Genomic DNA, 115,343 nt, shown 5'->3' on the forward strand with positions numbered 1-115,343 from the left:
TTGATTTGGCGGAGGCGACGGGATTGTTGGCGAGGAGGTTTAGGAATGGGTTGTATAAGTAGTAGTTGTAGCAGGCGGCAAGGGGCGTTTTATTGGAAATCATTGAGTGAAAGTATTTGAAAAATTATAAGTCTTTTTGGAAGGTTTTTAACTGATAATTGAAGAAGCATATTAACCAATTTAACCCTATAACTTTAGATTATTCGGTTTGTTATCCAGTGTTTAGTTTGTAAAGGTGCAGGTATGTATCGTTTGCAATGAACGACTTTGATGGAACCTCCCGAACAGGTATTTATTATGATAGTACTGTTATTCAATGCCACCACCCATTATAAAAGCAGCCATGATGAGAAATAATTACTTACGCGGGAAGTTTTATATTTTAATCCTGCTGTTTGCGTATGCTACAGCTGCCGGAGAACCTAAAAAAAGTCAATATCACCATTGAGGATGCACAAACTCACTTTGATACAGTATTTAATTATGGTATCCTCTGGGCGCTTTGCAGTATTGGAATTTTTCTGACGATCATCAGAGGCATTATAAAAAAGAAGCCATTCATTTCTTTTCTCAATAAGGAGATTCCTTATCATCAATATATGGGGGCAAAATTGTATGTACTTACTGCATGTATTTCATTAACTGCCGGTTTCCCAACACATGAAGAAACATTTAATGGTGCCGGGGCTGCTATTATAGCCATACTGTTATTCGGTACCACTGTTGTAAAAGATTATGTGCTGGACAAAAAGCAAAAGAGAAATCTCAATAGGTAAATGTCTCGTTAAAAAATACAAGAATCTGGTGTCAATAACACAATCTTTCCACCCGTCTTTTCTCATCTATTTACATGTCACAACATTTATCTATGTATTTCCCCTATATATCGATAAATAAACATTCATTATCATCAAAATACATTTTCCCTTACCATCAATCAAGTAATACTTTTGCTAAATACAATAATCTTCCTATCTTACGGCCGTATTGTTATGTAAATGTTAAAATTCGGAAATCATACGCGGTAAATTAACTATTGAACTGATACATTTTTTAACCTAACAGTGAAGATCCATGAACGTAATGAAAAAGAAAAGGGGACACGTGCTCCATTGATTTGACCTTCAATCAGGCTTAAATCTATAGACAGGATATTCGATTTTTTTGACTGTAAAAGTTCCACCCATGAGCAAGATTAACAACAAACTATCACCTTAATTTCCTTTAAATAAATAGGGAGAATGTTGGCGCATTCCCCCCTGTTTAAATCGAAATAAACCCAGTCTTGGCGGGCTGGATTCATCATCTCAATACATAAAATTATGAATTCTACAGTTATGGCTGTTCACAGAATGTGGACGGCTGGATGGTTGTTTGTAGCACTTTTCCTAACTCTCTCATTTCCAGCAACTATATTTGCTGCTACCTATGCTGATATCGTTATTAAAGGAAAGGTCATCGACGAAACTGGCGAACCTATGCAGGCCGTTTCCGTTGCCATAAAAGGAACAGCAAAAGGAACCACCACCCAACAGGACGGTTCATTTACTATTACCGCAGCAGACAATGCTGTACTCGTTTTCTCCTTTATCGGTTATGCCAATCAGGAAGTTCCTGTAAATGGACAGGCTACCCTGAATATCACGTTAAAAAAGAATGCCAGCCAACTCGACCAGGTAGTCGTAGTAGGTTATGGTACCCAGCGTAAAAGCCAGGTTGTTGGTTCTGTCGGTACTGTAAAAGGTAGTGAAATCACTAAACAACCTGTACTGACTGCTGCTCAGGGTTTACAGGCTAAAACCAGTGGTGTACAGGTATCCGCACAAGGTACTCCCGGTGCACAACCTCAGCTGCGTATCCGTGGTGTCAGCTCTATCACAGGTGATGCGAACCCTATCTATGTTGTTGATGGTATGATCACCTCTGACATCACCAATATCAACAGTGCAGATATCGAATCTATCTCTGTTCTGAAAGATGCATCCGCTCAAGCCATCTACGGTTCCCGCGCTGGTAATGGTGTGGTACTGGTCACTACCAAGAAAGGTAAAATGGGTAAAATGAAAATCGGTTTTGATGTTTACTCCGGTTTCAGATCTCCTACTTCCAAGGTTAAAATGGCTGATGGCAAAGCTTATGCCCAGTATACAAACGAAGCTAACATCCGTGGTGGTGGAAGTGCTATCTTCGATGTAGATACTATCAATCATAATACTGACTGGTTCGACGAGATCACCCGTAAAGGGATCGTTCAGAACTATAACGTAAATATCAGTGGCGGTACTGAAAAAACTACCTACTTCTTCAGTGCCGGTTACTTTAAAGATAACGGTATCGTTAAAGGAAACGATTTCCAACGTGGCGTTGTTAGAATTAATAACGAATACAGGCTGGCTCCATGGTTGAAACTGGGTCATAACCTGAACGTAAGCGTATCTAAGACCAACAATAAAAATAACGAGTTTACCAATGCTTATCGCATGGCGCCATCTACTCCTGTTAAATTCGCTAATGGTGCCTATGGTTTTGAACAAAACCTGAGCGTAGCAAACCCGGTTGCTGACCTGGAATATAATACAGACTATCTGAATACTTTAAGGTTACAGGGCAATGCATACCTCGACTTCTCCCCAATCAAAGGGCTGAACCTGCATAGCAGCTTTAACTTTGACAAACGTAACAACAACGCAACTGTTTATACACCCGCTTACTTCGTGTGGAGTGGCCAGAAGAATGACTCTTCCATGCTGAAGATGGGACGTGGTAATAGCTTCTACTACATCGTAGACAATAACCTGACCTACAATCATACCTTCAATGACAAGCATGAATTGTCTGTAACGGTAGGTTACTCTGCTGAACATAACAAAGGCGACTCCCTGAATGCCTCTGTAAAAGGTGTACCTAACAGACGTAACCTCTGGTACCTCGATCAGGGCGACCTGACTAACGTTACCATCTTTAACTATGGTCAGCTCGTTCAGAGAGCCTCTGCATATGGCCGTCTGACTTATACCTACGATCGTAAGTATAACCTGAGCGGTAGTGCCAGAAGAGATGGCTCCAGCAACTTCCCTGTAGGTAACAAATGGGGTACCTTCTACTCTGCAGGTCTCTCCTGGATCGTAACAGAAGAAGGCTTCATGAAAGACCAGAACATCTTCAATGATCTGAAAGTAAGAGTAGGTTATGGCCGCGTAGGTAATGATAACCTGAATAACCTGGGTGTACTGAGAGGTATCAGTATCCAGGAGTATTACTATAACTTTGGTGGCAATGCTTACTCTCCTGCACAGGCCATCACTTACGACCAGATCAAAGATGCAAATGCTACCTGGGAACCAACCACAGGTGTGGATGCAGGCCTGGAATTTACCGTACTGGATAGAAAGCTGAGCGGTAGTGTGAACTACTACAACAAGAAGACAGAGGCTTATGTAAATGTAACTGTACCCAGCACCTATGGTGATGCTGATCAGACGGTGTATTCAAGAGCGGCCGATGTAAGAAACAAAGGTGTGGAAGTCACCCTGAATTGGAATCAGAAAGTGAATAAAGACTTCTCTTATTTCGTAGGTGGTAACATCACTTTCAATAAAAACAATGTTGATAAAGTAAGAGGTAATCTGCAGTTGAAGAGTGGTAGCCTTGGCAATGGCCAGATTGTAACTTACACTGTAGCTAATAAAGAAATAGGTAGCTTCTGGGTATATGAAACAGATGGTATCTATCAAACGCAGAGTGAAATCGACAACTCTCCACATATCACCGGTGCTACTGTAGGCGACTTCAGATACAAAGACAATAACGGAGATGGCGCGATCGATGATAATGACAGAATTTTTGTAGGTTCTTATCAGCCTAAAGTATATTATGGTATTAACGCTGGATTCAATTTCAAACAGTGGGATTTCTCTATTGATTGCTATGGAAACGCTGGTAACAAAGTATTCAATGGTAAGAAAGCAGTACGCCTGGGTAATGACAACGTAGAAGCGAAAGTAGCCAGCGACCGTTGGACTTCTACTAACACAAGTACCGGTACCCCAAGAGCTTCCAACAGTATCCCAACTCCATCTACTTACTTCGTGGAATCAGGTTCATTCTTCCGTATCAATAACATCACTGTTGGTTACAATGTGCCTTTGCAGAGCTGGGGCGGCATCAGCAACCTGCGCGTGTTTGCTACCGCACAGAACCCTGTCATCTTCAAGAAGTATAGCGGTTATACACCTGAATTGCCTGGTACTGCTGTTGATGCTGGTATAGAGCTCAATATCTATCCCATCACATCTACCTACATGGCAGGTTTTAATCTTACTTTCTAATTGTTTAAATGTGTGATCCATGAAAAAGTTTAGTTTATTCATCATAACGGTAGGTGCTGTTCTTATCTCAATGAGCGCCTGCAAGAAAGACTGGTTAAACCCTGATCCGGAAGACCAGTTGACTGAATCAGATTCTATTTATAACGATAATACAAACGCTACCAAATTTGTAAATGCCTGTTATACTAACCTGCTCACCTGGCAACAAACCAGCTTTGCATGGGTGGGGGTTAGCAGCATCACCTCTGACGACGCTGACAAGGGTAGCTCTCCAGGTGATAACGGGTCTGACAAAGACCAGATGGATGCCATCACTTATACCCCTACCTCAGGTAGTGTAAGCGATGCCTGGAAAGGGAACTATCAGGGAGTATCCAACTGTAACCAGGCGCTGGAAAACATTCCATTGTTCAAAACACTGGATGATGCCACTGCTACACAGCTGAAAGCTGAAGCTCGTTTCCTGAGAGCATTTTACTACTTCAACCTGGTAAGATTGTTTGGTAATGTGCCTCTGGTAGATGAGGTAGTAAAGGCCGGTGACGCAGCTTCTGAGGCGAAGGCAAATACACAGGTAAGTGCTGATAAGATCTATGCTTTCATCGAAGAAGATCTGAATTACGCTATCGGTATTCTGCCTACTGTAGATAATCAATCTGCAAAAGATATAGGACGTGCGAACAAAGGTGCTGCTACTGCACTGCTGGCTAAAGTAAGTCTGTATGAAAAGAAATATCAGCAGGCTTATGATCTTACCAATCAAATCATAACCGGTGCTGTAGGTTCTTATGCATTGGTAAGTGACTATAGCAAAATCTGGCGTGAAGTAGGAGAAAATAGCTCCGAGTCACTGTTCGAAATCCAGGGTAAATCTGGTAGCCCTAAAGCAGGTGTGCAGCAGTATTCTGTGATTCAGGCCATCCGTGGTGGTACTTTCGGTGGTGTAACCACTGCTTATACCGGTTGGGGTTTTAATACTCCAAGCGAAGACCTGGATAATTCATATGAAGCAGGTGACCTGCGTAGAAAAGCAACTATCATTCACATAGGCGATACATTGTTCGATGGCGTTATTTTGAAGAGCGCAGTCAACGATCGTTATAACTACAAAGCGTATGTGAGCCAGACACAGGAAACATACAGTGGCGACGCAGACCTGACCAACAAAAACGTACGCATCCTGCGTATGGGTGAAATATACCTGATCAATGCAGAAGCTGCCAATGAATTGGGCAATACCTCAACAGCTATCACAGACGTGAATAAGATCCGTACCCGTGCTGGTTTGGGCAGTACAACTGCCGCTTCACAGAGCGATCTGCGTACTGCTATCTGGAACGAAAGAAGATGGGAACTGGCCATGGAACATGACCGTTTCTTTGATCTGATCAGACAGGGCCGTGCAGGTACCGTACTCCGTGCACTGGGTAAAAATTTTGTAGATGGTAAGAATGAAATATTCCCAATTCCTCAGGGTGAAATCAGCGCAAGCGGTGGAACTCTGAAACAGAATCCTGGATACTAATGAAGCGTTTATTAGTGGTCACCTATAGCTTGCTCCTGCTCTGGACTGCTGGCGGTTGTAAAAAAGAGCAAAAAGTTACGGAGTCCCCTCAGGACTCCGTAACTACTTCTATACCAGACCTCACCATCCTAAATGATGTGCAAAAGGCCACCTTTGGTTATTTCTGGGACGGAGCCCATGCCAGCTCCGGAATGGCTTTAGAGCGCAGCAGTAATGGTGAGATTGTCACTACCGGTGGTACAGGCTTCGGTATCGCAGGCATCGTTGCAGCTACTTCCAGAGGATGGATCTCCCGCACTGATGCAGTGAACCGGTTACGTACCATCTGTTACTTTTTGCAGGATGCCAACCGCTTCCACGGTGCATGGCCACATTGGCTCAACGGCACTACCGGAAAAGTGGTTCCATTTAGTACTTATGATAACGGAGGTGACCTGGTAGAAACTGCATTCTTAGTAAATGGACTTCTTATTGCCCGCGCTTACTTCACCGGTACCGATACCGCGGAGACCAATCTCAGGAACAAGATCACTACCCTCTATGAAGGTGTGGAATGGGACTGGTATGCCAGCAAAGGTGATAACAAACTTTACTGGCACTGGAGCCCTGATTACAACTGGACTGTAAATCTGCCCATCTCCGGCTGGAACGAAGCGCTCATCACCTATGTGCTGGCGGTTGCTTCTCCCACTCATCCGATTGATGTAAGCGTGTATAAAAACACCTGGATTACTTCCGGCTTCGGAGTACAAAATAATTATCAGGGTTACACCGTCTCCATTTCAAGTAATAACTACATCGGGCCATTGTTTTTCTCTCATTACTCCTTTATTGGTTTAGATCCCCGTCAACTGGAAGATAACTATACCAATTACTGGCAGCAGGTGGTAAAGCATGTATTAATCAACCGATCTTATTGCTTATATGGAGCACCTTCGAATTATGGCTATAATGCTTCTTTATGGGGACTGACAGCCAGCGATGGTCCAGATGGCTATAACGCTTTTCAGCCCACCAGCGACAATGGAACGATTGCACCTACAGCGGCTTTATCGTCTATTGCCTATACTCCTTACTATTCACTACAGGTAATGCGTTATCTCTACGAAAACAAGAAAACCCTGTATGGGAAATATGGTTTTTACGATGCGCTGAATGTAAGCAGGAACTGGATGGACAATGACTACCTGGCTATCGATCAGGGACCCATCGTAGCCATGATTGAAAACTACCGCAGCGGTCTGTTATGGAACTTGTTTATGAATATTGCGGCAATAAAAACTGCATTGACGCAATTAGGATTTCATACACCTGTGCATAGTACAGGGTTTTACCTGTCTGTACCTGAGGTAGAAAACAAAGTGGTAGATTTGGTGAAGCATCCGGATGCAGATACTTATCAGCTGGATGTTTATATAAACACCACCGGTACCTTTACCCTCGAGAAAGCAGATGGTACGGTAGTAAGCACAACTTCGCTGAATGCGGGTAGTACAAAAGTAACATTCAATACTTCGGCCGGGAAATATACAGCACGATTAAAAGGTAGTTCAGATAATATAACACAGGTAGTTCAACTTCACTAACATGAGAACATTACTATTTGCAGGGTTGCTGGCCATGATGGCAAATACAGGTTGTCATCAGGCAAACAAATCCGCTTCAAAAGACACATTGGTAGATACAACATTGACTACCGATTCTATTTTCAACTTGGTAGAGAAGCAAACTTTCGGGTACTTCTGGGATGGAGCCGAGCCACATAGCGGCCTGGCCAGGGAACGTTATCATGTAGACGGTAACTATCCGGAGCATGATCAGAATGTAGTGACCACAGGTGGTTCCGGTTTTGGCATTATGTCGATACTGGTAGGCATTGAAAGAGGGTATATCACCCGCCAGCAGGGCTTTGAGCGTTTATCACACATCGCTGATTTCCTGGAAAAGGCAGATCGTTTTCATGGTGCATGGCCTCATTGGATGTATGGTGAAACCGGTAAGGTGAAACCTTTCGGACAGAAAGATAACGGCGGCGACCTCGTAGAAACTGCTTTTCTGATGCAGGGCTTGCTGTGTGTAAGACAGTATTTTGCCAATGGCAATGAGCAGGAAAAAGCACTGGCAGCCAAAATTAACAAGCTATGGGAAGAGGTAGAGTGGAGCTGGTACCGAAACGGTAAAAACGTGTTGTACTGGCACTGGTCTCCTACGTATGAATGGCAGATGAATTTTGCTGTGACAGGGTACAATGAGTGCCTGATCATGTATGTGCTGGCTGCATCTTCACCTACCCACGGTATCCCTGCAGAAGTATATCATGAGGGATGGGCCGGAAGTGGAAAGATCAGGGATAGTGTAACTGCATACGGTCATACCCTGAAGCTACATCATAATTATGCACGTGATTTAGGTGGGCCGCTGTTCTGGGCTCATTATTCTTACCTGGGGCTGGATCCGCATGGCCTGAAAGATAAATATGCTGATTACTGGGAGCATAATGTGAATCAGGTGCTGATCGACAGGGCCTGGTGTATCGAGAATCCCAAACATTTTAAGGGGTATGGTGCTGACAGCTGGGGACTGACTGCCAGCTATTCTGTGACTGGATATGCAGCGCATGCACCAGGCAAAGAAACAGATTTAGGCGTGATATCTCCCACCGCAGCGCTGTCTTCTATGCCTTATACACCCGAGTATTCAAAACAGGCGATGGTACATTGGTATAAGAACTATGAAGGAAAGCTGTTTGGAAAGTATGGTTTTTATGACGCGTTCAGTGAAACGGATAACTGGTACCCACAAAAGTATCTAGCTATTGATCAGGGGCCGGAAGTCGTGATGATGGAAAATTATAGAAGTGCGTTGTTGTGGAAATTGTTTATGAGTTGCCCGGAAGTACAGGGCGGCTTGAAAAAATTAGGTTTCGAGAGTCCATACATAAAGTAAAAGGGATGATGTAAGCTTCTCTCTGGTTGCATCAATTGTACGCTGCCATGTTCAGTTTTTTTGCCGGAAGCAAAACCTGAACATGGCATTTTTTATGACACCGTTTCCGCACATCACACAGATTACGATTAGTAAATAAAAAGTATTATACTTATAGCCTATCGTTAATGTAAGCAATTCAAATTAAATTATGACTACAGTACAGTTATTAAGGTCGCTCTCATCGAGGAGCGCGCTTACCCTATTCTTTATCTTCATGATGGCTCGCTCCTATGCCAGTAATGGCAGGATTAAAATCATTCCTGAGCCGGTAAAGGTGACGGAACAAAGCGGAGAATTTACACTTGATAATACGACTGTTTTATCTCTCTCGGATAACAAATTAAGGGAAACGGCAGACTGGTTCACTACTAAACTGAAGGCCAGTACAGGATATGATCTCAAACGCGGTAATACTGGTAAAAAACGCATCAGCCTCGAGCTGAATCTAAAGGCAGATGCGGTGATCGGTGATGAGGGATATATGCTGAAAGTAACTCCGGCCGAAGTCGTATTGAAAGCTAACACGACGGCTGGTATCTTCTACGGTTTGCAGACTATTTTACAGTTGTTACCTCCTGATATTGAAAGCCAGTCGGTAAAAAGCATGGTCTGGACCATGCCCTGTGCGGATATTCTGGACTATCCCCGTTTCGGATGGAGAGGCCTGATGCTGGATGTTTCCCGTCACTTCTTTACCAAAGAAGAAGTAAAACAGTTTATGGACGAGATGATCCGCTATAAATACAATACCCTCCATCTGCACCTGGCAGATGATGAAGGATGGCGTATTGAGATTAAAAGTCTGCCGGAATTGACGAAAACAGGTGCCTGGAGAGTACCACGTACGGGTCGCTGGGGTAAGTTGCCCGCAGACCTGGCAAATGAGAAAGCAACAGACGGTGGTTTTTATACCCAGGAAGACATCCGGGAATTGCTGAAATATGCAGCTGTGAGGGGGATCACCATCTTACCTGAAATTGATGTTCCCGCCCACAGCCTGGCGATGATTGCCTCTTATCCTAACCTATCCTGTACACAACTGCCATACCGGGTAAATGCAGGCCGTGAATTCTATACCCGCGAAGATAATGTGCTTTGTGTAGGCAATGACAGCATATTTATAGTACTCGACAAAGTGTTCACTGAGCTGGCAGCATTATTCCCGTCCAAATATATCCACGTAGGTGGAGACGAAGCATATAAAGGTTTCTGGAAAACCTGCCCTAAGTGTAAAGCCCGGATGGAACATGAACACCTGAAAGATGTAGATGAATTGCAGAGCTATTTTGTGAAGAGAATGGAGGCCATGCTCAAGGCAAAAGGGAAGAAGATGATCGGATGGGATGAGATCCTGGAAGGTGGTCTGGCACCTGAGGCAACCGTAATGAGCTGGAGAGGCATGGCCGGTGGTATCACCGCCGCCAAAATGAACCATCATGTCGTGATGACCCCATGGGATTTTGTATACCTGGATCTATACCAGGGTGAGCAGACAGCAGAACCGCCTACCTATGGTATGTGCCGCCTGTCTGATTCTTACAACTACGATCCGGTACCTGATAGCGTAGATGAGAAATATATCCTGGGTGGACAAGGCAATCTCTGGACAGAGTCAGTACCCGTGTTCCGTCATGTAGAGTATATGACATGGCCGAGGTCTATCGCCCTTGCAGAAGTCTATTGGAGCCCGAAAGCCAGGAGAAACTGGGATGACTTCATTTCAAGACTGGAAGATAATTTTAAGCGACTGGATGCAGCAGATATCAAGTATGCCCGCAGTGTATATAATGTGATCTTTAAGCCGGTTAGAATTAATCGCTACGATTACGAAATAAACCTGGCAACAGAGATCAAAGGCCTGGACCTGTACTACAGTTTTGATAATACCAATCCTGATGCACATTATCCAAAATATACAGGCCAGCCCCTCAGGTGGCCCATTGGCGCTAATATCCTGAAAGTGATCACCTATCGCGACGGCAAGCCCATAGGAGTACAGGTCGATATCACAAAAGAAGATCTGGCCAAAAGGCTGGATGAGAAACGGCATGTATATTAATTGGTGAAATAACCTAAATATGTTAATGAATCAGGGTGATGCCGCAGGTGTCACCCTGAGTTTTTGTATAATATTCCATCCCCCTACCAATTATTCCATCCCCGGAAATGTCAATTATTCCATGCAATAGTACTATTGTACATTTTCTATGATGTGTTCTCCTCCTAATTTAGCCTTACTGATACAATAGCACATTTTCTGACTGTAACAAAGCGCCCGGGGATAAAAATTCCAGACTATCAAAATTTCAATATCGACCAAAATGTAGCATTCCACAAAAATGCCCTGAAATATCGTTTGTTATGAAAATACTCTTCCGAAGATCCCTGGTCTTTGGTACAGGATTCCTTTTGCTTGCCATTACAGCCTGTAGGAAAAAGGAATTCGATGCCTACTATGGACGTCCCGATTGGTTAGCACAACCAATATACCAGCAACTTGAAGCCCGCAGGAACTTCTCCCATCTCCTGGCCACCATCGACAAAGCAGGATATAAAGATATCCTGGGCAAGGCCGGTTACTGGACCTTTTTTGCACCCAATGATTCCGCTTTTGAAAACTATTTTAAAGCCAACGGTCTCAGTGGCGATGATGCGATCGACACAGCCCATGCCAGAAAGATCGTAGCATACGAGCTGGTATATAATGCCTACAGAAAGGAACAACTGGTAAACTATCAGACCAGCTCCGGTCCCGATACCAACCAGGCTTTTAAGCGCAAAACGGCTTATTACGACTGGGTATATGCAGAAAATGGCCGCCTGCTCATTGCCGCCAACAGGAATGGTACCTACGCTACTAATGATAACAATAACAAGAATATCCCATACTTCATTGATGGCTTCCTGGCTCAGAACGGACTCAGTGCAGCTGATTATACATATTTTTATCCCGGTACTACTTTTAGCGGGTTCAATGTTGCAGATGCAAAAGTATTGGAGGCAGATATTCCTGCAGAAAATGGTATTATCCACACCATCGATAAAGTCGTGACCCCCCTGGATAATCTGGAAAGATACCTCGCTTCCCACCCCAACTACAGCGAATTCCGCAGTCTGCTCGAAAAACTGGTGACCTATCAATCCAACGCAGATATTACCCAACGAAACAGGGTGCTGACAGGTAACGCTGATTCTGTTTTTGTAAAAGTGTATAGTGCCGCTTTAGCTTTTTCGCCCAACAATGAGAATTATATACTCTCTGGTACAGATGCTCAAAAATCTGGCTGGACGATTTGTGTACCTACAAATGATGTACTGATCCCCTACGAAAAAAAGATCCTGGAATACTACAAGACTTTCGAAGCGGCGCCACCTTCAGTGCTCACGAGCCTCCTGAATGCACATATGTGGCAGACAGCCGTATGGCCGAATAAAATGAGCCATACGACGAATAGTCAGCAGGAAGTACCCACCTTCACCCAGGCGAATATTGTAGATAAAAAGGTACTCAGCAATGGATTCTTCTATGGTATAAATTCAGTGCAGGATGCCAATGTATTCAGAACCATCTATGCAAAGGCATTCCTCAATCCGAACTATTCACTCATGACCCGCGCGCTGGATGCAGATCTGAAATATTCCATTATCAACCCAAGTATAAGCTATACCATGTTCATGATGCCGGACAATCTGCTGCTCGCTGCAGGCTATGATTGGAGTTCCGAAAGAAATGACTGGTCTTATCTCGCTCCCGGCAGTAGTATTCAGTACGGCTCCGGTGCCATGGACAGGGTATACCGCCTGCTGCAGACCTCTATTCTCACTACCAATAAAGGTGAACTGGATGATCTCTCCGGCGAAGGGATCGTTGAAGCCTGGAACGGAGAATATATCAGGTATAAAAACAATACCATATGGGCCAGTGGAAATGCAGATGCAGGAACTGTACTGCATGTTAATAATGTAGAACAGGCTGCAAATGGTCACGTATATTATACTGATGGCCTGCTCTCTTTCACTGAAAATACGATCGGATATCATCTGGAAAAACTGGCCAACAACGATCCTGCAGGCTTCAGTAGTTTTTACCAGTACCTCAGGAACTCCACCTTGTGGACAGCAGCGACGAAAGATATTGCCGGCACCGTGCCTGGTACTTTCTACACCATATTCGTACCGGTGAACAGCGCCATTACACAGGCTGTCATAGATGGTGTATTGCCCGGCGATAAAACTACCGGCTCGCCGAATTTTACCCCCACTGCAGATGCTGATAAAGACAAGGTGGTGCAGTTCATCAATTTTCACATCCTGAACCGCAACACGGTAGTACCCGATGGAAAGAAAGAAGGCGCCTTTGAAACATTGATGAAAACCAGTGACGGCGACCTCTCTTTTATTTTTATCAACAATGCCAGGCCGAACGCCATGGAGCTCAGAGATGCAAATAACGGTGTTGCCTACCTGGATTATACCCGCAGCAATAACCTCTCTGCCCGCACAGTCATACATGCCATTACCCACTACCTCAGAGGAAAATAAAACTGTTATGAACAAACTGCTGTTTATCTCCTGCCTTTGCTACAGCACGATACTGTTTGCCCGCCAGGAACAGTTACCACAAAAGAAAACCGTACGTGGCAGGGTAACAGATGCCACTACACATATGCCTGTGATCGGCGCCTCTGTTGCGGAGCTCGACAAGGACAAACGTACCGTAACAGGCGTAGCAACCGATATAGACGGCAATTTTGCTATTCGTGTCGCAGATCTGCAACACCAGCTCTCCGTATCTTTTATTAGCTATAAGACTGTTGTACAGGGCATTAATGGCCGCAATACTATTAATATACAACTGCAGTCCAATACCCGGGATCTGAACGAGTTCAATGTAGTGGCCCGGCAAACAGTCAACAATGGTACAGGAATGAATATTGAAGCCCGTAATTCTACCCTGGCGACTGCAACCATTCAGGCAAAGGAACTGGAAGAACTCTCCGCCGCCTCTATAGATCAGGCATTACAGGGCAGATTGCCCGGTGTGGACATCGGTACTACCTCCGGTGATCCCGGTGCCGGTATGTCTATTCGCATTCGCGGCACCACTTCTATCAACGGTTCTGCCAATCCGCTTATCGTATTGGATGGTATGCCCTATGATACAGAAGTACCTTCCGATTTTAATTTTGGTAGTGCAGATGAACAGGGGTATGCCCAATTGCTCAACATTGCCCCATCTGATATCAAAGAGATCACTGTACTAAAAGATGCTGCTGCGACGGCTGTCTGGGGCTCCCGTGCGGCAAACGGTGTATTGATCATCACCACTAAAAGAGGAATGATAGGTAAGCCGGCAATCACCTATAACTTTAAAGGTACCTTTGGGAAGCAACCCCGCAATATTCCACTGCTGAATGGCGATCAGTACGCTACACTTATACCTGAAGAAATTGCGAATACCAACGGGCTGCCCCTGAATATCAATGTAAATAAAGAATTCCTGTATGACCCATCCGATCCATACTGGTATTATAATTATAGCAATAATACGGACTGGGTCAAGGCAATTACGCGCATCGGCTATTCACAAGACCACAATGTATCTATGACCGGCGGCGGCGAAAAAGCCCGTTACTATGCGTCTATTGGTTACTTCGATCAGAAAGGCACCACAAAGGGTACTGCACTCACCAGGATCACCTCAAAAATTAACCTGGATTACATGGTGTCTAACCGCATTCGTTTCCGTTCTGATATCACTTATACCCATGTGGATAACCACCTGAATTATATCCCTGACAAAGATTACCAGGTGCGCGGTATCGCCTATACCCGGATGCCCAATATGGCCATTCATGAATATGATGAATACGGCAATGTGACCCCCAATTACCTCTCACCCGCATCTAATATACAGGGATACTACTATACGACTTACAATCCTGTAGCCATGGTGATGGAAAGCCTGTACAGGCAACAGGGAGAGCGTATCACACCGAAGTTCAATATTCAGTACGACATCTTACCATCTGTACTCACCTCCACGTTCGATGTACAATTTGATATCAACAATACAAAAGCACAAACCTTCCTGCCACAGGTCTCTACCGGTCGCCCTGTGACGGAAACTGTGGTAAACAGAGCAGGAGATAGTGATGGAGATATCTTCGATGTTTATACCAAAACAAACCTGGTCTATACCCCAAAGACAAATACACAGAAGCACCAGCTACAGGCATTATTATCATTACAAACGGAAGACAGAAGTTATGTAACACACAATGTGCTTACCTCCAATACCGCTTCTTCCAGCTTTCACGATCCCTCAAATCCCGGCCGCACAGCTAATGCTGACCTTATACTGGAATCTACTGCAGGCAGAACAAGGAGCGTGGGGTTACTCCTGCAGGGCCAATATGGCTTACTGGATAGATACATCATTAACGCAGGTGTAAGAGGCGATGGAAACTCCCGTTTCGGTCCCGATTACCGATATGGTCTATTCCCTTCTTTATCCGTTCGCTGGCGTACATCAGGTGAGCAATTCATGCGGAAATATAAGTTCATAGACGATCTCAGTTTCCGGGCCTCCTACGGACAAAGTGGTGCCGCTCCTCCTGACAAAGCAGTATGGAATTACTTCAATACTTATCAACCTTATTCCTATACCTATTTAGGCATGTCCGGTGTATATCCTTCCAACATGGAGCTGACCAGCCTGAAATGGCAAACAGTGGTAGGTACAAATCTCGGTTTTAACCTGTGGGTGTTGAAGAACAGGATCCGGATAGATGTGGAAGCTTACCGCAACCGCACAAAAGATATGTTCTACGAAAAACTACAGATCCCTACCTACTCCGGTTTTTCAAATGTTGCAATGAATATAGGTACCATGGATAACCAGGGCTGGGAAGTGCTGTTAAATACGATTCCTTACCGTAGTAAGAACCTCACCATCGGTTTCGACCTGAACATTGCCCGTAATGTAAATATCGTACGGTCAATATCTGAATTCTTTCCAAGAGAAAATAATGTAGCCATCAATCAGAATGGGGTGTACAAAACTTATCTGCAGATAGGCAATCCATTCGGCTCCTATTATGGCTTTCACTACAAAGGGGTATACAAAGACAAAGATGCTACCATTGTAAGAGACGCCAATGGTAAGAAGATAGATGGCGCTAATGGGCAGACACTATACATGCGTTTCAATTACCCCGGTACTGATTACATATTCCAGCCCGGAGATGCCATGTATGAAGATATCAATCACGACGGTAATATCGACAACAAAGATATCGTATACCTCGGCAACGGAATTCCTAAAGTAACCGGTGGTTTCGGCCCCAATTTCACTTTCAAAGGTAACCTGAAACTCACTACTTACTTTGTATATAGAGTCGGCTACCAGCTGGTGAACAGGGCCGATATGATTACCAGCAACATGTATGGTTATGACAACCAGAGTACAGTCGTGCTGAGGCGCTGGCGCAATCCCGGCGATGAGACCAATGTGCCAAGGGCGCTTTACAGGTCAGGTTACAACTGGTTAGGATCTGACAGGTATGTGCAGGATGCCTCTTTCATCAGGTTACAATCCCTGACGGTTCGCTACAACTTCACCAGGCGGGTATTGGATAAACTGAATATACGCAATGCCAGTTGCTACATCACTGTAGAAAACCTGGCTACATGGACAAAATACAAAGGGCAGAACCCGGATGTAGCCATGAAAGGGAATAACGATCCTTTTGCTTACCCGGTAGATAACGCACTGACACCACCTGCCAGGAATTTCCTGATGGGTATCAGTGCAAGCTTTTAAAAATACGATCATGAAAAAATACATACTGATAATCACCTTGCTGCTCACCTCATCCTGCAGCAAATGGCTGGATATAAAGCCACAGGACGGTATTATCCGTGATAACTACTGGCAAAACAAGGAACAACTAAAAGCTGCCGTGGTAGGTTGTTATTCCTCGCTGCTGAATAACTGGCTGGTATCAGAACTCTTTGTATGGGGAGAACTGCGTGCTGATATGGTATCGGGTACACTCAATACTGGCATAGACGAAGTGAACATCATGCAGGCAAATATACTGGCTACTAATCAGTATACCAGCTGGAGCAGTGTGTACAGTACTATCAATTACTGCAACACCGTCATTGATTATGCTGCCAGGGTGATGGAAACCGACAAGACACTTACACAGCAGGCGCTGGATGGATACCTTGCGGAAGCACATGGTCTGAGAGCACTCATGTACTTCTACCTGTTGCGCACATTTGGCGAGGTGCCGTTACAACTGAAAGCAACCGATAGCGATAATAGTCTCGACCAGCTGGATAAGAGCAGCCAGGACCAGGTATATGCACAGATCCTTCAGGACCTGTCATTTGCCGAATCACACGCACTGGAAACATATGGCTCTTCTGCACAGGATAAGGGTCGTCTTACCAGGTATGGTATTTATACACTGGAAGCAGATGTATACCTGTGGAATGAAAAATATGATAAATGCATTGAAGCATGTGACAAGGTAATCAACTCCGCCCGCTATGGATTGATGGATGGTAGCGTACAATCGCAGTGGTTTACCAATGTTTTTTATTTAGGCAACTCTGCGGAGAGCATCTTCGAATTCCAGTTCGATCAGCAGCAGTTGAACCCTTTTTATGCCATGCTGATAGTCGCTAACAACCGTTTTATTGGTTCCCCGAGGGTCATGGATGAGATCTACGGAATAGACCTTACAGATGCTACCAGGAAAGACATTCGTGGAGATGGCGGTAGTATCAGGGCGACTGACCAGATGATCTGGAAATTTGCCGGTGCTACCAGTGGTACCAATCCTACAGCCAGGGGGGCAGCAGATTCCTGGGCACACTGGTTTGTATACCGCTATTCCGATATTCTGCTGCTGAAGGCAGAAGCCCTGGCATGGATAAACAGAGGGCCGGAAGCACTGGACCTGGTAAATATTATCCGTACCAGGGCAGGTGCTATAGACGGTACCTCAGAGGCACCTGATCCCGGTAGTGCCATAGACGTATCCAACTATATATTGAATGAAAGAGCCCGTGAATTTGCCTTTGAAGGTAAGCGCTGGTATGATATCCTGCGCCATGCAAAACGTAATAACTACGCACACCTGGAAATCATTCTCGACATGGTCGCCATGACAGCACCCGGCAATATGCAACAGTCAATTATCAACAAATACAGGGATGTACGCAGCCATTATTTACCCATCAACCAGTACGAGCTACAAGCTGACAAGAAACTGGTACAAAACCCGTATTATCAATGAAACCAATTTATATTATTCTCCTTGTTCTGGTTTGTGCAGGGTGTAAGAAAGCCCCCATTATTTCACAAACATCAGATGAGGTTACGATTATAGGATACCTGGAGAAAGATCCCGACCATTTCTCTGACTTTATTAAAATCCTCCGGATCACTGGTGATGAAGGTTTCCTGGGCGTGTACGGGTCTTATACCATCTTTGTACCCGACAATGCAGCGGTTGCCTCCTTTGTAAAAAATACTGGTCATGCCACGCTGGAATCTATAGATGTACAACAGCTGAAAGATGTGGTGAAGTTCTGCATTCTGCAGGACACCATTAACACAACCGCTTTCTCTGATGGTAAATTATCGCGACTCACCATGTATGGACAGTACCTCATCACTGGTGCCAACAACGTAGGGGGAGAAACCAGGATCACTGTAAACAGACAGGCAAATATCTTACAAGCCAATATCCGCGTGAGCAATGGTATCATTCACGTAGTGGATAATGTGCTGACACCTGCTACACAAACACTGGCTGGTTTACTGGCCGGCAATCCCAAATACAGCATTTTCACACAGGCACTCAGGGAAACAGGCCTGTTTGATACCCTGAATATCCCGGCCTCCGCCAATACAGATAGTACCAGATCATGGTTGACCGTTCTGGCTGAATCGGACTCCGCTATCAATGCCGCAGGTTTCAGCAGCTATGCTGCATTGAAGGCCCGTTATTCACATTCAGGTAACCCCAAACAAACAGACGACAGCCTGCACTTATACGTCAACTACCATATCCTGTACGGTGTAAAATATCTTGCTGATATCGTTATGTCCACATCACATACTACATTGGCTCCATTGGAAGTAGTTACGGCGAAACTGTCCGGACAGAAAGTATTGATCAATGACGACGACTTTAACGGAGTGCATGAAACAGGGGTAGAACTGGAAAGAAGCTCTTCTGACAATTCTGCAACGAATGGAGTACTACATCATTCGCTCGGGCATTTTGCAGTCAAGATCAGGAACCCGGTACCTGTATATTGGGATGTAGCTGACTTTCCTGAAATACGAAATCTGCCTGCTTACTTCCGCAAACAGAACTATGGATTTACACTCACCAATATGCCATCCGGGTTTTCTGTGCCAGGTCCTTCCGCTATGACATATACCGTCGGCAGTACTTATGTAAACGGTGATTACCTGATGATACCATTAGGTGGTCCCGGGCGCAGTGCATATATAGATTTGAAAACCCCATTGCTGGTGAAAGGGAAATACAAGGTGTGGATCTGCTATCGTGTACAAAAGCAATCCAATTCTTCCAACAACCTGAACCAGATCTCTATAGACGGCGAAGTCATGCAACGCACCATGAATTTCACGACTGCCATGCCGGCAACGACTGAGGGTGAAATGGAAGCCCAGGGCTGGAAATGGTATACTGATCCTGTCTCTAACAATTGGGGCGCCCGGCTGGTGGGAACCATAGAAATTAAAACGACTGAGCGTCATACCCTGCGGTTTACCACCCTGCAGGGCACACAAAACAATAATAACCTCGACATGATCCACTTTATCCCTCAGGATATGGATCAGCTCTATCCACGTTTCAAATCAGACGGTACGCAGGTGCCAAGGCCATGACTTTCAAATTCTGAATGATGATAAGATATTTAATCATTATAGGCTTATTACTGGGTATATCCTGCCGCAAGGAGAAATGGAATGACCGGAATAAGCCGGCAACTTCGCAGAACCTGTTGCAAACGATCCAGGCCAACAAAGACCTGAGCCGGTTTTATGACTACCTGCTTAAAACAGGTTATGATAAGGTACTGGCTTCCTCTAAAACATTTACAGTATGGGCACCTGTAAATAGTGCATGGACTACCGTAGACCCGGCCTTATTAAATGATACGGCACAATTGCGCCTGCTGATCGGCAACCATATCAGCAATCTGTCTTACACAGGTGGGACCGGCGAGCAACGCATTGCCACCCTGAATGGTAAGAAGATCACATTTGCAGCGGGTACAGTGGAAGGCATCAATGTAAGCGGAGCCGATGAGTATACGGCTAATGGCGTATTACAGGTGATTGATGCTGCTATCATTCCAAAACAGAACGCCTGGGAATACCTGATCAGTACAAGCTATCAGCAAAAGAAGTTTTTGCAGTCACTGGCATACGTTGGGATAGATACCGCCACTGCAGAACAAATCGGTGTTAATCCTACTACCGGTGCACCTATTTATAAACCCGGTACCGGAGAAGTGCAGCTGAATCATTTTCTCGAAAGGGTGAATATCAACAGTGAAGATTCTTTGATCACCTACGTGATCTTAACAGATGATGCCTATACCGCCGAGCAGCAAAATTTAACCAGGTACTTTACAGACAGCACCGCAGCATTGACAGATACAGCCACCCAATGGAATGTGATCAAAGACCTTGCATTCAATGGGGTATACGACAAGGACCAGCTGCCCGCGACACTTTATAGCATCCACGACAGTGTGCAGTTTCACATCAGCAGTAGTGATATTATCAGTACTAAAAGAGTAAGTAACGGCATCGTTTATATCGTTAATCATATCAGTTATGAGCTGTCTTCCAGGATCAAACCAGTCCTTATAGAAGGAGAGTACTATAGCGGCGTAAAAGATGCAACAAAGACCATTGCCGTACGCACCCGTGTCAATCCTAATACCGGGGCTACATTCAGGGATGTATATATGTATAATTATGGCGTCGCCTCTTACTGGTTGCGTTATAGCGCGCGGTTACACTCAGTCACGTACAAAGTGTACTGGGTAGCTGTCAATGATGTACAAACCGGTACATTCCCTTTGCGGGTAACTTTCAATGATCCTGCTGTCATCACCATTCCGTATACAACTGTTCCACTTGCCAGTTACAATGAACAATACGTTGGCGATTATACCAATGTGCGCTATGGCACGCATAATGTCTACCTCGTGGGCAATTCGGTCACGACCAATGGAAACAATACGATTCTACTGGATTATATCAAACTGGTACCTATTCTGAACTGATCATCTCAATCTATTATGAAGGCATTTTTTTACATAGCGCTGGCGGTTTTATTGCCTCTTCATGTAAAAGCGCAGGATACAGTGGTCGTAACAGGGCAGATCAAAGAAGCAGCCACCGGCACAGCATTATCCGGTATCAATATTAGTGTGCCGGCATTCGCTGCTGCCATCACCAATGAGAAGGGTGAATTTCGGATCAAAGCACCGGATTACCATACTGCTTTGACTGTATCTGGTCCAGGGTATCAGACCAGGATTATCACGCTGAATGGCAGACACATGGTCACCGTCCGGCTACATGAAGAAACTTTCAATTCAATTTACAATCGCCGGCAGAACACAGATCCAATCACAACCTTAAATATGAATGACAGCTGGCAACAAATCACCAGTTCTCCCGAAAACTATTTACAGGGGAAGGTGCCGGGTCTGCAGGTCGTGCGGCGTTCCGGTACACCTGGTATGGGTGCTGACCTGTTCATGCGGGGTTATACCTCCCTCTATGCTACCAACCGGCCACTGGTGATAGTAGATGGTATGATCTACGATACCAATGAATATGGTGGCTCACTGATCAGTGGTTATGTGAGTAACCCACTGTCTGATATCGATATCAGGGACATAGATAACATCACGGTTATGAGAGACGGTACCAGTACTTATGGTACAAAAGGTGCCAACGGCGTCATTCTCATCACCACATCACACGCAAAAGAAATAGCCACCCGTATTGATTTTGGCATCATGGGTGGGGTCAATACACCTCCTGCTAAGATGCCCGTGATGGAAGCCGGCGACTACCGGTTGTATCTCTCCGACCTGTTGCAGAGTAGTGGTAAAACCCCCGCATCTATCGCAGCGTTGCCATACATGAACGACAATCCTAACGCTGATTACTATCGCTATCACAACAATACAGATTGGCAGCGGGAAGTGAGCAACCAGAGCTTTAATCAGCAATATTTCCTGAAGGTGGCCGGTGGAGATGATATTGCTACATATGGTTTGTCATTAGGGTATCTTAAGCAAAGCGGCACTATCCGCCGTACTGATCTGGGGAGGTACCAAACCCGTTTTAATGCTGATCTGACCCTGTCGGCAAAATTAAAGGCAGCCATCAACCTCGCCTTTACCAGCAATACCCGGAAAGATAAAGATCAGGGTGTATCACCCAAAACAAATCCACTCTACCTATCGCTTATCAAAGCGCCATTCCTGGCTCGTCAGGAGGTGAATGACGCAGGAATTGCATCTCCCAGTCTGGCTGGCTATGATTTGTTTGGTGTCTCAAATCCTGTAGCAGTCATCAACAAGATGCAGGATGTGAATAAGAGCTATCGTTTCTTTGGGAGCATCCGATTCAGTTACCTGGTATCGAAAAACATAAGCATCAATACGCTTACAGGTGTCACCTTCGATAAAGTAAGAGAGAATTTTTTCATTCCTGAAAGTGGTATAAAGCCAGATACATTGTCCAATGCCATTGCCTATAATCGCTCAGGGAGCAACGTGGAGAGGTATTATAGCTTGTATAACGACACACGTATTACTTACGATAAGCAATTCAACCGGGAGCATCACTTCATCGCCAGCCTCGGGTTACGCTATAGCAGCAATAACAGTGAATCTGACTACGGCCTGGGTTACAACTCCGCAACAGACGAATTTGTAAGCGTAGGCATGGGACAGAACCTGCTTAGAAAAGTAAGTGGCACCATTGGCAAATGGAACTGGCTGAATACGTATTTCAGTACCGATTATTCTTTCAGAGATAAATACTTCCTAAGTTTCAACCTGGCAGTAGATGGTTCTTCACGGTATACCTATACCCGCAACCAATACGCGGTAATGCCCGGCCTGTCAGCTGCCTGGCTCCTGATTTCAGACAGGAATCATATCGACGCACTCAAGCTCAGGGCTGGCGTAAGCAGAACAGGCAATGATGATATTGGTAACTATACTTCCCGGCAATATTATATCTCTCAAAATCTCTTAGGCTTACAGGGATTGGTGCGCGCAAATATTGCGAATCCTTATCTGAAATGGGAGACCGTTACAAAATATAATGCAGGGCTGGCAGGAGCTTTCTATAATGAGAGACTGAGCTTCAGTGTCGACATATTCCGGCACCGTACTACAGACATGTTAACAATAGAACCCGTCGCCGCTGCCACTGGTTTTGACCATGTAATTACCAATAACAGCGCTATGGAGACGCATGGTGTGGAGCTGTCGCTTTTGGGGCGTGTAGCAGACCGGATACTGAAATGGGACCTGGGCTTAAACCTATCAACTTACAGGAATAAGATCACCAGCATCCCAGGCAATCAATTGCTCACAACCTATGGAGATGCTACTATACTCACAGCTGTAGGGCATGCTGCTAATTTATTCTATGGTTACAAAACCAATGGTATATACACCACCCATGAAGAGGCTGACAAAGCAGGCATGGGCGCAAAAGGTGGTGATGTTCGTTTTGTAGATACCAACGGAGATCACAAAATCGATGAGCATGACCGGCAGATCATTGGAGATCCTAACCCCGATTTCACGGGTGCCTTTACAAACCACTTAGCCTGGAAGCGCTGGACACTGGATGCAGTTTTTACTTTCAGCTATGGCAATGATATTTACAATTATACCCGCGCCAGCCTGGAATCTATGAGCAATTATAACAACCAGACATTGGCCGTACGCAACCGGTGGAGACAGGATGGACAGCAGACTGATATACCCCGTGCTGCATGGGGTGATCCTAATGGTAATGCACGCTTCTCTGATCGCTGGATCGAAAAAGGAGATTATATCCGCCTGCAACAACTCAGCCTCTGCTACGAACTGACTTTTAAACATGGTGCCATGAAATACGTACGCATTTCCGCTACTGCTAATAATCTCTTTACACTGACTAACTATCTTGGCTTTGATCCCGAATTCAGTAATGGCAATAGTGTATTTACCCGCGGCATTGACGATGGTTTATTCCCCCAATATAGAACGGTACAATTAGGTATCAGAATGGGATTATAAAAATACAAAGAACATGAAACGATTACTATATACAGGACTCCTTTGCTGTAGCATATTATGCGGGTGCAGAAAGCTTTTTGACATCAAACCCCAGGAAGCACTGGATCATTCACAGGTGTATGAAAATGTGAATGATGCAGATGCTGCTGTGATAGGCATTTATGGGAAAGTAATGGGTCTTGCAGGCCGGTATATGATACTCAATGAACTGAGAGCTGACCTGGTAGATGTCACTACGTCTGCAACAGATAAGTATCTGCAGGAACTGAATATCCACGATGTCAGTGCCGGTAATACCTATGCTGATCCCCGTCCGTTCTACGAAGTGATCATGAATTGCAACGATGCCCTGAAGAACTTTGATGCCATGCTCCTGCATAAACGGATCAGCAATGACGATTATATACTGCGCTACTCCGCAGTTGGTGCCGTACGTTCCTGGTTATATCTGCAATTGGGAATTCACTATGGCGAAATACCTTACATCACTGATCCACTGGAAACCATAGATGCAATTAAGGATATAGCGAAGTTTCCCCGCGTTACCTTCGACGAATTGCTGACTAAGCTGGTTACGTTTACAGAGGCACTTCCATATAAATATCCCTTCCCGGCTGGTACCTCACTACTCCTTACAACAGATGGTTATTCCACGGAGAAGTTCTTTATCAATATTAAATGCCTGTTGGGAGAATTGTATCTCTGGAAGGGCGATTATACTCAGGCCGCTACTAACTACCGCGTTATGATGAACTACGCGGATGTATTATATCCGGCTATGAACAGTGAGCAATGGTACGAAGTCTACAGAGTGGGGTACACGGCTAACTTATCCGGTGCCCTATGGAGTAACATCTTTAGTCAGCCCTACGGGGAACGCTATTCCAACTATGAAATTATCTGGAACCTGCCATTTGATAAAAACTTCGCTCCAGTTAATCCGTTTATCGCGCTTTGCGATAATGTGACCGGCAGTTACCAGGTACGTCCTTCAGATCTGGCTATTGCCAACTGGAATAAACAATCCAGGAGCGATAACACACCCGTAGACCAGCGTGGCCCCAATATTTCTTACAAATATGCAGGAACACAACCAGTCATCAAAAAATTTACATACAACTATAATCCTTTGCTACCTTTCGAAACCAACAGTAAATGGATACTGTTTAGGGCCGCTGCCCTGCATCTGCACTATGCAGAAGCTGCTAACCGCGATAACCGTGATAAGATCGCTTATGCATTGATGAATACAGGGATCAAAAATACTTATGACCCTGTATATATGGCCACGGGCGTATCAGGAGGAGAGGGACGCAATGTGACAGATATAGAGCAGACAAAAGATGTCCCACCATATGACTTTGATGCCCGCGACGGTAATTACCCACAGTTCCGTAATGTCTGGTATCGTAATATAGGCGTACGGGGTAGGGTGGGATTGAAGTCCGTAAAGGTAGACTCCTCCGGTGTATTTGATATGAGCGACCCCTTGCTTACAGATAAACCAGTCATCAACAGGCCTGCCCTTATAAATAGAATGGAAGACTTGCTGGTAGATGAAGAAGGGCTGGAACTGGCTTTTGAAGGCTATCGCTGGCCGGACCTGTTACGGGTAGCATTGCGCAGGCAGTCCACCGACCCCTCCTGGCTGGCTGACAGGATCGCTGCTAAATTTATAGCAGCCAATGACGGCAGGGCAGAAGCCGTAAGATCGAGATTGATGAACAAAGCAAACTGGTACTTGCCGTTTAAATGGTAGATTATGATACACCTTTTATTCCTTCTTTTATTCACACCGGCACCTGTTGAACAGCTGGATCGTGGCCTCATCGCCATTCCGCAGTCTGCTACAGCGACTTTTCTGAGCTGGCGGCTACTGGCAACTGATCCATCCACGATCAGTTTCAATATCTACCGGCAGGCAGATGGTAAGCTGCAAAAGCTCTCCTCGCAATCTGTTACCAACTTTGTGGATAATCACGCGGATATTCACCATACCCAGACATACCTGGTCAAAGCTGTCATTGACGGCAAAGAAACCAATACGGCTACTTACACCATACCGGCAAATTCACCCATTCAGCAATATCTGACTATTCCCCTCAAAACACCGCCGGGCTATACTCCCAACGATGCCTCGGCTGCCGACCTGGATGGTGACGGGCAATACGAAATCATTCTTCATCAAACCGGGAGGAGCAAAGACAACTCACAATCCGGTATTACTGATCCTCCCATCTTTCAGGCATATAAGCTGGACGGTACTTTCCTCTGGCAGATCAACCTGGGGCGCAATATCCGGGAAGGTGCCCATTATACCCAATTCATGGTCTATGACCTGGACGGAGATGGGATGGCTGAATTTGCCTGCAAAACTGCCGACGGCACGATCGATGGGAAAGGAAAGGTGATAGGTGATAGTACCAAAGACTACAGGGACCTGGACCCGTCTTCCAAATCCTTTGGCAGAATTCTGCAGGGGCCGGAATATTTTACCATTTTCAGTGGTAAAACAGGGGAGGTGCTGGCAACTACCGATTATATACCGGGGCGTGGTGATATCGGTGGATGGGGTGGTTATGGGGGCAACGGTGGTACGGATCATTACGGCAACCGGGCAGACCGTTTCCTTGCCTGTGTTGCTTACCTCGATGGCAGGCATCCAAGTGTGGTGATGTGCAGAGGTTACTATGGTCGTATTGTATTGGCTGCCTGGGATTATCAGCATGGTAAACTCACTTCCAGGTGGGTATTTGATACGAAGGATGGTCGTAGTCCTTACGCTGGCATGGGAAACCATAACCTGAGCGTAGCTGATGTGGATAACGATGGTAAAGACGAGATCATTTACGGTTCGATGTGTGTAGACGATGATGGCAAAGGGCTTTATACGACCGGTCTGCGTCATGGCGACGCCCTGCACGTGGGGGACCTGGACCCTGATCGCCCGGGCCTGGAGGTCTTCGGTATTCATGAACTGGAAAACGGCGCCAAAGGAACCGGTGCTGCCCTCTTCGACGCCCGTACCGGCGAAATCCTGTTCCGGGGTGCGATCGATCAGGACGTAGGCAGAGGCGTTGCAGAGAATATTGACAGCAGCCGTCGGGGAGCCCAACTATGGTGGGCCGGCTCCGGGGGGTTGTTTGATGTAAAAGGGAACCGTATCGGCGAAGCACCCCGCTCTGCAAACTTTCTCATCTGGTGGGATGGAGATCTGAGTCGTGAATTGCTCGATGGTAATCATATTGACAAGTATGGAAGAGGAACTATTTTCACAGCAGAGGGATGTGTAGCCAACAACGGGACCAAGGCTACACCGGCACTGACAGCCGATCTGTTTGGAGACTGGAGAGAGGAACTGGTCATGAGAACGTCAGATAATCAATCGCTGCGAATTTATACCACGACCATACCTACAACCCACAGGATCATTACGTTAATGCAGGATCATCAGTATAGAATGAGCATTATATGGCAGAATGTGGGCTATAATCAGCCACCTCATACAGGGTTTTATCTTGGAAAGTTTTAATTTTGCATTGCAATAGAATGTGCAATGAATTTTTATACTAGAAAATGGGTAAAACCTGAGGATTTAAATGCTCACGGTTCCTTGTTCGGCGGTAGTTTATTATCCTGGATCGATGAAGAAGCCGCCATTTATGCCATCATCCAGTTAGGTACCAATCGTTGTGTGACCAAGTACATGTCCGAGATCAATTTCATTAGCTCTGCCAAACAGGGAGACATCCTGGAACTGGGGATTAAGGCAATTCATTTTGGGACGACTTCCCTGACACTTACCTGCGAAGCCCGCAATAAAATTACAAGGAAAAGCATCCTGACCATCGATAAGATGGTTTTCGTGAGTGTAGATGAAGATGGGAAGCCATGGCCGCATGGTAAGACAGAGATCACGTATACTGACGAGCGCCTGCGCGAATCCTGATCGCGTACTTTAGGTAATAAGTAGTGTTGTATCCTGTATTTTTACAGGATGTGTACGCAGTCTGTTCCAGATTTTAAGCTGGTGGAGCAGACCATTCCTTACTGCTATCGATCACCGGTCGCAGCAGCAGTTAGCCTACTCTGAAACACCGCATACTAAATGCTGAAAATACTTCCTCATAAGTATACCGGATAGGCTCATGCTTATCTGCCAGTGCTATCGCATATAGCATGGGAATATAATGATCTGTGGTCGGCACTGCTTTCAAAGCAATCTTTCCCAGATTATTGTAATAAAACAAACTCCCGAAATCCCGTTCGTCAATCCTGGCTTTTACCCACTCGTCAAACTCGATTGCCCACGAATAAGGCTTGCCGTTAGAAAACGCTCCTTTAAAAAAGCCTTTCTCCAGGTTATGCACAATGTTCCCACTCCCAATGATCAACACTCCCTTTTCCCTTAATGGCTTCAGGTACTGTGCCAATTTCCAGTGGTAATCCAGCCGCTGCGCTATAGGAATACTTAACTCCATTACAGGTACATCCATCTCAGGCGCCAGGTGCCTTAACACGGCAAATGCTCCATGGTCCATATCTGTACTTTCATCTACCGTTACCTGCGGCACTTGATCTTTAAATGCGGTAGCACCATATACACTATAGTAAGGGCAGTTGAAATGTCCGGGTACTTTGAGGTAAGAGGCTTCGGCCGTGAGGTAATGTGCCGAAATGACCAGGATGGCGCTTGGCTTACGGGGCAATTCTTTACCCATTTTTGCAAGGGCCTGCGTGAATGGATTATCCCGGAAAGCATTTTCCGGGTCGCCATGCCCTACAAAAAGCACGGGCATTTTCTCCGTTGGCTGCAGGAGTCCTGGCAGGTTCAGCGCCTTTTCTATCTGTGAAGAGTAAGGCAAAAATGGCAGCAGCGCTGCCATTTTTATAAATGATTTCCGATGCACTGTTCTATTATACTTTTGTCTGTTTGAGCTTTACCGGATGGTCACTCTTTGCACGCATTTTCAGATTCAGTAGTTCGATAAATACGGAGAACGCCATCGCAAAGTAAATATACCCCTTTGGAATATGTTGATCAAATGCTTCTGCCAGTAATGACACACCGATGAGTAATAAAAATGACAACGCCAGCATTTTCACAGTAGGATGTGTATTTACAAATTTGCTGATCCCTTCTGATGCCAGCAACATAATACCAACCGCAATAATTACAGCCGCGATCATAATCTCGATATGATCGGCCATACCTACGGCAGTGATCACAGAATCGAGTGAGAAGACAATATCCAGCAGCAGGATCTGGATGATCGTCTGTGTAAAGCCCGCTACTTTAGGTGTAGCACTTTCATGCTCGTTGCCTTCCAGTTTTTCGTGGATCTCTGAGGTGCTTTTGTAGATCAGAAAGAGCCCCCCAATTAGCAGGATCAGGTCTCTGCCCGAAATTTCCGCCATCTCCAGCCATTTGGGATTTTGCATGCCAATCCAGCGACCCGCATTGAAAAGGGGGGTAGTCAGTGACATAATCCAGCTAATAGACATCAATAAGCCAATTCTGATGAACATAGCCAGGGTCATCCCCAGCCTCCTGGCTTTTTGTTGTTTTTCGGCGGGCAACTTACCTGCAAGGATAGAGACAAATACAATGTTGTCTATACCCAGGACGATTTCGAGTACACTAAGGGTTAACAAGCTGATTAATGAATCAACTGTAAACAGATTTTCCATGACAATAGGTTTTATTTAGTTCGCAGGGGCAAGATAGTTCAGATTTCTCAATTAGCCGTTTACAGGACAATCCCTCTCAAAAAACGTATACCACTGCACCTGGTTCTCCGCCGAAAAGAATAACTTAGTATTGTAACCATTGTTAATTTATGAGTATAAAAGTAATCGCATTCGATGCAGATGATACGCTCTGGGTCAATGAACCCTACTTTCGTGAAACAGAGAACGAATTCTGCCAACTAATGGAAGCCTATCTACCCCAACACACCGTTGCCAGAGAACTATTGCAAACAGAGATCAAAAACCTCACCTTGTATGGCTATGGTATTAAAGGATTCATGCTCTCTATGATAGAAACTGCGCTCACAGTGAGCAATAATACTATCGATATTACTGCCGTGGAAAAGATCATTAATTATGGCAAGGCACTTTTAGCCCGGCCCATAGAGGTATTGGAGGGAGTAGAGGAAGTATTGCAATCACTAAAGGGGCATTACAGGCTGGTCGTAGCTACCAAGGGAGACCTGCTGGACCAGGAACGGAAACTGAAAAATTCCGGCCTGGATCATTACTTCCATCATGTGGAAGTAATGTCCGATAAACAGCCGAACGACTATAAAAAATTATTGAAACACCTCGACATCCAGCCTGCACAGTTCCTGATGATAGGAAATAGTTTGAAATCAGATGTACTGCCTGTATTGGATTTAGGGGGGAATGCTATTCATATCCCGTTTCATACCACCTGGGCACATGAACATGTGGATGTGCATATTGACAATCCGAACTTCAGACAGGTGGAACAGATCCTGGATGTACTACCGCTGTTTATTTCACCGCCCAGCGAAATTTCCTGACGCCAATGATGGTAAACACGGCGGCATAGAGCAGGCAGAGCATCAGTGCCTGGGTACTTGTAGTATCCCAGTGACCTGGTTGCATACCTGTGCTGATGATCGCTTTTACTGTACCGTAAGGCGACCACAGGGATACTTTTCTGAATTTGTCGCCCAGGGTACCCAGTTCGCCCAGCATACCTACCATGACAAATACAAAGTAGATCATCCTGGTGGCGCCATTCACCGACTCAGGGTTGGTAATAAGTCCGGTGATCAGTTGGCCGAGGCTTAGATAAACAGCTCCACTTATCAGTGCTGTAATGAAAGTGATAGCATAGCCCTGTGCAGAAATGGTGATGCCATCAAGATAGTAGCCGCCCAGGAAGATGAGTATTGTAAGTACAAAGATCATCATCAGCTGTACGAGCAGTTTACTCGTCATAATTAATCCGGGGTTAAAGGGGGCAACCCTGAGCCGCTGAAAAATACCTTTGTCCCTGTCGCGCGATACTGTGGCGGAGTAACCCATAAGGCCAATGGAGATGAGACCAATGGTCAGACAGGTACTCAATATGTAATAAGGGCCGATTTTGGCCAACGCATTTTTCCAGCAGAAGAGGATGAATACCGGGATAAGCAGGACCATAAAAACCGCTCTGCGGTTACGCCATTGAACGAGAAGATCTGCTTTGAAGAGTGCTTTGAATACATTTGTAGAAGAAGGTATCATACAATAAGGTTCTAATTTTTTAATTCCTGATCGCCCTTCCAGTCAGTGCAATAAACACATCTTCGAGCGTAATCTTTCCTTTCCGTGACACACCAATCACCTCCGGATCTTCCCTGTACTTTTCAATCAACCCCTCCGGTGTATCAATGGTCAGTATCCTGCCATGATCAATGATCGCCAACCTGTCACACACGGCCTCTGCCTCTTCCATACTATGCGTCGTCAACACCACGCCATTCCCTCGCTCCCTGATCGCCTCAATCTTTTCCCACAATACTCTCCTGGATTGTGGATCCAATCCGGTCGTCGGTTCATCCAGCAATACCAGTTTAGGATGATGAATTGTAGTAATCAGCAAACTTACCCTTTGCTGCTGCCCGCCAGATAGCTCGGATATCTTTTTCCGAAGCGGGATCTCTCCCAGTTGTTCCAGGGAAAGGGTAGGGTCCACCCCATACAACCCTGCATACAAATTAATAATTTCCTCCACGGTGAGCTCCGGCTGAAAACTGGTATGTTGCAATTGCACGCCCATATTTGCCTTTGCATACAATGGCTGTTGCCATATATCGTAGCCGGCTATCTTTACCTGCCCCGACTGTGGCTGCAACAAGCCCTCTATAGCACTGAGTGTACTGGTTTTGCCCGCACCATTAGGGCCCAATAAACCGAAAATTTCATAAGGTTTTACCTCGAACGAGACATCCTGCACGGCTTGCAGGTGTCCATACCTGACGTTAAGTCCGGATACGGTAAGGATACTATTTCCCATGATTGTGAATTATGAAACAAATATGATAATCTGCCGGCGACGTTGCAATCGGAATGAGGTCAATACCACTATTATTACCGGTGAAAATGGGGTTACTTTCGGTAAATGCGGAAGGAGTCAGCAGGTTTTTCGGGTATTTTTTATATTTTACCCCCTCACGTTATTCATGCATACTCAAGTCTCAACGAATGAAAATCAATTTCCTTGTGGGTTGTACCCTTGCCGTATTATCCATACTTCCGGCATCCGGTCACCCTGTTCCACACCAGGTTTCCTATCAGTCCCCCGTATACACACCTGTGCCGCTTGGCAGCATCAGGCCTGCCGGCTGGCTTCGGCATCAGCTCCTCATCATGCGGAACGGCTCGACAGGTCACCTGGACGAATACTATACTAAACTCAGGAATGACAACGGCTGGCTCGGCGGCAAAGGCGACGGCTGGGAAGAAACGCCTTACTGGCTGGACGGCGCGCTTCCACTTGCCTATCTTCTCGACGACAAAGGTCTGAAGGAAAAGGTACTCCGTTATGTAAACTGGACCCTCGATCACCAACGCCCCAGTGGGTACTTCGGTCCCATCACCGGTGCTGAGAGAGAAAAACATACCAGCGTTGAAGTAGCCAACGCCACCGACGGCGATGACTGGTGGCCAAAGATGGTCATGCTTAAGGTATTACAGCAATATTATTCCGCTACCGGCGATCAGCGTGTTATCAACTTCATGACCCGGTATTTCCAATACCAGCTGAAAGCCCTCGATATTGCTCCCATCGGTAAATGGACAGACTGGGCCGCCTCCAGAGGCGCAGATAACGTCATGATGGCCCAATGGCTCTATAGCATCACCAAAGATCCATCGCTCTTACAACTGGCAGACAAGATTGAACAACAATCCTTCCCCTGGACCCGCTGGATGGGTGGCCATGAATGGGTGATCAGTACAACCACCTACGCTCACATGGGCAACTGGATGAACCGTCATGGCGTGAATGTAGCCATGGCGCTTAAGTCGCCCGCTATCAACTACCAGCGTACCGGCGATCCGCAGGATCTACAGGCATTACAAACCGGCTGGCATGACCTGATGACCGTACATGGTTTGCCCATGGGCATCTTCAGTGGTGATGAAGACCTGAATGGCAATGAACCTACCCAGGGTATTGAATTGTGTGCTATTGTTGAAGCCATGTATTCCCTGGAAAACATCATCGCCATCACCGGCAATGTGCATTACATGGATGCACTGGAAAAGATGACCTTCAACGCACTGCCTACACAGACAACAGACGATTATAATAACAAGCAGTATTTCCAGGTAGCCAACCAGGTGCAGATCAGCAAAGGTGTATTCGATTTTTCGCTGCCTTTCAACCGCGAAATGTGCAACGTACTGGGAGCCAGAAGCGGTTATACCTGCTGCCTGGCGAACATGCACCAGGGCTGGACAAAATTCACCTCCCAACTCTGGTACAGTACACCAGGCAAAGGCCTGGCAGCACTATCCTATGCACCCAACACCATCACGACCCAGGTTGGCGCTGCGCAAACAGCCGTGACCATTCAGGAAACTACCACTTATCCGTTCAGTGATGAAATCAGCTTTACCATATCCCTGAAAAAAAACACCAGCTTCCCTTTGCAGTTACGCATTCCAGCCTGGTGTAAAGAAGCCACCATTCTCCTGAATGGGCAACCGCTTCGTAAGGATACCGGCAACCAGGTGATTACCATCAACCGTAGCTGGAACAACAATGACAAACTCGTATTGCAGTTGCCAATGGACATCACCACGACTGTATGGGGCAGGCACTCCCGTGCGATAGAAAGAGGTCCGCTGGTTTACGCCCTGAAGCTGAATGAGCGCTGGGAAAAAGCAACGGACGAAGTAGAAGGCGAATACTTTAGTGTTTATCCGGAAGGTAAATGGAACTATGCACTCATCAGAGATAATGTGGAAAAACCTGCCACTCACTTTAAAGCCGCCACGGTAAAACAGGTAGATGACCAGTTCGTATGGAACCTGGCACATGCGCCGGTTACCATCACAGTACCGGCTAAATCAATTCCTGCCTGGAAAGAGCTGAATGGCGTAGCTTTTCAGCCGCCAACTGACAGGGAAGGTCTTTACAAAGGAAAAGTAGATAATACCTTACAGGAAATCACCCTCGTGCCTTATGGTTGTACCAAAGTGCGCATCGTGGCTTTCCCCGTAGTACCATAGTATCACCTAAAAGCCAGAACTTTGCAACGTATTTTATTTTATCTCCTCTGTTGCCTGCCAGGTTTCCTGCACGCACAGCTCAAATGGTCCGGTAGCTGGATCACAAATACCACAGATACCACTATTACAAAGGCCCCTTTTTTCAGGAAGGTATTTCATACCGCTAAGCCATTGCAAAGTGCGGTGGTTTACGTATCCGGTGTAGGGTATCATGTGCTGTATGTAAATGGAAAACCTGTTACAGATGCCGTGCTGGAACAAGGTTATACCCGCTATGACAAAAGATTGCTGTACAACACGTATGACATTACATCGCTTTGGGCGAATGGAGACAACGTAGTGGCCGCAGAACTGGGCAACGGCTGGTATAATGTGCAATCCCATGCAGTATGGGAATTTCACAAAGCACCATGGCGTAATACGCCCCGCATGCTGATCAACATACTGCTGACCTACAAAGATGGTAGCACAGAAACGCTCGTTACGGACCGCAGCTGGAAATGTGCCACTGGCCCCAGCCAGTACAATAACCTGTATACAGGCGAAATATACGATGCCAGGGCGGAGCTGCCGGGGTGGAACAAGCCGGGTTACAACGACGCCAGCTGGCAAACGGCCCTCGAAACTAATTCTCCCGGCGGCATACTGGTACCACAGGAAATGCCTTCTATTAAGATCATCAGGCGTATCAAACCGGTGAGCGTAAAACAGGTAGATAAAGGAGAATATCTTTTCGATATGGGCCAGAACTTTGCCGGCGTGGTTACCTTAAAAGTAAAAGGTGCAGCGGGTACCAAAGTAACCCTCTCCTACAGAGAGGTGCTGAAAAACGGGAAGATCGATCTCGCACATAATACAGAGCATATGCGCAGCTGGCCAGGGGAACTGCCTTTTCAGACAGATGTATATATCCTGAAAGGAAATGGTGTCGAAACCTTCACACCACAGTTTACTTATCACGGTTTCCAGTATGTATCTGTAAAAACAGATGGGAATATAAAGCTGGACAAGGCATCGCTGGAAGGGCTGTTTTACAGCACCGACTTTAAAGAAGCCGGGCATTTCACCAGTTCCGATCCTATGATCAATAAGCTGTACGAGGCTGCCCGCCAATCTTACAGAAGCAACTTCCTGAGCATCCCCACAGATTGCCCACAGCGTGAAAAGAACGGCTGGACAGCAGATGCCCATATCTCCGCCGAAATCGGGCTGTGGAATTATAAATCAGCACCGGGGTATCGCAAATGGCTGGATGATATCAGGGATGCCCAGACAGCAGATGGCTCCATCCCGGGTATTGTTCCCTCCAATGGCTGGGGCTATGACCGGAAGGACTTTACCTTTGGTCCCGCATGGGGAAGTGCCTTGCCTGTCATCACCTGGTATCTCTACCTTTATGAAGGAGATACGGCCGCTGTAAGAGAGAACTACGACGCGATTAAAAAGTATACAGACCTGCTGACTAATACTTCAGAGCACTATATTTTCAAAATGGGTCTGGGTGACTGGATGTCATTGGTAGAAACACCAGTACCTTTTACATCAACTGCATGTTATTACACAGATGCCGTGTTAGTGTCCAAAATGGCACGTATCCTGGGCAAGGATGCAGATGCTGCCACTTACGCAGCACTGGCAGAGAAGATCAGTGCTGCATTTAACAGGGAGTACTATAATACACAGACTATGCAATACAACGTCACGACAGCTACAGCGCTGAGTACGACAGTGTATCATCAGTTGGTTCCTGCACCCGCGCTAACGAGAACGGTAGATCAGCTGGCGCAGAAAATTAAAGACAATCATTATCACGCTGATTTTGGAGTACTCGGTACCAAGTATGTATTGCCTTCTCTCAGTGATAACGGGCATGTAGAACTGGCTATGAAGATGCTGACAGATACAGGTTATGCCGGTTGGGCACACTGGATTGCGAATGGGGCTACGTCGCTGTTCGAGGACTGGCCGGGTGAATTATCCCACAATCATATCTTCTTTGGAGATTACTGTGCGTGGTTCTATAAAACGTTGGCTGGCATTCGTCCGGACGAAGCGGCACCAGGTTTTAAGCATTTCTTTATTCAGCCTTCATTTGTATCTCAGCTTACATTTGCCAAAGCGGATTACGAGTGTAGATATGGTAAGATTGTTTCTTCCTGGAAGCGGGTTGGCAAACAGGTGATACTGGAAGTGGAAGTGCCTGCCCACACAACTGCCACCCTGCGGCTGCCGGGCAGGGAAGATAAAACGTTGCAGGCAGGAAAGCATAAGCTGACTATATAAAGTATCTGCAAAAAAGAAGTGGTTGTTATAAAATAACCCGGTTAAATTGTGACAACCGCTTCTTTAAATTGCCTTTCATTTAAATAAGTGTGAATAAAAGAACAGGTCTGGCTTCTTTCCCTCACTGATGGTCAGGTATCCTTTATTGTCGACACTGATTGTTATTCCTTCTCCCTGTTTCTCCGGTACATAAGGCAATAACGTTGCCGGCCGGGCCATTGTCACTTCAATTGGTTCATTTCCTTTACGACGCCAGTAGTAAATATGTGTTTTGTCTTTGATCACAATATGTTCTCCATTCTGGGAAATATCTCCTGCTGTGATCCATGTATAGGGTAACGTCAGTACCTTTTCGAGCGTGACCTGCTGCTGATCCGTAAAGTTGAAATATTGAGCGGGCACCTTGTACAGGTTCACCTGTTTTTCCCGTTTGCTTACCACGTAAATGCACTTCCCGATCGGATCGATCATCAGCGATTCAGCATCTCTGGGCCCATCAGGATACTTTATAAAGAGCGCATCGGCATGAACCGTCGTTTTCTCATCAGGTACCGTTAACGGGGCTGCAAATCGGTAGATCTGCATGGCTATTTTCAGTTTCAGGTTATTCCCGATATCCCCAACATATACATAATGTTTTCCCCCGGGACCGATATTCTCTGCAATATCCTCCCAGTCCCTGTTTACGGAGCCTTTCAGTTTTACGCTGCTCACCAGCTTCCCTTTGCTATCCAGCAGGTATACCTCGTTCTTTCCTCCACTGTCGTTGTGTGTCCAATAGTATCCCGGCAGGGTAGCACTGGCTGCCAGACCAGAGGCTTCATCTATTTTGTCAGATTTCACTTTGCCTAACACCGCTGGTGTCTGGGCCATCACTGGCAGATTTAGCAGCAATAAAATCGGTAGCATTCTCATACTACGATACTACGATTATTTTCTGTCATACAGGGATGTATGCGGCACGTTCACTGCTTGTAATGAGAGATATAATTAAGATGAAGTCTTAACAGTACCTGGCAGACTACCATATTGCTATTTCCGGTCGTCCTCATTTAATGGGGGTGCCCGGATTTTTTTTCTATTTTTAGTCCTCTCAAAAATAGAACGTTATGCAACTAAACAGGCTGCTACTGGGCATGGCATTACTGACCGCCCCATTTGCACGAGGACAGAGTACGAATAGCAATGTCAACTATGTAGATCCCACGATTGGTAGTGTGGGAATCATACTGGAGCCAACCCGACCTACCGTACACCTGCCCAATAGTATGGTAAGGGTATTTCCCATCCGCAAAGATCAGCTGGATGATCGCATTTACAATTTCCCGCTCACGATCGCTTCGCACAGGCAGGAAAGTCTGTTTGGCCTGATGCCGGTGTCTGGCGACGATTATTTTGCGCCAAGGGTGTGGGACAGGGAGCGGACGACCCCTTACTACTATAGCACTTTCCTGGACGATGCAGACCAGGTAGAGTTCGCACCTGCAGCACGCAGCGGGTATTTTAAATTTCATTTTCAGGGAAAGGAGAAGCATTATCTCCGTTTACAGCCTTTGAATGGTAAAGGTACAGTAACAACCACCGGCAAACAGGTTATCACCGGTGTAGAAGAATTCCACGGCATGGCAGCTTACTTTTATGCAGAGCTGAGCACACCAATAGTGGGTGTGCAAACTTTAGATAAAGAAGGTCAAAAGATATTACTGGCAGAAGTGCCGGCAGAAACCGGGGTGAAATATGGGGTGTCTTTTGTAAGTATTGAGCAGGCAAAAGTGAACCTGCAAAAGGAGATTCCTGACTGGAATTTTGATGCTGTAAAAGACAAGGCATTTAAAGCATGGGATAAAGTACTGGGTCAGATTAATGTAAAAGGTGGTACGCCTGCACAGAAACGGGTGTTTTATACTTCGCTGTACCGTACTTATGAGCGTATGATCAATATCAACGAGTATGGGAAATACTACAGTGCATACGACCATAAGGTACATACCTCAGATAAGCCGTTTTACGCGGATAACTGGTTGTGGGACACCTATATTGCCCTGGAACCATTACAGACGCTTTTACATCCTGCTACAGCGGCTGATAAAATCAATTCATACATCCAGATGTATGAGCAGAGTGGCTGGATGCCTTCTTTCGCAGTCGTAACCGGCGATATGCCATGTATGACGGGCAATCATGCGGCAGCATGGATGGCGGATGCCTGGTTTAAGGGCGTGCGCAATTTTGATGTGGCCAAAGCCTATGAAGGGCTGAAAAAGAATGCTTTGGAGGCCACCTTATTACCCTGGCGGAATGGTCCGGGTACAGTACTCGACGCCTTTTACAATACACATGGGTATATGCCAGCCCTGAGACCCGGAGAAAAAGAATGGGTGAGTGAAGTGCATGATTTTGAGCGTAGGCAGTCGGTAGCAGTCACCCTGGAAAACAGCTTTGATGACTGGTGTATTGCACAGCTGGCGGTGCCGGCGGGTAAGAAAGAAGATGTACCATTGTTCCTGAAGCGTGCGGCTAATTACAGGAACGTATTCCGGGCAGAGAAAGGTTTTATGTGGCCAAAGGACTCAGCCGGTAACTGGATAGAACCATTTGACCCTAAATTCTCAGGTGGTCAGGGTGGTCGTGATTATTTCACCGAAAACAATGCTTATACCTACAATTGGGATGTAAAGCACGACCTGACGGGATTATTTAGCCTGATGGGTGGCCGTGCAGGCGCCGAGGCGACCCTGGATCAACTGTTTCGTGAAGGACTGGGAAGAAGCAAGTACCAGTTATGGTATACATTCCCTGATGCAACGGGGCTGGTAGGACAGTTTGTGATGGGAAATGAGCCCAGTTTTCACATCCCTTACCTTTATAACTACCTGGGAGCACCCTGGAAAACACAAAAGCGTATCAGGATGCTGATGGACACCTGGTATACGGATAACCTGTTTGGTATTCCGGGTGATGAAGATGGAGGAGGTATGACGGCGTTTGTGGTGTTTTCTATGATGGGATTCTGTCCTGTAACGCCGGGGATACCTCAGTATAATATCGGTAGCCCGGTGTTTACACAGGTAACGATACAGTTGGAGAATGGAAAGGTATTTACAGTAAATGCGCCTAAGAGTTCCGGCGAGAATAAGTATATACAGCAGGCGAAGTTGAATGGCCAGGTCCTGAATAAGCCTTGGTTCACGCATGCAGAGTTGTGGAAAGGCGGTGTGCTGGATCTGGACATGGGAGCGGCACCAAATAAGCAGTGGGGAAGTGGCGAACAGGCTGCTCCGCCTTCTTCAATCAATTATAAATCAGGCGAATAGCGATAATTTTAAACATTTTGAAGGCTGGCCCGGATGGCTGGCCTTCTTTTTTATATCTACTCAGATCTTCTTATTAATCTTCTACAGGTCTTCCAGGATCAGTTTGCCCAATTCCTTGATAGCATCTTCATTTCTTTTGTAATATGTCCATTGTCCCTGCCGGGTCACGGTTAATAGCCCTGTTCGCTGCAAAAGTGACAAATACTCAGAGGCAGTAGATTGCGTTACCCCCATTTTAAGCTGGATTTGTCCTACACATACGCCATTTTCGCAGCAGCCTTCTGCCGGGAAATTCTTAGTCGGGTCTTTCAGCCACTGTAATATCTGAAGCCTTGCTTTGTTGGATAATGCTTTGAAAACTTCCACGTGTTCCATACTGCAAAGGTATCGGAAAATAGCGATTTTATCATACTGTCGTATCAATTCAGCAAATAAGAAGAACTTTACTACAGATCAGTTAAACCTTACCCCATGCACTTTAGACTTGCAGTAACCCCCGTAGAGAATATCCGGATCAGAGAGGTAATACCCCTAAAATATTGTCAGTTTGTTAAACGCTTCGCAAAACCCTATTTGCATAAGTCCAATTATGTGAATATGCTCTACCAGGAGCGAAACATGGACGGATTTGCCATGTTGAGGGTTGTATTTTACATCAAGCAGCCTTGTCTGGTAATTGTGTCGGAAGATTCGCCCAGGACTGTCATCCAGGAGATAGTAAGTGGGCACATGGAATTACTTTTCAAGGGACAGCAGCCTTTATTGCTGCAACCAGGAGGATATGATATTTTGCAACTTAGTACTGACGAGTACGCTCTCGTATTACAGCCTGGCATTTGTGAAATGCTACGCTTCGAATTTGAAGAGTCGGTTATGAAAACGGTCAGTAAAACAGCCACTGTTAAACAGTGGCTGGATAAACTGAGGGCTGGTAAATCTGCTTTTTACAGTCACCGGCCAATCGATGAAAAGTTGCAAAGCCTGCAGGCAGAAATGCAGTATTGTCGTGCCTTTACCGAAGAGGAGCAGGAATGGTTCAATGAGAAACTGGACGAGGTATTTGAAAGGGTGACAGAGCAGGGCGTGCTGAGATAATCCGATTAACCAGGTGTATGACGATAGTTCCTGACTATCAATGACAAAATAACCCATTTGTCACCGTAAAATAGGATTGCCCTATTCATATTGTTACCCCTTCTTAGAATTTTACATCCTTTCCTTTAATATTTGCAATTTTTCTATGTGCATAGGTATGACCTTTGGTGTATTAAAACACAAAACAAAGGAAATATGAAAACGCTCACAGGGAAAATAATCTTAGTAACAGGTGCATCAAGAGGTATTGGCGCAGCGGTCGCGCATAAGCTGGCTGCCGAAGGGGCTACCGTGGTTGTTAATTTTGCAGGTAATAAAGAGGCGGCAGATAATACGGTTGCGGCTATAAAAGCGCTGGGTGCAGAAGCCATGGCAGTGCAGGCGGACGTAAGTAAGTCTGACGAAGTGAAAAAAATGTTCGATACAGTGATCGCACAATACGGAAGGATAGATGTATTGGTGAATAATGCGGGTATCCTGTTGTATAAGTTGATTAAAGACACTACTGATGAAGACTTTGACAGGCAGTTTGCAATAAATGTCAAAGGTACTTTCAATACGATGCGTGAAGCTGCTACAAGGCTTGCTGATAACGGTACGATTATCAATTTTTCTTCTTCTACTACACGGTTGTTACTGCCTACGTATGGGCCTTATGTGGCTACCAAGGGAGCGGTGGAGCAGATGACGCGTGTGTTTGCAAAAGAGGTAGGTCCAAGAGGGATTAATGTGAATGTAGTGTCTCCGGGACCAACGAATACGGAGTTGTTTTTGAATGGAAAAACCCAGGAAGCGTTGGATAGATTAGCTGGTCTGTCAGCTTTTAACAGGATAGGAGAGCCGGAGGATATAGCGAAGGTGGTGGCGTTTTTGGTGAGTGATGATGCGAAGTGGATCAGTGGGCAGAATATTGGTGCGAACGGAGGGATGGCGTAATTAATCAGGGGTTAATGCGCACGTATAAGTGGATCATTTAAGCGGCGGTAGACCAGTTATCGGATTCTGTTCGTGGGAGGAAGAACCCTTTTATACAGTTTGGATTACGAACGCATACCTGGATGTGGGTTTGGTCGTAAAATCCGGCGTCTTCGTAGATAGGGTTGCCTTCTATGAAAACGCAACGGACTGTATCGTAGGGAATTTCTCCCATATCTATCATTTGTCTATGTAATGCTTCAATGACAGCGCAATCTAATCCTCTTAAGATTTTATTGTGAGGACTGGGTGCTCCCGATACAGACTTGTTTTTTGGTAAAGGTGTATTCACTTTATTTAATGATTCGATTAAATTGAGATAGGATGACCTGACTTGCCCAATATAAAACTGATCAGTTAAATCAAGACAATTACCAAGACTAAAAACTGCTCCCAATACGGCCGGAGATGCAATTTTATTTTTACCCGGACGATTTTTGGCAAAGTTCATTGCCCGTGCATAGTTATTTTGCCAAAAGTACATTCCCCATCCAAGCCAGTCGTAGTTGTTATGACTGGCTTTCAACATCATCTGACCAGTAATTATTTGATCTCTAATGGACTGATCACAGCCATGGAAACCTAATATCAATCCATGGTCAGATGAATAAATGATACCTGAATTATTCATACGCTTGAGTTTAGAATTAAGAATTGTTTCTTTTATAACCATACTTGGCATCTGCGATTCTCCAGTCTTCCTCTGTCATTTGGCTCGCAAGTTCTTCCAGCCCTAATTCTTTAATGTATCGCTTCCTGTATTCGGGATCGTTTTTAATAAGTTCCCGTTGTTTTTCCAACATTGACATAATTCTTCTATGCTGTGCATAACCTCCATACATAACATGATGTTTTTAAACGTGAAAAAGAAAAATTGAACACAACAAAAATAACTTTTTTAATCTTAAAAAAACAAATAAAACCAGCCACAGTATTGTGTTTTGTCATTCTGATACCCTCATGATCAAAACAAAAAAAGCTCGTCCGGAGACGAGCTTTCAGTAAGCCAGGGCAACAAGCATAAGGGTACGTTTTTTTACTTAAAAAGAGTAGAAGTAACCCATTATAACGACACCTTCACTTCACTATTTTCTATTTCAGGTCAACAGCTAAATTGCCAGCGCCTTTATATGTTCCACAGCATCCTCTCCCTTCTCCATCGCCGCCAGGATCTCGAACACCTTATCACTCCATCCTGCTATCAGGTATACACCATCCTCTTTTACATCCACCGGCATCTTTCCATAACCTGCCAAATCGAATAGATATAATTTCGCATCTGGCACCATATATCTATACCTCTTCCACTGCTCTGCCAGCGTATTCTTATCACACTGATTCTTCGTAGTACTATCCCACATCTGACAATCGGTAAACATCATCACCTTATCAGCAACAATGCCACGCTTTATCAGATCTGCCAACACCAGATAACCATTGGTACTATACCCGACTTCTCCTTCCCTCTGATAGAACGCATCTACATTCGCCAGTACGTTTTTCTTCGGCAAATCAACTACCTTCCACTTATCGCCAAACATTCCTGTGACCACATTTCCACAACGATGCTGCAGCAACATACCCAGCAATAACCCAATATCATAATACTTCACCACACTTCTTGCAGATATCGGTTGCTGCATAGACCCGGACACATCACAAGCGATCACCACCCGCGTCTCCGTATCAAATCCTTTCAGATGCTGTACAGAAATGCTGATGGCCGTCTCCAGCGCCTCCAGCACATCTTTTGTTCTCGTATGCTTCACCTTTGATAGCTCACGGTAAGCCGATAAAAATCTGAAAGGCAATTGCTTCGATTTTAACACTGCTTTTTCATCACACAGCTGTGCACATACTTTATCAATAATCCTGTTATCTACTTCCGCCTGTAATATGTTACGCAGATTACGGATCAGCGCCATATAACCCAGCATGTCAGATGCTACCAATTGTTCCCACGCATAGCGAAAAGCCTTTTGCTTTTCGCCGGCGTCGGAATACTTCGCCTGACCGGTAGCAGTCAGGGTCGTTTCCCAGGTATAGGGAATCTGTAGTTCATCCTGGGCAATCTTATCGAACAGTATCTGCTGATCATCATCCTTGGGTTTTGGATGAACGATAAACAAGGCATCTTTTAAAGTCACTGCTGCTGCGCGGTTATATTTTGCAAACTGGTATTCATCGAACTTATTAAAAGCCAATGACAGTCCTTTTTGAATTTGCTTACTCAGGCGATGTAATTGCTTGGTCTCCCTGCGTTGATTTGACTGGGCATACAATCCCAGCAGCTCAGTAATTTCATCTGCGCGCTGCACAATTCTGTTCACCATACTGCTCACCAGTCTATTGCCTGTATGTACCTTTGCCAGTTCGACAGCCAACACCAGCGGAATACTACGCAGGTACATCTTTTCACGGGTATATACTGCCAGCCGTGCTACGAACTGCGGATCATTCTTCTTGATCAGCGCGCGTATACGTTCCAGCCGGTCTGCACTCCCTTCATAAAACTGGTCATGTAAAGAGGCTGTAACTACAGCACTATACAGTTCCAGTTCCGGTGTCAGCGTATATGCCTTTGCACCTTCGTAGTTCACAGTGTTGGATACGTCCTTCTTTTTAGTATTGAATCTCATGACTGTTTTGTTTTCATTTGTGATTAACAATACAAAGATTGGACGCATGTGCGCAGTTTTTCTGCGCACTTAAATTCTCTCAAAAAAAAGTGATTATTTCAGTTGATAGGCAGCCACGGAGTTCCTGAAAAAAGTGGGTACATACAGTGTTTGGGTAGTAGCATTATACCAAATATCAGCAGTATTGCTTTTTTTCTCACGGGTATCCAGCAATACCTGTTTGGAGCCGTCGCCTTTTACATAATAAATAATGCCCTGCCAGCCGCTGACTATAAATTCATTGTCCTTTACATGTACAATGCCATCTGTGTTGCCTTCCAGTCCTTCCGCTATAACAGTCTTGTTTTTCTTTGCATCTATTTTCTGCAACTTACCATTGGTCAGCACATACAGGAAAGGTCCAACAGCCAGTAACCCATTTGCATTATCCATATCTTCCAGGTAAACAGCTGGTGTCCCATTTTCAATTTTATGGATTTTGTTCGCTCTTGAATCACTTACATACACAGCACCTTTGGCATCTACAGTAATATCGTTCAGCATTTTTGCTCCCTCAACAGGTATTCTGCGCAGGATGGTTCCCGTCTTTACATCTATCACTGCTACCGCGGTTAGTTCGGCAGCATACAGTTGGCCGCTGTACAGCCCCAGCCCTTTGGTCGCATTTAACCCCGTAACCCATTCTTTTTGAATGATCTTACCATCCAGCCCCACCTTACTGATATAGCCCGTATTTTCTTGTTGTGTGCCCATGTTGGAGACGTATAAGAATTTTCCGTCTGCTGCCGGCAGCACGGATTCCGGAGTCGTCAGCACCGAATCTGTCTGCCATAACTTCTCCAGGGAATGCTGGGCAAACAATGTTACATGGCTTACGATAAAAGCAATTGCAATAAAGGTTGTTTTCATATGTGTATTTTTGTCAGAAGAAAAAATAAAGTAAATCCGACAGCACTTTCCATATCGGGAATCGGGTTGTTACCGAATATAAGCACAAAAAGAAACCGGAAACAAAATTTATGCTTGAATCGTTTGTATAAAAACTATTGTCTATGTTGATAACACTTATGAAAAAAGAAATACTCATCACAGCCCTTTTAGGCGTAACGCTGCTGATTGGCGTGACCGCGGGAAAACGCCCTGTTAATCCTCCTGATATTCACAGCGGAGACCTGATCTTTCAGACTTCGACCTCTTCGCAAAGTAAAGCCATTCAGCTTGCTACAAAGTCAAAATACTCTCATTGCGGCATTATCTACAGGGAAGGAGATAAATTGTATGTATTCGAAGCCGTACAACCCGTAAAGCAGACCCCGCTGGATAAGTGGATCGCCAGGGGAAAAGGTGGGCATTATGTGATAAAAAGACTGAAGAATGCTGATAAAGTGCTGACTCCGGACGTACTGAAGAAGATGAAACAGGTGGGGGCTACATTTATCGGCAAGAACTACGACCCTGCCTTTGAATGGAGTGATGACCGTATTTATTGCTCAGAACTTATCTGGAAAGTCTATCAAAGGTCGGCTGGTATTGAAATAGGGCAACTTCAAAAATTAAGCGACTTCGACCTGACAAGTGATGTAGTAAAGGCAAAGATGAAAGAACGATATGGAAATGACATTCCTAAAAATGAACTGGTTATCTCTCCAGCTTCAATATTTGAAAGCGATTTGTTAACGACAATCATTGATAAATGATCCCTGTATATAAAATCCATCCTTATTGATCACTATCTGCTTTCATCCTGAAATAGTTCGCAATACCGGGATCAACAACGAAGTACAGCCATCATCTTTTAAAAAATCACTACGCGCGACAGGAGCTCCTATAATTCAGGAGTAAAAAAATTTTTCAAAGAAAATTTGTGTAGTTAAATAGCTACGCATATATTTGTAGTCAAATAGCTACATAATGACAAAGCGTAACAACATCATTTATTGGACAGCCACCGGCATCCTTGCATTATTCATGTTCGTGGGAGGATTAGCGCAGATTTTCAGGCAAAAAGATAACGTAGAGGGGATTATCCACCTGGGATATCCGCTCTATTTCATGGCCATCCTCGGCGTGTGGAAAGTATTGGGTGTCATTACTATTCTTCTTCCCAGGTTTCCATTGGTAAAAGAATGGGCTTATGCAGGTTTCTTCTTTGCGATGACAGGCGCTGTTATTTCCCATATTGCTGTTGGCGATCAGTTTGCACATTTCATTGCTCCCCTGGTTTTTGCCATACTAACCGTAGTATCATGGTATTTCAGACCTGCAGGCAGAAGGATCTGACTCATTTTAACTGGTCCCACACCTCCCTGAAATCCTCATCCTTCAATACTTCGTCCAGGTCATAAGCAGTATACCCGTTGGAACGAATGGCTTCCCTGCATTGCAGCAGGAGTTGAACACATTTTTCTGTATTGCCCGATTTAATTGCCAGCCTTGCCATAGACAGGTAAGGTTGCGAATAGAAATTCCTGCCCAATACTGCGGCGAGTTGCAGTTTTTCTTCTGCAAGGCGGTTGATGGAGGCGGATTTGTAATCGTATGCCTGTCCGCTATATGCCACCAGGAAATTGCCCCAGTAAAGATTCAGGTGAAAGTCTTCTTCATGCTGATATACCTGTGAGAAAAGCTGTAGGCCATGTTCAAATGTATTGATCAGTTTCTCATAAGTACCCTGCTCATGGTAGATGTGCGCAATTTCAAGCAATGAATTCGTGGCGTATACAGGAAAGGTCCATGCAGCGGGTTGCTGTTCATGTCCTTTGGTGAAGAACTGAACAGAAAGCCAGTAATAAGCCAGTTTCAGGTCTGTCTCCTGCAGCCTTCGGGCAGTGTCAGCAAATGCCTTGCCCAGCCGGTTCAGCAGCTCTGCATCTTCTGTATAATAGCTTTCCAGCGGCTGCAACAGGGATGCTGTCTGATCGACCATTTGTGACTTGTATTCCTCGTCAATATCGGTTGAATCGTGAAAGAGCATGTAATGATACGTCTCCGCCCAGTCAAGGTAAACCAGCGGCTTCTTTTCCGCCAGCAGGTACATGGCTCCTTCAAACTCACGCAGCAGCCGGTTATGCCAGTAATGATTCTGTGCAAAAGGCAGGGAACGTACCCTGAAGCATTGATGGATCAACGCCCTGATAAAGGACGTATCATTCAATACCGGCCGGAAATAGTAGAGTAATTCAGTGAATGCCTCAGTAGTAAATTGTCCCGTAATAACCATCCTATCTGTGAGCGCCCGGACCATCGACATTTGTATATCGGTGGTTTGCGGCGCAATATTATAAATGTGAATCGCCTCCTGGATGTAACGCACCTTATCTTCAACTGCCTGCGCGCGGCTTGCCAGATTTTGGTAACAATAGCCCCGTTCCTGGTAATATGGCCGGTCAGGAAAGAAACGCTGAATAGAGTCGATAATACCAAGAAGGTAAAAAATGAAGTCTTCCGGGTTGCTTACTTTGTCACAGTCAAGGTCATACGCACCATAAGAATAAACCATATCATAAGTACCAATGATATCTTCCTTATATGCTTCCAGTTGGGTTGGTGAAAGGCTTTCTACCAGTTTGTCCATTTCTTCGATGTCATATCTTTCTGCCAGTTCTCTTAGCTGATGGATGATGTTCATTTGATAAAAATAATCAAACAGAATTATTTTACTAAGCCGTATATCCTTAACTACATTTTAAGTACACTATAAGCACACTACAAGTATACCTCTATATCGATTAGATATACAAGTGCTCTTTTAATATAGTTATAGTAAAGTGTTAGTACTCAATTGATATAAAACATGCACTATCTCCCCGGTAAAAGCCTTACGTTTGATATAACCTCAAAATTGTTTGTTATGGCTCTTGTTAAAGGCAATATACTTCTTGAACTTGTCCGTGGTACACTCGGCGACCAACTCACGATTTACGAAAGAAACGGGCAGATTATTATGGCTAAAAAACGCGGCCCTTCAAAGAAAAAACCAACCACGAAGCAACTCGAGGCCAGGTATAAGATGAAGGTGGCAGCGGCTTATGCGAAACAGATCCTGGACGATCCGGAGCTGAAGGCCTATTATAAATCCAAAACAGGCCCTGGTCAGAATGCGTATAATATGGCGATTAAGGATGCTTATAAGTCTCCCGAAGTGCAGAACATCCGGTTCGAAGACACGACTGTGGTCGTGACAGCAAAAGATGAATTCAGGGTAGCAGCGGTCGAAGTTCTGGTGTTCGATGCTGCAGGTACTGCTATAGAAAGAGGAAATGCCGTATTGGGTAGGAATGGCGTGGATTGGTATTATAAAGCAGCCAGCCTGCCGGCTGGAGGAATGGTAAAAGTATCGGTGGTGGATCTGCCGGGAAATGAAACGATCAGAGAGGTGAAACTGGAATAAAAGAATGCGGAAATCGGTCTTTCCTGGCAGCTCATCAGTATATGCTATCTTTTTAACTTTGAACTGTAGATATGCTGCTAAGTATATATTCCAGGTCACTATAATCTCCAGGCAGCCCATTGCATAGTACTGTCGTAAGTGCGGTGTATAACTTCCTTAGTGAGTTAGTACGTAAATGGACATGTCCATGCAGTATAATTAAAAATCGAACGTTGCAGATTATCTGGTGTTTAATAAATTGCCTTATATACAGCTGCATTTTACGCCAGTGATGCGCATTATCATTGAATACGTGTATTTGCATAGCAGTCACATAATTTTGCACGCACAACCCAAAAGGCATATGAAATTTACCCTTTTTTTGCTGGCAGGAATGCTAGGTTCTTTTGTTTTACAGGCCCAATCATTATATTTTAACACGTTTGGAGATAGGAAGAATAAGCCTATAATTTTTCTACATGGAGGCCCTGGTAGCAATTCGGGTAGTTTTGAACTGACAACCGCGCAAAAGTTAGCCGATAAAGGTTATTATGTCATTTTATATGACAGGAGAGGGGAAGGGCGTTCAATAGATATCCCTGCTAAGTATACTTTCCAGCAAACTTTCAATGACCTTAATAATATTTATAAAAAGTTTGGACTCAAAAAAGCGACCCTGATAGGATATAGTTTTGGGGGGTTGTTAGGTATTCTGTACATGGAGAAATACAGCCAGCAGGTGAGTTCACTTGTGTTGATCAGTTCATTGTGTTCTTTACAAGACACTTATAATAATATACTTGAAAAGTCAGAAAGGATTTTTGAGGCAAAAAACGATACTGCAAACCTGAGAAAGCTGAAAGCGGTAGCAGCGATGAATAGAAGCTCGATTGATTTCAGAGCAAATTGTTTCGCGTTTGCTACATTGAATGGTTTTTTTGACACGCCGCATCCGAATGAATTGTCTGTAAAACTTAACCAGATGATCACCAATGACACAGTGCTCATGAGGATGAAAGCAGATACCAGTAATCCGGCCAGTGTTGGATTTTGGAGAAATGAGAAATATACGATGTTGAATATCTATCCTAAGATAAAGACTATCCAGCAAAAGCATGTAAATGTTTATGCGATTTATGGGAAAGATGATGGATTGTTTTCGGAGGATCAGGTAAATAAGGTGAGAGCTGAGTTGAGTAGTGATGCACATCTTAAATACTTTGATAATTGTTCACACCCAGCTTTTATAGATCAGCAGGAGTTGTTTTTAGAGGCGGTAAGTAATTGGATAAAGTAGGGAAGTAAAGGAAGCGATCTTGCAGGTTTTGTTATGGTTTACCTGTTTCAACCAGAAAGACCAGTCAGTGTAATATACATAATTTAAGAAGTGGCCATCTCAAAAATAAAGAGGTGGCTTTTTCTTTTTTATATCCAGCTATCATCATAATTAATTAACGGGTAATACTTTCGGCAATGCTTGTTTGAAAGAACAGACCAGAGGAGCTGAGGAGGGCATTCAGGAGGTGAATTTTAGTGCGTTCATTTGGGCTGATGTGGTGTCACGCAGAAGACGATTCGGCTTTTTGAGGGGGAGGGCTATCTAAAAAAAAACCGCTGAAAAATTCATTCTCAGCGGTTTAAAAAAAGATGTTCTTTTTAGAGAGTTGCCTGACCTGGATTCGAACCAAGACAAACAGAGTCAGAGTCTGTCGTACTACCGTTATACTATCAGGCAATAGTTATTTGTCGTTCGGGACGGCAAAATTATAAATTCTAAAACAAAAAAGCAAAATTTATTTTAAAAATTTCTCCAATCATAAAAAAGCCCCGCATATAGCGGGGCTTTCGCGGTATTATTAACCAGATAAGATTATTTATAACTAGCCGCCAGCTGCAATGCCTTATAAGCATTCACTACACCACCCGTCTTACACAGTTCCGTCATCTGTACCTGCTTAGGCTCGCCATCTTCTCCGCCACCAATCGCTACCGGATGTTCTACCTTCACCACTGATTTCAGGATAATATCTTTCACCTGCAAAGCAGTCAGCTTAGGATAATAAGAACGGATCAGTGCTGCCAGACCAGTTACTACCGGTGCTGCCATACTGGTACCATCATGATAGTCGTATTTAGAACCAGGAACAGAAGAATAGATCGCTACACCAGGTGCAAACACATCCACCGCATTCTTACCATAATTTGAGAAAGAAGCTGGCAGTGTCTCATCATCATTCGGACCAGAAGCACCAACCTCAATCCATGCGTCTGCTATACCACCACCCAGGTAGTTACGGTTAGGATAGTTCGCTACAGAATCTGTATTCTGACCATCATTACCCGCCGCATGTACCAGCAGTACATCCTTAGATACCGCATATTTTACAGCGTCATCTACCGCTTTCTTATTAGGAGAGTAAGGCTTACCAAAGCTCATATTGATCACTTTAGCACCATTGTCCACTGCATAACGCAGTGCATTGGCCACATCCTTGTCTCTTTCATCCCCATTAGGCACTGTACGTACTGACATGAGCAATACATTGTCAGCTACACCATTGATACCCAGGTTATTGTTACGAACGGCGCCAATGATACCTGCTACGTGTGTACCGTGATCAGCATCCGGACCCGTTACGTCGTTGTTGCCGTAATAGTGTTCGTCAACATTTGCATAGTTGTCACCAACTATCGCACGGGGATCGTATTCCAGGTTCAGCTGGTAGTCAGCCTGCTCCTTAAAGTGATCATAAGCTCTATCCAGCTCACTTGCTTTGAAAGTCTTGTAGTCAGGATAGCGCAGCAGCTGCTGGCTTACTACCTGCTTGATCTGCTCTTCTACAGGATTATCTGCATTAAATGCCTGGAAATCAGCTGCTGTTGGATTTTCTTTGTTGATTTTAGCAACTACTGTATCCAACATCCCTTTGAAGCGGGTGATGCCGTACAGGGTCTTCTTAGCTTCATCCAGTTCTTCATCGTACTTAGCACGCAGCTGCTTGTACTGGTAGAGACCATTGGTGTCTGCAGACGGATTGGCAAAACGTGCCTGACCTGCACGTACCAGGCGGGTCAGTTCAAGGTTGTCGTAATCCACATTGCCTTTGGAAGAACCGATAAAGTCCCATCCATTAATATCATCTATATAGTGATTCTTGTCATCGTCCTTACCATTTCCTCTTTTCTCCTTCAGGTTTACCCAAAGGGTAGATTTCAGGTCCTCATGAGCGGTATCGACACCGCTGTCGATAATGGCTACTACTACGGGTTTAGATTTCTTGTCTTTCAGCAGCTCGTTGTATGCCTTCTCTACGCTGATACCGAAAACGGAATCTTTCTGCAGGTCCATATTCTGCCAGTTAGGCAACTGTGCATGCACCATAGAGGCTGACAATAACAATGCGACGCCGATGGTTACGTTTTTGATAATACTCATATGTTTTGATCATTGACTCCACAGTAGCAGTTCAATAGTTTATATGTGCTCCCGGGGTAGGTTTTATGTTTGTTTTTAAAGTTGTCTGTGCTCAAAAAGGGGCAATAAGGGCCGAAATTAGCCATTATAAACCTTTAAAAATGTTAAAAGTTATAGTAGCCAATGACTGCCAGCCATACGATGGCCATGATAATCAATGGGATCCATGCTGGTAATAATTTGTAGGGAGGAATACCTCTCAAAAGCAGTCGCCATACCGGAAAACTCAGTAAAAGGGCGAAGATCAGGGAAGGGAAAAAAATTACGTCAGTTCTGCCGGTCCTGTTATGCAGAATCATTTGCAGGTGAAAGTATTCAAATAGCATAGCACCCAGCATGACAAAGGGAATACTCTTTAACCGGCCCGTGTTTCGAAGGTTTACGCAAAATAAGATAGCACCACCAATGGGGGTCATCAGTATTGTGAAAATGGCAATAAAGATCCTTGAATAAAGCGCTGGTCTTTGGTCACTGCTTGCTGACATACTTTTAAATTAATGCCGCAAGATAGTATAAAAAGGAGAAGCTGTCTCAAAAGTAAATTTTGCCCTGAGACAACTTCCTTTTATTATTTCCATCCACCTCCCAGGCTTCTGTATAGTGTCACCACCGCCTGCAGCTGTTGTAATTTGTCGCTGATACTGTTCAGCTGGGCGGAAAGCAGGCTTTGCTCGGAGGTGAGTACGTCCGTATAGTTGGTATTGGAAGTGTATTTCAGCAGTTCTTTCGTATAGTCCACCGATTTTTGCAGATAGGTGATCTGCTGGCTTCTGATCGCGGCCTTATCTACGGCGGCATTGTAGTCAGACAGGGCGTTGGTCACCTCCTGACCCGCTGTGAGCAGGGTCTGTTTGTAGGTGGCCAGGTATTCGTCCTGGTTAGCTTCTGCTACGCGTAGCCGTTGTTTGTTCAGTCCCTGCTGGAAAATAGGTTGTGTGAGACTGGCTGCGATACTGCCAAAAAAATGGGAGGCATCGAAAAAGTTATTCAGACTGGTTCCGTTCAAACCACCTGAGGCTGAGATAGACAGGCTGGGGTAAAAATAAGTCCTGGCCACATTGGTCAGCTCATAGTAGTAGCGGAGCTGGTATTCTGCCTCCTGCACATCCGGACGATTGGCCAGTAACTGTACAGGTAACCCTGTTTTCAGATCTGCCTTCACCGTCTGCTCTGCCAGTGTACCTCTTTCGATGCTGCCGGCCGGACGTCCCAGGTATACACTGATCGTATTCTCTGTTTCCCGGATGTTCTGCAACAGGTCCGGGATGGTCACTTCTGCTGAGTAGCGGTTGGCTTCACTCTGTACGACATCTGCTCCGGTGACTACATCACTTTCTTTGAGTGTCTTCATCGTTTCCACGTCGGTTTTACGGTTCTCCACTGTCTGGCGGGTAATCCGCAGTTGTTCATCATACGCCAGCAGCGAATAGTAATTAGTGGCAATGTTGGCGATCAATTGTGTCATCACCGCCCTCCGATAGGCTTCACTCTTCAGGAAGTTGGCCATGTATGCCCGCTTTGTGCTGCGCAGTTTACCCCATATATCCGCTTCCCAGCTGGCGGTGGCCGACAACTGGTAGGTGCGGTTGAATGTGATAAAGCTGCCACCCTGCGAGATGGCTACTTTTTGTTGAGTAACTGTCGCTGTCCCCGATACGGTAGGAAAGAAAGCCTCTTTACTCTGGCGGAGATTAGCCGCTGCCGCATTCAGACGGGCATTGGCAATCTTCAGGTCCAGGTTGTTTTCAATACCTTCCCGGATCAGTGCCTGCAGGTGTGGATCTGTGAATAACTGGGTCCAGGGCAGATCTGCCATGGTCGTTGTATCGGTAATCGTACTGTCGCGGTACAACCTGCTGATATCAGTATTCTCCGGTTGCTTGTAGGGCTTTGTAACCCTGCACGAAGCCACAAAGGTACCGGCAGCGAGTATGATCAACAGGGCCTGCTTATTATTTGATTTCATGTGTTACGCTTTTAGTGTCAGTATCTTCCTCTTCTTCCTGCCTTTTGGTACTTACCTTCTCCTGCAGGGTCTGGAAGATGATGAATAATACAGGAATCATGAATATGCCTATCACGGTACCAAAGAGCATTCCGCCTACTGCCGCTGTACCGATAGAACGGTTACCATTCGCACCGGCACCGGTAGCGAACATGAGTGGCATCAGCCCAAAGACGAAGGCAAAAGACGTCATGAGAATGGGGCGGAAACGTGCTTTCGATCCTTCTACCGCCGCTTCCAGCATAGTCATACCATGTCGTCGTCTTTCCACTGCATACTCTACGATCAGGATGGCATTCTTGGCCAGCAAACCAATCAGCATGATCAGCGATATCTGGAGATAAATATTATTGTCAATACCGAAAATGCGGGCAAAGAGGAATGTGCCTGTCAGACCCACCGGCAGGGATAACAGCACTGCAAAGGGCAACAGGTAGCTTTCATATTGAGCACTTAACAGGAAGTATACGAAGACCAGGCATAGAATAAACACATAGATAGATTGCGTACCACTGCTTTGCTCTTCACGGCTGATACCAGAGAACTCATAGCCATAGCCTGGGGGCAGTTTTTCTTTCGCCACGTCTTCAATCGCTTTCAGTGCCTGACCGGAACTATAACCGTTATTTGGCGCACCACTTACTGACATTGCTGTGAACAGGTTGAAACGCGTAATGCTTTCAGGGCCAAAAACCCTGGTCAGTTTCACAAATTCAGTGATCGGCGCCATATTGGAACCAGACGTCTTCACATAAATCTTATTCAGTCCCTCTATATTCGCCCTGTAGGCAGTATCTGCCTGGATCATGACGCGGTATTGCTTACCAAACAGGTTGAAGTTAGACGCATAATAACCACCATAATACACCTGCATGGCATTCATGACGTTGTCGACTGTGAGACCCGCTTCTTTTACTTTGGCCACATTTACTTCCAGCAGGAACTGTGGAAAGTTGGGGTTGAAAGTGGTAGATGCATATTGTATTTCAGGACGTTTACCCAGCGCGCCCAGGAAGTCCTGTGCTACCTTGTAAAACTCATCGGTGGTATGACCGCCTTTATCCTGTAACTGGAAGGAGAACCCACCGGCGATACCGAAACCGGTAATGGTAGGCAGGGAGATCGGGAGGATCTGTGCCCCTCTGATATGCGATGTTTTTTGCATGAGCGCCCCTATTACATCCGTATTGCTCATCTTACGATCCTTCCAGTTTTTCAGTTCCAGGATGATCATCGCATAGGAACTACCGCTACCAGCCAGGATGTTTTGTCCTACCATACTCAGTGAGTTGTTCACCGCCGGTATAGTACGGGCTATGCTGTCCAGTTCATTCGCAACTATAGTAGTGCGTTCCATACTCGTAGCCGGAGGCATGCTCACGTTCACGAATATAGTACCCATATCCTCGTCCGGTACAAAACTGCTGGAAGTAGAGGTCATGAGGTAATACAAACTACCGCCAAAGAGAGCGACACCCAGCAGGACCAGCCAGATCCTTTTAGACAGGAAGGTAACAGAGCGGGTATATTTCGTAGTAACAGTATCGAAAGCAGTGTTGAACGAAGTATAGAACCGCTGCATCACGTTCTTCTTTTTATGCTCTTCCGAATGCGGTTTCAGGAAGAGGGCTGCCAGTGCAGGACTTAACGTCAATGCGTTCACGGCAGAGAGAATGATGGCGATGGCAAGCGTGATACCGAATTGCTTGTAGAATACACCGGTAGATCCGCTGATGAATGTTACAGGTACGAATACCGCGGCCATTACGAGGGTAATCGAAACGATCGCTCCCGATATCTCACTCATCGCATCAATAGACGCTTTTTTTGAAGATTTATATCCCGTATCCAGTTTGGCATGTACTGCCTCTACCACTACGATCGCATCATCCACCACGATACCAATGGCCAGTACCAATGCGAACAAGGTAAGCAGGTTAATGCTGAACCCAAACAGGTTGAGGAAGAAGAAGGTACCAATGATGGCTACTGGTACAGAGATGGCTGGAATGAGGGTAGACCGGAAGTCCTGCAGGAAGATAAATACCACGATGAACACCAGGATGAAGGCTTCGATCAGGGTATGAATCACCTTTTCAATACTTGCATCCAGGAATTTATTGATGTCCACCATGTTGGTGGTATGTAAGCCTTTCGGGAAGTCTTTCTCGGCTTCTGCAAGTACTTTTTTACAGTCATTGATTACCTGGCTGGCGTTTGAACCGGCTGTCTGGTTGATAGATATGTTGGTCGCAGGATAACCGTTCACGGTAGCCATGCTGTTATAAGACAGTGCGCCCAGTTCTATACGGGCAATATCTTTCAGCCGCAGGAACTGGCCGTTGCCGGTAGATTTGATGATGATATTGCCAAATTCGTCAGCACTTTTCAATTTACCCGTATAGCGAATTACATACTGGAAACTCTGGTTCCCCTGTTCTCCAAATTTACCCGGTGCGGCTTCGATGTTCTGGTCACTGAGTGCATTCGTAATATCAGAAGGTACCAGGCCATATACTGACATTACATCGGGTTTGAGCCAGATGCGCATGGAGTAGTTCATGGAGCCAAAAGCACTGGCATTACCTACCCCATTTACCCTTTTCAGTGCAGGGATCAGGTTGATCTCCGCATAGTTCTGGAGGAAGGTCTGATCATAAGCAGGGTTATCGCTATAGATAGCAGTGATGAGCAGGTTACTGCTCTGTTGCTTTTTTACAGTTACACCGGCCTGTGTTACTTCGGCAGGCAACAGGCTCGAGGCGGTCGATACACGGTTCTGTACGTCTACGGCTGCCATATCCGGGTCACGGCCTACATTGAAATAAATACTAATGGTAGCGGAACCGTCGTTGGTCGCAGTACTGGTCATGTAGGTCATTCCTTCCACACCATTGATCTGTTCTTCCAGCGGCACGATCACACTTTTCAATACCACATCGGCATTGGCCCCGGTATAGTTGGCAGACACCTGTACGGTAGGAGGTGCGATGTCCGGGTATTGCGCTATCGGCAGCGATACGAGTCCGAGGATACCCAGTATGACAATGATCACCGAGATCACCGTACTGAGTACAGGACGTTCTATGAATGTCTTAAGCATAATTCCTTTTTTAATGATAGGCTAGTCGATCTTCTGGTAAAGGCTGTCGGCACTCACTATGCGTGGTTTGATCAGTGTACTGTCGCGCAGTGTACTGGCACCTTCCAATACAACTTTATCGCCGGGTTTCAGGCCGCTCTTTACGATGAAGAATTGTCCGTTGTCATTAGCAGTAGTCGTAATAGCCCGGCTGATGGCGTAGTTGTCTTTAGTTACGATGTAAGTAAAGCGTTTGTCCTGCAGTTCGTAAGTGGCACCCTGGGGAATGACCAGTGCGGAATCCTCAGATCTGGGTACCCTGATAATTGCGCTGGCACCGCTTTTAATGATACCCATCGGGTTGGGGAAGGTAGCTTTGAACTGAACACTACCGGTAGAGGTGGCGATCAATCCACTGGCTGTTTCGATCTTACCTTTCAGGGAATATTCACTGCCGTTGGCTAATACCATGGTTACTTCAGGCAGGTGTTTTACTTTCTCTTCGAGTGTATTGCCGGGTACTTCTCCTGAGAAGTTGAGCAATTGCTTTTCGTTCAGAGAGAAATAGGCGTATACATTACTTATGTTAGAAAGGGTAGTCAGTGCTTCTGTACTGGTGCTGCTAACAAGGGCACCGATCTTGTAAGGGATAGTACCGATCACGCCGTCGGCAGGAGCTTTGATGATAGTGTAGCCCAGGTTGGTTTCAGCGTTTGCCAGGGTGGCCTGTGCCTGTGCCAGTGCCGCCTGTTTTGATTCCAGTGTATACTGTGCAGATTCCAGCTGATACTTGCTGACGATATCCTTTTCAACCAGCGGACGTACTTTATTCACATTCATCTGAGCAGTGTTTACATCTGCAACAGCGCTTTTGATCGCGGCTCTGGCAGTTATCACATTCTGTTCATACTCCGGGTTGTTGATGGTAAACAACAGTTGTCCTTTTTTTACATTGGCGCCTTCATTAACATAAATGTCTTTCACATATCCATCTACTTTTGGCCTGATTTCGATGACCTGTTGCCCCTGTATCGTGGCGGGAAAATCATAGTGAATGGTAGCCTTGATGGGAGCTAACGAAATGACTGCATAGTCCTTTGCCATGTCGGCCTGACCTGGAGCCCCCTTGGGATGATTGCCACAGGACAGCAATAGCAACGCTGCGCCGGCGACTGGTAAATACATCTTCGACATATAATTTATGTTTATGTACATGACAAAAAATCCGACTGATCACAGGGGTTTTCAGCTTGCAACTGACTGGTTAAAGAGCATATTTAGTATCACTGTCTTTCTCTCTTTAAGTATCTTTTCATATTCCTGTTCATTCAGTCCAAATAAATGCTGGTTAAGGGGTTTTACAATAAATGGATACACTACAAGCGAGAAGAGATTCATAATAAAGTGCACGGGATTGGCGCGCTGAATAGTTCCTTTGTCCATCTCCTGCTGCACTTCAAGTAAGAATTGTTTCATAAACACTTCCGGGCCTTCATCGAACTGTTGACCGTTGTGTATCGCAGCAGTCATGGATACTTCCAGGTATGGATAGGTTTGTAACCTTGCAAGGAATACGTTCATGAATTGTTCTATCTTTTCCCGGAAGGGAAGTGCTGCACTCAGCACTGATTGGGCTTCGGCAATGGATTCCAGTCTGGCTCTTTCAAATACTACATCGAACAGCAGATCTCTTGACTTGAAATAGTAATGTATCAAAGTCCGGTTTACACCCGCAGCATCGGCTATATCCTGTGTGGTGGCGTGCAAACGGCCTTCTGTGAAGAAGACATGCATAGCAGTATCTATGATATGCTGTTCTGTTTTTTTATCTTTTGCCGCCATTTAACAAAATTGTCAAACAAAAATACGGGGAGGCGGAAAAGGATTTGGGGACAACGCGCCAAATTGGCGATTTTCTGAGATGTAAACGGAAATTTATACGGACATCACTTCCTGCTGAAAGGTGCTGGGCCTTTTGTTAGTGACCTGATAAAATACCTTACTGAATGCGGCTATATTACTGTAGCCGGTTTGGTATGCAATCTCGCTAAGGGTCTGATTGGTCTGTAAGATCATTTCAATGCCTTTCACGACCCGTAGCATTTTCAGGTACTGAACAAAAGACATATCAAGTATATTATGAAATAAACGCGAGAGTGTACGGGGACTGATATCAAATTGATTGCTGAGTGATTCCAGGGTGATTTCCTGGTCAAAATGACGACTGATATATTGAAGTATAGGCTGCAGGCGTTCATGCGTCGTGGTCGGCAGGGCCACCGGCAGGGTAGTCGTGCTGACTTCCGGCAGGATATCTTTCAGGGATGCCAGGAACCGGAAACCGGGCTCACCTGGCCGGATATGACCTTTGTAACGCGAGGAAAAGTTGATCATCTGCAATAACAGCTCATTGACGGGATAAATGCCCATTTTATTATAAAAAGGAGATTGCTGATCGTCTGAGTTATAAAAATAAATATTACGGGTGGCTGTGAACCTGGAGTGCCGCACCTGGATGTAGTGCTCCTGGTGTTTGGGTATCCATATATAATGGCGCGCGGGAATAACAAATGCCCTGTCTGGCAGGTTACAATACGCAATACCCCCTTCCACATAGGTCAGCTGCCCCTTCAGATGAGCATGCATGGACCATTTGCGTTCAATTTTATCAGTCATTACGAATACCGAATCTGGCACGGTGTCAATATCGGCTAAGTATTCTTCAAGGAACAGCATGTGGCGCGTTTGGATAAATAATTGGCAATTTAGATAAAATGGCTCGTTTCCCATAGTCCTACCTTTGCATGCAGAATAATGATTATGCGACCGAATACCAAAAGGGTATGTGCATTACTGCCTGTATTAATACTTTCGATGTGTGCAGTGGCACAAAAGCCTTCCGATACGACAGCCCCAATTCATCTAACACTTGAACAGGTATGTGATAAAGCAGCACAGAACAACAAAAAGGTTCAGATGGCTCATATCCGCGTACAAACCAGTGAAGAATCGCTGAAGAATGCAAAGTCAGAACGACTGCCTGAGATTGATGTGAATGGTGCTTATGCAAGGGTAACGAACATGCCTATGTATGAAGATGGGTTTTTTCATACACCCACCTTATTCCCCGTGCTTCATAACTATTACAAGGTGGGGGGAGATGCTTATTTCAATATATACAATGGAAATAAGACCAACCTTGAAATTCAAAAAGGACAAACAGAATATGCGATAACAAAAGAACAGGAGAATCTAACGCTGTCTGAAGTGAAATTCAGCGCAGCAGTCTGTTACCTGGATCTGGTGCGCAGTTGCCGGTTCAAAGAATTAATAGAAAAGGATATAGAAGATCAACAGCAACAGCTGGCCCACATCCAGGAATTACAGAAGAATGGTGTTGTACTGAAGAGCGATGTGTTGAGAGCACAACTGAGATTGTCCCGGCAGCAGATGGGGATGGTGCAGATTGATAATGATATTGCAATTGCCCGTCAGCGGCTTGCTATCCTGATTGGCGATGATGAAAATGAGCGGATAAATGCGGATAGTATGCTTACTGATGGCAATGCAATACCGGGGTCTTATGAAGAGTATTTGAATATTGCATCTTCGCATGCTTTTCAGTTGAAGATTTCAGCAGGAGAGTCCGCATTGAAAAAACTGACGCTTCAAAGTGTAAAAGCAAACGTCTCGCCAAAGGTAGGACTGTTCGCAGAATACAATTTCTCTTACCCGCAGATACAGTTCTACCCCTACGCTAATGCGGCTTATGGATTAGGAATGTATGGTGTAAAGGCAAGCTTTCCTATATCCGCCTTCTATCATAACAGGCACAAAGAAAAGGCGGCTGTCCTTGAACTAAAGAGAGAAGAAGTAGCGCACGAAGAAACCGGTGATGTAATCAGGCAACAGGTAAAAGAAGCTTACCTCCGTTACCAGGAGGCATTGACTAGAATAAATGTGGCAGAGACCAACATTAAACAGGCAACAGAAAACGCAAGGATTGTAAACAACACGTACTTTAACCAGTTATCCCTTGTGACCGACCTGCTGGATGCAGATACACAATTGCTCCAGACACGTTTTGACCTCGTTTCAGCAAAGATTGCAGCACGCGTACAATACTATCAGTTACAAAAAGTAATAGGCAATTTATAATTATGGCGAATTATGCAAAGACCGATAAGGTGATTACCACTATCACCGGATGGGTAGCCGGTTTAATACTAGTGGGATTGGCGATATGGGGCATTATCACGCTCTTGACACTTTATAAGTTTGAAGAGACCAATGATGCCCAGGTAGAAGAATATATCAACCCGATCACGAACCGGGTAGTGGGATATATTACAAAAATAAATTACGAAGAGAACCAGGATGTGAAGAAAGGAGATACCCTGCTCCTGATTGACGATAGTGAATATAAATTACAACAGCAGGAAGCTAACGCTGCCCTGTTGAATGCAAAGGCGCAGATACAGGTCCTGGAAGCCAGCATTGCTACCACAGCAAAAACAGCCACAGTGACACAGGCCCAGATTGCAGGAGCAAAAGCAAAATTGTGGAAGCAACAGCAGGAAATGGACCGTTACCAAAAATTATATGATGTAGAATCTGCGACCAGACAGCAACTGGAAAATGTACAGACGGCACTGGATGTGGCCAAAGCTGACTACCAGACAGCACTGAACAATTACGCCGCTTCTGAATCGAAAGTAGGTGATATCAAAGCGCAGAAACAGGCGTTAATGGCCGAAATAGCGCGCAGGGAAGCGATGTTGGGCAGAAATACACTAGACGTATCCTATACCGTAATTAAAGCGCCATATGATGGTAAAATGGGCCGTCGTACCATCGAAGAAGGACAACTGGTACAGGCAGGACAAACACTGGCATTCATTGTGAACCAGACTGCCGGTAAATGGATTGTGGCCAACTTCAAGGAAACACAGGTGCGTCATATGCACGTAGGACAGGAGGCGAAGATTGAAATTGATGCTTACCCCGGAAAGGTCTTTCATGGTCAGATCGTGTCTTTATCTCCTGCAACCGGTTCCCGTTTTTCACTGTTGCCACCGGATAATTCAACCGGTAACTTCGTGAAGATCGTACAACGTATACCGGTACGCATTCAATTGACTGACAAAGCAGATGCTGATTTATTACTTCGTGCGGGTATGAATGCAACTGTGAAGATTGCAAAATCGAAATGAAAAAACTTACGATATTCAAACCATGGGCTACGGCTTCGGAATGGTTGGTACGGTTCGTGATCTTTCTGAACCTGCTGCCCAACCTCCTGATGTTCGGTATCTCTGTATCCAGCGCGCCCGGTTCTGCCGGTTACTATGGAATTGAGCCTCCGGATGTGCAGTACTCCATGGTATTGTTCTATGCTTCTCTGGCTGGATTCTTTGCTTTGGAAAGACGCTTCTTTCAATACATTGCTACCAAAGAATACCTGCTAATAGGTGCGGTGATACAAATCCTCACTTCATATGGGTGTTATAAAACGCATAATCTGTATATACTTTTAAGTTTGCGTTTTATACAGGGCATGGCCAACTGTATTTCATCTTCTATCTGTATTACACTAATTTTTAGCAGGCTGCGTACCAATCGCGCACGGGAGATCGGGTATTCTTTATTTTATGGAAATCTCTTGTGTATTTCAGCTTTCAGTGCATTGATTACGGCTCCCCTGCTGGATGCATTTGATTATAATGTGCTGTACAAGTGGATGATCTTTACTTATATTCCAGGAACATTGCTGTTGTTTGTGATGATGAATCCGGTGCGGTTAAACAAGCGGTTTCCGCTTTACCAGCTGGATTGGGCGAGCTTTGTGATCTATACGACGGCATTAAGTTTACTGGGGTATGTATTACTGTATGGACAGCAATATTATTGGTTTAGTGATAACAGGATCTTACTCGCATCGGTTGGTGTAGTCGTATTAGGCGTATTGCATGTGGTGAGACAGCAGGCATTGAAAAGGCCTTACCTCAGCCTGGAGGTGTTCAGGAACAGGAACTATGTGGTAGGAATGGTATTGATCTTTATGCTGTACATCTGTAGAGGAGCACTGAATGTTACCACTAACTATTTTACAGGTGTATTGGGAATGGATCCCAGGCATTTGTCCTATATACTGATGGCAAATGTAATGGGCATCTTTTTGGGCGTGCTGGTAAGTTCACGCATGATCACAACACACATGAAGATGCGTTGGATCTGGATGATAGGGTTTAGTTTATTGCTGGTGTTCCACCTGTGGATGAATAGCCTGTTTGCAACGATGGCGGATGCAGATACCTTCATCTTACCGTTGATATTGCAGGGAATTGGCGCGGGTATGCTGATGGCGCCGATCATCATTTTTTGTATTTCTTCAGTGCCGGCACATCTGGGAAGTACGGCTTCGGCTACCGGTGTATTGTTCCGCTTTGCAGGTTTTTGTAGCAGTATCGCGTTGATCAACTATTTCCAGTTGTATGATAAGAGCCGGCATTATAATCGTTTTTTAGACAAACTGACTTTACTGGATCCGTTAGTGAATACGAAATTAGGGGTGTATAAGGTAGGACTTATAGCAAAGGGGATGCCGGCAGACAGGGCTACAAAGGCCGCGGCAGGTTTGTTGTACCGGTCGGCAGATATACAGGCACAGATCCGGTTTTCGATGGATTATTATTACCTGATCAGTATTTTGATCATTGGCGTGATTTTGTTGATAGCCTGGGTACCTTACCTGAACAAGACGGTGATTGACCTGAGGAGGAACCAACCGGCGCCGGCGGCTTATTAACATTTTCGTTAAATTCGGGTTTTTAAAGAGTACCCGCCCCCCGGCATCGACGATTATCCCCAATATGATCAACAAACTATTTTTCTGCCTGTCTTTTCTGACAACAACGGTTGTATCGGGTCAATCCATTTTCCAGTCTGCAAAATGGATTGTACCCGGATTCAAAGAAGATACATTACTTCGCCCTTGTCCGGTATACACTAAAGATATTAATGTGGATAAAGGATTGCAGGCTGCCACCTTATACATCACCGCACATGGCCTTTACGAGGCAAATTTCAATGCCCGGAGAGTAGGAGATGCTTACTTTACCCCCGGATACACCCGATACGATAAAAGGTTACAATACCAGCAGTACGATGTAAAATCCCTTCTCAAAAAGGGACATAACTCAGTTGCCATAACGGTAGGGGAAGGGTGGTATAGAGGACGGTTCGGTGGCAACCTGGAACCCAACACCTATGGCAATGATGCCGCCCTGCTCTTTCAGCTGGATCTGATCTATAGTGATGGCAGGCACATCTCCATTGTGTCGGACAGCAACTGGCTATGTGGTGCCGGACCTATCCGGTATGCTGGTTTGTATGAGGGAGAATGTTACGACACTCGTAGAAGGACGGCTCCTGCCAGCCCCGTCATTACAGCAGGTTTTCCTAAAGATGTATTAATAGCAGGTACTACACCACCTGTAAGAGAAAAGGAGCAATTCCATCCATTAAAGGTGTGGATCACTCCCAAAGGGGAACAGGTGATTGACTTCGGACAAAACCTCGCTGGCTGGGTCCGCTGCCGCCTGAAGGGGAAACCTGGCGATACAATACGTCTGTACCATGCAGAAATGCTGGATAAAACGGGCAATTTCTATACAGGTAACCTGAGAGAGGCACAGGCTACTGACACTTATATCCTGGACGGCAGGGGGAAGCAAACATTTGAGCCTCATTTCACCTGGCATGGCTTCCGGTATGTGAAAGTCGAAGGCTGCAAGGTAAATGCGAATGATTTTACAGCGATTGCACTCTATTCAGATCTTACACCCACAGGGTCATTTTCCTGCTCCAATGCCATGTTGAACCAGTTATGTCACAACATTACCTGGAGTTTTAAAGGTAATTCCCTCGATATTCCTACAGATTGCCCGCAGCGTAGTGAACGCCTTGGGTGGACAGGCGATGCTCAGGTGTTTTGCCGAACTGCCAGTTACCTTTTCGACGTTGATGCTTTTTTTAGTAAATGGTTGCAGGATGTGGCGGTAGAACAGGCACCGAATGGAGCCATTCCCAGTATCGTTCCGGATGTGTATAAGAAGTACCGTAAAGATCCCCGTAGTGGTGCTGCGGGTTGGGCAGATGCAGCCACCATTATTCCATGGACCCTATATTGGGTATATAAAGATACCGCCGTTTTAACCAGGCAATATGCGAGTATGAAAGCCTGGGTAGACTATATCAACAGTGTGAGTACAGACGGCCTCTGGACAGCCAATGGATATGGTGACTGGCTGGCTCCCGGAGACTCTACCTCCCTGCCCTATATTGATCAGTGCTATTGGGCCGGTTCCACGCAGTTACTGATCAAAGCAGCGGGCGTTTTAGGCAAGACAGACGACGTGGAAAAGTACACACATTCCTTGCAGGATATCAAATCGGCTTTCTTAAAAAAATACATTTCTCCTGAGGGCATTGCAATTACAAATACACAAACCGCTTATGTGCTGGCCTTACAATTCGACATGCTGCCCGAGACGATGAAGAAGAATGCAGCAGCAAGATTGGCGGCACTCGTTACAAACAATAATTATCACTTAGCTACGGGCTTTTTAGGCACACCTTATTTACTGCATGCCCTGAGTGAAAATGGTTATACCGACCTCGCTTACAAGGTGCTGAATCAGGAAACCTGTCCTTCCTGGTTGTATCCGGTAAAAATGGGGGCCACTACCATCTGGGAGAAGTGGGATGCCATCAAACCTGATAGTACTGTACAGGCTACGTCCTACAATCACTATTCATATGGAGCAGTAGGAGAATGGTTGTACAAAGTGGTAGCAGGCATTGATGCCGCCAGTCCGGGCTATGAAAAGATCTTGATACGTCCGCATCCCGGTGGTGGATTAGCGTGGGTAAATGCGAGTTATACCTGCCCATATGGGAAAATCGTTTCCAACTGGAAAATAGATAATGGCAGGTTTACAATGCATGTGGAAATCCCTGCCGGCACGAGGGCCACGGTAATGATTCCCGGTAAGGAAAGTGTGGAAGTGACAGCAGGGATGTATGATTTTTAGCTTTGCTCTTCGAACTGCTTTTCTGTGAGTAACAGTGTGAAGGTGAGTAATACGATCATCGGTACGATCTGGTAGCGTAATACAACTGGTGTAGCGAATACGCTGAATCCAAAATTGATGATCAGGAAGGCAAGTGCCATGAGTAGGGCAATCAGTAAAGGTTTGTTTGCCTGCCTAAGCTTTTTATTGGTCAGAAAGAAAATAACGCAGCCTGCAAAAAAAATATTCAGCGCCATGAAGAATAATGGGAAGATAAAGAAAATAAGACCCTGAAATTGAATGGGAGGAATGAGTGTCACTTTATTGCTTTTCATATTAAACCAGATCTTAGCCGGATCCCATACTTCCCTCATACCGATATTATAAGAACCAAATTTTTCAAGGTGAGGAATAAAATAGTTCTTCACGTTTAACCAAAGGTAGTAACGTGCGAACTCAATCGGATAGTGTTGAATAAGCCATTTACCATACGCGTTATAAATAGGAGAGACGGATCCCCATGCCTGAAATCCTCCCGGAGCTCCTGGTAAAGTAGCCCAGCCATGTGTTCTTAAATAAGGTTTTAAAATAGCAGAAGGCACCTTAATGAAAAATGTACCGGGCAGTTCCGCCAGGTCCGCCTCGGTGGGAGGTGTTGCTTTCCAGAATGCTCTTGCTTCCCGGTCCAGTTCTAATGTGCCGGGAGGTAGTTGGGTACTGTCTACCTGTATATTCCCATACATATACAGTGCATTATTGGCAATCTGCCATCCTCCGAATACAGAGAACTCGGCTGTACCCGTCAGCTTTTTTGTTTCCTGCTGGGTGTAAAGGATGAAAGGGAAGATCAGCAACCAGGGCAATACCATTCCAATGAATTTTAACGGCCATTTGTACCCGGCGAGCAGGATAGCAAATACGCTTACTATCGGGTAGTATATGGCGGTATACCTGATCACGAAAGCAACTCCTATCAGCAATGCCTGAAAGACAAGGTTGGCGGGAGCAGGCTTGTAATACATCCAGAGGTATTGTGTAAAGAGAATGAGACTAACAGCACAAAAGATAGCGTCGCTTAAGACACAGTTTGCCAGCACGAGGAACATAGGATTGAAAAACAGGAAAATATAGAGGATCAGGGCAAAGCGACGGGAAAGACCGTATAGATATAAAACGGAGAAAAAGAAATAAAGAAAAGTAACTAAAAGTATTATATACTGGACATAGACCAGAAATACATGCGAGGAAGTAAACAGGTGAATAAAGCCAATGAAAATAGAATATCCTATTGGCCAGAGATTCACCTTCATGTGATAAAGATTTGTTTCTATATAACTATAGGAATCAGATATGAAATCCGGATAGGGATACAGGATTTTGAAAAGCGTAAGTTGTACCAGGCCGGCAATGAATGCAATGATGATATACTTCCGGTTGGTACTGTTTTTGAATACATACTGTAAGAATGGTGAAGATGCACCGTAAGCGTCATAGTTTTTCGCAATAGTGGTCATGATGTTAGAGTGGTTTTATTAGTTCCCTTTGCTTGGTAGAAAAGAGTGAATTACCTGATTGTAAGGTATGGATCATATTGAGGAAAACTAAAATTCTATGCGGTTAATGGGGTAGAACTAAGATAACGAAAAAACTGTAAAACTGAAACTATGAAACAGATAATCATAATGTGTCTCGGCATATTACTGCTAAGTAGTTGCGCTTCGGAGTACTATGTAGCCGAGCGACCCGCGCCGCCACCTGTAATAGTACAGCCTGCACCGCCATATCCCGGTGCAGTGTGGATAGGTGATGAATACAGATGGCGGGGAGGTCGTTACTACTATGTACAGCCCCATTATGTACGTCCACGGGGCCATCGTACCTATGTGCCCGGGCGCTGGAACAGCGGGCCAAGGGGGCATTCATGGCAGAGAGGGCACTGGCGTTAACTGCCAGCCTCCCGTTCAAACTTATCTTTCAATATCTCTCTTAAAGGCTTTCTCAGGATCTTCGATTCTGTCCAGGCCGAAAAATCAAAAAGCTGTAGCTGGTGCTTTTCATACGGATCCTGCCTGATCTGCTGAAACACCACCTGCAGCTTTTTCCATAATGTTATCCTATACGCCATGACAGGCGTCAGCTCTCCTGCGCTGAGGAATTTTATCATTGTGCGTTCCAATAGAAATGCACGCTTATTGTCTGGACGCAGATAGCGCCTGAAAGCGCGCGTCTCGTAACGGATGTATTCATAGTTGCCCAGCTCATATTGTATCAGCAGGTGCACCAGTCTGAAGGTACGATACAGCGGTAAGGTGCTATACAAACTGCTTTGTTGCAATATCGGATCCAGCGCGTTGTGTGCATTGTTAATGTCTCCATTACCCAGGTATACCAATGCACGGCATAAATAAATCTCTGCCCGCTGTACCAATGTGAGTAACTGTAAATTTAGAGAGGGTAATAGTTCCTGTTGCTGTGTCAATGCACGGCCAAACTCTCCGCTATCAATGTTCATAGCTGGTGAATAAATAAATAGCAGCCGAACCATCATGACACTGAAATACCCCGATGTTGCTTTGAAACGCAGCACCTTTTCCAGGAAAAGAGATAACTCTTTATACCTCCTGGCTGCGCGTAAACTATAGAGTATACCTTCTGTCACCATCAGCTGATCTGCCGGTGCTTCATACAAAGGGGCTGATTCATAAAAGTATTGTAATGCCGTCGTGAACTCTCCCAACAACAAAAAATAATGCGCCTGGAAAAGCAGGTGTAATTTCTGGTCGGTGTTTACAAGCGCTTCTCTCACGGCCATTTCATCTAATTCCTGCCGCTCCGCAGGTGTGCGTACAGGGCCACTGTATAACCATTGATAACGAAGTTGTTCATAAAGGGCCTTTTGCTCCTGGTAGTTGTCCAACTGCTGAATAGTAGCGGAGATACCCGCTTGTTTTTCTCCTAGTTCTATTTCACTGATCTCAGGAAAATTCAATAACTGCATTAACTGCATTTCCTGTTGGCGGCTCCATAACGATATGATCCAATGCGCTTTCATGTCTGCCTGTTCTGTTATCTTCTGTAATTGTTTCAATGCATCTTCGTACAAGGACCGCTCAACCAGGATCTCTGCCTTTAGCATACCCGCTATCAACGGTTCTCGCTGTAGCCGCATATGAAGCAGGCAATCCAGCAGTACTTTGTACAAATACTTTCCCGATACTTCGTAACTACTCCCTGCGTATTGTTGTTGAAATGCGGCCCTGGCAGCAGCAGGACCTGAAAAAGAATGCCTGTCCAGCAGGTCGAATAGATTGACATAGTCTTTGTTCCCCTGTTGCATGGATGAATATAAACGGAAATACCTTTTTTCCGCTTTTGTCAGTGTAGTAACAAGCCTGCCAAGCATATCAGCTTTAGCCATAATTAAAATTGTTTAAATGTTCAGGGCACTTTTAACGGTTGCTCAACGTGATTATAAGAGGGTAGATGATTTGTCTCTACAGCATCATAAACGTGATCAAGGTTGATGTCGGAGACAAAATAAGTTAGATTTTTCGAAGGCAATAATAATGCAGCGTTCTTTCACATGGCATTATCTGATTTGCATACACATAAAATCTAATTTGATGCTGAAAACCAAATAGATATAAGGTGATAAGGCATAGCAAAACTGATTTTGGGAATATCCGTATGCGCCGAAAAATGGTATATTTTTTTTGATACAGCTAACTATATTTGAACTGTTATTCAGTGTTCCCGTTAAGTACTATGAGCGTTTGTATTTCAACCTTAATCTAAAAACATTAAAACTGTAGCCGAATCATAAGTCCAATTCAGTAAACCTAAATAACCTTTTAAAACAAATATTTAAACTAAAACGCTAAATCGTTTTACAATTTTCCACGTTTTTGTATTCACGGGTCAGGTTCGTGTTGTTCACCCTATCATAATACTCCACGTACAAACATTTAGCGCCAGGTGTAATCGATTACACTTTCTTTAAACATATTCTCATATGCATCTATCTGTACGGATCATCATCACGTGCCTGGTATTGTATGGCCATAACGTACGCGCACAGTCATTACGGAAAGATTCGCTACCGCTCAGCGCCGACAGTATGCGCGTGGAAAGGGAAGTGATCTACCCGTTTAACAGCCTGCAACAATTGCTCAAAGGCAATGCTGCCGGCGTGTATATTCAGGAACCATCTGCCGAACCGGCATCCATGAGTAGTATTGTGTTGCGCGGTACCGCTATTCCTTACATCAGCGCCCGTAATTATTACGAAGCGCAACCTACCATCATTTTAGACGGCATCCCGCTGATCTCAGACCATCCATTTACTTTCGATATACAGGAGTTTCAATACAATCACTTAGGGCCTGCCAGTAATGTCTTTGCGGCCATTGATCCCAATAATATTGCAAGCATCGAAATACTCAAAGACTTCGGACAGGCGGGTATGTACGGGCCCCGCGCAGCGAATGGAGGTGTCATTCTTGTACATACCAAAGCGCCTGTGATAGGGAAAAGGAAAATAAGTTTTAATACCTATTTTGGGATGGTAACACGTCCTCATTTATATACAACCAACGCTAAATTCGAAAACGATTTCAGGCAGGTTTTTTACGATAAATATGCCACGGGGACCGAAGCACAGACCTACCCTTTATATCTCCGGGATTCGACTAATAATGCCTATTACGGGCCGGCTAACTGGACTGACCTCTATTTTAAAAATACACCTGTTTACGGCATCAACGCCGCCCTTTCAAGCGGTACTGAGAGAGCCAACTTTCTTTTTGCCGCAGGCAACCAGCGTTCCGCCAACGCTGCCGATCGTACCCGTGCCGATCGCTACAACGCCATGTTTAAGATTAACATGGTACCGCTCAAAGGCTTTACTGTCAGCGCGATGCTTAGCGCTACCCGGCTGGAAAGAAAACGCAATCGCTGGCTACGCGATCGCTTTGCCGAAATGCAATACCTGCCAGACCTGAGCAGCCCGCTGCCTCCGAACAAAGCCTTCTATGCACAATACCTGAAAGAATGGGACAAGTCATTTGATGATAATAAAACTAATGAAGTAAACGGGTACTTCTCCATCAATGTAAAGATCTCTGATGACTGGCAAATTAACTCCCTCTCAGGTTTTGATTACAACGAAGGGCTGCGCGATGTGTTCTATCCCAGTACCCTGCTCGAAACGGTGAACTACCTCTCTAATTACTTTGGTTATAACCAGCGCGTGTTTGTAAATAATAACATTCAATTTCAACACCAATGGGGCAAACATGGTGTAAAACTGGAAGCCGGCGAGAACTTTCAGGCAGACTTTAACAGATATAATTATGCCTATGCTTACAAAGGACCGAATGACCTGATCCGGGTAAACCTCCTGTATTCTGATAATTCAAAAGACAATTACCTGTCGCCTAAGTCCTTTAACCATGCGTTGATGTTCACCTTCCTCGACAAGCAAAGACATCGCCTGCTGTCATTCTATGGCCGTATGGCTTATCAATATGATCACCGTTTTGACTTTTCCCTCATGATGAGAGCCGATGGCTCTTCCAGTGCACAACCCGACAACTGGTGGTTCTATTCACCCACCGTTACTGCCGGATGGCAACTGAGTACCACATCCAGGCTTCACGCCAGCTGGGGAAGAGTAGGCCGGTTGATGCCGGATGACCGCTTCGGTGAAGGCCCGCAGTATACTTCTGACCTTTCCTTCAGTAACAACCCTGTGCGCTTTTCATACAACGGATTTCCGGGCATCAGCCGCGCCTATTCTTCCGGTTATATCGGCTATGGTATCCGGTGGCCGTTCACCGATCAGTTAAATATCGGCTGGAATACCTCCTTCTTACACGATAGAATGAACATAGCGGTTGATGTGTATCACAAAATGGATCAAAACATGCTGCTGGAGGTACCGTTCTCCGCCGAATATGGTTATGCCTTCCAGTTCAAAAACGGGATGAAAGTCCGTAACATGGGTATTGACCTGAGCGCCAATGCGATCATCGCTACCAAAGATCTCACCTGGCAGCCAGGCATTAACCTGAATTACAACCGCAATACCCTTATGGCCTTACCCGGCGGATTACAGCAACTCGTAGTGGCAGACGGAACACGGCTGTTGAAAGTAGGTAATAGCATCGATCAGTTCTGGGTACTGGAAAACAACGGTATCTATAACAGGGAAAGCGACATTCCTGCCAACCACTCTACCGGCAGGATATTGAACTATAAAGGCATCCCTTTGCAGGCGGGCGACCCCAGGTGGAAAGACCAGAACGGAGACGGCGTCATTGATGATAAGGATAAGGTATTGAAAGGACATATACTCCCACTCATTTCCGGCGGCTTCACAAATGATATCAGCTGGAAAGGATTTACCCTCGGTATAGATTGGTACTTCACCGCATTCAGAAAAGTAATGAATACAGAAATGGCGAACCATTTTGATTTCATTAACAGGGAAGGTAAGATCGATATGAGCGCTGTAAAAGAAATCACTTTCTGGTCAAAAGCAGGGAACTATGATAAATATCCCCGCTATAATCCATGGAGTACCGTGGACCCATACCGTACCGACCAGGATCTCTTCCTCGAGAACGGTGCTTTTCTGAAACTGCGCACCCTGTCTCTCAACTATGATGTAACAAGTGCGAAGTGGTGGAAGAAGAAGAACCCGATTCATCACCTCTCTGTCTACGCAACAGCCAGCAATCTCTTCACTCTCACGCCTTATACAGGAGGGGATCCTGAGCTGGTAGATTACAGTGGCTTTGATAATGGCTACGCGCTTCCTTTTACTAAAACCTACACCATCGGCATAAAAATGGATTTGTAATGAAACGACTATTCCTACTGCTGCTTCTGTTACTATCCTGTAGTACCGGTTGTAAAAAACTACTGGATATTGATTCCACACATGCAGTTTCAGAAGAGAATTTCTGGAACTCACACGAAGATACGCGCACTGCCCTTATCGGTGTTTATGGTCTCCTCCGCGCTGCCATGGCAGACAACAATGCCTGGTGGATGTATGGAGAACTACGTATGGGCGATTTTCAATCCCTGCAGCGGCAGGACCTGAAAGCCATTGTTAAAGGTAATCTCAGGGCCGCTTATCCTTTGTTGCAAACGCTGTCTAACTGGCGCCGTTTTTATGCGGTGATCAATGCTGCCAATATGTTCATGGAACACGTTGCTGAAGTGAGGGAACGTGACCCCAAATACTCTGAACAGAATATGAAAGTGGATATCGCACAGATGCGTTTCATGCGTGCTTACACCTACTTCTTTCTTGTATCAGTATGGGGCGATGTACCATTGATCACGTCCTCTCACGATGGTCAGTTCGAAAACAAAGCAAGGGATAACAAAGAGACTGTACTGGCTTTTGTTGAAAAGGAATTACTGGCAGCAGCCCCCGACCTGCCTTACAAATACAGCGTGGATGATCCGCAGCAGTTAGGACAATACTACAATGAAACTAACACACGCTGGGCTGGCGTATTGGCCCGTAAACTTACCGCCTACGCTATTCTCGCACATGTCGCTGCCTATCAGGGCAAATATGTAGATGCCTCTGTATATGCACAGTTTGTACTGGATAACTACTCCAAAGGTGGCAGCTATTATGTAGGCACCGACGAACTGGTAAGAGGTACCGGCTTTTTCCACTGGAAACAGGATAACCACATACTGGGCTTCAACTTCGACTGGGGCCATGTGGATGCTACCTTTTCCGGCCACCTTGAGGAACTTACCCTTGCAAAACCAGTTGTAGACAAAGCATTGCCTGACATCTATGTGCCTAAGGATACAATCCTGTCCGTCTTTAACCAACCGCTGGATGAGCGATTCAGCCTGGATACACTGACCGGTGTTCCTACTTCTGACCGCTACTTTACCAGTTTCAATACCCAGGTACCCATTTTCAACAAAGTGAAAGTGATACAGGATGGTAATACTTCTGATCCCTCCTTCAGAATATACTCCAGTACAATCATCATTACCCGTCTGGAAAACATTACGCTGCTGCAGGCAGAAGCACTGGCTGTAATCGGTCAGCAACAGAAAGCGATCGATCTGCTGAATACCATCCGCGATATGCGGAGAATAAAACGTTATGATGTCACTGTGGAAGGTGACCTGATCGATGCCATCTTCAGAGAACGACGCAAAGAACTGATGGGAGAGGGGTGGCGCTGGTTTGACCTGATCCGTTACAACAAAATCAAACAGAATGATCCGGCTTTTATGACACTCATTAATAATGGGGGCATCTACTGGCCGGTAGCAGATGAGGTCATTACACAAAATCCATTGATCACGCAAAATCCTTACTGGCAATGAGTAAATACACCTTATTTTTCCTGCTCCTGGTCTTTGCTGCCTGTAAGAAGGATAAAGGATATTATGATTATACCAACCAGCTGAAGAAATTTGACGGCACCACCTACGACTTTCTGCGTAGCCAGCAGCAATATGATTCTTTCCTCCTGGCGGTAGAACGCGTAGGATTGACGGATAGTCTCAGATCCGGAAGCTATACGGTGTTCGCTCCATCTGATGCCAGTTTTAAACAGGCCATCGAAAACATGAATACCCTGCGCGTAATACAGGGACGGGCAGTTATGTACATCAATTCCCTGCCCGAAGAACAGCTGGATACACTGGTATGCCGCTACATTGTAAGAGATACGGTGTCTGCAGGCAGGATGCAGTTGCAGGATGGCCTTCAGTTACCTGCTATCCGCTATGGATATCCCATGCATGGAAAATTTAGCCGCACAGATGCAGAAGGGCATGTAAACGGCGGCCCCGGTATCATTACTTACAGCGATACAAAAGGTGTGATCTATACGAATCGCTGGTCCAATGCAGCCACCGTAGCTATCGATATCATGACGAACAATGGGCTTGTGAACATACTTGACAAGGATCACCAGTTCGGCTTCGATGAGTTCATTGGTCGTATGAACCCCACAACATCTACTCCCTGGAATGACTACCCCTTCTATATTCCGGGGGTGATTGCGCTGGAACAGTTCAATCGGGGAGGTAACAAAGTTGCTTACCTTGATTTCTCTATCGATAATAAAGGGGGTCAGTATCGTCCCGCTGAAAATGTGGATATCGCTAGCGGTGAAGACGGCTTTAAAATAGGCTGGACTGAAACTGACGAATGGATGGACTACAGTGTAGATATCACCGAAACCGGCAGTTATAAAATGCAGTTGCGATATGGTGCCGGTGGTGATAATGGGAAACTTCACCTGTTGTTGGATGGCAATAACGTACCAGGTAGTGCAATGACCACTAAATCTACCGGAGACTATAGCAACTATACGGATATATATGTGAGCGGTGTGCAGCTGAAAGCAGGCAGACACCTGTTAAGACTCTATTTCGATTTCGCACTCTATGACCTGCGGTTTATTAAGCTCTTGCCTGAAGGTCGCCCGTTGCCAATTCCTGGTGTGATTACACTCGAAGACTATGACCCGGGAGGAGAGGGGGTAGGATACCACGATGTAACAACAGAAAACTCAGGAGGTAAATACCGGCCTAATGAAGGGGTAGATATTGACTATTCCAAAAATTCCGGAGGCGGTTACCAGGTGGGTTGGACAGATGCCGGTGAATGGATGAATTATACTGTAGATGTGAAGCAAACCGGTTACTACGTGGCCTCCATACTATTGGGTAGCCCTAATGATAACCGCAAATTCCATATAGAATTTGATGGAGTGGATGTGACTGGTTCTGTAACAGTGCCTAATACCACTGACTATCACAAACGCCAGAATACCACAGTTACCGTCCATCTCACCAAAGGAATACATGTGATGCGCTTCTTTGAAGAAACCGGCGGCTATGATGTGAAGTCCGTCACTTTCCGACCCTTGAATTAATGCACATGAAACGACTGATATTAATATTACTCTTATTCATTTCCTGCCGTAAGTGGGCGGCAGATGACCTGGATTATCTCAGTACCAGGGCCGTGTACAATCAGACTGTATATGCGCCTGTAATGGGCAGAACCACGCTGTATTCACAGATCTTCAATACTGACAACTCCAGCACACCTATTCAGTTTAAAATACTGAATGTACGCCTGAAGACAACCGGCGCACCTAGCACTGATCTGGATCAGACTGTAGACGCATTGGTATGGAAACAAGCCTACACAGGATTTGAGACTTCACTTGAGGAGATCAATGCCAAGCGGGTGAGAGAAAAGCATCCCATCTGGGAAATCAGGCCTACCTCCGGCGATTTTGTACTGTGGTCTACTACCAGTCTGCGGGCACAACCTGATTCCGGTTATCTCTTCGATGTGGAGGCAACGAATTCAGGTGGTAAAAATGTATATAAGGATCTGAGTCTGATGCCATTTATGGAACAGCCTTATTCACCCTATGAATATGATCCCATTACCGGCAAACAAAAGGCGACCTATCCAAATACAAACGACTCATCCAGCTTCATCTTGCAATACAACCATCCGGGCATCAGTAACATGACCAATGATGACAATAGCCTGGACCTGAAATCAGATAGTGTAAGGGTGCTGTTTCATAAAGCAGGCAGTGGCCATAGTGTGACTTTCAAATTTATGGATAAGGATTCCCTGCCTATAGATCCCGCAAAGTTTAACCTGACACCATGGGACAGCCTGATGCATGGATTTAATATACAACGCACTACTACTGGTGTCACTTACCAGGTAGCCTTTCCTATACCTCTGATGCGGTTCAGAACACGGTTTACCAATGGAGATGGCTCCCAGGCTTATGTAAAATTCAGTTTTACAAGAGTCGGTTTCGGCAACGTCAGGAAGACAGCTTCAATGGATCTTTCTTTCAACATCTACCAGGAAGGAGATTGGGAAATCATTTTCTATTTCAGGAACAACCCCCGGTTCAGGGATGAATAAACAATGAAAACTATGAAACAAATTATACTGTTGCTTTTTTGTCTGCTAACCGCCGGGTTCTTACAGGCCCAGGACAAGGTTACTATCACCGGGCAGGTCAGGGATGGTGTTACCAATGAACCATTAGTAGGGGTAAGTATCATGGCAGGGAGTCCGCTGAAAGCAGTGGGAATCACCAATGCCAGTGGTCAGTTCTCCGCCAGTGTGTTCCCTAATTCACCGTTGGTATTCCGTTATATAGGCTACTCTGATTACCGTATTACGTTGAAAGATAAAAGAGAACTGGTGATTCGCCTGTCTGTGACAGAGAATAAACTAAATGAAACAGTGATCATCGGTTATCAGAAGAAAACCCGCGAAATCACGACCGGTTCCGCGGTGATCGTAGGCGGTAAGGAAATACAGGACGTGCCTGTTTCGAATGTAGAACAACTGTTACAAGGCCGTGTAGCTGGTCTGAATATTCAGAATAATACCGGTGCACCAGGTGGCCGTGGTATGATACAGATCAGAGGTCTCTCCAATATTACGGTAACGGGTAGTGGGAATGATGCTTTCCTCTCCCCCACATCCCCCTTGTATGTGATAGATGGTGTACCTATCGATGCAGATGCCAATTTTGAATATGGGTACCAGTCAGCAGGCCCCGGTGTAAGCCCGATGTCTCTTATTCCGCCGGAAGATATTGAGAGCCTGGAAATCCTGAAAGATGCACAGGCAACTGCGCTGTATGGATCCCGTGGTGCGTATGGGGTGATCCTGCTCACCACCCGCAGAGGTAGTTCTCCTATTCCTTTGGTAAGATATACGGGCAATTTCTTTGTGAATACCCCGCCACAGTTGCGCAAGACGATCGGTGGTGCTGCAGAGAGGAGATTACGTCTGCAACAGATTTACGGTAGCGGGAACATTGATAATATTTATAACATTTCTACCACCTATTTCCTGGCGGATAGTCTCAATCCATATTATAACAATTCTACCAACTGGCAGGATGTGTTTTATCAGGCTACTTACAACCAGACACACAATATCAACATTAGCGGTGGCGACCCGAAATTCAACTACAAAGTGGATATGGGATACTATCATGAAAATGGCGTGATCCGTAATACCGGGTTTGACCGCTACTCTGTAAATACAAATATGCTGTATCAGCCTAACCCGAAGTTCAGGGTATTCACCACCTTGTCTACACAGGTGGGTAAAAGAAATAAAGGAGATGGTAATGGCCTGACACAAAGTGGGGTTGCCGCAAATGCTGCGGCGTCGTCACTCCTGCCCGGCCCTTCTTTCTACCAGAGCACTGCCGGTATATTGTCTTCTCTGGACACGAAGAACGATAATAAAACCGCCAATGTGAGAGCAAGCCTGGATCTGAGTTACCAGTTATTGAAAGGGCTGAGCCTGGGTTCAAGCGTGAGCTACGAATATGCCAGTAATACGGAAGACAGGTTTACACCCGCTGCTGCACACAAAGACTTCTCACAGGTATATGCGTACAACGACCGCAAGTTTACACTGTATAACAGGAATACACTGTCCTACTTCGCAAGTATCAATGATAAACACAACTTCTTTATCTCTGCTTTCAATGAAATCTATAGCAAAGGATTCCAGGCACAGGTGATACAACAGGAGAAAACACCCAATGACCAGTACCAGGGACCACTGGGATATGACGGCTATGCGTCGCTGGGTGGTGGTTTGCTCGATAACTACAGCAAACAGCACATTGCCAGCTTTGCAGGTACCTTCTCGTACAACTACCGGCAGAAATATGTAATGGACCTGAGTTATCGTATGGATGGTACCTCCAGCAGCGGTTTTGAAGATCCTTATTCAAAGAACCCTGCAATAGGTGTGAGGTGGAACTTCAACAAAGAAAATTTCCTCAGTGAAAAGAAATGGCTCACATATGGCTCATTGAGAGGTAGCTGGGGACAGAATATCGTACCTTCCGGCGATATATTTGCAATCTATGGTACGTTTGATCCCCGTGGTACATACAATGCTAATCAGCGCCTGGGTATCAACTATTCACTCTTACCGAATACCACTTTACAACCCACTGCAACTACCCAGTACAACGTAGGTTTCGAAGCAGGTTTCTTTGACAGCCGGCTGGAAGTGATCTTCGATGCTTATTACAAATCGGTAAAAAACCTGTTAAGAACAAAGAACTTATCCAACATCACCGGTTTCGATAAGATCACCACTAATGAAACGTCACTCATTGACTATGGGTATGAACTGACCCTGACCTTCCGCCCATTGCCACGTACAAGCAAAGTACAATGGACGGTATCCGTCAATGCGGCGCTGAATAAAGACATCCTGACCCATCTGCCCAATGGTGCCAGGCAGCTTATTGAATATGATTATTCCAACAGTCAGAATACCTTATTCCGCGTAGGTAGAAATAGTTTAACAAATTACCTGCTTAAGACAGAAGGGGTGTATGCCACAGATGCAGACGTACCTGTAGATCCGGCTACCGGACAGCGTTACCGTACTGCCGATGGCACATACTTTAAAGCAGGCGATCCTATTTACAAAGACGTAGACCACAACTACATACTGGATAATAATGACTATGTGCCTGCGGGTAATTCGCAACCACTGATCACGGGTGGCTTACAATCTTATGTGAACTACAAGAACTGGTCGCTGAACCTCAACACCTCGTATACCCTGATCCGCAAGATTCTCAACAATGCTTTTGCAGAAAGAATGCAGTACCTGGGAGATCCTTACACAGCCAAAGCTGTAGTGGATATAAGCGATGTGGATTACTGGACACCGCAACATACGAATGCAAAATATCCTAATCCCTTTGACTATACCCGTTACTCATCAATACGACCTTACCGGTATGATCAGACATTGATTGAAGAAGATGGTTCTTACTGGAAGATCAATACCATCACACTGGCTTATTTACTCAACAGGAAGTTCACCAACAGATACGGTGTGAATTCAGTGAGGATGTATTTCACCTGCAATAACCTGATCACCTTCTCTCCCTACAGCGGCCCAAACCCGGAAAATGTATCGGCGCTCGGACGTGATCAGTCCAGTGGTTACCCCGTACCACGCAGTTACAATTTTGGGATAAATATAGAATTCTAACACACTAAAAAATGAGAACGATTATGTATCGCAGGATATATCTCATCGCTTGCTTACTAATGATCACCCAGGGAGGCTGTAAGAAATTCCTGGATGTAAAGGCACTTGACAGGTTGTCCGGCAATGCCTTCTTCCAGAGTGCGAGTGATGTGGAAGATAACATGTGGGATATCTATGGGCTCTTCAGAGACGTAGTGGGATCCTGCCCGATGTACGCCGTAGCAGGTGAGGTGAGAGGTGGTATGCTGGCTTATTCCCCTCAAAAGAATGATGGTAACGACCGTAGCTTTGTAGAATATGCTGCTAAAAATGATTTACTCCCATTGATCTATACGCCCGGTGGCAAGGATTTCTGGAACATATTTGCCCTGGCGAACCTATCAGACTGGAAACCTTTTTACAGGGTAATACAGGCCTGTAATATCCTGCAATACGAAGTAGGCCGCCGGGTAATACCAGATCTCTCCAATGAACAGAAACTCAAGTATCAGGCAGAAGCCACCTTTATGCGTTGCATGACTTACTGGACAATGGTGCGCCTGTGGGGCGATGTAGCTTATTACACAGACGCTTATCACGAAGCTCCACTGCCCAGGGAGAAGATGGTTACCGTAATGAAAAACTGTATCGAAGACCTCAAAGGTGTGATGGACAACCTGCCCTGGACTTTTACTGATCCTGCCAACCGTGGTGCACGTGCGAGCAAAGGGGCCGCCATTGGATTGATTATGGAAATGAATATGTGGAATGCAGGTTTTGATAAAGGTAACGCACAGCAATATTACCGGTCCACTGCTGATCTGGGCAATGAACTGATACAGAGCAATGCGTATGAACTGCTGCCGATAGATCAGTCATTTACCATTTTCAAAGGACGTAGTAAAGAAAGCCTTTTCGATATCGTGATCAGCTCTAACTACGGCGAAACCTTATCGGAAAAATGGAACGATCTTTCCGAGCTCGTCGTGCACTATCCTTACAAGCGTCCGGCAGGTAATCACCAATACAGTTTTTGCTATTTCAGGGCGGAGTACCTGCGTCGCCTGTATCCGACAGGCATACCGGATGCCCGTATAGAAATGTGGTTCGACTCACAGATGTTTGCCAACGACGGCACCTTCCTGTTCTTAAAGTACAATAGTGTGTACGAACAGGGAAACGACGACGTAAACGTAGATAACAACCTCATTGTACTTCGCTATGCCGGCGCTATTCTGCTCAGGGCAGAGGCATTGGCAGAATTGGGCGAAGATGCAGAAGCCATCCGTATGATGAACCTGATCAGAGACAGGGCCAGGACAACGCTGTACCAGGGCGCTGGTGGCGTAGCTCTGAAAGAGGCCATCTTCACCGAAAGAGCGAAGGAACTGATGATGGAAGGACATTATTACTTTGACCTGGTAAGAACAGGCCGGGTAACAAATACAAACTGGTGCTATTATGCACTGACCCAATCCCAGTTCGATAACGGCGGATGGACCTGGCCTATATCCACAGCTTCGCTGGATAACAACCCTTATATGCAATTAAATAATTACTGGTTAAGATAAAACATGTCTTATGCTGCGCATGATGTTATTTTCTGCTTTGCTACTTATCAGCTTATTCGCCTGTAAAAAGGACCAATACTACCGGGACTCCGGCCAACAGGATCCGCATTTCAAAGGGAATACACTCGCCTACCTGGATGCGGTTCCATTCTTCTTTGATTCAGTGGCACAGGTAGTGAGACTGTCAGGTATGGAAGACGTATTTACAAAGGATACACTCACCTTTTTCGCTCCTACAGACCGTAGTATCAAGAACCTGATAGAGAATCTCAATACCGAACTTTTCAGGAGCGGTTATGATACGGTGAAAACACTGGCCGATGTACCGCCCGTAGTGTGGCAGAAATACCTGCAGCGATATATGTTTCATGGTGCCAACCAGCTGAAGGATTACCCACAGATCGATTTTAGTTTAAAATCAATTTACCCCGGACAGGATTATCTCTCCTGGAATAACACCACGATGAATATAGGTGCCGTGTATACAGATGACAACGGGGTGAAGTATGTAGGCTACCGGCGGCTGTCCATTTCCTACATACCGGATCTTACTTACCCGTTTGACAACTGGATCACAGCATTTGTCTCATCTACGAATATTCTTACGGACAACGGCGTGGTACATACACTGGATAAGGATCACTATACTTTCGGTTTTGACTCCTTTGCATTCATTAACGACATGATATCAGTAATGCAGGCAGGGGGATGATAAAATTAGTACATGATATGAAAATACTCGCTTATATACTGACTGTGAGCCTGGCGCTCAGTGCTTGCCGCAAAAATGACAAAGTCTATCCGGATCCATATGCCGGTGGTCGGGAACCGCTGGGCGTATCTCTGAGCACAGATGCTCCTGTACCTTCAGAAGCGGTGACGGGCACAGTGATCACTTTCAAAGGCAAGGGTTTGTTGCTGCATAAAGATAGTATCCACTTCAACTTCAATGGAGAAGCAGGTGAAATAGTCGCTGTGGATTCAACTGGTATTCAGGTAAAAGTACCGGCTACGGCCAGTACCGGTGTTACCAGTGTGTCTATTGGTGACCAGGTCTTCATCGGCCCGGTATTCAAAGTAAAAGGCAAACTGGACATAGATAATACCTGGAAAGGAGTGGTAGGTGCCAGTAGCTGGGTCACAGATGTCTATCGCTTTGCTGACGGACGTATGCTGCTGATTGGAAACTTCCTGGACTATGAACATAAGGGGGTAGTAAAACCTATAGGCCGCATTGTAATGATCTCTAAAGATGGTGAGATAGACCGTTCCCTGCAGTCAGGCAGAGGCGCAGATGGTTCACTCAGTACGATTGGTACATTGCCTAGCGGGAAATTGGTGGTAGGTGGCAGCTTTGCTTCGTACGATATTCATCAGGCAGAAATGCGCAATATTACTGTATTGAATGCAAATGGATCGATTGACTCTACTGTCGTCAACACATTTGAAGGAAAAGATACCGTACCGGCATTCAATGGTGGCACGGACGGAAATATCGCGAAAGTTTTTGTACATGACAATAAAGTCACGGCTATCGGTTCATTCAGTTATTACGAACAATATGTGTATGGTGTATCAGACTATCTGCACGAGCGGGATTCGCTGGTGGTAGACAGTGTGCCGGTGAGGAACCTGATACGTTTCTTCCCCGACGGCTCACTAGATTCTACATTCAATTACAACACCACTTTGCACAGGAGTAATGATGGCCCGAATGGGCCCATTAGCGATGCATTCATGCAGGATGATGGTAAACTGATCATAGTAGGCCGCTTTACCCGCTATAATGGGTTAAATGCACCTTTTATAGCCAGGATCAATACAGATGGCAGCCTCGATCAGGGATTTGGTGGTAATGGGGCCGACAATGTCATTGCCAGCATCCGTTACAATGCCACGACCCAAAGATTCATACTGGCAGGAGGATTTCGCAAATTCGACGGTGTAGATCACCAGGGCCTGGTCATGCTTAAGTCCGACGGAACTGTGGACCCGCAACTTGCACCATTGCCGATGGCGGCCGATATGAGTTACTATCACGCACAACAATTGAATAACGGACTGATCATAGTGAATGGTTATTTCAATAAATATGGCAAAGTACACCGGAGCGGTTTTATGGTTTTGAATGCTGATGGATCACTGGCAGCGGATTATAACAACACTGCTGATTTTGGTGGTATTCTTTCCAGGGTAGTAGAAACTACTAATTCTTCCGGTCAGACGCAGGTGCTCATTACAGGAGCTTTTAGCTCATTTAACAGGGTTGAAATTAGTAATGTAGTAAGGTTATTATTTAAGTAAAGGTCAATTATGCAGCACAAAATATACCTCCTCCTGTTACTGGTCGGCTTCATGGCCTGCAATAAAGGCTACGACCGTATGCTGGACAAAAAAGACTATAATGACAGTACAGGCATCATAGCACGTACACCCAAAATATTGTTCCTCACCATAGATGGTGCAAGGGGCGAAGCTGTCAGAGATGCCGGAGCTCCCACACTGCTGTCGCTGTCAGAGCACGCTATCTATTCCTGGAATAGTATCAGCGATACTATTGCTTTGCGTAACACCGGCTGGGCAGACCTGCTTACAGGAGTGCACAAGGAAAAGCATGGTGTGAACAAAGCTGATTTTAGCAATAATCACCTGCAGGCTTATCCGGTATTCTTCAAATATATCAAAGAAAGAGCACCTAAGTTCCGCATTGCGGCATACAGTTCCTCGGATAGCCTGGGTCGGTTTTTAATCACAGATACTGACGTCAATCAAACATACGCAGATGATGATAATGCAGCCACCCAGGCTATCCTGCAGGAGCTAGCCATCGACACTGCCAGTATGGTATTTGGTCAGTTCTCGCAGGTGGAACTGGCAGGACGCCAGTACGGATACGATGTGAGTGTGCCTGAATATAAAGCGGCGATCTTACAGGCAGATGATCATATCGGTAAGATCCTGGCAGCCCTGAAGCAACGGAAAACCTATGCTGCGGAAGACTGGCTGGTGATCATCACAGCCGGTAATGGCGGTCCCTATACAATCGACCCGTCAAATGATGATGGCACAATCCTGAGCAATACAAAGGTGAATACGTTCACGATTTATTACTCCCCCCGTTATGCTCCCAGTTTTCTGGACAGACCGTACACAGGCAACCGCTATACCGGGAAAGCGGTGCGGTTATACGGGGATAACGCAGCCAGTGCTGTATATGCCACGATTGACAGTGGTAAGGAAGATTACAACCTTGGGAAGGATGCTGAGGCAACGATCGCATTAAAGATCAAAAAGAACAAAACTTCTGCAGGGGACTATTCCTATACCTATCCTTCTGTGATAGGTAACAATATGTCGCTGGACTGGTGGAATAATACCGGATGGAACATTTCGCTGGAAGTCAATGCGTGGGGGGTACATTTTGGCCAGAACGGTGCCGGATTTAATATGGCAACAGCCGCCAATATCAGTGATGGTAAGTGGCATGACATTGCCGCTGTGTTTTTAAACAGGGATGGGAAGCGATTTCTGCGCCTGCTGACAGACGGTAATTTCAATACAGAAGCAGACATTACAAACTATGGCAACTTCGACACTGACGCTCCATTGACATTAGGTTATATGCCAGGCAATATTGTGAATAACCGCTGGCTGGATGCTTATATCACCGAAGTGCGATTCTGGAAAGCTGCCCTTCCAGACAATGTGATCAGTGAATATGTATGTGCACAGGAACTTCCTGCCTCACATCCTTATCACGATTACCTGGTAGGCTACTGGTCCTGCAAGGATGGTTATGGAAATGTGTTCAAAGACCAGAGTGAGTGGGCACATGATTTCAAAATAAAAGGTAGCTACAAGTGGGATGACTTCAGTGACCTGATGTGTCCAAGTAGCGCCAGTAACCTTGCCCAGCTGGTACCACAGCCGGTAGATCCTGTACGCCAGATCCTGAACTGGCTGCAGATAGCTGCGGATACTAAATGGGATCTGGATGGAAAAGTCTGGGTCACTTCCTATGTAGATATTAACAAATAAATTGCCTGCTATGCGCCCTTATATATTGCTACTGTTATTTTTCTTTGCCTGTAAAAAGAATGACCGTTTTAAAGATGAACAGTTAAACCCCGTCAATGTCGCTATCCGCAGTGAGAATGGAATAGTAAATATTCCTGGCGCAAATGAATATACCAAAGCGACTGACGACATTACTATCCCGGTGAAGCTGGTGTTTTCTGCTGCCACTCCTAAGATCTTTACAGTGAATATTGGTGTAGATAACGATACGATCAATACACTGATCAGTAGTAAGAAACTTGAGAATGCAGTGTTGCTGGATGAGTCGTATTATACCCTGCCGCGCACCGCTGAGATCCGGTTTGGACTTGATACCTTCAGCATCCCGTTAAAAGTAAATATGCAGGCAATAGAACGGTATTACGGCCACGACCTGGCATTGGCAGTACGATTGTCGGATGCCACAAAATCAAACACATTGGATGCAACAGGGCAAATGGCCATTGTGCTCATTCATACAGATAAGGTGATTGCAAATACTGAAATTCACTATCTCTATTTTACAAAAGCAGGTAGTGTATTGATGGAACCAGATGGAACAGATCATACACTGGGTAACACCGATGTAACATTGCCTGTAAGTGTTACACTGGGTGGAGTAGCCGGTGGTGCTTTTACTATCAATCTGTCTGCTGCACCAGACACAGCACAGGCGTTGATTAATAACGGAACACTCGCGGGATCTGCATTACTGGCGGCAGGTACTGATTATACGCTGCCGGCCACAGTGAATTTCCCTGCCAATACCAATGTGGCTAAGTTCAATCTCACCGTTAAGACGGCCGCTATCACCAACAACGCGAATAACAAACCTGTATTGGCAATCCGGCTGACAGATCCAACCCGGCACCTGCTGGACTCTTCAAAGAACACAATCGTCCTGGAGCTGAACCCATCTAAGCTGATCGAAACAGACATTACCAATCAAAACATTAAGTATACTACCCAATATGAAAATACCAGCAATGGCAATGAGAACTCACCTAAGCTGATTGATAACAACGTCAATACAAAATTCCTGTTAGGCAGCTTCTCTACCGTATGGGCGATGCTGGAGTTTGCAACGCCACAGACCACCGGGGCTTACACGATGACTTCTGCCAACGATGCGCCTGACCGTGATCCTAAAGACTGGACGGTAGAAGGTTCCAACAATGGCACAGACTGGGTAGTGCTGGATAAACGGGTGGATCAGAATTTTGGATCTCGTTTCCTGACAGTGAAATATACCTTTTCCAACCAGGATGCTTACAAGTTCTACCGGCTGTATGTGACAGCTACACATGGTAGCTCTCTCTGGCAACAGGCAGAGTGGCGCCTGATCAAACGGCCCTAGCAATAGATCTGGCACGCTGTTGTCGGTATATTCCATAAACAGTTCGTTATGGAAGTACAGGAAATGAAGATCAGCAGCCAGGCTTTTGAGCATGAAGGCGCAATGCCGGCTAAATATACCTGCGATGGAAATGAAGTTAGTCCTCCACTGCATATAGAAGGAATTCCACAGGGTACGATCACCCTGGCTTTAATAGCAGAAGACCCTGATGCACCTAAGGGAATTTTTGATCATTGGCTGGTGTGGAATATCGACCCTGTGTCGGATATAGAAGAGGGTGGCAGACCTGGTATCAGCGGTAAAAATGGTGCTGGCAAGACGGGGTATCATGGTGCCTGTCCGCCAAATGGGACACACCGTTACTTTTTTTACCTGTTTGCGCTGGATACAGATATCGACCTGCCTGAAGGTGCATCCAGGCAGGAGCTGCAGGACGCCATGCAAGGTCACATAATAGGGCAGGGGAGCCTGATGGGAACATATCAACGTAATTAATTAAAAGAGGTTGCTCAATATTTTTGAGCAACCTCTTTTAATGTTGGCAGACCATTATTAAAGCCATCTAAGGACGTTTTATTTTTGAAACATTTTTATTTTCGTGCTATTTTTGACGCAATGAAATTCGAACTCATCCAGGGAGATATCACCAAAGTTCATGCTGATGCAATCGTAAACGCCGCCAATACATCTCTGATGGGAGGTGGTGGGGTAGACGGTGCTATTCATCGTGCCGGTGGCCCGGCTATACTCGAAGATTGCCGGAAGATCGTAGCCCGCCAGGGTAAGTGTGCGACCGGCGAAGCAGTGACAACAACCGCAGGAAACCTGCCTGCCAGATATGTTATCCACACAGTAGGACCTGTATGGAATGGTAAACTACGGGAGGAAGAATTACTGGCCAACGCTTATCGTAATAGTTTGGAACAGGCTGTGATACACGATGTGAAAACCATCGAGTTTCCTAATATCAGCACAGGCATTTACCGCTTTCCAAAAGATAAAGCCGCACAAATAGCTATCACTACAGTAAGAGCGTTTCTTGAAAAAAATAATACAATAGAAAAGGTAATCTTTGTATGTTTCGACCGGGAAAATTACGATCTGTATAAATCCCTATTATAATAAAATCTATGAGAAGAATCAGCATCCTAATGGCGCTTGCAATAGCAGGGTGTCATCAGGAAAAAAAGACATCACAACAAGAGGAAACTACCACAGAACAAACTGCGGCTACATCCGGCGCAGCTACCGGATCAACTGCATTTGAGGCTAAGAAGGTGCAGGAAGGCGTGAAGGTATTGTTCGATACAGTAATTGCTACAAAACAGACAGATGCCTTTATCAAGGCAAAGTATCCGTACAATACACCCGGTATTGCTTTTACACACAGCGATCAGGACATCACAGGGGATAGTACGACCACCCGTATTTCCGTTTTCCACATTCCGGGGTATGATATTACCTATAAGTTTGAATTTAAAGAAGAGTTTGAAAGTGGTAGCAGTACAATCACTGTCAACAGGAAGCAGATCACCCGCATCATCGATGAAAGTGGCAGCACGGTCAACGATTGTGGATATATGAGCTGGGGTGGATCACCTATGGAAACCTGCACCATCAAAGGACAACAGTATGTGATACTCTCAGGTACGAATGAATGGGCTTCCGGTATGTTTACTAACCTCTGTTACGGTATCCTGGTACCACTGGCAGAAAATAATACGACTGCTTACCTGGTATCCAGTTATGGACAGCTGTCATTCTATCCAAAAGGGGAAGCTAACAGTACGAAGCTGACCTTTATACAGGGAGGCCGTCTGGAAGAAGATGAGGAAGAAGATGAACTGGACAGCCTTCGTTTACAAATCGCACAGCTTGACATCCGTCAATAAAAACAGTAACTTTCTCATACAAAAAATCATGTATGAGAAAGTTCCCGTTATTGCTGCTCTTAATAATAGTTTGTAGTCTGCAGGTCTATTCACAAGGTCTTGACAATTTGTATCGCCTCTCCAATGCAAAAACCCGAAGCATCAGTCCGGAAAACCTAACTGGTGAAAAAGGTAAAGGAGGTATGGCCTCCCCCTCCAGAAGTGCTCCGCCGAATACAGCCAATGCATCTGATGCTGCCTGCGACCTGGGTCAGGGCTGGAAAGTAAATCCCTTCATCATTATCAAACCCGGTCAGACATTTACACTGGCCGAAATAACCGGCTCCGGTGCTATACAACACATCTGGATGACACCAACAGGTGTATGGCGTTATAGCATTCTGCGCATCTACTGGGACGATGAAAAAACGCCTTCAGTAGAATGCCCGGCAGGCGATTTCTTCGGTATGGCGTGGAACGAATATGCTCCATTAACATCACTCGCTGTGTGTGTAAATCCCGGCAGTGCTTTTAACAGTTACTGGCAGATGCCTTTTAGAAAAAAGTGCCGCATCACCATGGAAAACATCAATACTGAGCAAATGACGCTTTACTATCAGGTAGATTATGAATTAAGAGCCGTGCCTGCAGATGAAGCTTATTTCCATGCACAGTTTCGTCGTGTCAATCCTGATACCAGTGGCGATTATGTGCTGGTAGATAATATTCAGGGTAAGGGGCAGTATGTAGGTACTTTTCTGGGAGTAGGAGTGAATAACAACGGTTGGTGGGGAGAAGGCGAAATTAAATTCTTTATGGATGGGGATACACAATTCCCCACAATCTGCGGTACCGGTACAGAAGATTATTTCTGTGGCTCTTACAACTTTGACAGGAATGGTAAGTATGTGCCTTTTTGTACACCTTACAGCGGCCTGCACCAGGTGATTCGGCCTGACAATGATTATCACACCCGTCAGCGGTTTGGCATGTATCGCTGGCATATAGTAGACCCGGTGAGATTTGAAAAAGACCTGCGGGTAACAATACAGGATCTGGGATGGCGTTCGGGTGGCCGGTATTTAAAACAGCAATCTGATTTATCTTCTGTTGTGTACTGGTACCAGACAGAACCACACCAGCCGTTCCCGGCTCTGCCCTCAAAAGATGCATTGGAGGTATACTGACACAGTTGCTTCACACAACGTAAAAGTAATCTTAAAGATCTGAAGAGGCTGGCTTTAAGCCAGTCTCTTCCTGCCCCATACAATAAACCCCGCCACGATCGCGATGGCAATATTAAATCCAATCACATTGGCTTCGCCCCTTGCAATGTGGAAAACTGATGCGCAAACCATGAGTAAAATAATCCCGCTGGCAGCATAAATCGTTAGAAAGGGGAGTAGGATACCAATACCGCCTAAAAGGTCAATAATGCCCGTAAAAATAAGAAATGAAGGGGCTACCTGGCCTTTCCATGGGTATATAGCAGCCTGTTGTGCAATTGGTGTAAAAAGTTTATCGTAGCCGGCGTAAATAAACAGCACACCTACTAAAAGCTGAAGGATCCAAAGAATAAGGTTCAATACTTTCATAATTGCTCCGGTTTAGGGAAGCAAACTTAAGCAGGTTAACAGTCCGTAAAATTTTAGTTACTTACAGGTAAGTGAAGTTTATCCGAGCGCTTTTTCTAATATACCTTCCAATTGTTTTACAAGTTCTCCGAAACTGGAAGGTTTGGTCATAAAATGAGCAGCACCCAATGCAGCGGTGTCAAGACCATCTTTCTCCCTCAGGGAAGTCGTAAAGATCACGACCGGGATTTTTTCCAGTTGCTTGTTTTGTTTGATGATTTCCAGGAACTGTTTGCCATTCATTTTAGGCATATTCAGATCGAGAAAAATCAGTTGCACATCAATGGAATTGTCTTTCAGCAATTCCAGTCCTTCTTCTCCATCCGACGCAAAGTGACAAACAGCATTGCTGTCTACAATAGACATCGCTTCACCAAATAGTTCCTGATCATCAATGTCATCATCAACCAGTAAAATAACCTTGTTTGTCATGTGCGCAAAAGTACCGATAATAGTGTTATAATATCCAATTAAGATGGGTGACTGGGGAGCTGTGGAAATATGTGTTTTATTGTTAATGAACAATCATTCATAAATCAGTGCTATTATAAGCATTCCAGGCAATAAAACCCGGCGGTTGTCATGAAAAATACTTTTGACCCTTATTTTATCACTAATAGTTGAAAAACAGATAATAATAAACTTTTCCGGGGGCTAATCCTTACCTGTATCGCGTTTTACTGTTTTTATTATAGACATATTATTATTTTCTTTAAATAATTATTTATAATTTTATCTTACTAACTGAAAAACCGGAGATCCCTAATCCTAATGGACCGCTTTTTAATAAGAAAAACCATAGCTCACGGACTCGTTTTATCATGCTTTGTACTATCCCTTGTATTTGCTAATGCTAACGCACAAGGCTTTGCTAAAACAAGTGCCTCAGGAGTAGTAAGTAATGTTAATATAGTGTCTAACAATGAGAACACATCCTTTGCCAAACTGGGGGATGTAGTGACTTTGTCCTTCATTGCCAGCAGTGACCTGCCAGAACCCCAGATCACAATTGCAGGTCATAAGGTAATTCCCATCGCTGTATCTTATCTGCAATATACTGCGTCATTGACTATGACAGATGTAGATGCTGAGGGTCAGATCACTTTTAATATCGCCTATATCAATAGTGCAGGCGATACGCTGAATCAGGTCAATCAGACCACCGATAATAGTGTGGTGTATTATGATATGACGCGGCCTACATCAGGCCTCTTCTCTACGATTGGAAGCCCCGTTTCAGCCCCCTTTAGTATAAGTATCAGTTTCAATGAAGCAATCAGTACGTTTGATGTAAGTCGCATCATTGCCGTGAATGCGACGGTGAGTAACTTTGATCGCGTGCGTAATAACCTCATTACAGCAATAGTCACTCCGCTGCATGATGGCAGGCTATCTGTACAGATCCCCGACAGTACAGCCACAGACCAGGCAGGGAATCCCAATACAGCCTCTGTGGTACTTACCAGAACGGCAGTATCTACAGGTATGTTTGACAAAATTTACCCGAATCCGGCCAGTACAAACCTGACAGTAAAATATATACCGGCTGTAAGTGAAAAAGCAGTGATTTCATTAGTAAGTTATGCCGGTCATACCGTGTATGAAAAAGAAATGGCATTGGATGGACTGACGGTCACCATTGACGTAAGTAACATTCCTTCAGGAATGTATATGTTGTTTACGCGATCAAAAGATTATAGTTTTTATACAAATGTAGTGGTCGCCCATTAATAACTACCTTTTCGCAATCCATTGCAATTTGGTACTTGATAAAAACCAAAATGACAGGCGCAAAATGACTGTTATTTTACGTAGGAAAATTATCCCTATATCCAAATTATTCCCTACTTTTACTATGTTATGTTAAACTTTCGTCGACCCCCCACCTTATGAGATGTGAAAATCTGAACCGTGTATCTAATTAAAATTGGTCTTCTAAAGAACATAAGAACTCAAAATATCCAGGTTGAATGTAATATGCTACAACAGAATCAGCAATCAGCATAGTTATCCAGTAGCCATAGAGTCTCAATAGCCAATTCGATTCCCCTGGTATTATTTTTTATCAACGCTCCTGACAAAGTGCAGGTGTGTAACGCGTACTATTTGGATCGTATCTGGTACGATACAGGAATAGCGTATACCTTGTTAAGCTACCAGCAAAAGTTGCCTTCATGCAGAAGTCAGAACAGGTAGCTGCTGTAACTATGCCCGAAAGATCGGCTTTGTATTGACAGCAGCTTGTATTGCCAATAATGATGCCTCGAAAAGTATCTTAAACAATGATACCGAAATGTTTTTCACTGTAATGGTGAATGATACCCCCAAATAGTATACCCGCTATATACTCATGAAATGTTATGAAATGAAAAAGAAACTGCTTATCGAAATCATCGCATCTTTACTAGTCATATTGTTTTTGTATACGGGATTGAACAAGCTATTCGAGCACACCACTTTCAGATACCAGTTGAGTATCTCGCCATGGCCCCTGCTCGCATCCTTGTCAGGAATTGTATCCTGGGCATTGCCAATAGGAGAAGTATTGCTCGCAGCAATGTTCCTGATCACTGCATTCCGCATGACAGCTTTCATTGCAAGTGCCATCCTCTTTGCTACATTCCTGGCATACCTGGGAATCTTACTGAGTAGTGGCACCAACCTACCCTGCACCTGTGGAGGTATCATCAGCAGCATGAGCTGGAATGCACACGTGTGGTTCAATACCGCATGTTTGTCACTGTGCATCGCAGGCATATTCCTGGTGCGTAATACTTACCGGATATTAAATCAGCATTAATACTAACAGCGCAACTATTGTATCTAAAGCACAACAACTAATTATCACATACGCCAAACTTAACAACGTAAACAAGTAACCAAAGCAATGAAACACATCCGTCTCACTGCACTCGCAGCAGTATTCACCATTGTAACCATTAGCGCCACACAGGCTGCTAAATCTTTCAGGTCGCTCGTCTATTGGTATGACCCATACACATACGATTACCTGGGTGCTACTTTCGATAAAGATAATCCACCCACAGGGTGTAAAGGAAACGGAGCCCTGTGCGCCTACGGCTACTCATCTCCCAATCCAACTACTACGTCCGTAGCCCGTGCCTTCAAAGAGTAATGGTTCACCTCATAAGGGCCGCTATACCAAATAATAAAGAGCCTGTATCTTTCTAAGATATAGGCTCTTTGCTATTTGATTACTTCATAAAAAAGGTTCTGAATATATAAATTGTAGCAAATAAACTTTTTTGCTTCTGGGTGAAGCGATTTTCCCATTGATCATTTCCGGCAACGATTGCGTAAATAAAATTCCCCCAACCTATCCTTTTGCTTAAACTTTTATGTAGCTTGGCCCCTATTAGTGTCAGTAAGACACCGAAGACAACAACTGCAGTTTGTGTAATTCCATGATTATGAGCGGCGTTTTTTTACTGTAGACTGGCCCATAAAGTATAGGCAGATCGCGCCCTGCTATCCATTTGAAAATTTTGAATAAAATTCCATCAGGTATGAAAATGTATATATCACCACGTTAGGGGTAAGGTTCTCTCTAATGAATGTTACTGCTGGTAAGTTGTAGTACAGCCGTCGCTGTACTGATCGGAAATTCTCACAGGGGATAAAAACCGGTACGCCACCCATTCAACTTATGGGGCTGTATGCCTGCATAGATATACCTCTATGCGCTATCTATCCCTCATTGTATATGCCTTAAATCATACAGGCAATGTTTAAAAATCTACCATGTATCCTCATAAGGATAACAGGATTACTATTGCTATGTTCTACAGCCTTCGCTCAGCAGAAAATTGCTGCCGGTACGCCATCAAAAGAAATTATCCTGAAAGGTAAAATCTACGATGCTGACGAAAAAACCGGCCTGCCCGGAGTGACGGTTCGTGTAAAAGTTGGAAACAAGGGAACTACCACACTTCCCGATGGATCATACTCCATAAAGGTCCATGAGAATTCTACCATTGTCATTTCTCTCATCGGCTTCATCACACAGGAAATTGCTGTCAACCGGCAGGAAGCCATCGATGCGTTCCTTGAAAAAGATGTAAAGTCCCTGAATGAAACTGTCATTATTGGTTATGGTTCGCAAAAGCGGGCAAATGTACTGGGGTCCGTAGCAGTTGTCAATACCGCCGAAATTGAAGATCTGCCTGTAGCTAACCTTGCTACCGCCCTGCAAAACAAGGTACCCGGTGTATCTATCAGCCAGGCTTCCGGCCGTCCTGGTGCTACCACCACCCTCACTATCCGCAACCCTGTCACCTGGGCTGCTACCGGCGCATCTACTGATCCTCTCTATGTTATCGACGGCTTCCAGATGACAAAAGCAGACTTTGATAACCTGGATGCAACCATGGTTGAAAGTATTTCATTTCTCAAAGACGCCGCCGCCTCTATCTACGGTGCGAGAGGCGCAAATGGAGTCGTACTGGTGAAAACAAGAATGGGAAAACCTGGTAAGCCTCGTATCAGCTATGCTGGCTCCTATGGTCTTTCCAAAGCTACCTACATCCCTGAAATGCTGAACAGTTATGACCATGCTACCATGCTTAATAACAAGTATTCCAGCCTGAAAGATGCTAACACTGCTAAATATTATACGGACGATGAACTGACTTATCTCAGGTCACACAACTACAACTGGATAGATAATGTCTGGAAAAAATCACACCTTTCCCGCCATACCATCAATGTGAGTGGCGGCAGCGACAGGGTAACCTTCTTTGCCGGGGCAAACTACTATAAAGAAGATGGGAACGTAGGTGATTTGTATAGCAACAAATATGGCGTTCGTCTGGGTATCAATGCGAAAATAGTAGATAACCTGACTGCTACTATCTCTTTTGCTACTGACAACGCTGTCGTGAACCGACCTACTCCTAAAACAGTAGGTGCAGGTACGACAGAACAGTCTGATCAGATGAGCGCAACCGTAAGTGCCTTACTGCTCACGCCCGGATGGGTGCCTATGTACATTGATGGTAAACCCGTCTATTCCGCGGTGCCTGGCTGGAGCCCTTCAGAAATGGTAAAAACAGGTAGCTATGCCAGAACCAGATCACAAGGCCAAACTATCAATGCTGCATTGGATTACAAGTTGCCAGCCATCAAAGGACTGTCCTTCCGTGTACAATACGGTCGCAATGCCCGCACTGATTTTGGAAAGGAATATTATGTGCCTTACTACCTATACAACTTTGTCAGGCAGGGAGCACACGTAACCAGTCAAAACGTGATTTTTACTAATCAAACGACGACTACCAACGCCACTACATTCATCAAGAACGGGAATGTGATGCTGGAAAATTATGGAGGTTCATCCAACTACCAGCTGGATGAAATGATGACTTACGCCCGTACCTTCGGTAAGCACGACATCAACCTGTTACTCGTCGCCGAACAGGCAGAATCCGCGAACGATGCATTTAACACCCGCCGCGAAACCGTTGTGATTCCAGGCATCGATGAACTGTTTGCCTTTAGTCAGGATAAATCCCTGTACGACAACGGCGGCTCTGCAGGCGAAACCGGCCGCGTAAGCTATCTGGGCCGCCTGAACTATGGATTCTCTGAAAAGTACCTGCTGGAAGCTACTTTCCGGGCAGATGCTTCTCCTAACTTCCCGAAGAATTCCCGCTGGGGATACTTTCCTTCTGTGGCTTTGGGCTGGAGGATCTCCCAGGAAGACTGGTTCCATCACACTGTCAGATGCATAGATGACCTGAAGATCCGCTTCCAGGTCGGTCTGACCGGTAACGACGCAGTGAAAAACTATCAATACAAAGAAAGATATACCCAAACGACTGGTATGCTCTTCGGCAGTACGTACACAAGTGGTCTGAGTAACAACGATATTCCCAATGCACACATCACCTGGGAAAAAGCGCTCTACAAAAACCTGGGCTTTGACGGTACCTTCTTCAATTCCAGATTCAACTTTGCGATAGATCTGTGGCACCGTTACAACTACGATATGTTGCAACAACCTACCAGCACTGTACCTTCTACCTTCGGTGGTGCTATTGCAGACCAGAACTATGGCAGACTGAAATCATGGGGGCTGGAAGCATCCATCGGTTACAACGGCACTATCAATAAGGATCTCAAATACTTCGCAGCTGTCAACTTTGGCCTGAGCGATAATAAAGTGATCCGTAAATACTACGGCGCAGGCGATACTGCCTGGAAAAACCCTATAGGCCGCAGAACAGACAATGGTATGGAAGGTTACAGGTCTACCGGCATTGTACGCACACAGAAAGAAGCAGAAGATTTCCTGATTGCACACCCTGGATGGACGATCGATGGCAACCCGCTTATAGCTGGCTACATGAACTATCAGGACATCAATGGTGATGGGAAAATAGATGCTAACGATAAAACCCGTATCGCGCCCAGAAGCAGCAACATCTTTGGTGTAGGTTTTAACCTTGGCGCCGCGTGGAAAGACCTGAAGCTAAGCTTCAACGTGAGTCTGCAGGTAGGTGGTTATGAGGCATATGATAAAACAGCCAGAACACCACCTACCGAAAATGCACGCGCACTCAGCATCTGGAAAGACTCATGGTCACCTGGCAACCCGAATGCAAAGTATCCACTCATGAACGCTCCGCTCATCAGCGAAGTATCCGATTTCTGGATACGCAGTGCCACCGCCATGCGCGTGAATAATGCACAGCTGTCTTATACGTTGCCAAAAGACCTGTCAGCAAAATGGAAAATTCCTGAATTACGCATGTTCCTGACAGGTAGCAATCTGTTGGTACTGATCAATCATCAGCCCTACAAAGATCCGGCTACCAACCTGGCAATTGACTATCCGGCATTACGCACTTATACATTTGGCCTGAACCTGAGTTTGTAAAATTCACAACTATGCAAAGTAAGATCAGTTATATATACATGTTCTTCCTGCTGGGGCTTTTCTCCTGTTCCAAAATACTGGACAAAACAGACCTCTCTGGCATCGATGAAGCCACCTGGAATAATGAATCTACTGCCACCTTGTACCTGAACAGGCTCTATGACCTGACGATGCCTACATGGCCCAACCAGCAGGGATCAGGAACATTGCCCACCGCGATTCATGACCTGGCAGATGACTATAATGGAGGCGATGCCAAGCTGTGGTATGGCACACTTTCCGTAGATAATATCAATGACTTTTATGGTGGTAATGCCACTGCGAACGCATGGGCATATATTCGCAAGATTAATATCCTGCTCACTGAAATTGAGAAAGGAACGCTTGATGCGGATACTAAAACAAAAATCAAATCACAGGCATATTTTCTTCGTGGTTGGGTCTATTTTCAGCTTGTAAAGCTGTATGGTGGGGTGCCTTATCTGAATCATCCACAGGACTGGATCACTGAAGACCTGTTTGTAAAGAGAAATAAAACGTCTGAGTGTATAGATGCTATCGCCACGGATTTTGATAGCGCTGCCAAATGCCCCGCCAGTTGGGGGAGCGCGGACAGAGGGCGCATCACCCGGGGAGCGGCATTAGGTATCAAAGGCCGTATGCTGCTATATTGGGCAAGTCCTCAGTTCAACCCTGGCAATGACCTGTCGCGCTGGGAACGTGCGTATCAGGCAAACAGGAATGCCTACGATACACTGCTCACAGATGGTGCCGCACTGTATCCTACTTATGCCAATATCTGGCTGGATGAAGGTACCGGCAATAAAGAAGTGATCATGTTGCGCTCATTTGATGGAGCTAACAAAGCCAGCACATTTGACGACGCAGCCCGCCCTTACTCTGAATCAAATGGCGGAGGTGGATCCTATCAGCCTACATTAGACCTGGTGGAGGCATACCCCACTAAAGATGGCTTGCCTGTCACCGATGCCTCCTCCGGCTACGATGCAGTATACTATTGGAAGAACCGTGATCCCCGCTTTGATGCCACGATTGCTTACAATGGTTGTAACTGGCCGCTGAGTAATAAAACGAATCGCAGGCAATGGAACTATGTAGGGATGACTGACGATAAAAGTAAACCCTGCGTGACTGGTTTCTATTGCCGCAAGAACTGTAATGCTTCTGTTATTAAGGATAACACTAAACAGGGCAAAACTGACTGGATAGAGCTGCGGCTCGCAGAAGTAATGCTCAACCTGGCGGAATGCGCAAACGCTACCGGCCGTACACAGGAAGCCTATGATATGCTGACTGCCATCCGCAAAAGGGCAGGTATCAATCCCGGTAAGGATAATATGTATGGTTTGAAAACGGGTTTATCCCAGGCAGATCTGCGTACCGTTATCCTGAATGAACGTAGAATAGAACTGGCTTTCGAAGGCAAGCGTTATGACGATATGCGACGCAACAAAGTCTTTGATCAGCTGAATGGTAGCAAGAGAAGAATTCTAAAACTGGCAATTAAAGCACCTTATACCGTAGCGATACTGGAAAAAACAGATAGCGAAGGGATCATGTTGCGGGATAAGCTGGATATCAATGGCAGTGATTATACTACTTACTTTAATCCGGTAGTGGATTATCTGGATACACAGCAGGCGATAAATTATCCTTCTAATTATTATTTTTACGGTATACCTACATCAAATATACAACGGAACCCATCGCTGGAACAGACACAAGGATGGAACAGCGGCACCTTTAATCCTTACGAATAATCTGAAATCAATTAACCGATGAAAAAGTATTTCATACTGGCAGCAATCTGTTTCGGGTACCAGGCATTTGCGCAATATCCAACCATACCCAAAGCCGTGCAGCATGTAAGCGACTCTATGCTGGATGGCGCAAAGAAGCATGCTGACGACATGTGGCAAAAGGCTTTACCCATTGTAACACAGGAAGCACGCAATGGCAAACCATATATACCATACGCTTCCCGTCCTACCGATCTGCCCCAGGCAACCATCCCCGCTTTCCCCGGCGCTGAGGGCGGTGGTGCATATACCTTTGGCGGTCGTGGTGGTAAGGTATATGTTGTAACAAGCCTGGCAGATGATGGACCAGGTACGCTACGAGAAGCCTGTGAGCAGGGCGGCGCTCGTACCGTAGTTTTCAACGTAGCTGGTATCATCCGTTTAAAGACCCCCATTATCCTACGTGCACCCTATATCACCATCGCCGGTCAGACTGCTCCCGGTGATGGTGTTTGTGTAGCAGGCGAAAGCTTTTGGATAGATACCCATGACGTAGTCATCCGCTACATGCGTTTCCGTAGAGGTGAAACATCCGTAGGCCGTCGTGATGACGCATTGGGTGGAAACCCGGTAGGCAATATTATTATCGATCACTGCTCTGCCAGCTGGGGTCTTGACGAAAACATCTCCCTGTACCGCCACATGTACAACCCGGGTGAAGGATATCAGGAAGAAAAACTCCCCACTGTTAACATCACTATTCAGAACTGTATTTCATCAGAAGCACTGGATACCTACAACCACGCCTTTGGTAGTACATTAGGTGGTGAAAACTGTGCCTTCATACGCAACCTATGGGCTTGTAATGCAGGCCGCAATCCTTCAGTAGGTTGGTTCAGTGTGTTTAACTTTGTGAATAACGTGGTGTTCAACTGGAAACACCGTACCGTAGATGGTGGCGATTACCGCTCCCAGTTCAATATTATCAATAACTATTTCAAGCCTGGCCCTATCACGCCAAAAGATGAGAATGTAGGCCATCGTATTATCAAACCTGAATCAGGCCGTAGCAAACTAAAATACCAGCAGTATGGCAGAACGTACGTAAGCGGCAATATCATGGAAGGCTATGATAACATCACCCGGAACAATTGGGATGGCGGTGTACAGGTAGAAGACCTGGGCAATGCCGGCCAGTACATGCCAGATATGAAAGTCGATCATCCGGCACCGATGCCTGCAATGACAATCCTGTCTGCAAAGGATGCATATCAGTATGTACTGGATAATGCAGGTGCTACACTGCCTGTACGCGATGCGGTGGATAAAAGAGTGATCGAACAGGTACGTACCGGGAAGATCCAGTATAAAGACAACACGGAGTCAAAAGTCGGTAGTGAATATATCAGGCGCAGACTCGCCGCTGATTCCTACAAGCAGGGTATTATCTACGATATCGCACAGGTAGGTGGTTACCCTGACTACAAAGGCAAACCTTACAAAGATACAGATGGTGATGGCATACCGGATGAGTGGGAAAACAGACATGGACTGAATCCAAAAGATGCCAGCGATGCTGTAAAAGATAAGAATGGCGACGGCTATACCAACATCGAAGATTTCCTGAACGATATCAAAGGAGATAAGAAGCCATATACTATGATCATCAATGAGCGTGTAGCAAAGATAGTATCCACACTGGGTATCGGTGAACCGGCAAAAAATGAACAGGTACAGGAGATCATCACACAGCAATATGTGGATATCAAGGACAATGAAGGAAAGAAAGATACAACGCTCATGAAGGAGCTACATCAGCGCTACCTGTCAAAACTGTCTGCTGTATTGACAACCGAACAGGTAAATAAGGTAAAGGATGGCATGACTTACAGCATATTACCTGTTACGTACAGTGCTTACCTGGATATGCTGCCCAACCTGACACCTGCACAACAGCAACAGATTATGACATGGCTGATAGAAGCCCGGGAACATGCCATGGACGCAGGCACCTCCGAACAAAAACATGCCGTATTTGGAAAGTATAAAGGAAGGATCAATAACTATTTGTCAGCATCCGGCATTGATATGAAAAAAGCAGAAGCAGACTGGAAGAAACGCAGAAATGAAAAATAAATTTTTGATGCTGGCCTGTTTGCTACCTTTCGCAGCCACAGCACAGCAAAAAATACAACCACCGGTATCAGTGGGTAAAGATGGGCATCTGGTATATATACCAGACACCTCAGGCAATCGTATCCCTGATTATTCCTATTGTGGATATCTGGCAGGAGATAGTACAATTCCTGATTTGCCTGCACGCATCGTAGTGCCGGTAGATGGAGATATACAAGCGGCGCTCGATCAGGTGGCTGCTGCCGGTGGTGGTGCCGTGATACTTAAAAAAGGGGTGTATAAAGTGTGGGGGACCTTGTGCATCAATGCCAGCAACGTAGTGCTAAGAGGCAGCGGGCCGGAAACGATCCTGAAAGGAGATGATAGACAACGTGCACCACTCATCCGCATAGCTGGTGTGAATAATAAACGTTACGGTGTAGCGGTGAATATCATCGATGCCTATGTGCCGGTCAACGCTACGACCATTACCGTTGCCCAGGCAAACTTTAAACCGGGAGACAGGGTTGAAATTACCCGTCCCTGCACCAATGCATGGATCACGCAATTAGGTACCGGACATTTTGGTGGTGGTATTACCGCTTTAGGTTGGAAACCCAATGAGCGCGTGATTCATTGGGATCGTAAAGTACTGACCGTAAAAGGTAATCAGGTCACCCTCGATGCACCCCTGACCACTGCCCTCGATACCACTTACGGCGTCTCAACGATCACAGCTTATCAATGGCCCGGACAGATCACACATACAGGTGTGGAAAACCTCCGCTGCATTGCTGCTGTTGATGAAAAAAGACCCAAAGATGAAGAACACCGCTGGATGGGCATTACTATCGAAAATGCGATAGATAGCTGGGTCAGACAGGTTTCATTCGAACATTTTGCCGGTTCTGCAGTGGCTGTTTGGGAAACTGCCCGGCGTATTACCATAGAAGATTGTATCTCATTGGCACCGGTAAGTGAAATAGGAGGCCAGCGCAGGAATACCTTTTTTACAGCCGGTCAGCAAACGTTGTTCCAGCGCATCTATGCACAATATGGTTATCATGACTTTGGTGTAGGCTATTGTGCCGCTGGCCCCAATGCATTTGTACAATGTGAATCATGGATGCCTTTTAGTTATAGTGGCACCCTGGATAGCTGGGCATCCGGTGTATTGCTTGACAATGTACAGGTTACCGGGCAGGCACTGGGTTTTCCCGACAGGGAACAGGATGGCCAGGGGGCAGGTTGGTCGGGTGCCAATAGCATGCTCTGGCAATGTGCAGCGGCAAAGATCATCTGTCCTGCACCTCCAGGTGCCATGAACTGGTCATTTGGCGCCTGGGCACAGTTCCAGGGCAATGGCTACTGGAACAGTTCCAATGAATATATTCATCCACGCAGCCTGTATTATGCCCAGCTCGCAGATCGCCTGGGTAAAGATGTATCAGACAGGGCACAACTTATGCCTGCCTCCTCCGAAGCATCCAGCAGCCCCTCTCCCCGGCAGGCAGCAGAAATGGTGGCAGCATCGGCGCAGCCCGCACTGACCTTACAGGAATGGATCACCCAAAGACCTCCCATTGCGGTCGATACAAACGGACTGAAAACAGGTCCCGTCAAAACTGGTGCATGGTCATCATTCCCTCCTTCTTTCGTAATAAGCGTGCAGCATGGAAGAATTGTAAAAGATGGGGCACTCCTCACAGGTGGTCGTCACGAAGAACCATGGTGGCGTGGTGGCGTCCGGCCGGAAGATGTAAAAGAAGCTGTACCCGCTTTGACGCGTTTCGTTCCAGGGCGTACAGGTAGGGGTTTTACTGATGATATCGACAGCGTGGTGCATTGGATGACGCAAAAGAATATCATCGCTTTTGATCATAACTATGGCCTCTGGTATGACAGAAGAAGAGACGATCATGAGCGCGTAATGCGGATAGATGGCGACGTATGGCCACCATTCTATGAACAGCCTTTTGCCCGCAGCGGGGAAGGTACTGCCTGGGATGGCCTGAGCAAATACGATCTCACCAGGTACAATGAATGGTATTGGGATCGCCTGGCGCGTTTTGCCTCCGGTGATAAGATCCTGATTCACGAAAATTATTTCCAGCACAATATTATCGAAGCGGGTGCACACTATGCGGATTTTCCCTGGCGTCCTGCGAATAATGTGAATAACACCGGGTTCCCCGAGCCACCACCATATGCGGGTGGTAAGCGCATCTTCATGGCAGCTCAGTTTTATGATACAACTCATCCGGTACGCCGTGCATTGCACCAGGCCTACATCCGGCATTCAATGGAATGCCTGGGTTTCAACAGCAATGTCATACAATTGATAGGAGCGGAGTTTACGGGGCCTTTACACTTTGTGCAGTTTTGGATCAATACGATCGATGCCTTTAAGAAACAATACCAACCTTCATGTATCATCGGTCTGAGCACAACAAAAGATGTACAGGATGCTATATTGGAGAATCCCGCTTATGCACATGTGATCGACCTCATAGACATTCGTTACTGGCATTATCAGGCGGATGGCACCACTTACGCGCCGGCAGGCGGGCAGCACCTGGCACCCCGTCAGCATGCACGCCTGCTAAAACCTAAGAAGACCAGCGAAGAAATGGTGTACAAGGCGGTGCGTGAATACAGGGAAAAGTACCCTGACAAAGTAGTCATCTACTCAGCGGATAGTGATGATCGTTTCGGATGGGCTGTATTCATGGCAGGGGGTTCATTGCCGGATATTCCCCGTATTGACGTCCCCGGCTTTTTAAAAGCCGCAGCAAATATGCGACCTGTAAACCTGCCGGGTGTGATGGCGCTGAAGAATGCCGCCAGCGAATACATCATCTACTGTAACACCGCCGCAGAAATCTCACTGGATAACAGCGTAAAAGGCAAGGCTCGCTGGATAGATGCAAAAGATGGACACCTGATCAGTAGCAAAAAGATCAGTAGCTTTAAATTCCGTAATCCACAGCAGTCTCCGGCTGTGTTATGGATAAGTCGCAAATAGTTTAAGCATGAAATGGAATACACTTGTTATCGTATTATTATTCCCGTTATTCAGCTACGGACAAAGTAAAACCCTGCCGCTGAAGGTCTCAAAAGACGGGCACTTCTTTCAGACATCCGATGGACAACCATTCTTCTGGTTAGGGGATACAGGCTGGCTGTTGTTCACCAACCTGACAGAAGCAGAGATAGATCAATACCTGGATGATCGCCAGGAAAAAGGATTCAATGTGATTCAGGCAATGGTGTTGCCCGGCCTGGCTGCTGTGAATCAGAAAGGAGACTCCGCACTACTGAAACAAAACATTGCCCAGCCACAGAAAGCCTACTTCGATTTCGTGGAAAACGTTGTGGACAAAGCGGCAGCCAGAGGAATCTATATGGCACTGGTACCTGTATGGGGAGCTCCTGTCAAAGAAGGGAAAGTCTCAGTAGCCGGTGCAACTACATATGCCCATTTTCTCGCTACCCGTTTTCACAATAAGAAAAATGTGATCTGGCTGAATGGTGGTGATACCAAAGGAAGTGATTCTTCCAAAGTATGGAATGCCATTGGCAATACCCTGCACAGGGAAGATTCCGTACACCTTATGACCTTTCATCCGAGAGGTCGTACTCAATCGTCTGACTGGTTTCACAATGCAGCCTGGTTAAACTTCAATATGTTCCAGTCCGGGCACCAGCGTTATAACCAGGATACCACCACCAGGAAATACGGAGAAGACAACTTCAGGTATGTACAGGCCGATTATAACAGGAAACCGGTAAAACCGGTATTGGATGGCGAACCGTCCTATGAAGGTATTCCACAGGGATTGCATGACCCGGGGCAGCCTTTCTGGACAGACAAGGATGTACGGCGCTATGCTTACTGGTCTGTATTTGCCGGAGCCGCAGGATTTACCTATGGACATAGTTCGGTAATGCAGTTTCACAAAGCAACGGAAAAGGGGGTATATGGTGTAAGAGAAGTATACACAGCCGCATTACGCGCACCCGGTGCTGCACAGATGAAATACCTGAAACAATTGCTCACTACCCGCTCCTACTTTGATCGGGTACCTGACCAGACCTTGCTGGCCAAAGATACCGGCTCCAGGCATCAGCGTATCATTGCCACAAAAGGTAAAACCTACGCACTTTATTACACAGCTACTGGTCGCAGTATTCCTGCGCAGTTAGGCAAAATAGAGGGTGCGTATATCAAAGCTGCCTGGTATGATCCCCGCACAGGCGTCATTACCCGGATTGGGACATTCCCGAACAAAGGTATACAGGTATTTGACCCACCCGGCAAGGAAGAAGAAGGGAATGACTGGGTGTTGATCCTGGACCGTTCTTAACTAACAAACCGATTTTCCCACGTTATGCGACCCGTTTACTTACTGCTGATATGCTGTATTGCCTGCCGCTCTGCAAAGGAGGTGTACCTGTTCACATCCTTCCGGGAGCCAGGTCAGGATGGGCTACATTTGTTATACAGCTATGATGGCTATAACTGGGTTGATATTCCCGGATCTCGCCTTACTCCCGCAGTAGGTAGCAGGATCATGCGCGATCCCAGTATCCGGCAAGGTCCCGATGGCACATTCCACCTCGTGTGGACCTGTGCCTGGAAGGGTGACAAAGGCTTTGGGTATGCCAGTTCCAGAGACCTGATCCACTGGTCAGCAGAACGATATATTCCCGTGATGGCACATGAACCCACTACCATCAACGTCTGGGCACCGGAGCTCTGCTATGATGACGAAAATAACCAGTTCCTCATCATCTGGAGCAGCACTATTCCAAACCGTTTTCCCAAAGGTGCGGAAGAAGAGAACAACAACCATCGCCTGTATTATACCACTACCCGCGATTTTGTGACATTCTCTCCCGCCAGGCTGTTTTTCGATCCGGGCTACAGTGTGATAGACGGCACAGTGGAAAAAATAGCCGATCACCAATACGTGCTGGTGGTTAAAGACAACACCCGTCCTGAACGCGATCTCAGGGTAGTATTTAGTGAGCATGCTAATGGCCCTTTTCAGGCTGTTTCTGCCCCTTTTACGGATAAACTGACAGAAGGCTCCTCCGTTATCAAAGTAGGGCAGGAATGGCTTATTTATTATGATAGCTATGGTACCCACCGTTACTGTGCTAAAAAAACAATCGATTTCAAAACCTTTACCGATATCTCAGCCAACGTCTCATTGCCAACCGGACATAAGCACGGCACCATATTCAAAACCAGGAAGAAGGTCCTGAAAAGCCTTTTAGCCCAAACCAATTAAAATGCGAACATCCCTCACTATCCTACTGACCATTTGCTGTGCGGCCACTTACGCACAGGACACCACCCACCACCCACCCGATTCCATGAAGGTCCGCGACCTGAACGAAACAATTGTAATCGGGTATGGCGTTGTCAAAAAAAGAGACCTTACCGGTGCTGTGTATACCGTCAAAAAAGATGTGATCATGCAGGCGCCGGTTGCCAATCCACTGGAATCCCTGCAGGGCAGGGTACCCGGCATGGACATTACACGTAGCAATGGCACTCCCGGCGCCGGTGCCGATGTGCTGATCAGGGGTACCCGCTCCATTGCCGGTAGCAACGGACCACTGTACATCATCGATGGATTGCAGGGCGGCAGCATGTCTTACCTGAACCCTGCAGACATTGAGAGCGTGGAAGTCCTGAAAGACGCTTCTGCCACCGCTATCTACGGCTCGCAGGGAGCCAACGGGGTGGTGATCATCACCACCAGGAAAGGTAAGCCCGGCAAGACCAGGGTATCCTACAACGGCTACTATGGAGCCAATGGATATACACAATATCCGCCTCCACGCCTCGGCGACAGTTACTTACAGCTTAGAAGAGAAGCCTGGAGAGCCACCCTCAATCCCGGTCAGACATTGCCTGACGACGCTACCATCTTTGCCAACGCAGGTGAATATGATGCTATTGGTAAAGGCCAGTGGGTGAACTGGGTAGACCTCCTCCTGCACAACAGCTCACAACAAAGCCATTCTGTATCCGTAAGCGGTGGCGGCGACAAGACAAAAGCCTTTATGTCTTTCGGCTATTACAAAGAGAATGGAGCACTGAAATACACTAACCTGACCCGTTACTCCGTAAGACTTAACCTGGACCAGGAAGTATCCCGCTTTGTGAAAGCCGGTATCCAGAGCCAGATCAACTACAGTACCCTTAACAAGCGTAAGGACCCTATGAGCGTAGCATTGTCTACCACCCCACTGGGTATACCTTACGACGCAAATGGGAATGTCAACATTTATCCCGTAGCAGGCAATACGAACACCCTGTCGCCGCTTACGGACGACAGAGGACCCGCAGTGGCCACAGATCAGACTATCGGTACGACTGTGCTGATGAATGGCTACCTCGATATTACACCTGTAAAAGGTCTTTCTTTCCGTTCCAACCTGGGTACCTTCATCAGCTTTAACAGGGTAGGTATCTTTCAGGCAACCACTTCCCTGAACAGGGCAAACGATGGTACCAGCTATTCAGAAGTAACTAACGGCAATTCCCGTTTCTACAACTGGGACAACGTACTCACTTACAACCTGGACAAAGGCGACCATGCGATTACCCTCACTGCACTGAGCAGCTATACCCACAAGGATGCCGATACCAGCAATGCATACGGTATCAAACAGGTGCTGGGGACACAGTTGTTTTACAACCTGAATGCAACTGAAGCCACCAGCAGAACCATCAGGTCTGCTTATAAAGGGGCGGCTACCATGTCATTTGCAGGCAGGATCAATTATAGCTACAAAGGTCGCTACCTGTTGCAGCTCACCGAAAGAATGGATGGTGCTTCCCGTTTAGCCGTCGGGCATAAATGGGCCGGATTCCCGTCTGTATCTGTAGGGTGGAGGTTGAGTGAGGAAGCTTTTATGCGCAACCTGCGCCAGCTGGATGACCTGAAACTGAGAGTGAGTTACGGAGTAGCAGGTAACTCCGGCATTTCAGAATATGGTACACAGTCCGGCCTGTCTCAGGCCAATAATATGTCCTTCGGCGAAATCCCTGCTCCGGGTTATATTTTCAATTCTACGATCGGCAATACAAGTCTGGGCTGGGAACTCTCTGCCACTACCAATGTAGGTGTGGACCTGTCATTCCTCAACAGCCGTATCAGTGCCACCATCGATGCGTATAACACCAGAACGACCAAACTGTTGTTGCTCAGAACCCTGCCTGTATCCACAGGTGTATCATCTGTTTACCAGAATATTGGTGCTACGAACAACAAGGGAATTGAAATCGCACTGAACATGGTGAATGTAGTACATAAACAGTTTAAATGGACCTCCACCCTCACGTTTACTACTAACAGGGAAAGGATCACCGACCTCGTAGGAGGTAAAGACGTGATCGATAAGGAAACGAATTCATTATTGCAGGGTCATCCTGTTAAGTCCTTCTATACCTACCGGAAGCTTGGTATCTGGCAGACCGGCGAAGCCGATAAAGCTGCTGCACTTTCTTTCGGCGGTACCCCTTTCAAACCCGGTACCCTCAGGATCGATGACCTGAACCATGATAGTATCATCAACGATAATGACCGTACATACCTGGGTTCCCCTGTTCCCAAATGGTCGCTCGGATGGCAACATACATTTACCTACCGCGCCTTTGATCTCGGAATTTTCGTTTTTGCCCGCTGGGGACAAATGATCTACGGCGAATTCCTGGGTCGTTATAATCCCGGTGGAGAAGGCGGCGGCCCCGCATTCCCGGACTACTGGACACCAGAAAACCCAACGAACGATTATCCACGCCCACGGAAAGGATCTAAGTTCGGCGACTATGCAGGCTACCAATCTATGCTTTACATAGATGGTTCTTATTTCAAAATTAAGAATGTGACATTGGGATATACATTGCCAAAGTCAGTGAGCAGCCGGTTGAACATCGGGAGCCTGCGCGTGTATGCCACTGCTGCCAATATCTTCACGAAGTCACGTAACCACCTCCTGAGTTATTATGATCCTGAAAGAGGAGGCGCTGAATCGGCCCCACTGAACAAACAAGTCGTTGTAGGACTAAATGTGGATTTCTAAAACTAAACCAATGAAAAACTATTTTCTCATCATATACATGCTCTCAGGACTAACCGCCTGTAGCCTCGATGAATACAACCCTTCCGGGATCACTGCCGATGCCATCTGGTCCAGCCCGGAAGGGTTTGTCACTGTAGTAAATTCTGCTTACTCAGAACAACGTGCCTGGTATGGAAAAGAGAATGGAGAATGGATGGGCGAAATGGGGACTGATCTCTGGTTCAACGCCGGCCGTGCAAACTACGCCAATGAGCTGATGCGCTACGAGAACTTTATTCCCGGCAAAGGCAATCCGAATATTACTACCTGGAAGAACCTGTATACCGCGATCAATATTTGTAATGCAGGGATCAACCGGATTGGCAACGCAGGTTTTACAGATACTGTAATGCGTAATCAGCGGGAAGGTGAATTGCGCTACCTGCGCGCATTCTATTATTGGCATGTAGTTGAGCAATGGGGAGGCGTTATACTCTCTACGACAGAAACAAACAGTGCTGTCACCACAGCTACCCGCAGCGATGTCAAAGATTTTTACAAACTTATACTTGGTGACCTGGAATACGCCGCCACCCATCTGCCGTTGACCTATGGCGCGGAATACAGCCGGGCTACACAGAAGTCAGCGCTGGCCATGCTGGCACGTGCTTACCTTTCCTGCGCTTATTACTACACTGGTAGCGAACAACAGGACTATTTTAAAAAGGCAAAAGCAACGGTGGATGAAATCATTGCCCGCAAAGCAGCATTAGGCGTGTCGCTATGGGATAATTATGCAGACGTCTTCAATCCAAAGAATAACAAGCAGAATAAGGAAGCAATGTATACAATCAGTAACTCACTCACTTATACACTGGATTACGATGCGAATGCAAATCGCCTGCATTTGTGGTTCCTGACTGCTTACAGTACAAAACCCGGTTTACAGCAAAGTATGGATTATGGGAGGGATGGTACCCGCTATTTTATGCCGACCCGTGCACTGCTGGATTTCTTTGATGATGAAAAAGACAGCCGTTTCGATGGTTCGTTCCAGACGGTATGGATCTGTAACAAAGCATTTACCTGGACTGAAACCGATGTGAGAAACTATGGCAAGTCCCCGTCTCTGGTAGGAAAAACCATGGTGCCAGGTGTGGATACTGCCATGTACATCACCAAACACACCATTACTGACAAAAGCACCCGTCCATATCTCGTCATAGACCGGGATAGTGTGTACAACCCAAATGGTACCATCAGGGTAGGGAATGACTATGTGCCACTGAAAAAGTTCATGGATCCCATCACCCGCTCTGCTGCCAATGCACAACCGGGTTTCCTGGATATACTTGTGATACGGCTGGCTGAGATGTACCTCATAGGTGCAGAAGCTGCCTTACAGATGGGCGATAACAACGCTGCAGCTGCTTACATTAATGTGCTGAGAACAAGGGCGGCTAAGAAAACACCGGTTGACTATACAGCTGCTATGCAGATCTCAGCAAGTGATGTTACCCTCGACTTCATTCTCGACGAAAGAGCCAGAGAACTGGCCGGTGAACATATCCGCTGGTTCGACCTGAAGCGTACCGGTAAACTGGTAGATCGTATTCATACCTATAATCCTGATGTAACACAGGTACAGGAATATAACCGGCTGCGGCCTGTGCCACAAACGCAGATAGATGCATTATCAAACGGCGCTGAATTCGGACAGAACCCAGGATACTAAATAGCATATTATGAGGATACTGATCGCACTCTTATTGTGTACAACGACTGTATTGGCACAGGATAACGTACATTATTCCGGAAGCTCACGGGTCAATGTTGATTACCACCATGGACAGTTAATACCTGCTACCGGTGTGCACAACATACAGGTGATGCGTGCCTGCCGTACCAACGGTGGCTGGACTTACAACCATGCTCCCATGCTGGCCTGGTGGAATAACCAGTTCTACCTGGAATACCTGAGCGATAGTATCGGCGAAAGCATACCTCCGGGTCGTACACTGCTCGTGACTTCTAAAAATGGAGAGACCTGGTCTGAACCATTCGTTATTTTTCCTCCCTATAAGATCCCGGATGGCACTTCCAAAGAAGGCCATCCCGGGGTTGCCCGTAACTTGTATGCAGTGATGCACCAGCGGATGGGATTTTATGTATCTAAGCATAATCACCTGCTGGTACTCGGCTACTATGGTATTTGCCTGGATGCAAAGGATGATCCCAATGATGGCAAAGGTATAGGCAGGGTGGTGAGAGAAGTGCTGCCGGATGGCCAATATGGACCTATCTACTTCCTGCATTACAACAAAGCCTGGAATGCCGGCAATACATCTTACCCTTTCTATACTTCCAGCAAAGACAAAGCATTCATCGCCGCCTGCAATGAGCTGATGGCTACCCCACTCATGATGATGCAGTGGAATGAAGAAGCCGACAGGGACGACCCGTTAATCCCCCTGAAAAAGAACTATAAGGCATTTTGTTACTACCATTTGCCCAACCATCATGTGGTAGGACTATGGAAAAATGCACTCACTGCTATCAGCAAAGATGAAGGCAAAACATGGTCTGCTGCCGGCCGTGCACCGGGTTTTGTAAATAGCAATGCAAAGATCTGGGGGCAACGTACTTCCGATGGTAAATATGTGACCGTGTACAACCCCTCCGAATACAGATGGCCGCTGGCAGTTTCTGTGAGCGGGGATGGACTGGATTATACCAACTTACTACTGGTGAATGGCGAAGTACCGCCTATGCGCTACGGTGGTAATTATAAGTCATATGGTCCGCAATATGTACGGGGTATTGAAGAAGGAAATGGTATACCGCCCGATGGCAAAGCATGGGTCACTTATAGCATGAACAAAGAAGATATCTGGGTAGCCAGCCTACCTGTACCCGTCACAACCAATGCTACGGATAGCTGGAATACCTATAGCCCTTTATGGGCACCTGTTACCATTCAAGGTGATAGCCTCACACTGGCAGATAAAGATCCTTTTGACTATGCAAAAGCAGAGAAAGTGATCACGCCTGCATCGCAACTGGAAATTTCATTTACCGTCACACCCAGGCAGAATAATTACGGTCAGCTGCAGGTTGAATTAACAGATCAGAAAGGTGTCCCGGCCATCCGGCTCATCTTCGATGCAGACAATACGCTCAAGGCAAAGGCAGGCGCACGATACAAGCACTTCCTGCGCTATGTACCCGATACTGTTTACCATATCCGCCTCACGGTGAACACCGCCAGCCGCTTCTACACGGTGAATATAAATGGGAAAGATGTATTGAACAGTTTGAGTTTTGCACCAATAGATGCCGTCGCCAGAATCGTATTCCGCACCGGTGAGCCCCGGCATTTCCCCAATGCAGATACACCTGCCGATGTAGATACGGATCTGCCCGATGCAAACAAGGTAGAATCCCATATGGCTATCTACCAGATCTATTCACTTAAAACGAAAGTATTGTAATGCATGCATGGTTGCTGATATTATTATTCCATTTGCGTTGTGAAGCGCTGGAAAACCCGGTCGGTATTGATGTCGCTCAACCGAAAATGAGCTGGGAAATAGGCACTACGGAACATGCTGTTGTGCAGCATGCCTACCAGGTACTGGTAGCATCTACACCTGAAAAACTGGCTAAAAATGAAGGTGATCTGTGGAACTCAGGGAAAGTAACCAGTGATCAGTCTATCCAGGTCACTTATAAAGGGAGCGCCCTGCAGAGCAGGCAGGTATGCTATTGGAAGGTAAAGGTCTGGACAAACAAAGGAGAGAGTGAATGGAGTCAACCTGCCCGCTGGAGCATGGGGTTATTGCTGGCAGATGACTGGAAAGCTAAATGGATAGGAGCTGATACTGCCTTTGCATGGGATAGTGCACATACCCTGTTCTCAAGACTTTCTGCCCGGTACTACAAAAAAGAATTCTCCAGCCGGCACCGTGTTAAAAAAGCAACGGTGTATATCGCTGGTGTGGGTCTTTATGAAGGCTTTATCAATGGTCATCGTATCGGCACCCAGGTATTGGCACAATCTCCCACTGATTATAGAAAGACCGTGCGTTACAATACCTACGATGTCACCAGTCTGATCCGCGAAGGAAATAATAAGATTGACGTCACGCTTGGTAATGGTCGCTATTTCGCCATGCGCCAGCATTATAAACCTGCCAAGATCAATACCTTTGGTTATCCCCGTTTATTACTACAGCTGGAACTGGAATATGAACATGGCAAAAAGCAGGTAATAGCCAGTGACAGCAGCTGGCAACTGACCGCAGATGGTCCTGTTCGTACCAACAATGAATATGATGGAGAAGAATACGATGCCAGGAAAGAAGTATTACAAAACTGGCAGCCAGTGGATCTTGTGCCTGCACCCGGCGGGAAACTGGCTGCACAGCTCAACGAACCACAGCGTATCACTGGCATTATCAAACCTGTATCCATAAAACCGTTTCAGGATAAATGGATAGCAGACATGGGGCAGAACTTTGCCGGCTGGTTGCAAATAAAAGTAAAAGGTAAAAGTGGCCAGCAAGTCACGTTACGCTTTGCTGAAAGTCTGCAGAAAGATGGAAGCCTCTATCTCGCCAATCTGCGCGATGCAAAAGTAACAGATGTATATACCCTCAAAGGTGGTGACCTTGAAACATGGCATCCGATCTTTGTATATCATGGCTTTCGCTATGTGGAGATCAGTGGCGTACTTCCTGAAGAAATAGAAGGACAGGTGATCAATGATGATCTTACGACCATAGGGACCTTTGAAACTTCTGATCCTACCATTAATAAGATTTACCAGAACGCGGTATGGGGTATTCGCTCCAACTATAAAGGTATGCCTGTCGACTGCCCGCAGCGCAATGAAAGAATGCCGTGGTTAGGCGACAGGGCAACAGGTGCCTTGGGCGAAAGCTTTGTGTTTGACAATAGTAAACTGTATGCAAAATGGCTGGATGATATAGCAGATGCACAACTGGAAACAGGTGCTATTCCAGACGTAGCCCCGGCTTACTGGCGATATTATTCTGATAATATGACCTGGCCTGCAGCTTATATTCTCATAGCAGGATATCTCTACAATCAATTCGGCGATGTCGCAC

General features: G+C 45.7%; 79 protein-coding genes and 1 tRNA gene (1 of these 80 running past the window's edge). 57 read left to right on the forward strand and 23 right to left on the reverse strand.

All coding sequences use genetic code 11. The features are described from left to right. The first annotated feature begins 401 nt into the window (after positions 1 to 401). From ABDW33_RS10815 to ABDW33_RS10885, 15 genes are all read left to right on the forward strand, one after another. Positions 402 to 776 (forward strand): hypothetical protein, encoded by a 375-nt coding sequence (locus ABDW33_RS10815; protein ID WP_343690077.1) that lies wholly within the window; start codon positions 402 to 404, stop codon positions 774 to 776. Between the two features lie 546 nt (positions 777 to 1,322). Next, positions 1,323 to 4,328: a TonB-dependent receptor gene (locus ABDW33_RS10820; RefSeq protein WP_343690078.1), complete on the forward strand. Its 3,006-nt coding sequence runs from the start codon at positions 1,323 to 1,325 to the stop codon at positions 4,326 to 4,328. Positions 4,329 to 4,347: 19 nt separating this feature from the next. After that, positions 4,348 to 5,853 carry a RagB/SusD family nutrient uptake outer membrane protein gene (locus ABDW33_RS10825; protein WP_343690079.1) on the forward strand — a complete coding sequence of 502 codons (1,506 nt, stop codon included), beginning with the start codon at positions 4,348 to 4,350 and terminating at the stop codon, positions 5,851 to 5,853. Beyond that, positions 5,853 to 7,439 carry a glucoamylase family protein gene (locus ABDW33_RS10830; protein WP_343690080.1) on the forward strand — a complete coding sequence of 529 codons (1,587 nt, stop codon included), beginning with the start codon at positions 5,853 to 5,855 and terminating at the stop codon, positions 7,437 to 7,439. Before ABDW33_RS10825 ends, ABDW33_RS10830 begins: the two co-directional genes overlap by 1 nt. Position 7,440: 1 nt before the next feature. Continuing rightward, the gene (locus ABDW33_RS10835) at positions 7,441 to 8,799 is read left to right on the forward strand and encodes a glucoamylase family protein (RefSeq protein ID WP_343690081.1); all 1,359 of its coding nucleotides are present in this window, start codon (positions 7,441 to 7,443) and stop codon (positions 8,797 to 8,799) included. Between the two features lie 190 nt (positions 8,800 to 8,989). Beyond that, positions 8,990 to 10,900, forward strand: a complete 1,911-nt coding sequence (locus ABDW33_RS10840; RefSeq protein ID WP_343690082.1) for a family 20 glycosylhydrolase — start codon at positions 8,990 to 8,992, stop codon at positions 10,898 to 10,900. A 302-nt stretch (positions 10,901 to 11,202) separates the two neighbouring features. Then, positions 11,203 to 13,383 carry a fasciclin domain-containing protein gene (locus tag ABDW33_RS10845; protein WP_343690083.1) on the forward strand — a complete coding sequence of 727 codons (2,181 nt, stop codon included), beginning with the start codon at positions 11,203 to 11,205 and terminating at the stop codon, positions 13,381 to 13,383. Positions 13,384 to 13,390: 7 nt separating this feature from the next. Beyond that, the gene (locus ABDW33_RS10850; protein ID WP_343690084.1) at positions 13,391 to 16,666 is read left to right on the forward strand and encodes a SusC/RagA family TonB-linked outer membrane protein; all 3,276 of its coding nucleotides are present in this window, start codon (positions 13,391 to 13,393) and stop codon (positions 16,664 to 16,666) included. Positions 16,667 to 16,676: 10 nt separating this feature from the next. Beyond that, positions 16,677 to 18,155: a RagB/SusD family nutrient uptake outer membrane protein gene (locus tag ABDW33_RS10855; protein WP_343690085.1), complete on the forward strand. Its 1,479-nt coding sequence runs from the start codon at positions 16,677 to 16,679 to the stop codon at positions 18,153 to 18,155. Next, positions 18,152 to 19,786, forward strand: coding sequence for a fasciclin domain-containing protein (locus tag ABDW33_RS10860; protein ID WP_343690086.1), 1,635 nt, complete (start codon positions 18,152 to 18,154; stop codon positions 19,784 to 19,786). The genes ABDW33_RS10855 and ABDW33_RS10860 overlap by 4 nt, the downstream gene beginning before the upstream one ends. 17 nt (positions 19,787 to 19,803) lie before the next feature. Continuing rightward, positions 19,804 to 21,198 carry a fasciclin domain-containing protein gene (locus ABDW33_RS10865; RefSeq protein WP_343690087.1) on the forward strand — a complete coding sequence of 465 codons (1,395 nt, stop codon included), beginning with the start codon at positions 19,804 to 19,806 and terminating at the stop codon, positions 21,196 to 21,198. Positions 21,199 to 21,213: 15 nt separating this feature from the next. Further along, positions 21,214 to 24,231, forward strand: coding sequence for a SusC/RagA family TonB-linked outer membrane protein (locus ABDW33_RS10870; RefSeq protein WP_343690088.1), 3,018 nt, complete (start codon positions 21,214 to 21,216; stop codon positions 24,229 to 24,231). Positions 24,232 to 24,244: 13 nt separating this feature from the next. Next, positions 24,245 to 25,990: a RagB/SusD family nutrient uptake outer membrane protein gene (locus ABDW33_RS10875; RefSeq protein WP_343690089.1), complete on the forward strand. Its 1,746-nt coding sequence runs from the start codon at positions 24,245 to 24,247 to the stop codon at positions 25,988 to 25,990. Positions 25,991 to 25,993: 3 nt separating this feature from the next. Further along, positions 25,994 to 27,763: a rhamnogalacturonan lyase gene (locus ABDW33_RS10880; RefSeq protein WP_343690090.1), complete on the forward strand. Its 1,770-nt coding sequence runs from the start codon at positions 25,994 to 25,996 to the stop codon at positions 27,761 to 27,763. Positions 27,764 to 27,787: 24 nt separating this feature from the next. Beyond that, positions 27,788 to 28,180, forward strand: coding sequence for an acyl-CoA thioesterase (locus ABDW33_RS10885; protein ID WP_343690091.1), 393 nt, complete (start codon positions 27,788 to 27,790; stop codon positions 28,178 to 28,180). A gap of 130 nt (positions 28,181 to 28,310) precedes the next feature. On the opposite strand, the gene ABDW33_RS10890 is transcribed toward ABDW33_RS10885, so the two are convergent. Then, positions 28,311 to 29,117, reverse strand: a complete 807-nt coding sequence (locus ABDW33_RS10890; RefSeq protein ID WP_343690092.1) for a class III extradiol ring-cleavage dioxygenase — start codon at positions 29,115 to 29,117, stop codon at positions 28,311 to 28,313. A 31-nt stretch (positions 29,118 to 29,148) separates the two neighbouring features. Then, on the reverse strand, positions 29,149 to 29,922 hold the full coding sequence (locus tag ABDW33_RS10895) for a TerC family protein (RefSeq protein WP_343690093.1): 774 nt from the start codon (positions 29,920 to 29,922) through the stop codon (positions 29,149 to 29,151). Positions 29,923 to 30,071: 149 nt separating this feature from the next. Here ABDW33_RS10895 and ABDW33_RS10900 point away from each other — a divergent pair, with 149 nt between their 5' ends. Next, on the forward strand, positions 30,072 to 30,779 hold the full coding sequence (locus ABDW33_RS10900; protein ID WP_343690094.1) for an HAD family hydrolase: 708 nt from the start codon (positions 30,072 to 30,074) through the stop codon (positions 30,777 to 30,779). On the opposite strand, the gene ABDW33_RS10905 is transcribed toward ABDW33_RS10900, so the two are convergent. Then, positions 30,751 to 31,491, reverse strand: a complete 741-nt coding sequence (locus ABDW33_RS10905) for an ABC transporter permease (RefSeq protein ID WP_343690095.1) — start codon at positions 31,489 to 31,491, stop codon at positions 30,751 to 30,753. The two genes, ABDW33_RS10900 and ABDW33_RS10905, sit on opposite strands and share 29 nt — an antisense overlap. A gap of 19 nt (positions 31,492 to 31,510) precedes the next feature. Then, positions 31,511 to 32,263 (reverse strand): ABC transporter ATP-binding protein, encoded by a 753-nt coding sequence (locus tag ABDW33_RS10910; RefSeq protein WP_343690096.1) that lies wholly within the window; start codon positions 32,261 to 32,263, stop codon positions 31,511 to 31,513. Between the two features lie 188 nt (positions 32,264 to 32,451). On the opposite strand from ABDW33_RS10910, the gene ABDW33_RS10915 reads away from it, so the two are divergent. Both ABDW33_RS10915 and ABDW33_RS10920 read left to right on the forward strand, forming a co-directional pair. Beyond that, positions 32,452 to 34,485, forward strand: a complete 2,034-nt coding sequence (locus ABDW33_RS10915; RefSeq protein ID WP_343690097.1) for a beta-L-arabinofuranosidase domain-containing protein — start codon at positions 32,452 to 32,454, stop codon at positions 34,483 to 34,485. Positions 34,486 to 34,506: 21 nt separating this feature from the next. Beyond that, positions 34,507 to 36,768 (forward strand): family 78 glycoside hydrolase catalytic domain, encoded by a 2,262-nt coding sequence (locus ABDW33_RS10920; RefSeq protein ID WP_343690098.1) that lies wholly within the window; start codon positions 34,507 to 34,509, stop codon positions 36,766 to 36,768. A 75-nt stretch (positions 36,769 to 36,843) separates the two neighbouring features. On the opposite strand, the gene ABDW33_RS10925 is transcribed toward ABDW33_RS10920, so the two are convergent. Further along, on the reverse strand, positions 36,844 to 37,641 hold the full coding sequence (locus tag ABDW33_RS10925) for a hypothetical protein (protein ID WP_343690099.1): 798 nt from the start codon (positions 37,639 to 37,641) through the stop codon (positions 36,844 to 36,846). Between the two features lie 236 nt (positions 37,642 to 37,877). On the opposite strand from ABDW33_RS10925, the gene ABDW33_RS10930 reads away from it, so the two are divergent. Then, complete coding sequence (locus tag ABDW33_RS10930; RefSeq protein ID WP_343690100.1) at positions 37,878 to 40,082, forward strand: GH92 family glycosyl hydrolase; 2,205 nt, start codon at positions 37,878 to 37,880, stop codon at positions 40,080 to 40,082. 81 nt (positions 40,083 to 40,163) lie between these two features. On the opposite strand, the gene ABDW33_RS10935 is transcribed toward ABDW33_RS10930, so the two are convergent. Continuing rightward, positions 40,164 to 40,457: a helix-turn-helix transcriptional regulator gene (locus ABDW33_RS10935; RefSeq protein WP_343690101.1), complete on the reverse strand. Its 294-nt coding sequence runs from the start codon at positions 40,455 to 40,457 to the stop codon at positions 40,164 to 40,166. A gap of 96 nt (positions 40,458 to 40,553) precedes the next feature. Here ABDW33_RS10935 and ABDW33_RS10940 point away from each other — a divergent pair, with 96 nt between their 5' ends. Beyond that, entirely contained in the window at positions 40,554 to 41,177 is a 624-nt protein-coding gene (locus ABDW33_RS10940; RefSeq protein ID WP_343690102.1) for a hypothetical protein, read from the forward strand. 195 nt (positions 41,178 to 41,372) lie between these two features. After that, positions 41,373 to 42,113, forward strand: coding sequence for an SDR family oxidoreductase (locus ABDW33_RS10945; protein ID WP_343690103.1), 741 nt, complete (start codon positions 41,373 to 41,375; stop codon positions 42,111 to 42,113). Positions 42,114 to 42,150: 37 nt separating this feature from the next. On the opposite strand, the gene ABDW33_RS10950 is transcribed toward ABDW33_RS10945, so the two are convergent. The 4 genes from ABDW33_RS10950 to ABDW33_RS10965 all read right to left on the reverse strand — a co-directional run bounded on the left by ABDW33_RS10950 (position 42,151) and on the right by ABDW33_RS10965 (position 45,700). After that, positions 42,151 to 42,783: a hypothetical protein gene (locus ABDW33_RS10950; protein ID WP_343690104.1), complete on the reverse strand. Its 633-nt coding sequence runs from the start codon at positions 42,781 to 42,783 to the stop codon at positions 42,151 to 42,153. Between the two features lie 16 nt (positions 42,784 to 42,799). Further along, the gene (locus tag ABDW33_RS10955) at positions 42,800 to 42,994 is read right to left on the reverse strand and encodes a hypothetical protein (RefSeq protein WP_343690105.1); all 195 of its coding nucleotides are present in this window, start codon (positions 42,992 to 42,994) and stop codon (positions 42,800 to 42,802) included. 267 nt (positions 42,995 to 43,261) lie between these two features. Further along, positions 43,262 to 44,791: a TROVE domain-containing protein gene (locus ABDW33_RS10960; RefSeq protein WP_343690106.1), complete on the reverse strand. Its 1,530-nt coding sequence runs from the start codon at positions 44,789 to 44,791 to the stop codon at positions 43,262 to 43,264. 93 nt (positions 44,792 to 44,884) lie between these two features. Continuing rightward, positions 44,885 to 45,700: an ATP/GTP-binding protein gene (locus ABDW33_RS10965; RefSeq protein WP_343690107.1), complete on the reverse strand. Its 816-nt coding sequence runs from the start codon at positions 45,698 to 45,700 to the stop codon at positions 44,885 to 44,887. A 143-nt stretch (positions 45,701 to 45,843) separates the two neighbouring features. On the opposite strand from ABDW33_RS10965, the gene ABDW33_RS10970 reads away from it, so the two are divergent. Both ABDW33_RS10970 and ABDW33_RS10975 read left to right on the forward strand, forming a co-directional pair. Continuing rightward, entirely contained in the window at positions 45,844 to 46,488 is a 645-nt protein-coding gene (locus ABDW33_RS10970; RefSeq protein WP_343690108.1) for a YiiX family permuted papain-like enzyme, read from the forward strand. Positions 46,489 to 46,702: 214 nt separating this feature from the next. Next, a complete protein-coding gene (locus ABDW33_RS10975; protein ID WP_343690109.1) occupies positions 46,703 to 47,071 on the forward strand; it encodes a DoxX family protein in 369 nt (122 codons plus the stop codon). A 1-nt stretch (position 47,072) separates the two neighbouring features. Here the strand turns inward: ABDW33_RS10975 and ABDW33_RS10980 are convergent, their stop codons facing one another. Beyond that, positions 47,073 to 48,419 (reverse strand): hypothetical protein, encoded by a 1,347-nt coding sequence (locus ABDW33_RS10980; protein ID WP_343690110.1) that lies wholly within the window; start codon positions 48,417 to 48,419, stop codon positions 47,073 to 47,075. Between the two features lie 222 nt (positions 48,420 to 48,641). On the opposite strand from ABDW33_RS10980, the gene ABDW33_RS10985 reads away from it, so the two are divergent. Together ABDW33_RS10985 and ABDW33_RS10990 are read left to right on the forward strand one after the other, a co-directional pair. Continuing rightward, positions 48,642 to 49,181, forward strand: coding sequence for a hypothetical protein (locus ABDW33_RS10985; RefSeq protein WP_343690111.1), 540 nt, complete (start codon positions 48,642 to 48,644; stop codon positions 49,179 to 49,181). 343 nt (positions 49,182 to 49,524) lie between these two features. Next, positions 49,525 to 50,457, forward strand: coding sequence for an alpha/beta hydrolase (locus ABDW33_RS10990; RefSeq protein ID WP_343690112.1), 933 nt, complete (start codon positions 49,525 to 49,527; stop codon positions 50,455 to 50,457). A gap of 367 nt (positions 50,458 to 50,824) precedes the next feature. Here the strand turns inward: ABDW33_RS10990 and ABDW33_RS10995 are convergent. The 8 genes from ABDW33_RS10995 to ABDW33_RS11030 form a co-directional block, all read right to left on the reverse strand. Then, a tRNA-Gln gene (locus tag ABDW33_RS10995) sits at positions 50,825 to 50,895 on the reverse strand. A 135-nt stretch (positions 50,896 to 51,030) separates the two neighbouring features. After that, positions 51,031 to 52,596, reverse strand: coding sequence for a S8 family peptidase (locus ABDW33_RS11000; RefSeq protein WP_343690113.1), 1,566 nt, complete (start codon positions 52,594 to 52,596; stop codon positions 51,031 to 51,033). Between the two features lie 143 nt (positions 52,597 to 52,739). Next, positions 52,740 to 53,120, reverse strand: coding sequence for a hypothetical protein (locus ABDW33_RS11005; RefSeq protein WP_343690114.1), 381 nt, complete (start codon positions 53,118 to 53,120; stop codon positions 52,740 to 52,742). An 83-nt stretch (positions 53,121 to 53,203) separates the two neighbouring features. Continuing rightward, positions 53,204 to 54,601 (reverse strand): TolC family protein, encoded by a 1,398-nt coding sequence (locus ABDW33_RS11010; RefSeq protein WP_343690115.1) that lies wholly within the window; start codon positions 54,599 to 54,601, stop codon positions 53,204 to 53,206. Next, positions 54,588 to 57,743: an efflux RND transporter permease subunit gene (locus tag ABDW33_RS11015; RefSeq protein WP_343690116.1), complete on the reverse strand. Its 3,156-nt coding sequence runs from the start codon at positions 57,741 to 57,743 to the stop codon at positions 54,588 to 54,590. Before ABDW33_RS11015 ends, ABDW33_RS11010 begins: the two co-directional genes overlap by 14 nt. Positions 57,744 to 57,764: 21 nt before the next feature. After that, on the reverse strand, positions 57,765 to 58,916 hold the full coding sequence (locus tag ABDW33_RS11020) for an efflux RND transporter periplasmic adaptor subunit (protein WP_343690117.1): 1,152 nt from the start codon (positions 58,914 to 58,916) through the stop codon (positions 57,765 to 57,767). Positions 58,917 to 58,967: 51 nt separating this feature from the next. Continuing rightward, positions 58,968 to 59,564, reverse strand: a complete 597-nt coding sequence (locus ABDW33_RS11025) for a TetR/AcrR family transcriptional regulator (protein WP_343690118.1) — start codon at positions 59,562 to 59,564, stop codon at positions 58,968 to 58,970. Positions 59,565 to 59,657: 93 nt separating this feature from the next. Further along, positions 59,658 to 60,458 (reverse strand): AraC family transcriptional regulator, encoded by an 801-nt coding sequence (locus tag ABDW33_RS11030; protein WP_343690119.1) that lies wholly within the window; start codon positions 60,456 to 60,458, stop codon positions 59,658 to 59,660. Between the two features lie 84 nt (positions 60,459 to 60,542). On the opposite strand from ABDW33_RS11030, the gene ABDW33_RS11035 reads away from it, so the two are divergent. The 4 genes from ABDW33_RS11035 to ABDW33_RS11050 all read left to right on the forward strand — a co-directional run bounded on the left by ABDW33_RS11035 (position 60,543) and on the right by ABDW33_RS11050 (position 66,817). After that, positions 60,543 to 61,880, forward strand: a complete 1,338-nt coding sequence (locus ABDW33_RS11035) for a TolC family protein (protein WP_343690120.1) — start codon at positions 60,543 to 60,545, stop codon at positions 61,878 to 61,880. 2 nt (positions 61,881 to 61,882) lie between these two features. Further along, entirely contained in the window at positions 61,883 to 62,935 is a 1,053-nt protein-coding gene (locus tag ABDW33_RS11040; protein WP_343690121.1) for an HlyD family secretion protein, read from the forward strand. Then, positions 62,932 to 64,530 carry an MFS transporter gene (locus tag ABDW33_RS11045; protein ID WP_343690122.1) on the forward strand — a complete coding sequence of 533 codons (1,599 nt, stop codon included), beginning with the start codon at positions 62,932 to 62,934 and terminating at the stop codon, positions 64,528 to 64,530. The genes ABDW33_RS11040 and ABDW33_RS11045 overlap by 4 nt, the downstream gene beginning before the upstream one ends. 64 nt (positions 64,531 to 64,594) lie before the next feature. Further along, positions 64,595 to 66,817: a family 78 glycoside hydrolase catalytic domain gene (locus tag ABDW33_RS11050; protein ID WP_343690123.1), complete on the forward strand. Its 2,223-nt coding sequence runs from the start codon at positions 64,595 to 64,597 to the stop codon at positions 66,815 to 66,817. On the opposite strand, the gene ABDW33_RS11055 is transcribed toward ABDW33_RS11050, so the two are convergent. After that, complete coding sequence (locus ABDW33_RS11055; RefSeq protein WP_343690124.1) at positions 66,814 to 68,310, reverse strand: hypothetical protein; 1,497 nt, start codon at positions 68,308 to 68,310, stop codon at positions 66,814 to 66,816. The genes ABDW33_RS11050 and ABDW33_RS11055 overlap by 4 nt on opposite strands. 150 nt (positions 68,311 to 68,460) lie before the next feature. On the opposite strand from ABDW33_RS11055, the gene ABDW33_RS11060 reads away from it, so the two are divergent. Then, positions 68,461 to 68,742 (forward strand): hypothetical protein, encoded by a 282-nt coding sequence (locus ABDW33_RS11060; RefSeq protein WP_343690125.1) that lies wholly within the window; start codon positions 68,461 to 68,463, stop codon positions 68,740 to 68,742. On the opposite strand, the gene ABDW33_RS11065 is transcribed toward ABDW33_RS11060, so the two are convergent. Beyond that, entirely contained in the window at positions 68,739 to 70,214 is a 1,476-nt protein-coding gene (locus tag ABDW33_RS11065) for a hypothetical protein (RefSeq protein ID WP_343690126.1), read from the reverse strand. The two genes, ABDW33_RS11060 and ABDW33_RS11065, sit on opposite strands and share 4 nt — an antisense overlap. Positions 70,215 to 70,808: 594 nt before the next feature. On the opposite strand from ABDW33_RS11065, the gene ABDW33_RS11070 reads away from it, so the two are divergent. From ABDW33_RS11070 to ABDW33_RS11135, 14 genes are all read left to right on the forward strand, one after another. Then, positions 70,809 to 73,658, forward strand: coding sequence for a SusC/RagA family TonB-linked outer membrane protein (locus tag ABDW33_RS11070; RefSeq protein ID WP_343690127.1), 2,850 nt, complete (start codon positions 70,809 to 70,811; stop codon positions 73,656 to 73,658). Then, positions 73,658 to 75,169 carry a RagB/SusD family nutrient uptake outer membrane protein gene (locus ABDW33_RS11075; protein ID WP_343690128.1) on the forward strand — a complete coding sequence of 504 codons (1,512 nt, stop codon included), beginning with the start codon at positions 73,658 to 73,660 and terminating at the stop codon, positions 75,167 to 75,169. The genes ABDW33_RS11070 and ABDW33_RS11075 overlap by 1 nt, the downstream gene beginning before the upstream one ends. Then, positions 75,166 to 76,731 (forward strand): carbohydrate-binding protein, encoded by a 1,566-nt coding sequence (locus tag ABDW33_RS11080; RefSeq protein ID WP_343690129.1) that lies wholly within the window; start codon positions 75,166 to 75,168, stop codon positions 76,729 to 76,731. The genes ABDW33_RS11075 and ABDW33_RS11080 overlap by 4 nt, the downstream gene beginning before the upstream one ends. Before the next feature lie 5 nt (positions 76,732 to 76,736). After that, the gene (locus ABDW33_RS11085; protein ID WP_343690130.1) at positions 76,737 to 77,759 is read left to right on the forward strand and encodes a DUF5007 domain-containing protein; all 1,023 of its coding nucleotides are present in this window, start codon (positions 76,737 to 76,739) and stop codon (positions 77,757 to 77,759) included. Positions 77,760 to 77,771: 12 nt separating this feature from the next. Further along, positions 77,772 to 80,891: a SusC/RagA family TonB-linked outer membrane protein gene (locus tag ABDW33_RS11090; RefSeq protein ID WP_343690131.1), complete on the forward strand. Its 3,120-nt coding sequence runs from the start codon at positions 77,772 to 77,774 to the stop codon at positions 80,889 to 80,891. A gap of 11 nt (positions 80,892 to 80,902) precedes the next feature. Continuing rightward, positions 80,903 to 82,441, forward strand: a complete 1,539-nt coding sequence (locus tag ABDW33_RS11095) for a RagB/SusD family nutrient uptake outer membrane protein (RefSeq protein WP_343690132.1) — start codon at positions 80,903 to 80,905, stop codon at positions 82,439 to 82,441. 10 nt (positions 82,442 to 82,451) lie between these two features. Further along, positions 82,452 to 83,153, forward strand: coding sequence for a hypothetical protein (locus ABDW33_RS11100; RefSeq protein WP_343690133.1), 702 nt, complete (start codon positions 82,452 to 82,454; stop codon positions 83,151 to 83,153). A gap of 17 nt (positions 83,154 to 83,170) precedes the next feature. Further along, a complete protein-coding gene (locus tag ABDW33_RS11105; protein ID WP_343690134.1) occupies positions 83,171 to 84,745 on the forward strand; it encodes a DUF5008 domain-containing protein in 1,575 nt (524 codons plus the stop codon). A 9-nt stretch (positions 84,746 to 84,754) separates the two neighbouring features. After that, on the forward strand, positions 84,755 to 86,479 hold the full coding sequence (locus ABDW33_RS11110; protein WP_343690135.1) for an alkaline phosphatase family protein: 1,725 nt from the start codon (positions 84,755 to 84,757) through the stop codon (positions 86,477 to 86,479). 10 nt (positions 86,480 to 86,489) lie between these two features. After that, a complete protein-coding gene (locus ABDW33_RS11115) occupies positions 86,490 to 87,854 on the forward strand; it encodes a DUF1735 domain-containing protein (RefSeq protein WP_343690136.1) in 1,365 nt (454 codons plus the stop codon). 48 nt (positions 87,855 to 87,902) lie between these two features. Next, a complete protein-coding gene (locus ABDW33_RS11120; RefSeq protein WP_343690137.1) occupies positions 87,903 to 88,349 on the forward strand; it encodes a YbhB/YbcL family Raf kinase inhibitor-like protein in 447 nt (148 codons plus the stop codon). A 120-nt stretch (positions 88,350 to 88,469) separates the two neighbouring features. Then, positions 88,470 to 88,976, forward strand: coding sequence for an O-acetyl-ADP-ribose deacetylase (locus tag ABDW33_RS11125; RefSeq protein WP_343690138.1), 507 nt, complete (start codon positions 88,470 to 88,472; stop codon positions 88,974 to 88,976). Between the two features lie 8 nt (positions 88,977 to 88,984). Further along, on the forward strand, positions 88,985 to 89,746 hold the full coding sequence (locus tag ABDW33_RS11130; protein WP_343690139.1) for a hypothetical protein: 762 nt from the start codon (positions 88,985 to 88,987) through the stop codon (positions 89,744 to 89,746). A gap of 32 nt (positions 89,747 to 89,778) precedes the next feature. Beyond that, positions 89,779 to 90,912: a glycoside hydrolase family 172 protein gene (locus tag ABDW33_RS11135; protein WP_343690140.1), complete on the forward strand. Its 1,134-nt coding sequence runs from the start codon at positions 89,779 to 89,781 to the stop codon at positions 90,910 to 90,912. Between the two features lie 54 nt (positions 90,913 to 90,966). Here ABDW33_RS11135 and ABDW33_RS11140 read toward each other — a convergent pair whose 3' ends face one another. Both ABDW33_RS11140 and ABDW33_RS11145 read right to left on the reverse strand, forming a co-directional pair. Further along, complete coding sequence (locus ABDW33_RS11140) at positions 90,967 to 91,320, reverse strand: DoxX family protein (RefSeq protein WP_343690141.1); 354 nt, start codon at positions 91,318 to 91,320, stop codon at positions 90,967 to 90,969. Between the two features lie 78 nt (positions 91,321 to 91,398). Further along, positions 91,399 to 91,791 (reverse strand): response regulator, encoded by a 393-nt coding sequence (locus ABDW33_RS11145; protein WP_343690142.1) that lies wholly within the window; start codon positions 91,789 to 91,791, stop codon positions 91,399 to 91,401. Between the two features lie 480 nt (positions 91,792 to 92,271). Here ABDW33_RS11145 and ABDW33_RS11150 point away from each other — a divergent pair, with 480 nt between their 5' ends. The 13 genes from ABDW33_RS11150 to ABDW33_RS11210 form a co-directional block, all read left to right on the forward strand. Next, entirely contained in the window at positions 92,272 to 93,090 is an 819-nt protein-coding gene (locus ABDW33_RS11150) for a T9SS type A sorting domain-containing protein (protein WP_343690143.1), read from the forward strand. A gap of 634 nt (positions 93,091 to 93,724) precedes the next feature. Continuing rightward, complete coding sequence (locus ABDW33_RS11155) at positions 93,725 to 94,159, forward strand: MauE/DoxX family redox-associated membrane protein (RefSeq protein WP_343690144.1); 435 nt, start codon at positions 93,725 to 93,727, stop codon at positions 94,157 to 94,159. Positions 94,160 to 94,246: 87 nt separating this feature from the next. Then, the gene (locus tag ABDW33_RS11160; RefSeq protein WP_343690145.1) at positions 94,247 to 94,495 is read left to right on the forward strand and encodes a hypothetical protein; all 249 of its coding nucleotides are present in this window, start codon (positions 94,247 to 94,249) and stop codon (positions 94,493 to 94,495) included. A 609-nt stretch (positions 94,496 to 95,104) separates the two neighbouring features. Next, on the forward strand, positions 95,105 to 98,257 hold the full coding sequence (locus ABDW33_RS11165; protein WP_343690146.1) for a TonB-dependent receptor: 3,153 nt from the start codon (positions 95,105 to 95,107) through the stop codon (positions 98,255 to 98,257). A gap of 11 nt (positions 98,258 to 98,268) precedes the next feature. Further along, positions 98,269 to 100,038, forward strand: coding sequence for a RagB/SusD family nutrient uptake outer membrane protein (locus tag ABDW33_RS11170; RefSeq protein WP_343690147.1), 1,770 nt, complete (start codon positions 98,269 to 98,271; stop codon positions 100,036 to 100,038). 18 nt (positions 100,039 to 100,056) lie between these two features. Continuing rightward, positions 100,057 to 102,153: a DUF3826 domain-containing protein gene (locus tag ABDW33_RS11175; protein ID WP_343690148.1), complete on the forward strand. Its 2,097-nt coding sequence runs from the start codon at positions 100,057 to 100,059 to the stop codon at positions 102,151 to 102,153. Further along, complete coding sequence (locus ABDW33_RS11180; RefSeq protein ID WP_343690149.1) at positions 102,143 to 105,157, forward strand: DUF6298 domain-containing protein; 3,015 nt, start codon at positions 102,143 to 102,145, stop codon at positions 105,155 to 105,157. The genes ABDW33_RS11175 and ABDW33_RS11180 overlap by 11 nt, the downstream gene beginning before the upstream one ends. Before the next feature lie 7 nt (positions 105,158 to 105,164). Then, a complete protein-coding gene (locus tag ABDW33_RS11185) occupies positions 105,165 to 106,499 on the forward strand; it encodes a glycoside hydrolase family 140 protein (RefSeq protein WP_343690150.1) in 1,335 nt (444 codons plus the stop codon). 24 nt (positions 106,500 to 106,523) lie between these two features. Then, positions 106,524 to 107,429 carry a glycoside hydrolase family 43 protein gene (locus ABDW33_RS11190; protein WP_343690151.1) on the forward strand — a complete coding sequence of 302 codons (906 nt, stop codon included), beginning with the start codon at positions 106,524 to 106,526 and terminating at the stop codon, positions 107,427 to 107,429. A 1-nt stretch (position 107,430) separates the two neighbouring features. Beyond that, positions 107,431 to 110,235: a SusC/RagA family TonB-linked outer membrane protein gene (locus ABDW33_RS11195; RefSeq protein WP_343690152.1), complete on the forward strand. Its 2,805-nt coding sequence runs from the start codon at positions 107,431 to 107,433 to the stop codon at positions 110,233 to 110,235. A 10-nt stretch (positions 110,236 to 110,245) separates the two neighbouring features. Beyond that, positions 110,246 to 111,949 (forward strand): RagB/SusD family nutrient uptake outer membrane protein, encoded by a 1,704-nt coding sequence (locus tag ABDW33_RS11200; protein ID WP_343690153.1) that lies wholly within the window; start codon positions 110,246 to 110,248, stop codon positions 111,947 to 111,949. A 10-nt stretch (positions 111,950 to 111,959) separates the two neighbouring features. Continuing rightward, complete coding sequence (locus ABDW33_RS11205; protein ID WP_343690154.1) at positions 111,960 to 113,705, forward strand: exo-alpha-sialidase; 1,746 nt, start codon at positions 111,960 to 111,962, stop codon at positions 113,703 to 113,705. Further along, positions 113,705 to 115,343, forward strand: the 5' portion of a protein-coding gene (locus tag ABDW33_RS11210) for a family 78 glycoside hydrolase catalytic domain (RefSeq protein ID WP_343690155.1). Its footprint extends 1,976 nt past the window's final position; only the first 1,639 of its 3,615 coding nucleotides appear in the window; it begins with the start codon at positions 113,705 to 113,707; its stop codon lies off the right edge, out of view. Before ABDW33_RS11205 ends, ABDW33_RS11210 begins: the two co-directional genes overlap by 1 nt.

The organism is Chitinophaga sp. (assembly GCF_039596155.1).
GTDB lineage: Bacteria > Bacteroidota > Bacteroidia > Chitinophagales > Chitinophagaceae > Chitinophaga.

Coding starts and splice junctions, on each gene's coding strand:
- ABDW33_RS11160 (WP_343690145.1), top strand. CDS start 94,247: ATGAAACACATCCGTCTCACTGCACTCGCAGCAGTATTCACCATTGTA.
- ABDW33_RS11135 (WP_343690140.1), top strand. CDS start 89,779: ATGAGAAAGTTCCCGTTATTGCTGCTCTTAATAATAGTTTGTAGTCTG.
- ABDW33_RS10900 (WP_343690094.1), top strand. CDS start 30,072: ATGAGTATAAAAGTAATCGCATTCGATGCAGATGATACGCTCTGGGTC.
- ABDW33_RS11055 (WP_343690124.1), bottom strand. CDS start 68,310: ATGACCACTATTGCGAAAAACTATGACGCTTACGGTGCATCTTCACCA.
- ABDW33_RS10970 (WP_343690108.1), top strand. CDS start 45,844: ATGTTGATAACACTTATGAAAAAAGAAATACTCATCACAGCCCTTTTA.
- ABDW33_RS10975 (WP_343690109.1), top strand. CDS start 46,703: ATGACAAAGCGTAACAACATCATTTATTGGACAGCCACCGGCATCCTT.
- ABDW33_RS10815 (WP_343690077.1), top strand. CDS start 402: ATGCTACAGCTGCCGGAGAACCTAAAAAAAGTCAATATCACCATTGAG.
- ABDW33_RS11095 (WP_343690132.1), top strand. CDS start 80,903: ATGAGAACGATTATGTATCGCAGGATATATCTCATCGCTTGCTTACTA.
- ABDW33_RS11155 (WP_343690144.1), top strand. CDS start 93,725: ATGAAAAAGAAACTGCTTATCGAAATCATCGCATCTTTACTAGTCATA.
- ABDW33_RS11050 (WP_343690123.1), top strand. CDS start 64,595: ATGATCAACAAACTATTTTTCTGCCTGTCTTTTCTGACAACAACGGTT.
- ABDW33_RS11195 (WP_343690152.1), top strand. CDS start 107,431: ATGCGAACATCCCTCACTATCCTACTGACCATTTGCTGTGCGGCCACT.
- ABDW33_RS11060 (WP_343690125.1), top strand. CDS start 68,461: ATGAAACAGATAATCATAATGTGTCTCGGCATATTACTGCTAAGTAGT.
- ABDW33_RS10835 (WP_343690081.1), top strand. CDS start 7,441: ATGAGAACATTACTATTTGCAGGGTTGCTGGCCATGATGGCAAATACA.
- ABDW33_RS10950 (WP_343690104.1), bottom strand. CDS start 42,783: ATGAATAATTCAGGTATCATTTATTCATCTGACCATGGATTGATATTA.
- ABDW33_RS10925 (WP_343690099.1), bottom strand. CDS start 37,641: ATGGCCCAGACACCAGCGGTGTTAGGCAAAGTGAAATCTGACAAAATA.
- ABDW33_RS10905 (WP_343690095.1), bottom strand. CDS start 31,491: ATGATACCTTCTTCTACAAATGTATTCAAAGCACTCTTCAAAGCAGAT.
- ABDW33_RS11000 (WP_343690113.1), bottom strand. CDS start 52,596: ATGAGTATTATCAAAAACGTAACCATCGGCGTCGCATTGTTATTGTCA.
- ABDW33_RS10915 (WP_343690097.1), top strand. CDS start 32,452: ATGAAAATCAATTTCCTTGTGGGTTGTACCCTTGCCGTATTATCCATA.
- ABDW33_RS11070 (WP_343690127.1), top strand. CDS start 70,809: ATGCATCTATCTGTACGGATCATCATCACGTGCCTGGTATTGTATGGC.
- ABDW33_RS10890 (WP_343690092.1), bottom strand. CDS start 29,117: ATGGCAGCGCTGCTGCCATTTTTGCCTTACTCTTCACAGATAGAAAAG.
- ABDW33_RS10850 (WP_343690084.1), top strand. CDS start 13,391: ATGAACAAACTGCTGTTTATCTCCTGCCTTTGCTACAGCACGATACTG.
- ABDW33_RS11200 (WP_343690153.1), top strand. CDS start 110,246: ATGAAAAACTATTTTCTCATCATATACATGCTCTCAGGACTAACCGCC.
- ABDW33_RS11030 (WP_343690119.1), bottom strand. CDS start 60,458: ATGCTGTTCCTTGAAGAATACTTAGCCGATATTGACACCGTGCCAGAT.
- ABDW33_RS11205 (WP_343690154.1), top strand. CDS start 111,960: ATGAGGATACTGATCGCACTCTTATTGTGTACAACGACTGTATTGGCA.
- ABDW33_RS10880 (WP_343690090.1), top strand. CDS start 25,994: ATGATACACCTTTTATTCCTTCTTTTATTCACACCGGCACCTGTTGAA.
- ABDW33_RS11175 (WP_343690148.1), top strand. CDS start 100,057: ATGAAAAAGTATTTCATACTGGCAGCAATCTGTTTCGGGTACCAGGCA.
- ABDW33_RS11040 (WP_343690121.1), top strand. CDS start 61,883: ATGGCGAATTATGCAAAGACCGATAAGGTGATTACCACTATCACCGGA.
- ABDW33_RS10860 (WP_343690086.1), top strand. CDS start 18,152: ATGAAACCAATTTATATTATTCTCCTTGTTCTGGTTTGTGCAGGGTGT.
- ABDW33_RS11065 (WP_343690126.1), bottom strand. CDS start 70,214: ATGGCTAAAGCTGATATGCTTGGCAGGCTTGTTACTACACTGACAAAA.
- ABDW33_RS10895 (WP_343690093.1), bottom strand. CDS start 29,922: ATGGAAAATCTGTTTACAGTTGATTCATTAATCAGCTTGTTAACCCTT.
- ABDW33_RS11045 (WP_343690122.1), top strand. CDS start 62,932: ATGAAAAAACTTACGATATTCAAACCATGGGCTACGGCTTCGGAATGG.
- ABDW33_RS10840 (WP_343690082.1), top strand. CDS start 8,990: ATGACTACAGTACAGTTATTAAGGTCGCTCTCATCGAGGAGCGCGCTT.
- ABDW33_RS11185 (WP_343690150.1), top strand. CDS start 105,165: ATGAAATGGAATACACTTGTTATCGTATTATTATTCCCGTTATTCAGC.
- ABDW33_RS10980 (WP_343690110.1), bottom strand. CDS start 48,419: ATGAACATCATCCATCAGCTAAGAGAACTGGCAGAAAGATATGACATC.
- ABDW33_RS11025 (WP_343690118.1), bottom strand. CDS start 59,564: ATGGCGGCAAAAGATAAAAAAACAGAACAGCATATCATAGATACTGCT.
- ABDW33_RS11180 (WP_343690149.1), top strand. CDS start 102,143: ATGAAAAATAAATTTTTGATGCTGGCCTGTTTGCTACCTTTCGCAGCC.
- ABDW33_RS11010 (WP_343690115.1), bottom strand. CDS start 54,601: ATGAAATCAAATAATAAGCAGGCCCTGTTGATCATACTCGCTGCCGGT.
- ABDW33_RS11190 (WP_343690151.1), top strand. CDS start 106,524: ATGCGACCCGTTTACTTACTGCTGATATGCTGTATTGCCTGCCGCTCT.
- ABDW33_RS11075 (WP_343690128.1), top strand. CDS start 73,658: ATGAAACGACTATTCCTACTGCTGCTTCTGTTACTATCCTGTAGTACC.
- ABDW33_RS10820 (WP_343690078.1), top strand. CDS start 1,323: ATGAATTCTACAGTTATGGCTGTTCACAGAATGTGGACGGCTGGATGG.
- ABDW33_RS11105 (WP_343690134.1), top strand. CDS start 83,171: ATGAAAATACTCGCTTATATACTGACTGTGAGCCTGGCGCTCAGTGCT.
- ABDW33_RS10830 (WP_343690080.1), top strand. CDS start 5,853: ATGAAGCGTTTATTAGTGGTCACCTATAGCTTGCTCCTGCTCTGGACT.
- ABDW33_RS11140 (WP_343690141.1), bottom strand. CDS start 91,320: ATGAAAGTATTGAACCTTATTCTTTGGATCCTTCAGCTTTTAGTAGGT.
- ABDW33_RS11130 (WP_343690139.1), top strand. CDS start 88,985: ATGAGAAGAATCAGCATCCTAATGGCGCTTGCAATAGCAGGGTGTCAT.
- ABDW33_RS11090 (WP_343690131.1), top strand. CDS start 77,772: ATGAAACAAATTATACTGTTGCTTTTTTGTCTGCTAACCGCCGGGTTC.
- ABDW33_RS11110 (WP_343690135.1), top strand. CDS start 84,755: ATGCAGCACAAAATATACCTCCTCCTGTTACTGGTCGGCTTCATGGCC.
- ABDW33_RS11080 (WP_343690129.1), top strand. CDS start 75,166: ATGAGTAAATACACCTTATTTTTCCTGCTCCTGGTCTTTGCTGCCTGT.
- ABDW33_RS10930 (WP_343690100.1), top strand. CDS start 37,878: ATGCAACTAAACAGGCTGCTACTGGGCATGGCATTACTGACCGCCCCA.
- ABDW33_RS10885 (WP_343690091.1), top strand. CDS start 27,788: ATGAATTTTTATACTAGAAAATGGGTAAAACCTGAGGATTTAAATGCT.
- ABDW33_RS10985 (WP_343690111.1), top strand. CDS start 48,642: ATGGCTCTTGTTAAAGGCAATATACTTCTTGAACTTGTCCGTGGTACA.
- ABDW33_RS10990 (WP_343690112.1), top strand. CDS start 49,525: ATGAAATTTACCCTTTTTTTGCTGGCAGGAATGCTAGGTTCTTTTGTT.
- ABDW33_RS10910 (WP_343690096.1), bottom strand. CDS start 32,263: ATGGGAAATAGTATCCTTACCGTATCCGGACTTAACGTCAGGTATGGA.
- ABDW33_RS10965 (WP_343690107.1), bottom strand. CDS start 45,700: ATGAAAACAACCTTTATTGCAATTGCTTTTATCGTAAGCCATGTAACA.
- ABDW33_RS11035 (WP_343690120.1), top strand. CDS start 60,543: ATGCGACCGAATACCAAAAGGGTATGTGCATTACTGCCTGTATTAATA.
- ABDW33_RS10935 (WP_343690101.1), bottom strand. CDS start 40,457: ATGGAACACGTGGAAGTTTTCAAAGCATTATCCAACAAAGCAAGGCTT.
- ABDW33_RS11165 (WP_343690146.1), top strand. CDS start 95,105: ATGTTTAAAAATCTACCATGTATCCTCATAAGGATAACAGGATTACTA.
- ABDW33_RS11020 (WP_343690117.1), bottom strand. CDS start 58,916: ATGTCGAAGATGTATTTACCAGTCGCCGGCGCAGCGTTGCTATTGCTG.
- ABDW33_RS11100 (WP_343690133.1), top strand. CDS start 82,452: ATGCTGCGCATGATGTTATTTTCTGCTTTGCTACTTATCAGCTTATTC.
- ABDW33_RS10855 (WP_343690085.1), top strand. CDS start 16,677: ATGAAAAAATACATACTGATAATCACCTTGCTGCTCACCTCATCCTGC.
- ABDW33_RS11085 (WP_343690130.1), top strand. CDS start 76,737: ATGAAACGACTGATATTAATATTACTCTTATTCATTTCCTGCCGTAAG.
- ABDW33_RS11145 (WP_343690142.1), bottom strand. CDS start 91,791: ATGACAAACAAGGTTATTTTACTGGTTGATGATGACATTGATGATCAG.
- ABDW33_RS11170 (WP_343690147.1), top strand. CDS start 98,269: ATGCAAAGTAAGATCAGTTATATATACATGTTCTTCCTGCTGGGGCTT.
- ABDW33_RS11005 (WP_343690114.1), bottom strand. CDS start 53,120: ATGTCAGCAAGCAGTGACCAAAGACCAGCGCTTTATTCAAGGATCTTT.
- ABDW33_RS11125 (WP_343690138.1), top strand. CDS start 88,470: ATGAAATTCGAACTCATCCAGGGAGATATCACCAAAGTTCATGCTGAT.
- ABDW33_RS10955 (WP_343690105.1), bottom strand. CDS start 42,994: ATGTATGGAGGTTATGCACAGCATAGAAGAATTATGTCAATGTTGGAA.
- ABDW33_RS10945 (WP_343690103.1), top strand. CDS start 41,373: ATGAAAACGCTCACAGGGAAAATAATCTTAGTAACAGGTGCATCAAGA.
- ABDW33_RS10875 (WP_343690089.1), top strand. CDS start 24,245: ATGAAACGATTACTATATACAGGACTCCTTTGCTGTAGCATATTATGC.
- ABDW33_RS11120 (WP_343690137.1), top strand. CDS start 87,903: ATGGAAGTACAGGAAATGAAGATCAGCAGCCAGGCTTTTGAGCATGAA.
- ABDW33_RS10825 (WP_343690079.1), top strand. CDS start 4,348: ATGAAAAAGTTTAGTTTATTCATCATAACGGTAGGTGCTGTTCTTATC.
- ABDW33_RS10960 (WP_343690106.1), bottom strand. CDS start 44,791: ATGAGATTCAATACTAAAAAGAAGGACGTATCCAACACTGTGAACTAC.
- ABDW33_RS11015 (WP_343690116.1), bottom strand. CDS start 57,743: ATGCTTAAGACATTCATAGAACGTCCTGTACTCAGTACGGTGATCTCG.
- ABDW33_RS10870 (WP_343690088.1), top strand. CDS start 21,214: ATGAAGGCATTTTTTTACATAGCGCTGGCGGTTTTATTGCCTCTTCAT.
- ABDW33_RS10865 (WP_343690087.1), top strand. CDS start 19,804: ATGATAAGATATTTAATCATTATAGGCTTATTACTGGGTATATCCTGC.
- ABDW33_RS10940 (WP_343690102.1), top strand. CDS start 40,554: ATGCACTTTAGACTTGCAGTAACCCCCGTAGAGAATATCCGGATCAGA.
- ABDW33_RS11115 (WP_343690136.1), top strand. CDS start 86,490: ATGCGCCCTTATATATTGCTACTGTTATTTTTCTTTGCCTGTAAAAAG.
- ABDW33_RS10845 (WP_343690083.1), top strand. CDS start 11,203: ATGAAAATACTCTTCCGAAGATCCCTGGTCTTTGGTACAGGATTCCTT.